The organism is Streptomyces sp. R44, assembly GCF_041053105.1.
In the GTDB taxonomy this organism is placed as follows: domain Bacteria; phylum Actinomycetota; class Actinomycetes; order Streptomycetales; family Streptomycetaceae; genus Streptomyces.
On sequence record NZ_CP163444.1, the window covers coordinates 5,342,130 to 5,453,637 of the forward strand.

General features: G+C 73.1%; 105 protein-coding genes and 4 pseudogenes (2 of these 109 only partly in view). 55 read left to right on the plus strand and 54 right to left on the minus strand.

Annotated elements, in window-relative coordinates:
• The 5 genes from AB5J54_RS25000 to AB5J54_RS25020 form a co-directional block, all read right to left on the minus strand.
• Positions 1-1,709 carry the 5' end (the start) of a caspase family protein gene (locus tag AB5J54_RS25000; protein WP_369146136.1) on the minus strand. It extends 2,395 nt beyond the left edge of the window, so 1,709 of the gene's 4,104 nt are visible here — the first part of the coding sequence; its start codon is at positions 1,707-1,709; its stop codon lies off the left edge, out of view.
• Complete coding sequence (locus AB5J54_RS25005) at positions 1,706-2,566, minus strand: antibiotic ABC transporter ATP-binding protein (protein ID WP_369146137.1); 861 nt, start codon at positions 2,564-2,566, stop codon at positions 1,706-1,708. The genes AB5J54_RS25000 and AB5J54_RS25005 overlap by 4 nt, the downstream gene beginning before the upstream one ends.
• A gap of 66 nt (positions 2,567-2,632) precedes the next feature.
• A complete protein-coding gene (locus AB5J54_RS25010; RefSeq protein ID WP_352023814.1) occupies positions 2,633-3,238 on the minus strand; it encodes a nucleoside triphosphate pyrophosphatase in 606 nt (201 codons plus the stop codon).
• 98 nt (positions 3,239-3,336) lie between these two features.
• Entirely contained in the window at positions 3,337-3,465 is a 129-nt protein-coding gene (gene mmpB, locus AB5J54_RS25015) for a morphogenic membrane protein MmpB (RefSeq protein ID WP_093874383.1), read from the minus strand.
• A 104-nt stretch (positions 3,466-3,569) separates the two neighbouring features.
• On the minus strand, positions 3,570-4,205 hold the full coding sequence (locus AB5J54_RS25020) for a TetR/AcrR family transcriptional regulator (protein WP_369146138.1): 636 nt from the start codon (positions 4,203-4,205) through the stop codon (positions 3,570-3,572).
• A 69-nt stretch (positions 4,206-4,274) separates the two neighbouring features.
• Between AB5J54_RS25020 and AB5J54_RS25025 the strand changes: the two genes are divergently transcribed.
• Complete coding sequence (locus AB5J54_RS25025) at positions 4,275-5,669, plus strand: MFS transporter (RefSeq protein WP_369146139.1); 1,395 nt, start codon at positions 4,275-4,277, stop codon at positions 5,667-5,669.
• A gap of 74 nt (positions 5,670-5,743) precedes the next feature.
• On the opposite strand, the gene AB5J54_RS25030 is transcribed toward AB5J54_RS25025, so the two are convergent.
• Positions 5,744-5,956 carry an acyl-CoA carboxylase epsilon subunit gene (locus tag AB5J54_RS25030; RefSeq protein WP_369146140.1) on the minus strand — a complete coding sequence of 71 codons (213 nt, stop codon included), beginning with the start codon at positions 5,954-5,956 and terminating at the stop codon, positions 5,744-5,746.
• Positions 5,957-5,983: 27 nt separating this feature from the next.
• Entirely contained in the window at positions 5,984-7,585 is a 1,602-nt protein-coding gene (locus tag AB5J54_RS25035; protein WP_369146141.1) for an acyl-CoA carboxylase subunit beta, read from the minus strand.
• Between the two features lie 134 nt (positions 7,586-7,719).
• Between AB5J54_RS25035 and AB5J54_RS25040 the strand changes: the two genes are divergently transcribed.
• The 5 genes from AB5J54_RS25040 (at position 7,720) to hutH (ending at position 13,636) form a co-directional block, all read left to right on the plus strand.
• Positions 7,720-8,565 (plus strand): biotin--[acetyl-CoA-carboxylase] ligase, encoded by an 846-nt coding sequence (locus tag AB5J54_RS25040; protein WP_369146142.1) that lies wholly within the window; start codon positions 7,720-7,722, stop codon positions 8,563-8,565.
• A gap of 165 nt (positions 8,566-8,730) precedes the next feature.
• Positions 8,731-9,870: an adenylate/guanylate cyclase domain-containing protein gene (locus tag AB5J54_RS25045; protein WP_369146143.1), complete on the plus strand. Its 1,140-nt coding sequence runs from the start codon at positions 8,731-8,733 to the stop codon at positions 9,868-9,870.
• A 62-nt stretch (positions 9,871-9,932) separates the two neighbouring features.
• A complete protein-coding gene (locus AB5J54_RS25050; protein WP_369146144.1) occupies positions 9,933-10,721 on the plus strand; it encodes an enoyl-CoA hydratase/isomerase family protein in 789 nt (262 codons plus the stop codon).
• A 109-nt stretch (positions 10,722-10,830) separates the two neighbouring features.
• Complete coding sequence (locus tag AB5J54_RS25055) at positions 10,831-11,994, plus strand: diguanylate cyclase (protein ID WP_369146145.1); 1,164 nt, start codon at positions 10,831-10,833, stop codon at positions 11,992-11,994.
• A gap of 100 nt (positions 11,995-12,094) precedes the next feature.
• Positions 12,095-13,636, plus strand: a complete 1,542-nt coding sequence (hutH, locus tag AB5J54_RS25060; RefSeq protein ID WP_369149450.1) for a histidine ammonia-lyase — start codon at positions 12,095-12,097, stop codon at positions 13,634-13,636.
• 73 nt (positions 13,637-13,709) lie between these two features.
• On the opposite strand, the gene AB5J54_RS25065 is transcribed toward hutH, so the two are convergent.
• A complete protein-coding gene (locus AB5J54_RS25065; protein ID WP_369146146.1) occupies positions 13,710-13,979 on the minus strand; it encodes a hypothetical protein in 270 nt (89 codons plus the stop codon).
• A 111-nt stretch (positions 13,980-14,090) separates the two neighbouring features.
• Between AB5J54_RS25065 and AB5J54_RS25070 the strand changes: the two genes are divergently transcribed.
• Both AB5J54_RS25070 and AB5J54_RS25075 read left to right on the plus strand, forming a co-directional pair.
• Complete coding sequence (locus AB5J54_RS25070; RefSeq protein WP_369146147.1) at positions 14,091-14,429, plus strand: hypothetical protein; 339 nt, start codon at positions 14,091-14,093, stop codon at positions 14,427-14,429.
• 182 nt (positions 14,430-14,611) lie between these two features.
• Complete coding sequence (locus AB5J54_RS25075) at positions 14,612-15,880, plus strand: Ig-like domain-containing protein (RefSeq protein ID WP_369146148.1); 1,269 nt, start codon at positions 14,612-14,614, stop codon at positions 15,878-15,880.
• A 56-nt stretch (positions 15,881-15,936) separates the two neighbouring features.
• Here AB5J54_RS25075 and AB5J54_RS25080 read toward each other — a convergent pair whose 3' ends face one another.
• Positions 15,937-16,782 carry a helix-turn-helix domain-containing protein gene (locus tag AB5J54_RS25080; RefSeq protein WP_369146149.1) on the minus strand — a complete coding sequence of 282 codons (846 nt, stop codon included), beginning with the start codon at positions 16,780-16,782 and terminating at the stop codon, positions 15,937-15,939.
• A 128-nt stretch (positions 16,783-16,910) separates the two neighbouring features.
• Between AB5J54_RS25080 and AB5J54_RS25085 the strand changes: the two genes are divergently transcribed.
• A complete protein-coding gene (locus tag AB5J54_RS25085) occupies positions 16,911-17,963 on the plus strand; it encodes an NAD(P)-dependent alcohol dehydrogenase (RefSeq protein ID WP_369146150.1) in 1,053 nt (350 codons plus the stop codon).
• Positions 17,964-18,042: 79 nt separating this feature from the next.
• The gene (locus AB5J54_RS25090) at positions 18,043-18,390 is read left to right on the plus strand and encodes a DUF1330 domain-containing protein (protein ID WP_369146151.1); all 348 of its coding nucleotides are present in this window, start codon (positions 18,043-18,045) and stop codon (positions 18,388-18,390) included.
• Positions 18,391-18,452: 62 nt separating this feature from the next.
• On the opposite strand, the gene msrA is transcribed toward AB5J54_RS25090, so the two are convergent.
• The 4 genes from msrA to AB5J54_RS25110 form a co-directional block, all read right to left on the minus strand.
• Positions 18,453-19,115 (minus strand): peptide-methionine (S)-S-oxide reductase MsrA, encoded by a 663-nt coding sequence (gene msrA / locus AB5J54_RS25095; RefSeq protein ID WP_369146152.1) that lies wholly within the window; start codon positions 19,113-19,115, stop codon positions 18,453-18,455.
• A gap of 32 nt (positions 19,116-19,147) precedes the next feature.
• On the minus strand, positions 19,148-20,275 hold the full coding sequence (locus AB5J54_RS25100) for a hypothetical protein (RefSeq protein WP_369146153.1): 1,128 nt from the start codon (positions 20,273-20,275) through the stop codon (positions 19,148-19,150).
• Between the two features lie 42 nt (positions 20,276-20,317).
• Positions 20,318-21,964, minus strand: coding sequence for a M48 family metallopeptidase (locus AB5J54_RS25105; protein ID WP_369146154.1), 1,647 nt, complete (start codon positions 21,962-21,964; stop codon positions 20,318-20,320).
• A gap of 140 nt (positions 21,965-22,104) precedes the next feature.
• Positions 22,105-23,214: a hypothetical protein gene (locus tag AB5J54_RS25110; protein ID WP_369146155.1), complete on the minus strand. Its 1,110-nt coding sequence runs from the start codon at positions 23,212-23,214 to the stop codon at positions 22,105-22,107.
• Between the two features lie 72 nt (positions 23,215-23,286).
• Here AB5J54_RS25110 and AB5J54_RS25115 point away from each other — a divergent pair, with 72 nt between their 5' ends.
• Positions 23,287-24,441 carry a cystathionine gamma-synthase gene (locus AB5J54_RS25115; RefSeq protein WP_369146156.1) on the plus strand — a complete coding sequence of 385 codons (1,155 nt, stop codon included), beginning with the start codon at positions 23,287-23,289 and terminating at the stop codon, positions 24,439-24,441.
• Positions 24,442-24,517: 76 nt separating this feature from the next.
• On the opposite strand, the gene AB5J54_RS25120 is transcribed toward AB5J54_RS25115, so the two are convergent.
• From AB5J54_RS25120 to AB5J54_RS25130, 3 genes are read right to left on the minus strand one after another with little or no spacing between them, the layout of a single operon-like run.
• Complete coding sequence (locus tag AB5J54_RS25120) at positions 24,518-24,769, minus strand: hypothetical protein (RefSeq protein WP_369146157.1); 252 nt, start codon at positions 24,767-24,769, stop codon at positions 24,518-24,520.
• Entirely contained in the window at positions 24,766-25,236 is a 471-nt protein-coding gene (locus tag AB5J54_RS25125) for a sigma factor-like helix-turn-helix DNA-binding protein (protein ID WP_369146158.1), read from the minus strand. The genes AB5J54_RS25120 and AB5J54_RS25125 overlap by 4 nt, the downstream gene beginning before the upstream one ends.
• 31 nt (positions 25,237-25,267) lie before the next feature.
• Entirely contained in the window at positions 25,268-25,789 is a 522-nt protein-coding gene (locus AB5J54_RS25130; protein ID WP_369146159.1) for a MarR family winged helix-turn-helix transcriptional regulator, read from the minus strand.
• Between the two features lie 149 nt (positions 25,790-25,938).
• Here AB5J54_RS25130 and ilvA point away from each other — a divergent pair, with 149 nt between their 5' ends.
• On the plus strand, positions 25,939-27,168 hold the full coding sequence (ilvA, locus tag AB5J54_RS25135) for a threonine ammonia-lyase (protein ID WP_369146160.1): 1,230 nt from the start codon (positions 25,939-25,941) through the stop codon (positions 27,166-27,168).
• A gap of 45 nt (positions 27,169-27,213) precedes the next feature.
• Here the strand turns inward: ilvA and AB5J54_RS25140 are convergent, their stop codons facing one another.
• Positions 27,214-27,798, minus strand: coding sequence for a helix-turn-helix domain-containing protein (locus tag AB5J54_RS25140; RefSeq protein WP_369146161.1), 585 nt, complete (start codon positions 27,796-27,798; stop codon positions 27,214-27,216).
• Positions 27,799-28,037: 239 nt separating this feature from the next.
• Here AB5J54_RS25140 and AB5J54_RS25145 point away from each other — a divergent pair, with 239 nt between their 5' ends.
• From AB5J54_RS25145 to AB5J54_RS25155, 3 genes are read left to right on the plus strand one after another with little or no spacing between them, the layout of a single operon-like run.
• Complete coding sequence (locus AB5J54_RS25145) at positions 28,038-30,866, plus strand: BTAD domain-containing putative transcriptional regulator (protein ID WP_369146162.1); 2,829 nt, start codon at positions 28,038-28,040, stop codon at positions 30,864-30,866.
• A gap of 41 nt (positions 30,867-30,907) precedes the next feature.
• Positions 30,908-31,933: an ATP-binding cassette domain-containing protein gene (locus AB5J54_RS25150; RefSeq protein WP_369146163.1), complete on the plus strand. Its 1,026-nt coding sequence runs from the start codon at positions 30,908-30,910 to the stop codon at positions 31,931-31,933.
• A complete protein-coding gene (locus tag AB5J54_RS25155) occupies positions 31,930-32,778 on the plus strand; it encodes an ABC transporter permease (RefSeq protein ID WP_369146164.1) in 849 nt (282 codons plus the stop codon). The genes AB5J54_RS25150 and AB5J54_RS25155 overlap by 4 nt, the downstream gene beginning before the upstream one ends.
• 3 nt (positions 32,779-32,781) lie before the next feature.
• Here AB5J54_RS25155 and AB5J54_RS25160 read toward each other — a convergent pair whose 3' ends face one another.
• The 4 genes from AB5J54_RS25160 to AB5J54_RS25175 all read right to left on the minus strand — a co-directional run bounded on the left by AB5J54_RS25160 (position 32,782) and on the right by AB5J54_RS25175 (position 38,731).
• Positions 32,782-35,055, minus strand: a complete 2,274-nt coding sequence (locus AB5J54_RS25160) for a protein kinase (RefSeq protein ID WP_369146165.1) — start codon at positions 35,053-35,055, stop codon at positions 32,782-32,784.
• A 4-nt stretch (positions 35,056-35,059) separates the two neighbouring features.
• Positions 35,060-37,516, minus strand: a complete 2,457-nt coding sequence (locus tag AB5J54_RS25165; RefSeq protein ID WP_369146166.1) for a protein kinase — start codon at positions 37,514-37,516, stop codon at positions 35,060-35,062.
• 125 nt (positions 37,517-37,641) lie between these two features.
• A complete protein-coding gene (gene greA / locus AB5J54_RS25170; RefSeq protein WP_369146167.1) occupies positions 37,642-38,139 on the minus strand; it encodes a transcription elongation factor GreA in 498 nt (165 codons plus the stop codon).
• A gap of 190 nt (positions 38,140-38,329) precedes the next feature.
• On the minus strand, positions 38,330-38,731 hold the full coding sequence (locus tag AB5J54_RS25175; protein ID WP_369146168.1) for a DUF4307 domain-containing protein: 402 nt from the start codon (positions 38,729-38,731) through the stop codon (positions 38,330-38,332).
• Positions 38,732-38,829: 98 nt separating this feature from the next.
• Between AB5J54_RS25175 and mca the strand changes: the two genes are divergently transcribed.
• The gene (mca, locus tag AB5J54_RS25180) at positions 38,830-39,711 is read left to right on the plus strand and encodes a mycothiol conjugate amidase Mca (protein WP_369146169.1); all 882 of its coding nucleotides are present in this window, start codon (positions 38,830-38,832) and stop codon (positions 39,709-39,711) included.
• Positions 39,704-39,943: a hypothetical protein gene (locus AB5J54_RS25185; protein ID WP_369146170.1), complete on the plus strand. Its 240-nt coding sequence runs from the start codon at positions 39,704-39,706 to the stop codon at positions 39,941-39,943. Before mca ends, AB5J54_RS25185 begins: the two co-directional genes overlap by 8 nt.
• A gap of 332 nt (positions 39,944-40,275) precedes the next feature.
• Here the strand turns inward: AB5J54_RS25185 and AB5J54_RS25190 are convergent.
• Positions 40,276-42,936 (minus strand): annotated as a pseudogene (locus AB5J54_RS25190) (tetratricopeptide repeat protein); the annotation flags it as partial.
• 341 nt (positions 42,937-43,277) lie between these two features.
• Positions 43,278-43,721, minus strand: a pseudogene (locus AB5J54_RS25195) (hypothetical protein); the annotation flags it as partial.
• Between the two features lie 110 nt (positions 43,722-43,831).
• Between AB5J54_RS25195 and AB5J54_RS25200 the strand changes: the two are divergent.
• Complete coding sequence (locus tag AB5J54_RS25200) at positions 43,832-45,853, plus strand: thioredoxin domain-containing protein (protein WP_369146171.1); 2,022 nt, start codon at positions 43,832-43,834, stop codon at positions 45,851-45,853.
• 74 nt (positions 45,854-45,927) lie between these two features.
• Here AB5J54_RS25200 and AB5J54_RS25205 read toward each other — a convergent pair whose 3' ends face one another.
• Positions 45,928-46,335 carry a rodlin gene (locus tag AB5J54_RS25205; RefSeq protein WP_369146172.1) on the minus strand — a complete coding sequence of 136 codons (408 nt, stop codon included), beginning with the start codon at positions 46,333-46,335 and terminating at the stop codon, positions 45,928-45,930.
• Positions 46,336-46,429: 94 nt separating this feature from the next.
• Positions 46,430-47,470 (minus strand): LCP family protein, encoded by a 1,041-nt coding sequence (locus AB5J54_RS25210; RefSeq protein ID WP_369146174.1) that lies wholly within the window; start codon positions 47,468-47,470, stop codon positions 46,430-46,432.
• Positions 47,471-47,645: 175 nt separating this feature from the next.
• Between AB5J54_RS25210 and AB5J54_RS25215 the strand changes: the two genes are divergently transcribed.
• Positions 47,646-47,795, plus strand: coding sequence for a hypothetical protein (locus tag AB5J54_RS25215; protein WP_369146175.1), 150 nt, complete (start codon positions 47,646-47,648; stop codon positions 47,793-47,795).
• A gap of 82 nt (positions 47,796-47,877) precedes the next feature.
• Here the strand turns inward: AB5J54_RS25215 and AB5J54_RS25220 are convergent, their stop codons facing one another.
• Positions 47,878-48,288, minus strand: coding sequence for a rodlin (locus AB5J54_RS25220; RefSeq protein ID WP_369146176.1), 411 nt, complete (start codon positions 48,286-48,288; stop codon positions 47,878-47,880).
• A gap of 220 nt (positions 48,289-48,508) precedes the next feature.
• Here AB5J54_RS25220 and AB5J54_RS25225 point away from each other — a divergent pair, with 220 nt between their 5' ends.
• Both AB5J54_RS25225 and AB5J54_RS25230 read left to right on the plus strand, forming a co-directional pair.
• Positions 48,509-48,919, plus strand: coding sequence for a rodlin (locus AB5J54_RS25225; protein ID WP_369146177.1), 411 nt, complete (start codon positions 48,509-48,511; stop codon positions 48,917-48,919).
• A gap of 176 nt (positions 48,920-49,095) precedes the next feature.
• Complete coding sequence (locus AB5J54_RS25230) at positions 49,096-49,329, plus strand: chaplin (protein WP_369146178.1); 234 nt, start codon at positions 49,096-49,098, stop codon at positions 49,327-49,329.
• 67 nt (positions 49,330-49,396) lie between these two features.
• On the opposite strand, the gene AB5J54_RS25235 is transcribed toward AB5J54_RS25230, so the two are convergent.
• Together AB5J54_RS25235 and AB5J54_RS25240 are read right to left on the minus strand one after the other, a co-directional pair.
• Positions 49,397-50,653 carry an FAD-dependent oxidoreductase gene (locus tag AB5J54_RS25235; RefSeq protein WP_369149451.1) on the minus strand — a complete coding sequence of 419 codons (1,257 nt, stop codon included), beginning with the start codon at positions 50,651-50,653 and terminating at the stop codon, positions 49,397-49,399.
• A gap of 26 nt (positions 50,654-50,679) precedes the next feature.
• On the minus strand, positions 50,680-51,987 hold the full coding sequence (locus AB5J54_RS25240; RefSeq protein ID WP_369146179.1) for an ATP-grasp domain-containing protein: 1,308 nt from the start codon (positions 51,985-51,987) through the stop codon (positions 50,680-50,682).
• Positions 51,988-52,292: 305 nt separating this feature from the next.
• Here AB5J54_RS25240 and AB5J54_RS25245 point away from each other — a divergent pair.
• Positions 52,293-53,126, plus strand: a pseudogene (locus AB5J54_RS25245) (glycoside hydrolase family 26 protein); the annotation flags it as partial.
• Between the two features lie 696 nt (positions 53,127-53,822).
• Here AB5J54_RS25245 and AB5J54_RS25250 read toward each other — a convergent pair.
• The 9 genes from AB5J54_RS25250 to AB5J54_RS25290 all read right to left on the minus strand — a co-directional run bounded on the left by AB5J54_RS25250 (position 53,823) and on the right by AB5J54_RS25290 (position 64,429).
• Positions 53,823-54,932 carry a GNAT family N-acetyltransferase gene (locus AB5J54_RS25250; RefSeq protein ID WP_369149453.1) on the minus strand — a complete coding sequence of 370 codons (1,110 nt, stop codon included), beginning with the start codon at positions 54,930-54,932 and terminating at the stop codon, positions 53,823-53,825.
• A 38-nt stretch (positions 54,933-54,970) separates the two neighbouring features.
• Complete coding sequence (locus AB5J54_RS25255) at positions 54,971-55,648, minus strand: lipopolysaccharide biosynthesis protein (protein ID WP_369146180.1); 678 nt, start codon at positions 55,646-55,648, stop codon at positions 54,971-54,973.
• Positions 55,649-55,660: 12 nt separating this feature from the next.
• Positions 55,661-56,788, minus strand: a complete 1,128-nt coding sequence (locus AB5J54_RS25260) for a glycosyltransferase (RefSeq protein ID WP_369146181.1) — start codon at positions 56,786-56,788, stop codon at positions 55,661-55,663.
• Positions 56,785-57,585: a polysaccharide deacetylase family protein gene (locus tag AB5J54_RS25265; RefSeq protein WP_369146182.1), complete on the minus strand. Its 801-nt coding sequence runs from the start codon at positions 57,583-57,585 to the stop codon at positions 56,785-56,787. The genes AB5J54_RS25260 and AB5J54_RS25265 overlap by 4 nt, the downstream gene beginning before the upstream one ends.
• Entirely contained in the window at positions 57,485-59,215 is a 1,731-nt protein-coding gene (murJ, locus tag AB5J54_RS25270) for a murein biosynthesis integral membrane protein MurJ (protein ID WP_369149454.1), read from the minus strand. The genes AB5J54_RS25265 and murJ overlap by 101 nt, the downstream gene beginning before the upstream one ends.
• Positions 59,216-59,480: 265 nt before the next feature.
• Positions 59,481-60,788 (minus strand): O-antigen ligase family protein, encoded by a 1,308-nt coding sequence (locus AB5J54_RS25275; protein ID WP_369146183.1) that lies wholly within the window; start codon positions 60,786-60,788, stop codon positions 59,481-59,483.
• 2 nt (positions 60,789-60,790) lie between these two features.
• Entirely contained in the window at positions 60,791-62,236 is a 1,446-nt protein-coding gene (locus AB5J54_RS25280) for a sugar transferase (RefSeq protein WP_369146184.1), read from the minus strand.
• A complete protein-coding gene (locus tag AB5J54_RS25285) occupies positions 62,233-63,369 on the minus strand; it encodes a glycosyltransferase (protein WP_369146185.1) in 1,137 nt (378 codons plus the stop codon). Before AB5J54_RS25285 ends, AB5J54_RS25280 begins: the two co-directional genes overlap by 4 nt.
• A gap of 1 nt (position 63,370) precedes the next feature.
• The gene (locus AB5J54_RS25290) at positions 63,371-64,429 is read right to left on the minus strand and encodes a DUF3344 domain-containing protein (protein WP_369146186.1); all 1,059 of its coding nucleotides are present in this window, start codon (positions 64,427-64,429) and stop codon (positions 63,371-63,373) included.
• Positions 64,430-64,811: 382 nt separating this feature from the next.
• On the opposite strand from AB5J54_RS25290, the gene AB5J54_RS25295 reads away from it, so the two are divergent.
• The 6 genes from AB5J54_RS25295 to AB5J54_RS25320 all read left to right on the plus strand — a co-directional run bounded on the left by AB5J54_RS25295 (position 64,812) and on the right by AB5J54_RS25320 (position 69,031).
• The gene (locus tag AB5J54_RS25295; protein ID WP_369146187.1) at positions 64,812-65,051 is read left to right on the plus strand and encodes a chaplin; all 240 of its coding nucleotides are present in this window, start codon (positions 64,812-64,814) and stop codon (positions 65,049-65,051) included.
• A 276-nt stretch (positions 65,052-65,327) separates the two neighbouring features.
• Positions 65,328-66,254, plus strand: a complete 927-nt coding sequence (locus AB5J54_RS25300; RefSeq protein WP_369146188.1) for a hypothetical protein — start codon at positions 65,328-65,330, stop codon at positions 66,252-66,254.
• A 223-nt stretch (positions 66,255-66,477) separates the two neighbouring features.
• Positions 66,478-66,753 carry a hypothetical protein gene (locus AB5J54_RS25305; RefSeq protein ID WP_369146189.1) on the plus strand — a complete coding sequence of 92 codons (276 nt, stop codon included), beginning with the start codon at positions 66,478-66,480 and terminating at the stop codon, positions 66,751-66,753.
• A 233-nt stretch (positions 66,754-66,986) separates the two neighbouring features.
• Positions 66,987-67,826 (plus strand): hypothetical protein, encoded by an 840-nt coding sequence (locus AB5J54_RS25310; RefSeq protein WP_369146190.1) that lies wholly within the window; start codon positions 66,987-66,989, stop codon positions 67,824-67,826.
• A gap of 153 nt (positions 67,827-67,979) precedes the next feature.
• Complete coding sequence (locus AB5J54_RS25315; protein WP_369146191.1) at positions 67,980-68,456, plus strand: hypothetical protein; 477 nt, start codon at positions 67,980-67,982, stop codon at positions 68,454-68,456.
• 302 nt (positions 68,457-68,758) lie between these two features.
• On the plus strand, positions 68,759-69,031 hold the full coding sequence (locus AB5J54_RS25320; RefSeq protein WP_369146192.1) for a chaplin: 273 nt from the start codon (positions 68,759-68,761) through the stop codon (positions 69,029-69,031).
• A gap of 61 nt (positions 69,032-69,092) precedes the next feature.
• On the opposite strand, the gene AB5J54_RS25325 is transcribed toward AB5J54_RS25320, so the two are convergent.
• Both AB5J54_RS25325 and AB5J54_RS25330 read right to left on the minus strand, forming a co-directional pair.
• Positions 69,093-69,959: a tyrosinase family protein gene (locus tag AB5J54_RS25325; protein ID WP_369146193.1), complete on the minus strand. Its 867-nt coding sequence runs from the start codon at positions 69,957-69,959 to the stop codon at positions 69,093-69,095.
• A complete protein-coding gene (locus AB5J54_RS25330) occupies positions 69,943-70,359 on the minus strand; it encodes a tyrosinase family oxidase copper chaperone (protein WP_369146194.1) in 417 nt (138 codons plus the stop codon). The genes AB5J54_RS25325 and AB5J54_RS25330 overlap by 17 nt, the downstream gene beginning before the upstream one ends.
• Positions 70,360-70,509: 150 nt before the next feature.
• Here AB5J54_RS25330 and AB5J54_RS25335 point away from each other — a divergent pair, with 150 nt between their 5' ends.
• From AB5J54_RS25335 to AB5J54_RS25345, 3 genes are read left to right on the plus strand one after another with little or no spacing between them, the layout of a single operon-like run.
• Complete coding sequence (locus AB5J54_RS25335; protein WP_369146195.1) at positions 70,510-71,013, plus strand: DUF5949 family protein; 504 nt, start codon at positions 70,510-70,512, stop codon at positions 71,011-71,013.
• 19 nt (positions 71,014-71,032) lie between these two features.
• Positions 71,033-71,680, plus strand: coding sequence for a vitamin K epoxide reductase family protein (locus AB5J54_RS25340; RefSeq protein WP_369146196.1), 648 nt, complete (start codon positions 71,033-71,035; stop codon positions 71,678-71,680).
• Between the two features lies 1 nt (position 71,681).
• Entirely contained in the window at positions 71,682-72,698 is a 1,017-nt protein-coding gene (locus AB5J54_RS25345; protein WP_369146197.1) for a glycoside hydrolase family 26 protein, read from the plus strand.
• Here AB5J54_RS25345 and AB5J54_RS25350 read toward each other — a convergent pair.
• Positions 72,684-73,286: a TetR/AcrR family transcriptional regulator gene (locus tag AB5J54_RS25350; protein WP_369146199.1), complete on the minus strand. Its 603-nt coding sequence runs from the start codon at positions 73,284-73,286 to the stop codon at positions 72,684-72,686. The two genes, AB5J54_RS25345 and AB5J54_RS25350, sit on opposite strands and share 15 nt — an antisense overlap.
• A 17-nt stretch (positions 73,287-73,303) precedes the next feature.
• Positions 73,304-73,990, minus strand: coding sequence for a hemolysin III family protein (locus tag AB5J54_RS25355; protein WP_369146200.1), 687 nt, complete (start codon positions 73,988-73,990; stop codon positions 73,304-73,306).
• A gap of 198 nt (positions 73,991-74,188) precedes the next feature.
• Here AB5J54_RS25355 and AB5J54_RS25360 point away from each other — a divergent pair, with 198 nt between their 5' ends.
• Entirely contained in the window at positions 74,189-76,006 is a 1,818-nt protein-coding gene (locus AB5J54_RS25360) for a phosphoenolpyruvate carboxykinase (GTP) (RefSeq protein ID WP_369146201.1), read from the plus strand.
• 126 nt (positions 76,007-76,132) lie between these two features.
• On the opposite strand, the gene AB5J54_RS25365 is transcribed toward AB5J54_RS25360, so the two are convergent.
• The 6 genes from AB5J54_RS25365 to AB5J54_RS25390 all read right to left on the minus strand — a co-directional run bounded on the left by AB5J54_RS25365 (position 76,133) and on the right by AB5J54_RS25390 (position 82,483).
• Positions 76,133-76,723, minus strand: coding sequence for a hypothetical protein (locus AB5J54_RS25365; protein WP_369146202.1), 591 nt, complete (start codon positions 76,721-76,723; stop codon positions 76,133-76,135).
• The gene (locus AB5J54_RS25370; protein WP_369146203.1) at positions 76,710-78,290 is read right to left on the minus strand and encodes a substrate-binding domain-containing protein; all 1,581 of its coding nucleotides are present in this window, start codon (positions 78,288-78,290) and stop codon (positions 76,710-76,712) included. Before AB5J54_RS25370 ends, AB5J54_RS25365 begins: the two co-directional genes overlap by 14 nt.
• Positions 78,287-79,504: a toxic anion resistance protein gene (locus AB5J54_RS25375; protein WP_369146204.1), complete on the minus strand. Its 1,218-nt coding sequence runs from the start codon at positions 79,502-79,504 to the stop codon at positions 78,287-78,289. Before AB5J54_RS25375 ends, AB5J54_RS25370 begins: the two co-directional genes overlap by 4 nt.
• A complete protein-coding gene (locus AB5J54_RS25380; protein ID WP_369146205.1) occupies positions 79,501-80,637 on the minus strand; it encodes a hypothetical protein in 1,137 nt (378 codons plus the stop codon). The genes AB5J54_RS25375 and AB5J54_RS25380 overlap by 4 nt, the downstream gene beginning before the upstream one ends.
• Positions 80,638-80,795: 158 nt before the next feature.
• Positions 80,796-81,191 carry a hypothetical protein gene (locus AB5J54_RS25385; protein WP_369146206.1) on the minus strand — a complete coding sequence of 132 codons (396 nt, stop codon included), beginning with the start codon at positions 81,189-81,191 and terminating at the stop codon, positions 80,796-80,798.
• A gap of 80 nt (positions 81,192-81,271) precedes the next feature.
• A complete protein-coding gene (locus tag AB5J54_RS25390; protein WP_369146207.1) occupies positions 81,272-82,483 on the minus strand; it encodes a pyridoxal phosphate-dependent aminotransferase in 1,212 nt (403 codons plus the stop codon).
• 125 nt (positions 82,484-82,608) lie between these two features.
• Between AB5J54_RS25390 and AB5J54_RS25395 the strand changes: the two genes are divergently transcribed.
• Positions 82,609-83,082 carry a hypothetical protein gene (locus AB5J54_RS25395; protein WP_369146208.1) on the plus strand — a complete coding sequence of 158 codons (474 nt, stop codon included), beginning with the start codon at positions 82,609-82,611 and terminating at the stop codon, positions 83,080-83,082.
• Between the two features lie 111 nt (positions 83,083-83,193).
• Positions 83,194-84,675: a polyprenol phosphomannose-dependent alpha 1,6 mannosyltransferase MptB gene (gene mptB, locus AB5J54_RS25400; protein ID WP_369146209.1), complete on the plus strand. Its 1,482-nt coding sequence runs from the start codon at positions 83,194-83,196 to the stop codon at positions 84,673-84,675.
• Here mptB and AB5J54_RS25405 read toward each other — a convergent pair.
• Positions 84,649-86,241: an amidohydrolase family protein gene (locus tag AB5J54_RS25405; RefSeq protein WP_369146210.1), complete on the minus strand. Its 1,593-nt coding sequence runs from the start codon at positions 86,239-86,241 to the stop codon at positions 84,649-84,651. The genes mptB and AB5J54_RS25405 overlap by 27 nt on opposite strands.
• 29 nt (positions 86,242-86,270) lie before the next feature.
• Entirely contained in the window at positions 86,271-87,545 is a 1,275-nt protein-coding gene (locus AB5J54_RS25410; RefSeq protein ID WP_369146211.1) for an alanine racemase, read from the minus strand.
• A gap of 194 nt (positions 87,546-87,739) precedes the next feature.
• Between AB5J54_RS25410 and AB5J54_RS25415 the strand changes: the two genes are divergently transcribed.
• The 3 genes from AB5J54_RS25415 to AB5J54_RS25425 are packed head-to-tail and all read left to right on the plus strand — an operon-like array spanning position 87,740 to position 90,242.
• On the plus strand, positions 87,740-89,065 hold the full coding sequence (locus tag AB5J54_RS25415) for a PfkB family carbohydrate kinase (protein ID WP_369149456.1): 1,326 nt from the start codon (positions 87,740-87,742) through the stop codon (positions 89,063-89,065).
• Complete coding sequence (locus AB5J54_RS25420; RefSeq protein ID WP_369146212.1) at positions 89,062-89,835, plus strand: IclR family transcriptional regulator; 774 nt, start codon at positions 89,062-89,064, stop codon at positions 89,833-89,835. Before AB5J54_RS25415 ends, AB5J54_RS25420 begins: the two co-directional genes overlap by 4 nt.
• Entirely contained in the window at positions 89,832-90,242 is a 411-nt protein-coding gene (locus AB5J54_RS25425; RefSeq protein ID WP_369146213.1) for a RidA family protein, read from the plus strand. Before AB5J54_RS25420 ends, AB5J54_RS25425 begins: the two co-directional genes overlap by 4 nt.
• A 51-nt stretch (positions 90,243-90,293) precedes the next feature.
• Here the strand turns inward: AB5J54_RS25425 and AB5J54_RS25430 are convergent, their stop codons facing one another.
• Positions 90,294-91,646, minus strand: a complete 1,353-nt coding sequence (locus AB5J54_RS25430) for a M14 family metallopeptidase (RefSeq protein WP_369146214.1) — start codon at positions 91,644-91,646, stop codon at positions 90,294-90,296.
• Positions 91,647-91,817: 171 nt separating this feature from the next.
• Here AB5J54_RS25430 and AB5J54_RS25435 point away from each other — a divergent pair, with 171 nt between their 5' ends.
• On the plus strand, positions 91,818-93,101 hold the full coding sequence (locus AB5J54_RS25435) for a serine/threonine-protein kinase (protein ID WP_369146215.1): 1,284 nt from the start codon (positions 91,818-91,820) through the stop codon (positions 93,099-93,101).
• 61 nt (positions 93,102-93,162) lie between these two features.
• Here AB5J54_RS25435 and AB5J54_RS25440 read toward each other — a convergent pair whose 3' ends face one another.
• Positions 93,163-94,878 (minus strand): chitinase, encoded by a 1,716-nt coding sequence (locus AB5J54_RS25440; RefSeq protein WP_369146216.1) that lies wholly within the window; start codon positions 94,876-94,878, stop codon positions 93,163-93,165.
• A gap of 355 nt (positions 94,879-95,233) precedes the next feature.
• Here AB5J54_RS25440 and AB5J54_RS25445 point away from each other — a divergent pair, with 355 nt between their 5' ends.
• The 12 genes and pseudogenes from AB5J54_RS25445 to AB5J54_RS25500 all read left to right on the plus strand — a co-directional run bounded on the left by AB5J54_RS25445 (position 95,234) and on the right by AB5J54_RS25500 (position 104,762).
• A complete protein-coding gene (locus AB5J54_RS25445; protein WP_369146217.1) occupies positions 95,234-96,310 on the plus strand; it encodes a hypothetical protein in 1,077 nt (358 codons plus the stop codon).
• A 67-nt stretch (positions 96,311-96,377) separates the two neighbouring features.
• Positions 96,378-97,097: a Flp pilus assembly protein CpaB gene (cpaB, locus tag AB5J54_RS25450; RefSeq protein WP_369146218.1), complete on the plus strand. Its 720-nt coding sequence runs from the start codon at positions 96,378-96,380 to the stop codon at positions 97,095-97,097.
• 7 nt (positions 97,098-97,104) lie between these two features.
• Complete coding sequence (locus tag AB5J54_RS25455; RefSeq protein WP_369146219.1) at positions 97,105-98,355, plus strand: CpaE family protein; 1,251 nt, start codon at positions 97,105-97,107, stop codon at positions 98,353-98,355.
• A 3-nt stretch (positions 98,356-98,358) separates the two neighbouring features.
• Positions 98,359-98,727 carry a TadE/TadG family type IV pilus assembly protein gene (locus AB5J54_RS25460; protein ID WP_369146220.1) on the plus strand — a complete coding sequence of 123 codons (369 nt, stop codon included), beginning with the start codon at positions 98,359-98,361 and terminating at the stop codon, positions 98,725-98,727.
• Positions 98,724-99,110, plus strand: a complete 387-nt coding sequence (locus AB5J54_RS25465) for a TadE/TadG family type IV pilus assembly protein (protein ID WP_369146221.1) — start codon at positions 98,724-98,726, stop codon at positions 99,108-99,110. Before AB5J54_RS25460 ends, AB5J54_RS25465 begins: the two co-directional genes overlap by 4 nt.
• Positions 99,107-100,453 (plus strand): CpaF family protein, encoded by a 1,347-nt coding sequence (locus tag AB5J54_RS25470; protein ID WP_369146222.1) that lies wholly within the window; start codon positions 99,107-99,109, stop codon positions 100,451-100,453. The genes AB5J54_RS25465 and AB5J54_RS25470 overlap by 4 nt, the downstream gene beginning before the upstream one ends.
• Positions 100,454-100,592: 139 nt before the next feature.
• Positions 100,593-101,537: a type II secretion system F family protein gene (locus tag AB5J54_RS25475; RefSeq protein ID WP_369146223.1), complete on the plus strand. Its 945-nt coding sequence runs from the start codon at positions 100,593-100,595 to the stop codon at positions 101,535-101,537.
• A gap of 11 nt (positions 101,538-101,548) precedes the next feature.
• Positions 101,549-102,436, plus strand: a complete 888-nt coding sequence (locus AB5J54_RS25480) for a DUF5936 domain-containing protein (protein ID WP_369146224.1) — start codon at positions 101,549-101,551, stop codon at positions 102,434-102,436.
• A 214-nt stretch (positions 102,437-102,650) separates the two neighbouring features.
• Positions 102,651-102,869: a Flp family type IVb pilin gene (locus AB5J54_RS25485; RefSeq protein ID WP_369146225.1), complete on the plus strand. Its 219-nt coding sequence runs from the start codon at positions 102,651-102,653 to the stop codon at positions 102,867-102,869.
• Between the two features lie 38 nt (positions 102,870-102,907).
• Positions 102,908-103,516, plus strand: a pseudogene (locus AB5J54_RS25490) (pilus assembly protein TadG-related protein); the annotation flags it as partial.
• A 28-nt stretch (positions 103,517-103,544) separates the two neighbouring features.
• Positions 103,545-104,129 (plus strand): hypothetical protein, encoded by a 585-nt coding sequence (locus AB5J54_RS25495; protein ID WP_369146226.1) that lies wholly within the window; start codon positions 103,545-103,547, stop codon positions 104,127-104,129.
• Between the two features lie 9 nt (positions 104,130-104,138).
• Positions 104,139-104,762, plus strand: coding sequence for an OmpA family protein (locus tag AB5J54_RS25500; protein WP_369146227.1), 624 nt, complete (start codon positions 104,139-104,141; stop codon positions 104,760-104,762).
• A gap of 9 nt (positions 104,763-104,771) precedes the next feature.
• On the opposite strand, the gene AB5J54_RS25505 is transcribed toward AB5J54_RS25500, so the two are convergent.
• A complete protein-coding gene (locus AB5J54_RS25505; RefSeq protein WP_369146228.1) occupies positions 104,772-105,698 on the minus strand; it encodes a hypothetical protein in 927 nt (308 codons plus the stop codon).
• A gap of 122 nt (positions 105,699-105,820) precedes the next feature.
• Here AB5J54_RS25505 and AB5J54_RS25510 point away from each other — a divergent pair, with 122 nt between their 5' ends.
• Together AB5J54_RS25510 and AB5J54_RS25515 are read left to right on the plus strand one after the other, a co-directional pair.
• Positions 105,821-106,207 (plus strand): hypothetical protein, encoded by a 387-nt coding sequence (locus tag AB5J54_RS25510; protein ID WP_369146230.1) that lies wholly within the window; start codon positions 105,821-105,823, stop codon positions 106,205-106,207.
• Between the two features lie 31 nt (positions 106,208-106,238).
• A complete protein-coding gene (locus AB5J54_RS25515; protein ID WP_369146231.1) occupies positions 106,239-107,384 on the plus strand; it encodes a hypothetical protein in 1,146 nt (381 codons plus the stop codon).
• Here the strand turns inward: AB5J54_RS25515 and AB5J54_RS25520 are convergent.
• Positions 107,356-107,727, minus strand: coding sequence for a DUF192 domain-containing protein (locus AB5J54_RS25520; RefSeq protein WP_369146232.1), 372 nt, complete (start codon positions 107,725-107,727; stop codon positions 107,356-107,358). The genes AB5J54_RS25515 and AB5J54_RS25520 overlap by 29 nt on opposite strands.
• A 40-nt stretch (positions 107,728-107,767) precedes the next feature.
• On the opposite strand from AB5J54_RS25520, the gene AB5J54_RS25525 reads away from it, so the two are divergent.
• Together AB5J54_RS25525 and AB5J54_RS25530 are read left to right on the plus strand one after the other, a co-directional pair.
• Positions 107,768-108,505 carry a prepilin peptidase gene (locus tag AB5J54_RS25525; RefSeq protein WP_369146233.1) on the plus strand — a complete coding sequence of 246 codons (738 nt, stop codon included), beginning with the start codon at positions 107,768-107,770 and terminating at the stop codon, positions 108,503-108,505.
• Positions 108,506-108,530: 25 nt separating this feature from the next.
• A complete protein-coding gene (locus tag AB5J54_RS25530; RefSeq protein WP_369146234.1) occupies positions 108,531-110,027 on the plus strand; it encodes a DUF2079 domain-containing protein in 1,497 nt (498 codons plus the stop codon).
• A gap of 290 nt (positions 110,028-110,317) precedes the next feature.
• On the opposite strand, the gene mgrA is transcribed toward AB5J54_RS25530, so the two are convergent.
• On the minus strand, positions 110,318-111,355 hold the full coding sequence (gene mgrA / locus AB5J54_RS25535; protein ID WP_369146235.1) for an L-glyceraldehyde 3-phosphate reductase: 1,038 nt from the start codon (positions 111,353-111,355) through the stop codon (positions 110,318-110,320).
• Between the two features lie 110 nt (positions 111,356-111,465).
• Between mgrA and AB5J54_RS25540 the strand changes: the two genes are divergently transcribed.
• Positions 111,466-111,508, plus strand: partial view of an isoprenyl transferase gene (locus AB5J54_RS25540; protein ID WP_189800121.1) — the beginning only. It continues 719 nt past the right edge of the window; 43 of the gene's 762 nt are visible here — the first part of the coding sequence; its start codon is at positions 111,466-111,468; the stop codon falls past the right edge of the window.

Consider the following 111,508-nt stretch of genomic DNA (forward strand, 5'->3'; position numbering starts at 1 on the left):
TGCGGACACGGAAGGCCTGACAGGGCCTCCGCCAGCGGGGCCCACAGGGTCGACCAGGGCAGGCCCGCTCCTTGCGCGTAGGCGAGCGGGCGCAGCAGTCTTTCGACCCGGGGCCGGTCAGGGCCGAAGCGGGCGAGGTAGCCCGCGAATGCCTGGTCGGCGTCGCTGGGCAGGCTTTCCGTCCAACCGGGGACCGAAGTGTCAACGGCGATCTGACCTTCGATCAGCGTGCGGGCTGTCATCCGGGCCACCAGGAACGAGCGTCCGGCACGCGCGGCGATGCCCTCGGCGACCGTACGTGCCTCGTCGGGGCGGTTCTTGTACGGGGAAGGGACGGCCGGGTCGCCCTCCGCCAGCAGCAGCCTTGTCGCGTATGCGGCGACGTCGTCCGGAGACGTGAACAACTCGGTGTCCAGGTCGACAACTTCCACAGCTCGTCCGAGGGAGGGGAGTTGTGGGCGGCGGGTCCCCACGATCAGTCGCACTGTCGGAAGAGAGGAAAGTGGTCGCAGCAACTCTCGTGCTATTCGCATGGATTCATCGCTGTCTCCCGCGGTGCCCGCCTCGTCGAGTGCGTCCACCAGCACCACCACCGGTTCCGTGCGTTGGCCCAGGGAGTCGAGCAGCTCGTCCCGGTCGGGCCTCGGCAGACGTAGAGCGGCGGTGAGGTCTGCGACCAATTCCTCCAGGACGGCACGGCGGGCGTGCAACGGCACGACCATCTGGTGCTCCGTGATGCGTAGCAGTCGGCCCAGCACGGCTGACTTACCCGAGCCGGGATCGCCGGTGACGGCTCGGGCCTTGTGGTCGTGTCGGTCGGCGGTCAGCCAGCCGGTGAGCGCGTCGAGGGCTGCCTTGCGGCCTGTGAAGTGGTCGCCGCGTTCGCCGAGGTGTTCCAGTCCCCGGCCACGGGCCTCGAAGTGTCCACGGGATTCTCGGCGCAGGCGCGTGAGCGTCCCGACATCGAGGCCGTCGGTGGGCAGGCCGGGGATGTGGGCCTTGTTGTGGAAGAAGGGGGCTTTGCCACTGCTGTCGACCGTGGAGTGGTTGGCGTGCTGCGTCAGTCCACGATCCGCAAAGTACTGGTTGACTCGTTCGGTGACCTCCCGCACCCCCAGATACTCCTGGTGCCCGCCGGCGCGGGGCTGTTCGAGAACCTCGGCGAGAGCGTCGACGAAGGCGTTCTCGCGTGCCTGCTCCTTGCCCCGTGCCGAGGCGAGCGTCCAGCGTCCGGCTGGGCCGCGTTGAACAGGGGTCAGTTCGGAGGCGAGCACGGAGATGTCTCCCGATCCCGCTCCGGCGTAGCAGGTGTCCAGGATGACCAGGAGGTGCCCCACGGGACTCAGTACCAGAGGTCGCGACAGGTCCTCGGTGGCCAACGCTGTGGAGAAGCGTCCCCGCCTGGTGGTGGAGCAGAGGAGATAGTGGCGATCGGGAGCCTTCACACCGTGGCCGGCGAAGTAGACCACGACGGTATCCCCCGGCCCGAGGTTCGCGTCATGCGCCCATTCCTCGACGGCCTCCGCGACGTCACGGGAGGTCGGCTCGAAGGCGAGCTCTTCGAGCGCGAGTTCGTATCCCATGGGGAGGAGTAGCTCCCTGACCCGCCGCACGTCGTGGGGGACGCCGGGGAGATCTGCGATCTCCTCGTCCTTGTACGTTCCGACGCCGATGGTGATCAGGAATCTGCGGCCCTCGGCTTCGCTCATCGAAGACCCCGCGCGATCGCAGCTCCCGTCTTCGGCGCCGACAGGTACCGGGCAAGATCGTGCATCCGAGTCCCGTTGTCGACGCGGAGGTCGCGAACAGCTCCGAAGCGAGGAGCCAGACGATCCGGAAGAGCCACGATGTCACCGTGGTCGGCAAGGTTGGTCCAGTGTCGAACGCTTCCGGGCCAGGCGGCCTTGCCTTGCGCCGGGGTCGGCGTCAGCCGGTCGAAGACGATGCCACGCAGGCCCAGCGGGGAGCCGAGGGTGACGAGATCGGTGACGGGAAGGTCGGGACGGGCGCAGAGCGTCTCGTAGGCGACGACGGAGCCGAGTGAGTGGGCAACGACCACGCGGGTGTCGGGTCCGATCAGGGAAGCGAGTCGCTCTTGTGCGGCCGCCCGAAGGGAGGGCTCCGTCAGGTAGCGGCGTACCTGCTTCAGCGCGAGGATCAGTAGCCGGTCGGAGACCTTGCCGAAGAACCGCGTGCCCGCGAGCGCGTCCAAGGCCGCCCGGACCCGCTCGGAACGCAGCGCCCTGGAGGCGACGAACCCGGCTGCGCCGCGGGTGCCGGCCTCGGCCCCCCAGGCAGGATCGGCGGCCTGCCACCAGGCGTCGAGGAGGTCGGCCTCCAGGCCTTCCTCCACGTCGAACTCGTCCCACGGCGGCACCTCGTCCGAACGGGTGCCAGGTTCGAAATAGAGGTCCCCGTAGAAGGCGCAGCCGACCTCGTCGGCTGCCGGGGGTGTGTGTCCTGCCAGGCCGACACCGTCGAGAAGAGCGGGGACGGCCTGGCGGCGCATTTGCTCAGGTCCCAGGAACTCCTGGCCGATTCCGTGCAGAACTACGACGCGCACCACGCGTCCCACCCCCCTGAGAGACGACCGCCTCGTCGGTCGATTCCGCCACGGTACTCCGATGGAGTGTCAGGCCCAGAGGTCGGTGATCTCGACGTCCAGCTTGCGCAGGAGCCGGCGCAGCAGCGGCAGGGACAGGCCGATCACATTGCCCGGGTCGCCGTCGATGCCGTCGATGAACGGGGCCGAGCGGCCGTCCAGGGTGAACGCGCCCGCCACGTGGAGCGGTTCGCCGCTCGCCACGTACGCGGCGATCTCCTCGTCCGTCGGCTCGCCGAAGCGGACCACGGTGGAGGCCGTCGCCGACTCGTAGCGCTTGGCGGCCGTGTCGTACACGCAGTGGCCGGTCTGCAGGATGCCGACGCGGCCGCGCATCGACTTCCAGCGGGCGGTGGCCTCCTCGGCGTCGGCCGGCTTGCCGAGGGCCTGCTTGTCGAGCTCCAGGACCGAGTCGCAGCCGATGACGAGCGCGCCGAACGCCTCGGGCCTGGCGGCCACATGGGCGGCCTTGGCCTCCGCGAGGGCGAGCGCGAGTTCGGCCGGGGTCGGGGCGTGGACCTTGTCCTCGTCGACGCCGCTCACGATCACCTCGGGGGCGAGTCCGGCCTGCCGGAGCAGACCGAGCCGGGCGGGGGAGGCGGAGGCGAGCACGACACGGCGCGGATCAGCAGTCATGGGGGCAGCGTAGCCAGTGCGGGCGTGCGCACGCGCGCGCGTGGGCCCGCGTGGTCCGTCGTACGCTCGCGCGTGGTCCGTCGTACGCGCGCGCGTGGTCAGCGCGCGCTCGCCACGAACATCGCCACCACCATCGCGAGCGCAAGCAGCACGCCGGTGCGGCGCAGCATCGCCTGCATGTCGCGCAGGAACTTCGGCGGCTGGTTCTTCGGGTCGGACCACAGCATGCCTCCGATCCTGCGGGCGGGGCGGGCGGGGCGCCTGAGTACGGATACTCAGGCGCCCCGGTGCGGAAGGACTACTCGCGGAGGGCGTCCCGTTTCCGGGAGGTTCACGCCCGTACGAACACCCCGTCGCGCGCCGCCGCGAGCGCCGCCGTCACCGCTCGTTCCGCGACGGCCCCGTCGAGCTCCTCGCGGGTGACCGTGAAGCGGTAGTAGAGCGGCGCGGAGACGGCGCGGAGGAGTTCGACGGGGTCCGTGCCCGCCGGGATCTCGCCGCGCGCCTCGCCCTTCGTGACGACCGGGGCCCATTCGGCGAGCCGGGTCCGGTAGAAGCCGGCGAGGGCGCCGGCGCACTCCTCGTCGCAGGCCGCGGCGGCGATGACGGCGCGGAAGACGGCGCCCATGCGGGGGTCCACGAGGGTGGCCCGGACGAGTTCGGCGTTGGCCCGCAGGTCACCCGGGAGGCTGCCGGTGTCGGAGGCGGGCAGCGACTGCTCGGCCATGTCGTGCAGGAGGTCGGTGACCAGGCCGACGGGGGAGCCCCAGCGGCGGTAGACGGTGGTCTTGCCGACGCCGGCGCTCGCGGCGATCCGGTCCATGTTCAGCGCGTGGAAGCCGGTGTCGGCGAGCGCGTCCAGGGTGGCGTCGAGGACCGCCCTGCGGACCTTCGCGGTGCGGCCGCCGGGGCGCATGGTGCCGGGCGAGGCCGGCCGGCTCTCAGTCAAACGGGTCTCCTGTTCCATTAACGCCATCGACTCTGCTACGGTACGGGACATCTTAACGGAACCAGCTTCCCATTAAGGGGTCCTCGCATGGTTGCCCTCGATCTCCCCACGTCCACGGACCGCGCCGACAGCCGGATGACCGGCCGGATGCGGCTCGTCCTCGTGGTCCTCCTCCTCGCCCAGTTCATGCTGGCCGTCGACTTCTCGATCCTGAACGTCGCCCTGCCCGTCATCGGCCAGGGACTCGGCTTCACCCTCGGCGGCCTCCAGTGGATCGCCACCGCCTTCGCCCTCGCCGCCGCCGGATTCACCCTCCTCTTCGGGCGCGTCGCCGACCTGGTCGGACGCCGCCGCCTCTTCCTCGGCGGCATGGCCCTCCTCGGCGTCTCCTCCCTCGCCGGCGGACTCGCCACCGGCCCCGAGGTCCTCATGGCCGCCCGCGTCGCCCAGGGCCTCGCCACCGCCGCCGTCACCCCCGCCGGGCTCTCCCTGCTCACCTCCTCCTTCCCCGAGGGCCCGCTGCGCGCCAAGGCGCTCGGCCTGAACGGCGCCCTCATGTCCGCGGGCTTCACCACCGGCGCGATCCTCGGCGGCGTCCTCACCGACCTGCTCTCCTGGCGCTGGGCCTTCCTCGTCAACGTGCCGGTGGCCCTCGCCGTCCTCCTCGTCGCCCCCGCGGTCCTCCAGGAGAGCCGCCCGGCCGTCCGCCCCCGCCTCGACGTGCCCGGCGCGATCACCGTCACCGGCGGCCTCCTCGCCCTCGTCTACGGCCTCACCCTCACCGGCGAGCACGGCTGGACCGACCCCACCGCGCTCACCGCCCTCGCCGCGGGCGTCGCGCTCCTCGCCGCCTTCGTCCTCGTCGAGCGGCGGGCCGCCTCGCCCCTCGTCCCGATCCACGTCCTGAAGCGCCGCACGGTCGTCTGGGGCAACCTCGCCGGGCTCGTCGCCTTCGTCACCGAGACCTCGCTGGTCTTCCTGATGACCCTGTACCTCCAGGACGTCCTGGGCTTCTCCCCGCTCGCCGCCGGACTCTCCTTCGGCGTCCTCGGCGCCGGCACGGTCCTCGGCGGGGTCGCCGCCTCCCGCTTCATCGGCCGCTTCGGCGCCCGCTCCGCCCTCGTCTCCGGCGGACTCCTCCAGGCCCTCGCCACCCTCGCCCTGTACGGACTCGGCGACGACCGCTCCGGCCTCGCGCTGCTGCTCGCCGCGACCTTCGCCGGCGGCGTCGGCAACATGCTCGCGATCGTCGGCTTCATGGTCACCGCCACCTCGGGGCTCGCGGACGGCGAGCAGGGCATGGCGACCGGGCTCGCGACCATGACGCAGCAGGTCGGCATCACCATGGGCACGCCGATCATGAGCGCCGTGGTCGTCACCGCGCCCGTGCTCCTCGACGGCATCGGCCTCGCGGTCCTCGTCAATGCCGCGGTCGTCGCCGCCGGAGCCGTACTGGCGGGCGTCTTCCTCCGTCGCACGTGAGCGTCGGGAGGACGGGCACGCGAAAGGCCGGACCCCCCGCACACAGGGTCCGGCCTTCCGTCACACCGTGACGATCACACGGGCCAGTACGACCGCGCCCAGGCCCGCGGGCCTGGCCGGTGCCGTACCGACCGTGCGATACGGGAGGGATCCGACCACCCCTCCGGTACCGCCGGGCCGCCCGCCTCGGCGGACGCCGCCGCCGTGGCCGCGGCCCGGGCTTGAACGACCGCCAGTGCGGCGGCCAACTCCTCCGGAGTCGGGTTGCCTCGTACGACCTTGATCATGTCGGCTCCTTGAGGGTCCGGGAGGGGCTAGAGCGGGATGTTGCCGTGCTTCTTCGGAGGCAGGGATTCCCGCTTCGTACGGAGCTGACGCAGGCCCTTGACGATCTGCGGGCGGGTGTCCGACGGCAGGATCACGCCGTCGATGTAGCCGCGCTCGGCGGCGATGTACGGGTTGAGCAGGGCGTCCTCGTACTCCTGCATGAGCCGCGCCCGCTCGGCCTCTGCGTTGCCTGCGTCCTCCGCATCGGCGATGGTGCGGCGGTGCAGGATGTTGACGGCGCCCTGCGCGCCCATGACCGCGATCTGCGCCGTCGGCCACGCCAGGTTCAGGTCGGCGCCCAGGTGCTTGGAGCCCATGACGTCGTACGCGCCGCCGAAGGCCTTGCGCGTGATGACCGTGATCAGCGGGACCGTCGCCTCCGCGTACGCGTAGATCAGCTTCGCGCCGCGCCGGATGATGCCGCCGTACTCCTGGTCCACACCCGGCAGGAAGCCGGGGACGTCCACGAACGTCAGCACGGGGATGTTGAAGGCGTCACAGGTCCGCACGAACCGCGCGGCCTTCTCGGACGCGTCGATGTCCAGGCAGCCCGCGAACTGCATCGGCTGGTTCGCGACCACGCCGACCGGGAAGCCCTCGACGCGGCCGAAGCCGGTCACGATGTTCGGCGCGAACAGCGCCTGCGTCTCCAGGAACTCGCCGTCGTCCAGGACGTGCTCGATGACCTTGTGCATGTCGTACGGCTGGTTCGCCGAGTCCGGGATCAGCGTGTCGAGCTCGCGGTCCTCGTCGCTCACCTCGGTCTCCGCGACCTCGGGGAAGGCCGGCGCCTCGGAGAGGTTGTTCGACGGCAGGTACGAGAGCAGCGACTTCACGTACTCGATCGCGTCCTTCTCGTCACCGGCCATGTGGTGCGCCACGCCCGAGGTCGCGTTGTGCGTCCGGGCGCCGCCCAGCTCCTCGAAGCCCACGTCCTCGCCGGTGACCGTCTTGATGACGTCGGGACCGGTGATGAACATGTGCGAGGTCTGGTCGACCATCACCGTGAAGTCGGTGATCGCGGGCGAGTACACCGCACCGCCCGCGCAGGGGCCCACGATCAGCGAGATCTGCGGGATCACGCCCGACGCGTGCGTGTTCCGCCGGAAGATCTCGCCGTACATGCCGAGCGCGCTCACACCCTCCTGGATGCGGGCGCCGCCGGAGTCGTTGATGCCGATGACCGGGCAGCCGGTCTTCAGCGCGAAGTCCATCACCTTGATGATCTTCTGACCGTACGTCTCGCCGAGCGCGCCGCCGAAGACCGTGAAGTCCTGCGAGAACACGGCGACCGGACGGCCGTCCACGGTGCCGTACCCGGTGACGACACCGTCTCCGTACGGCCGGTTCTTCTCCAGACCGAAGCTGGTGGACCGGTGCCGGGCCAGCTCGTCCAGCTCCACGAACGAACCCTCGTCCAGGAGAAGGCCGATCCGCTCGCGCGCCGTCAGCTTGCCCTTGGCGTGCTGCTTCTCCACCGCGCGCTCCGAGCCGGCGTGCGTGGCCTCGTCGATACGGCGCTTGAGGTCCGCGATCTTGCCCGCGGTCGTGTGAATGTCGATCTCGTACTGCTCTGCCGGCTCGGACATCGGGATGCGGCTCCCTGCCTGGTCACGGGGGGTTCGTTGACTACGAATGGGCTACTGCTGGCCTACTGACCCGTAGCGTATCGACGCCGATACGGTTCGGCACTGCGGTCTTTGCCACACCTAGTCTGGCTTGCATGACGACCCCTCAAGGCTCAGGCGGACCCTGGTCCGACCTCGACCGGCCCCCGCTGAACGCCCCCGCGCTGCGCCGTGCGCTCGTCCTTCCCGACGGACTGTGGACCTCGTTCGACGTGGTCACCAGCACCGGCTCCACCAACAGTGACCTCGCCGCCCGCGCCGACGAACTGCCCGAAGGGGCCGTGCTCGTCGCCGAGGAGCAGACCTCGGGGCGTGGCCGGCTCGACCGGACCTGGACCGCGCCCGCCCGCTCCGGGCTCTTCCTCTCCGTCCTCCTCAAGCCGGACGTGCCCGTCCACCGCTGGGGCTGGCTGCCGCTGCTCACCGGCGTGGCGGCCGCCACCGGCCTCGCGAAGGCCGCCGGCGTCGACACCTCCCTCAAGTGGCCCAACGACATCCTGGTTTCCGTCGGCGGCGAGGAACGCAAGACCGGCGGCATCCTCGCCGAGCGGGCCGGAGCCGACGCCATCGTCGTCGGCCTCGGCATCAACGTCACCCTCCGTGAGGAGGAGCTGCCCGTCCCGGCGGCCGGCTCCCTGCTCCTCGCCGGCGCGGTCTCCACCGACCGCGACACCCTCCTGCGGGCCGTCCTGCGCTCCCTCGCCCAGTGGTACGACGCCTGGGTACGGGCCGACGGCGACCCCGAGGCCTCCGGCCTCCAGGCCGCCTACGCGGCCGGCTGCGCCACCCTCGGCCGCCGCGTGCGCGCCGAGCTCCCCGGTGAGCGCATGCTGGAGGGAGAGGCCGTGGCCCTCGACGGAGACGGCCGCCTGGTCGTCGAGACGGAGGGCGGCGGTACGGAAGCGGTGGGAGCGGGCGACATCGTCCACCTGCGGACCTGACAGGCGTGGGAGCATCCCGGACGCGCGCCGCGCCCTCCAGGCCTTCACCCGGAGGGCCCGCGCACCGTTCGGGGGTGAGCCAGCACACACCTGTCGTATCGTGGACCGCGATCCAGGCGACAGATCGGCAGGGCAAGTGGGCAGGGAACGGGCAGGAGGCGGCCGGTGACCGTCGACGACGCGAACACGGGCGGCGGAGCCGAACCGCCGACGTACCCCACCCCCCACCATGAGGTCGACCACACGGTCGAGCCGAGCCACGACCCGCTCGCCATCCGCCTGGAACAGCTCATCCTCGGCGCGGACCGCCGCTACACCCCGTTCCAGGCCGCCCGCACCGCCGGCGTCTCCATGGAGCTGGCCTCCCGCTTCTGGCGCGCCATGGGCTTCGCCGACATCGGCCAGGCCAAGGCGCTCACCGAGGCCGACGTCCTCGCCCTGCGGCGGCTCGCCGGCCTCGTCGAGGCGGGGCTGCTCAGCGAGCCGATGGCCGTGCAGGTCGCCCGTTCCACCGGACAGACCACCGCCCGGCTCGCCGAGTGGCAGATCGACTCCTTCCTGGAGGGCCTCACCGAGCCGCCCGAGCCGGGCATGACCCGTACCGAGGTCACGTATCCGCTGGTCGAGCTGCTCCTGCCCGAGCTGGAGGAGTTCCTCATCTACGTGTGGCGCCGGCAGCTCGCCGCCGCCACCGGCAGGGTCGTGCAGGCCGCCGACGACGAGGAGATGGTCGACCGGAGGCTCGCCGTCGGCTTCGCGGACCTCGTCGGCTTCACCCGGCTCACCCGCCGCCTGGAGGAGGAGGAGCTCGGCGAGCTCGTCGAGGCCTTCGAGACGACCTGCGCCGACCTGGTCGCCGCACACGGCGGCCGGCTCATCAAGACCCTCGGCGACGAGGTGCTGTACTGCGCCGACGACCCCGGCACGGCCGCCGAGATCGCGCTGCGGCTCATCGAGACCCTCAGCCACGACGAGACGATGCCCGCGCTGCGCGTCGGCATCGCCTTCGGCACCGTGACGACCCGGATGGGCGATGTCTTCGGCACCACGGTGAACCTGGCCAGCCGTCTCACCTCGATAGCCCCGAAGGACGCCGTCCTCGTCGACGGGGCGCTCGCGGAGGAGCTGACCCGCACCGGTGAGGCGCCCGCCTCGGAGGCGGAGGCGGCCGAGGAGGCGGCCCGCGCGGAGAAGGAGGGCCGCAAGCCCGCCACGTACCGCTTCGCGCTCCAGCCCATGTGGCAGCGCCCGGTCCGAGGCCTCGGAGTCGTCGAACCCTGGCTCCTGGGCCGCCGCCCGTCCTAGGATCTCCCGGTGAACGCCTGTTAACAGTCGTTAACAGGCCCGAACCGGGAGGGTGTGGGGTCATGTCCGAGCAGCGCTTTGGTGAGTTCGTGGCGGTCCGGAAGGGCGGTCACGTCGCGGAGCTGGTCCTCGACCGGCCCAAGGCCATGAACGCCGTCTCCTCCGAGATGGCCCGCTCCATCGCCGCGGCCTGCGAGGCCCTCGCCGCCGACCCCGAGGTCCGCGTCACCGTCCTGACCTCCTCGAACGACCGCGCCTTCTGCGTCGGCGCCGACCTGAAGGAGCGCAACTCCTTCACCGACGCCGAGCTCCGCCGCCAGCGGCCCACCGCCCGCGCCTGCTACACCGGCGTCCTGGAGCTGCCGATGCCGACCGTTGCCGCCGTGCACGGCTTCGCCCTCGGCGGCGGCTTCGAGCTCGCGCTCGCCTGCGACGTCATCGTCGCCGACGCGACCGCCGTCGTCGGCCTCCCCGAGGTCTCCGTGGGCGTCATCCCCGGCGGCGGCGGTACGCAGCTGCTCCCGCGCCGGGTGGGTGCGGCGCGCGCCGCCGAGCTGGTCTTCACGGCCCGCCGGGTGGAGGCGGCGGAGGCCCGTGAGCTCGGTCTCGTCGACGTCCTGGGGGACGACGCCCGGACGGCGGCCCTGGAGCTCGCCGGGCGGATCGCGGCGAACTCGCCGGTCGGCCTGCGCGCCGCGAAGACGGCGATGCGGCTCGGTCAGGGCCTGGACCTGCGGGCGGGCCTGGAGGTCGAGGACGCGGCCTGGCGCACGGTGGCCTTCTCGGGCGACCGCGCGGAGGGCGTGGCGGCCTTCAACGAGAAGCGGAAGCCGAACTGGCCGGGTGAGTGACGCCCCGACGCCGGCCTCCCCTCATTCGATTCTTACCGTTTTGTACCAAATGTGACTTACGGTGACGTCTCGGAAGGGAAAACGGATCAAACCTCCCTAAGCTGGAGGAATGGGTGAGGACGTGCGGCTGCGGGCCGTAGTGGCGCTGGCGCAGGGGATGGCGGCGGCGCACACTCCGCGTGAGTTCTGGCGGGCGGCGGCGCTCGGGGCCTGCGAAGGGCTCGACGGGAGCTTCGCCGCCTTGTCCGTCTGGCAGCGGGACCACGGCCGGCTGAAGGTCCTGGTGAACGCCGGGGACCGGGCCGTGGGCGAGGAGGAGTTCCCGGACTCGGAGACGTATCCGGTGCACCAGTTCCCCGAGATCACCGAGTTCCTGCACGAGCAGTGGGCGGGCGGCGGCGAGCCGGACGCCTGGGTGGAGACCGCCGCCGATCCCGTCGCCACCGGCCGGGTGACGGGCCTGCGGCGGCGGGGGCGCGGCTGCTGCGTGGTCGCCCCGATCGTGCTGCACGGGCGCGCGTGGGGGGAGCTGTACGTGGCCCGACCGCCGGAGGAGAAACCTTTCACCCGCGCGGACGCCGATTTCGCGACCGTCCTGGCGGCCGTCGTCGCCGCCGGCATCGCCCAGGCCGAGCGCCTGGAGGAGGTCCGCAAGCTGGCCTTCACCGACCCGCTGACCGGCCTGGCCAACCGGCGGGCCGTCGACACCCGGCTGGACGAGGCGATCGAGCGCTACCGGGCGGACGGCTCCGTGGTGAGCCTGCTGGTCTGCGATCTGAACGGCCTCAAGCGGGTCAACGACACCCACGGCCACGCCGTCGGCGACCGCCTCCTGGAGCGCTTCGGCTCGGTCCTCTCCCGCTGCGGCGCCATGCTCCCCGGCGCCCTCGCGGCCCGCCTCGGCGGCGACGAGTTCTGCCTGCTCACCGTCGGCCCGTCGGCGGACGAGGTCGTCGCGGTCGCCGAGGAGCTGTGCGTACGGGCGGCGGAGCTGGAGCTCGGCGAGGGGGTGGCCTGCGGGGTCGCGTCCACCGGCGACCCCATCGGGCCGCTCAGGTCGGCCCGCCGCCTCTTCCGGCTCGCCGACGCGGCCCAGTACCAGGCCAAGGCCGAGCGCTCCTCGAAGCCCGTCGTCGCGGGCCGCGACGGCACGGTCATCCGCCTCGCCGACGCTCCTCCGGGAGCCCGTGACCGCCGCCGCTTCCGCGACGCGCCGACGGTGGCCTTGCCGCCGGCGGAGCCGCCGCCGGGGGAGTCGCCTGCGGACCCCTGAGCGCGGGTGCGGTGCGGTAAGGGGTCGTCCCGTGTGGGGACGGTGACAAAATCACCTAGTGACATGCACGTCTTCAATCCGTAGGGTGCTGAATATGGATATGCAGACAGTCGTCCTCGGCACGTCCGGCACGACCCCGCAGGACGTCATCGACGTCGCCCGCCACGGCGCCCGCGTCGAGCTGTCGACCGAGGCCGTGAGCGCCCTCGCCGCCGCCCGTGACATCGTCGACGCGCTCGCCGCCAAGCCCGAGCCCGTCTACGGCGTCTCCACCGGCTTCGGCGCGCTCGCCACCCGTCACATCGGCCACGAGCTCCGCGCCCAGCTCCAGCGCAACATCGTCCGCTCGCACGCCGCCGGCATGGGCCCGCGCGTCGAGCGCGAGGTCGTGCGCGCCCTGATGTTCCTCCGCCTGAAGACCGTCGCCTCCGGGCACACCGGCGTCCGCCCCGAGGTCGCCCAGACCATGGCCGACGTCCTCAACGCCGGCATCACCCCGGTCGTCCACGAGTACGGCTCCCTCGGCTGCTCCGGCGATCTCGCCCCGCTCTCCCACTGCGCCCTCGCGCTCATGGGCGAGGGCGACGCCGAAGGCCCCGACGGCGTGGTCAAGCCCGCCGGCGAGCTCCTCGCCGCCGCCGGCATCGCGCCCGTCGAGCTCAAGGAGAAGGAGGGCCTCGCCCTCCTCAACGGCACCGACGGCATGCTCGGCATGCTGATCATGGCCCTCGCCGACCTCGACACGCTCTTCAAGTCGGCCGACGTCACCGCCGCGCTCTCCCTCGAAGCCCTCCTGGGCACCGAGAAGGTCCTCGAGCCCGAGCTGCACGCCATCCGCCCGCACCCCGGCCAGGCCGCCTCCGCCGCCAACATGCTGGCCGTCCTCAAGGGCTCCGGCCTCACCGGCCACGCCCAGGCGGGCGAGGCCCCCCGCGTCCAGGACGCCTACTCGGTGCGCTGCGCCCCGCAGGTCGCCGGCGCCGGCCGCGACACCATGGCCCACGCCCGGCTCGTCGCCGAGCGCGAGCTCGCCGCCGCCGTCGACAACCCGGTCGTCCTGAGCAGCGGCGAGGTCCGCTCCAACGGCAACTTCCACGGCGCCCCCGTCGCGTACGTCCTCGACTTCCTCGCGATCGCCGCCGCCGACCTCGGCTCGATCGCCGAGCGCCGCACCGACCGGCTCCTCGACAAGAACCGCTCGCACGGCCTCCCGCCGTTCCTCGCGGACGACGCCGGCGTCGACTCGGGCCTGATGATCGCCCAGTACACGCAGGCCGCCCTGGTCAGCGAGATGAAGCGGCTCGCCGTCCCGGCCTCCGCCGACTCCATCCCGTCCTCCGCGATGCAGGAGGACCACGTCTCCATGGGCTGGTCCGCCGCCCGCAAGCTGCGCACCGCGATCGGCAACCTCAACCGGATCATCGCGGTCGAGCTGTACGCCGCCACCCGGGGCGTCGAGCTCCGCGCGGGCCTGACCCCGGCGCCCGCCTCGCAGGCCGTCATCGAGGCCCTGCGCGCGGCCGGCGTCGAGGGCCCGGGCCCGGACCGGTTCCTCGCCCCCGACCTGGCCGCCGCCGACGCCTTCGTGCGCGAGGGGAAGCTGGTCGCGGCCGTGGAGCCGGTCACCGGCCCGCTGGCGTAACCACGTCACCACGGCGGACACGGAAGGGCCGCCCCCGGCATCGGGGGCGGCCCTTCCCGCGTCCGTACGAAGGTCAGTAGGCGCGGCCCCGGCGCCGCATCGCAAGCGCCACGAAACCCGCCCCGACCCCCAGGAATCCGGTCCCGCCGAGGAGATACGGCGTGGTGTCCCCGCCCCCCGTCTCGGCCAGCCGTCCGTCGTCCGTGACGTCGGCGTCCTGGGTCACCCCGATCCGCGCTCCGCCCTGCTCGTCGGTGGCGTTCGCGGACGGCACGAACCACAGGGCGCACAGCAGCGTCCCCGCGGCGGTGGCGGTCAGCAGTGGGCGTCGGGCGGCGGACACGGAAATTTCGATCCCCCTTGCGGAAACCGCGAATTGGTCGGTGCGCCGATGCTACGGAACACAGCGGGTCGCGGGAAAGCCGAGACCCTCCGGCCCCCTACGCTCCGACCCATGAGCACATCTGAGAACGCACGCTATGTCCGCCTTCGCGTCGATGTCGTCCTGGAGATCGACGGACCGGCCGAACTGACCGAGGCCGCCGAGGCCCGGATCGACGCCGACGAGTTCATGCCCGAGGAGGAGCGGGTGCACGCGCGCGAGGCCGCCCGCGAGGACAGCGCCGAGGCGCTCGCCTATCTCGTCGAGCCCTTCGACCTGATCCGCGACGTCCCCGGCATCGAGATGGTCCAGGCCTCCTGGTCCAGCGAGGAGATCGATTACGACCCCGATGCGCTGGAGTGGGACCTCGGCGAGGAAGATGGTGCCGAGGAAGACGACGACCAGCCGTAAGGCCGGTATCCGCCCTGTTCGCGGGCCCCGGGACGCCGTCCCGGGGCCTTCCTGCGGCCATGGGAACCGGATGCTCCGCCCGTGCGTGTGGATCAGTGGTGTTCCCCACAAACCCTCCGGTCACGGAACCGGACGGGGTGTCATGGGCGTTCATAGAAGATGTTGGCAGGGAATCGGCGACGATGGAGAAGCGTGTGATGACGGTCGGCAAGCGCCGCCGGAGCCTGGCGGCCGCGGCCGCGGTGCTCGGTGGCGTACTCGTGCTCTCGGCGTGCAACGACGGGGACAAGGGCGGCAGCGCCTCCGGTTCCGCGACGCCGCAGTCGCAGGCCCAGGTCGACGAGGCGGCCGCGCAGAAGACCTCCAAGGCGCAGATCACCATCGCGCCGAAGAACGGCGCGCAGAACGCCTCCATCAACAACGACGCCAAGGTCACCGTGGCCGAGGGCAAGCTCACCGAGGTCACCATGACCTCCGCCGAGGGTGACACCGTCAAGGGCGACATAGCGGCCGACGGGCTCAGCTGGAAGCCGAGCGGGCCGCTCAAGCGGGCCACGGTCTACAAGATCGCCGCCACCGCCACCGACGCGGAGGGCCTGGAGGCCCACGAGAACTCCTCGTTCACCACCGTCTCGCAGGCCAACAGCTTCATCGGCAACTTCACGCCCGAGGACGGCTCGACCGTCGGCGTCGGCATGCCGGTCTCGATCAACTTCAACAAGGCGATCACCGACAAGAAGGCCGTCCAGGGCGGCATCACCGTCACCTCCAGCTCCGGCCAGGAGGTCGTCGGCCACTGGTTCAGCTCGACGCGCCTCGACTTCCGTCCCGACGCGTACTGGACCGAGGGCTCGACCGTCACGCTGAAGCTGAACCTCGACGGCGTCGAGGGCGCCGACGGCGTCTTCGGCGTCCAGCAGAAGACCGTCACCTTCAAGATCGGCCGCAACCAGGTCTCGACCGTCGACGTCGCCACCAAGACCATGACGGTCAAGCAGGACGGCAAGACGATCAAGACCATCCCGATCTCCGCCGGCTCCCCGGAGAACACCACCTACAACGGTCAGATGGTGATCTCCGAGAAGTTCAAGGAGACCCGGATGAACGGCGCCACCGTCGGCTTCACCGACGACGACGGCAAGGGCGAGTACGACATCAAGGACGTGCCGCACGCCATGCGCCTGTCCACCTCCGGCACCTTCATCCACGGCAACTACTGGGGCGCGCGGTCGATCTTCGGCAGCGTGAACACCAGCCACGGCTGCGTCGGCCTCGCCGACGTCAAGGGCGCCGGCGACCCGAACCAGACGGCCGCCTGGCTCTTCGACCACTCGCTCATCGGCGACGTCGTCATCGTCAAGAACTCCAACGACAAGACGATCAAGCCCGACAACGGCCTCAACGGCTGGAACATGAGCTGGTCGGAGTGGAAGGCCGGCTCCGAGGTCTGACCCACGGACGCACGCGAACGGCGGCCCCCTCGACGCGAGGGGGCCGCCGTTCGGCGTCACCGCAGGGCGTGCTCCGCGCCCCAGCTGGCGAGCAGCCCCAGCGCCTCCTCCGAGGGCGAACCGGGCTCCGCGTGGAAGGTCACCAGGCACTGCTCCGGGTCGTCGGCCAGCATCAGCGTCTCGCACCACAGCGTCAGCTCACCCACCAGCGGATGGTGCAGCCGCTTCGCGCCGTGCCCCTTGTCCTTCACATGGTGCGCCGCCCACAGGCTCCGGAAATGCTCGCTCTTCACCGACAGCTCGCCCACCAGCGCCGAGAGCAGCGGATCGTCCGGATGCCGGCCCGCGTCGAGCCGCAGATAGCTCACGACCTCGCAGGCCTTCTGCTCCCAGTCGACGAACAGGTCCCGGCAGTTGTCGCCCAGGAAGAGGAGCCGCGCGATGTTGCGCTCCTCCGGCGGCAGCGCGGCGACGTCACCGAACAGCGCGGCGGCCATCCGGTTGGACCCCAGGACGTCCGTGCGCCGCCCCACGACGTACGCCGGAACCCCCGTCATCGCGTCCATCAGCTGCTGGACGCCCGGCCGCAGCCGCTGCGGCCGCGACGGCCGCTTCCGCCCCGGCGCCGGCTTCGCCAGCCGCGTGAGATGGTCCCGCTCCGCCTCGCTCAGCCGCAGCGCCCGCGCGATCGAGTCGAGGACCTCCATGGACACGTTCCGCCCGTTGCCCTGTTCGAGCCGGGTGTAGTACGCCACGGACACCCCGGCCAGCTGCGCCAGCTCCTCGCGGCGCAGCCCCGGCACCCGCCGGTGCCGCCCGAACTCCGGCAGGCCCACGTCCCGCGGCTTCAGCCGGGCCCTCCGGGAGCGCAGGAATTCACTGAGTTCGGCACTGAGATCCATACCGCCCCATTATCGCCGCCGGGCCGCACGGACGGACGTACGTTCCTGACCCTGCCAGTGGTAGGCACACCGGTCGTAGGCAGAACAGGTGGCTGGGTACGGTCCTCGCGCTCCGGCAGGCTGGACGCATGACCACGAACGTGACCACCGTCCCCGCGTACGCCGCACCCGCCGCCAACGCCCCGCTGGAGCGCACCACCGTGCCGCGCCGGCCCGTCGGCGAGCACGACGTCCTCATCGAGATCAAGTACGCCGGAATCTGTCACTCGGACATCCACCAGGCCACCAACGGCTGGGGCGAGGGCATCTTCCCGATGGTCCCCGGCCACGAGATCGCCGGCATCGTCGCCGAGGTCGGCCCCGGCGTCACGAAGTTCAAGGCCGGCGACCGCGTCGGCGTCGGCTGCTTCGTCGACTCCTGCCGAGAGTGCGAGTACTGCCTGCGCGGCCTGGAGCAGTACTGCGTGAACGGCATGACCGGCACGTACAACGCCCTCGACAAGAACGGCGAGCCGACCTACGGCGGCTACTCCACCCACATCGTCGTCGACGAGAACTACACCCTGCGCATCCCCGAGGGCATCGGCCTCGACGAGGCCGCCCCGCTGCTCTGCGCCGGCATCACCCTCTACTCGCCGCTCGCCCACTGGCAGGCGGGACCCGGCAAGAAGGTCGCGATCGTCGGCCTCGGCGGCCTCGGCCACATGGGCGTCAAGATCGCCCATGCGCTCGGCGCCGAGGTGACCGTCCTGAGCCAGTCGCTGCGCAAGCAGGAGGACGGCCTGAAGCTGGGCGCCGACCACTTTCACGCGACCTCCGACCCGGAGACCTTCACGAAGCTCGCCGGCACCTTCGACCTGGTGATCTCCACGGTCTCGGCGCCGCTCGACTTCGACGCCTACCTGAGCCTGGTCAAGACGGACGGCGCCCTGGTGAACGTCGGCGCCCCCGAGGAGCCCGTCAAGGTCGGCCTCTTCTCGCTCATCGGCGGCCGCAAGACCCTCGCGGGCTCCATGATCGGCGGCATCGCCGAGACCCAGGAGATGCTCGACTTCTGCGCCGAGCACGGCCTGGGCGCCGAGATCGAACTGATCCGCGCGGACCAGATCAACGCGGCGTACGAGCGGGTCGTGAAGAGCGACGTCCGCTACCGCTTCGTCATCGACACGGCGACCATCTGACGCCCCCGGGCGTACGGCGGCCGGGGCATGACGTCCGGGGTAATCGACCCGGTACGGCATGCCCCGGCACGCTTGCGTCATGACCGCATACGCCATCGGAAACCTGCACCCGAAGCCCGTCCTCGACGAGGAGGTCTTCACGTACATGGAGCGCATCCAGGACACCCTGGACCCCTTCGGCGGCCGCTTCCTCGTCCACGGCGCCCCCGCCCGCGAGGTCCGCGAGGGCACCTGGCCCGGCGCCCTCGTGATCATCGGCTTCCCGACGTACGAGGACGCCCGCGGCTGGTACGACTCCGAGCCCTACCGGGCCCTGATCCCGCTCCGCACCCGCCACATGGCCGGCGACGTCCTCCTGATCGAAGGGGTCCCGGAGGGGTACGAGGCGGCGGCCACCGCGGCCCGGCTGCGCGCGGCCGTCAACTGACCTCGGCGCAGAGCGGATCGACCTGAGGCGGCGGCCGGTCCTGACTCCGGGGCCCGCGAGCCCTACTCGGCCTCGGCGACCCCGATCGGGCAGGAGACGCCCGTGCCGCCGATGCCGCAGTAGCCCGCCGGGTTCTTGTCCAGGTACTGCTGGTGGTACCCCTCCGCCGGATAGAAGGGGCGGGTCTCGTCGGCCGGGAGGACCGTCGTGGTGATCTCGCCGTAGCCCGAGGCCGTCAGGACCTTCTGGTAGGACGCGCGGGACGCCTCCGCCCGCTCCGCGTGGGACGGGGAGTGGGTGTAGACCGCCGAGCGGTACTGGGTGCCCACGTCGTTGCCCTGGCGGAAGCCCTGGGTGGGGTCGTGGGACTCCCAGAAGAGCTTCAGGAGCGACTCGTACGAGACCTTCGCCGGGTCGAAGACGACGCGGACGACCTCGGTGTGCCCGGTCAGGCCCGAGCAGACCTCCTCGTACACCGGATGCGGCGTGGAGCCGCCCTGGTAGCCGACGAGGGTCGTCCAGACGCCCTCGGTCTGCCAGAACTTTCGCTCGGCGCCCCAGAAACAGCCCAGCGCGAAGTCGGCGACCTCAAGGCCCTCCGGGTAGGGGCCGAGGAGCGGGTTGCCGAGGACGGTGTGGCGCTCCGGGACGGAGAACTCCGGCTCGGACCGGCCCGGCAGGGCCTGCTCGGGGGTGGGGAGGACGGGGGTGCGGGACAGGAACATGCTGCATCTCTCCTCGACGTTCGGCAGTCCTGTCAACGCCGCGGGGGCGGGCTGGATTCCCCGGACGCGGCGTGCCCCGCGCAGTCGTCGCGGGCCCGGCAGAACTCCTCCGCCGGGTCCGTCTTGTACCGCCAGGGCAGGGCGCCGACGTAGCCGTCGACCAGCCGGAACTGCTCCATCGCGGCCGTGTGCCGGTCCTGGAGCCACAGGTAGTACGCCAGCACGTGCCGGGCCTCCGGGAGGCGCGGGTGGGCCGGGTCGGCGGCGGTCACGTCCGCCAGGAGCGCGTCCACCGCCGCGTACATCTCCGGGGTCCGGTCGGCATCCGTCGTGTCCGAGGCGTCGTGCTCGAAGTGGGCGATCAGCGGGAGCGCCGTGAGCAGGCTGCCGCGCGGGGCGCCCGTCGCCGCCCGCACCGCGAAGGCCCGCGCGAGCTCCGCGGAGCCGCACCACTTGCCGCACCAGTACTGCAGCGCCGCGAAGTGCGCCTCGTAGTGGTGCGGGGCCCGGTCCGTGACCTCGCGCCAGAGCCGTCGCAGCTCCTCGTGGGGCAGGCCGAGACCGAGCGCCGTCCAGATCTCGCCCACGTACGGCGAGGGGTCCTCGGCCGGCGCCAGGGCCACCGCGCGCGTGTGCTCCGCCCGGGAGCCGGCCAGGACCCGGCGGAACCCTTCCTCCTGCTCGGCGGTGGTGTCCTCGTCCCGCCGCCCGCCCCGTACGTTCCACGCCAGGAACACCGTCCCGCGCGCCCGCACGAGCGCGGCCCCCGGGTCGGCCGGTCGCGCCGCCTCCCAGGCCCGCAGCCATCCGTCCTCCTCGGCGGCCAGGTCCGCGAGCCGCTCGCAGAGCGCCGCGCGGCCCTCCCAGTCACGGGCCTCCGCCGTCGCGTCGAGCAGCCCGGCGGCGGGCGTCCAGTCGCCGGCCCGGGCGGCCGCGAGCGCCACGGTGAGGTCCGGCGGTCGAGGGCCCGCGAGGTCGGTGTGCTGCCGCTCGGCGGGCAGAAGGCCGAGCGCGGCGACGCGGGACGCGGTCTCCCCGGCGGCCGGATCCGTGCGCACGTCCCTGGCCAGGCCGCGCACGATCGCGACCAGGAAGACGAGGGCGACGGCGGCCACGCAGAGCGCCAGGGGGGGCAGGACGATCCAGAGCAGTACGGCCACCGGGTGACTTCCTCGGTACGGGGGAGAGCGGGGTTACGGGGGTCAGCCTGCGGCCAGCAGCGTGCGCAGCCGCTCGGTGTCCGGGCGGTCCGCGATCGCCGCGTCCAGGGCCGCCGGGAGCTCCTCGGCGTATCCGTCGGGCAGCAGCAGGGACGTGGGGGCCGACCAGGAGAACTGCCAGCGGGCCCGGCCGTCCACGGCGAGCACGGTCGTCAGGAGGCGGGCGAGTTCGCGGCGCAGCGAGGAGCGGGCGAACTCGCGGGCCGCCCGGCCGGTCGCGGCGGCGGCCTCCTCGGACTGGGGGAGCCGGTCGACGAGGCCCCAGACCGTACCGGCGTCGACGGCGTCGAGGAACGCCTCGACCTCCAGCCGCAGCCGCTCGGCCTGATCGAGCCCGTCGAGTCCGTAGAGCCCTGCGGCTCCGGCCGCCCCCGTCGGCTCCCCGAGCGCCTCCCGCAGCTCCTCCGTGTCCCGTACGTACCTCGCCGTCATCGCTTCGTGAACCAGGTCCGGCCAGTCGAGGCGGCGCATCCGCAGGGCCTCGGGGGCCAGGGTGGCGTCCTCGACCTCGGGCAGGGCCTTCTCGGGCGAGGCGAGCAGCGCGAAGGCCGGGCGGTCCGCCTCCGCGGCCCGGCCGTCGTCGGGCAGGGACTCGATCGTGGCGACGCGCTCGGCGGTCGGCGGGTGCGAGTCGTAGGGCGTGGCGGGTTCGGCGGGCAGTTCGACGTGCGTCCCCGCCAGTTCCTCCGCGCGGGCTTCGAGCAGGTGGCGCACCCCGCCGAAGACCTCCCCGCGCGGCGGTAGCATCCCGAACTCGACGCCGAGGGTGGCGTACGCGTTCAGGTAGAACTCGTGGGCCGCGTCGAGCGCCGGGAGCGCGCGGAGCGCCGAGGCGGTGGCGTCGCGGCCCGCGATGCGGGCGGCGGCGAGGTCGGCGGCGCTCTCCTGGCGGCGGGAGTCGCTCAGGGTGGCGCGCAGGGAGAAGCGGCCGTACTCCGTGTAGATCCGGGCCATCACGCGGTAGGTGAGGCCGACGCCGGTGGTGTCGACCTTCCTGGCCGTCCTGCCCTTGGCGACCCGTCGGGCGGACTTGCGTTCCTGCCGGGCGCGTTCCCTGGCGACCTTGAGGCCGGCCTTCTCCTCGAAGCGTTCGACGGTACGGGCGACGTGGAGGCGGCTGCGTTCGGTGATGCCGGAGAGCCGGGTGTCGGAGTGGGCGTAGTGGCCGAGCTCGTGGGCGAGTACGGCGCGCAGCCGGGCCTCGGAGAGTCCGGCCACGAGGGGGAGTCCGAGGTAGAGGCGGCGGGTGCCGCCGAGGAGGCCGAGGAGGCGGGCGTCCTCGGTGACGGCGGCGTTCATGTCGGCGGTGAGCCGGATCTCGTCGGGCGCCCGGGTCCCGACGAGCGCGGCGAGTTCCCGTACGGCCGCCCAGAGCCGGGGCTCCTCGGCCTCGGTGACGGGGACGCCGCCGACGCCCTCGTCGCGGGGGGTGCGGAGCATGAGCATGCCGCGGACGACGGGGACGGCGAGCAGGAGGCTGACGGCGTACGTCTTCAGTGCCCAGACGGCCGGAGCCCACCGCCAGGCCACCCAGTCGAGCGCGCCGAGCAGGGCGAGCAGGAGGAGGCCGAGCAGATGGAAGCCGGCCAGCAGGACGAGGGCGCGCAGCGCGCGCAGAGTGGCGCCCATCGGGCAGATTCCCCCCCACGGGAAAGGTGTGACGATCATCGTACGAGCAGGTGGGGGGAGCCCGGATCATCGCCCTCGGGGGCGGACACCGTCCACCCGGATTCCCTGGGTTCACGCAGGTGGAGGCCGGTTCGAGGGGCTCAGCGGGGCAGGGTCGCCGGGCTGCCGCCGTTCGCCTCGTACCCCGCGACCGCCAGGTTCCGGAAGACCGTGTACTCCGCCGCCGGGTCGCCGTTCAGCGTCCACGGGACCGCGCCCACGTGCCCGTCGACGAGGACCAGCTGGTGCATGGCCTCCGCCCAGCGCTGCGAGCGCACCAGGAACCAGACGAGGAGGTGGCGGACGTGCGCCAGCATCGGGTCGTCGGGGCGGGCCGAGTGGACCGCGTACAGCGCGCCGTCCATGGCCTTGGACACCACCGCCGTACGGAAGAAGTCCTGCACGAGCACCACGTCCGGCACGTGCTCGAACACCGCGAACAGCGGCAGCGCGGCGAGCAGCGAACCCCGCGGGGCGCGCGCCGCGGCCGTCGTCGCGAAGTGGTCGGCCTCCTCGCGCGAACCGTGCCACTTCTCGCACCAGTAGTGCAGGGCCGCCAGATGCGCCCCCATGTGCTCCGGCGCGCGGTCGATCACCTTCGCCCACACCTGGTCGAACTGCTCGTGGCCGTAACCGAGTCCACGCGCCACGGCCAGCTGCGTGACGTACGGGACCGGGTCGCCGGGGGCGAGGAGCGCCGCCTCCTCGGTGACCTTCAGGGCCTCCTCCAGGATGATCCGGAAGTCGTCCGTCCCGGCCGACGAGGACCGCCACGCCTGCTGCACCAGGAACTCGCCGTGCACCGCCGCGCCGCCCGCGTCCTTCGGCGCCTCCGCCCGCCAGGTCCGCAGCCACGCCCCGCCGGCGCCGGGCCGCTCCTGGAGCTCCAGGGAGGCCGCGCCCGCGAAGGCCTGGACGCGCTGCCAGCGCACCTCGCCGTCGGTGCCGGTGGCGGCGAGCAGCCGCGAGGCCGGCCGCCAGTCCTGGGTGGCCTGGACGACGTCGAGGACGTGCAGGAGCTCGTCGTCGGCGCCGGGCAGCCGCACGTCCTGGTCCTCCTGCCGCACGAAGCCGTACGCCTCCGGGTCCGCCGCGTCCGGCGCCCCCGGCGCGACCTGCCGGATCCCTCCGCCGCCCCGGCGGCGCAGCACGAAGGGACCGAGGACGCCGAAGAGCAGACCGAGCGCGATCAGGAACCAGAGAATCTCCATGTGTCCATTGTCCAGGACACCCGGTGAGACGTTTGAAGCGGCGGGAGGCGTACGGGACTACGCTCCTGACCCATGAGCGACCAGCACTCCCATCAGAGCTTCGAGACCCGCGCGATCCACGCGGGCAACACCGCCGACCCGCTGACCGGCGCGGTCGTCCCGCCCATCTACCAGGTGTCCACCTACAAGCAGGACGGCGTGGGTGGGCTGCGCGGCGGTTACGAGTACAGCCGCAGCGCCAACCCGACCCGTACCGCCCTGGAGGAGAACCTCGCGGCCCTGGAGGGCGGCCGGCGCGGCCTCGCCTTCGCCTCGGGCCTCGCGGCCGAGGACTGCCTGCTGCGCACGCTCCTCGTGCCCGGCGACCACGTGGTCATCCCGAACGACGCCTACGGCGGCACGTTCCGGCTCTTCGCCAAGGTCGTGCAGCGCTGGGGCGTCGACTTCTCCGTGGCGAACACCTCGGACATCGACTCCGTGCGTGCCGCGGTCAACGACCGCACCAAGCTGATCTGGGTCGAGACCCCCTCGAACCCGCTCCTCGGCATCACCGACATCGAGGCCGTCGCCGGCGTCGCCCGCCAGGCCGGCGTGAAGCTCGTCGTCGACAACACCTTCGCCTCGCCGTACCTCCAGCAGCCGCTGGCGCTCGGCGCGGACGTCGTCGTGCACTCGCTCACCAAGTACATGGGCGGCCACTCCGACGTCGTCGGCGGCGCCCTGGTGACCGCGGACGAGGCGCTCGGCGAGGAACTGGCCTACCACCAGAACGCGATGGGCGCGGTCGCCGGTCCCTTCGACTCGTGGATCGTGCTGCGCGGCATCAAGACCCTCGCCGTGCGCATGGACCGGCACAGCGAGAACGCCGAGAAGATCGCCGAGATGCTCACCCAGCACCCGAAGGTCACCCAGGTCCTCTACCCGGGACTGCCGGAGCACCCGGGGCACGAGATCGCGGCCAAGCAGATGCGTTCCTTCGGCGGCATGATCTCCTTCCGCGTGCAGGGCGGCGAGGAAGCGGCCGTCGAGGTCTGCAACCGGGCGCAGCTCTTCACCCTCGGTGAGTCGCTGGGCGGCGTCGAGTCCCTCATCGAGCACCCGGGCCGGATGACCCACGCGTCCGTCGCCGGCTCCGCCCTGGAGGTCCCGGCCGACCTGGTCCGCATCTCGGTGGGCATCGAGAACGTCGAGGACCTGCTCGCCGACCTGCGCCAGGCGCTGGGCTAGCAGTACTCGCGGTGACGGCCGGGTGTTCCCGTACGCCTCGGGGGCACCCGGCCGTCCCCTCGCGCCGGAGGCGTGCTCACCAGCCTTCGAGCGGCGGAGTCGTCTCCGCCGGCGGGGCCTCCCACGGGTGGGCCGTCGACGCCCACACCATGAAGGCCAGCACGGCGAGCGCGCCAAGCACCCACAGCACCCGCCGTACCCGCCGGGCGTGCTCGCGCCGCCGGGCCCCCCGCTCGGCCGCCCGCAGCGCCAGGTCGCGGGGGACCGGCGGGTGCGGGGTGTCGAGCAGCCGCCGGACCGCCGCCTCCTTGTCCTCGTAGCGGCTCACGCGGCGGCCCCGGTGCCGCCCCGGGCCGCGGCCCTCAGCGTGGCGACCGAGCGGGCGCAGACGACGCGGACCCGGGTCTCGGACAGGCCGAGCAGCGCCGCGACCTGCTCCTCCGCGACCCCCTCGTACAGCCGCAGGACGACGACGAGCCGCTCCTGCGGGGAGAGCACGGCGAGCACCCCGTCCTGGCCGCCGTGGTGCCGCCAGGCGGTGCGGGCGAAGCGGGCGGCGAGATCGCGCCGCGCGAGGTCGTAGGGGTCCTCGTCGCGCAGCCGGTCCCACACCGCGTACGTGTGTGCCAGGGCGGCGGTCAGCAGGGCCTGGGCGTACGGGTTGCGGGCGCGGGTCTCGGCGGTCAGCAGCGTCGCGGCATGCAGCAGCCGGCCCGCGGCCCCGGCCACGAACGCCTCGAACTCCCTGGTGCGGCGGGCCTGTTCGGTGCTCCGTCCGCGCTGCTGCTCTCGCACCTCCTCATCTGAGGACAGCGCGGGGGCGGGGTCAAGAGGTCTGCGCGGAGTCCGTCCCGGCCGGCGCGTGGCCCGTGTGCGCCGACTGCCGTGCGGACAGGGCCGTGTTGAAGCGGGTGAGCAGGGTGCAGAAGGACTCCCGCTCCTCCGGCGTCCAGCCCTCCGTCACCTCGACCATCAGCTGGCGGCGCGAGGAACGGACCTCCTCCAGGCGCGCGAGACCGCGCGGCGACAGCTGGAGGACGACGGCCCGGCCGTCCTCCGGGTGCGAGGTGCGCTTCACCAGGCCGGTGTCGACGAGCGGGGCGACCTGACGGGTCACCGTGGAGGAGTCGATCCCCATGCCCGCCGCGAGCGCCTTCACCCCCATCGGCCCTTCCTGGTCGAGGCGGTTGAGGAGGAGGTAGGCCGCGCGGTCCATGGAGTTGCGGAGCTGGCCGGTGCCGCCGAGGCGGGTCTGCTCGGCACGGCGGGCGAAGACGGCCACCTGGTGCTGGAGGGCATCGAGGAGACCGGGGTCGAGCGCAGTCGTCATGTCCTGAGATGTGGGCATGGCTGTGGGTCTCTCTCGTGCGGGGGTGGTCGGTCGGTGGGGGACAGAGTACGCGGCCCCGCCGGGGTCCGTACCGGGGCTGCGCAAACCCGTTCGGCGGCCCGCCCTCCGGGCGGCCACGGGGGCCGTGAGCTGCGAGACTTGCTGTCATGAGCTTCCGTATGCCACACCCCTTGCACCGGCTGATGCTCGACGACGTGCGGGGGGCGCAGAAGATGCTGGCCGGGGTCGCCAGGATGACGGCGATGGAGGGCAGCCGCCATCTGTCCTCGCTGGTGGGAGCCCCGGTCCACCTCAAGTGCGAGAACCTCCAGCGGACCGGTTCGTTCAAACTCCGCGGGGCGTACGTACGGATCGCCGGGCTGCGGCCCGAGCAGCGGGCGGCCGGAGTGGTCGCGGCCTCCGCCGGGAACCACGCGCAGGGCGTCGCGCTCGCCTCGAAGCTCCTCGGCGTGCACGCCACCGTCTTCATGCCGGTCGGCGCCCCGCTGCCGAAGGTCGCGGCGACCCGCGACTACGGCGCGGACGTCCGGATGCACGGCCACGTCGTCGACGAGACGCTCGCGGCGGCCGAGGAGTACGCCCACGAGACGGGCGCGGTCTTCATCCACCCCTTCGACCACCCCGACATCATCGCCGGACAGGGCACCGTCGGCCTGGAGATCCTGGAGCAGTGCCCCGAGGTGCGGACGGTCCTCGTCGGCATCGGCGGCGGCGGGCTCGCGGCCGGCATCGGGCTCGCGGTGAAGTCGCTGCGCCCGGACGTGAAGGTGATCGGCGTCCAGGCGGAGGGCGCGGCCGCCTACCCGCCCTCACTGGCCGCCGGGCGCCCCGTGGTCATCGAGTCGCCGGTGACGATGGCCGACGGGATCAAGGTCGGACGCCCGGGCGACGTGCCCTTCGCCCTGATCCAGGAGTACGTCGACGAGGTCCGTACGGTCTCCGAGGACGCGCTCTCCTCGGCGCTGCTGCTCTGCCTGGAGCGGGCGAAGCTCCTGGTCGAACCGGCGGGCGCGAGCCCGGTGGCCGCGCTCCTCACCGACCCGACGTCCTTCCGGGGTCCGGTGGTGGCGGTCCTCTCCGGCGGGAACGTCGACCCGCTGCTGCTCCAGCGGATCCTGCGGCACGGCATGGCCGCCGGGGGCCGCTACCTGAGCCTGCGGCTGCGCGTCACGGACCGGCCGGGGGCGCTCGCGACGCTGCTCGCGGTCCTGACGGTGGTCGACGCGAACGTCCTGGACGTCAGCCACGTACGGACCGATCCGCGCCTCGGCCTGACGGAGGCGGAGGTCGAGCTGCACCTGGAGACGAAGGGCCCGGAGCACTGCCGGGAGGTGGAGGAGGCGCTGCGGGACGCGGGGTACACGGTGCTCGGCTGACCTCCCGGCGTGCACCCGCGTCCGTCTCCTCCGCTCCCCGTCGCCTCAGACCCCCCTGCGGCCCCGCGCCGCCCGGCTGAGGACGCCCACCAGACCGCCGCCGACCAGCGCCCCCGCCGCGATCAGGCCCAGCGGCCGGCCGAGGTCCGGCAGGCCCGACTCCCGCCGGGGGGCCGGGAGCACCGGGACGCGCACCGGCTCCCCGCCCCGTACGCCCTCGTGGTGGGCGGCCGCCGCGCGCGCGGCCGTCTCGTGCGCGAGGGAGCGCTCCAGGCGGAGCAGCAGCGGGCGCGGGTCCGTCCCGGCGGCCGCGGCGAACTGCTCGACGGCGACCCGGGTCGGCAACTGCTTCTGGTTCAGGAACCGTTCCCAGGAGGAGCGGCTGTAGTGCGTGCGCTGCGCGAGCTGGCCGTAGCTCAGCTCGGTGGCGCATTTGATGCGGCGCATCTCGGCGGCCAGCTCGGCCCAGGGCGTCGTCGTCTCACCGCCCTCGCACCCCGCGCACCCCCGGTGGCCCGTCGTCCCCGCCCCGCCGGTTCTGCCCGCCCCGCCCGTCGCCCCCGCCCCGCCGGTTCTGCCCGCCCCGTTCGCCCCGCTGGTCCTGCCCGTGCCGTGTGCGCCGACCGCCATCTCAAGCTCCCCGTCGTCGTCGTACTCCGTGCGAGGACCCCAGCTTCACCCCCGGGACCAACGGCCCGCCAACAGCGCGCCAACGGGTGTCCCGGATCCCGTCCGGGACACCGGGACGGGCCGGCACGGCGCCGCGCCCACCCTGCGGAACTGCGCCACGTTCCGGCCGCCCCGGGCCTACGATGCGTCCGTCGGATCACCTCCCTGGCGGCGGGTGAACGGCAAGGGGGAGGGGCGCCGTGCGATTCGGGCTGCTGGGTTCGTTCGTCGTGGAGGACGCCGGGGGCACACCCCGGCCGGTGGGGACGCCGAAGGCGCGGGCCCTCCTCGCGGTGCTCCTGATGCGGCCGAACTCCCTGGTGTCCTGGGACACCGTGAAGGCCGCGATGTGGGGGGAGTCGGTTCCGGCCACCGCCCGCGCCTCGCTCCACAACCACGTCGCCCGCCTGCGGCGCGTCCTCGACGCCGACGAAGCGACGGAGTCCCGCATCCAGGTCGCCCCCCTCGGCTTCCGCCTGCGGGTCGGCGAGGACGAGCTGGACGTCACCCGCTTCGACGACCTCCTCTGCCGGGCGCGCGCGGCGAGACTCGCCAAGGACTGGACCGCCGTCGCGGCCCTGACGGGATCGGCGCTCGCCCTGTGGCGCGGCGAGCCGCTCTCCGACGTCGTCCTGCCCGACACCGAGCGCGGACCGTTCGTCCGGCGCCTGGACGAGGCCAGGCTCCAGGTCCTGGAGTGGCGCTACGAGGCCGATCTCCACCTGGGCCGCCACCAGGGCATCGCCGCCGAACTCGCCGAGCTCGTCGCCGCCCATCCGCTGCGGGAGACCTTCCACGGCCAGCTGATGCTGGCGCTCCACCGCAGCGGACGGCAGGCCGACGCCCTCCTCGCCTACGACACCGCGCGCCGCACGATCCGCAGCGAGCTGGGCGTCGACCCGGAGCCGGGGCTCGTGGAACTGCACCGGCGCATCCTCCGGCTCGACCCCTCGCTCGCCGTGGCCCCACCGGCGCCCGAGGAGCCGCCCGCCGCCGTCGGGACGAGCGCCGCCACCGCGCCCGTACCGCACCAGCTGCCGTCGGCGATCGCCGACTTCACCGGCCGGGAGGAGGAGCTCGCGCGGATCGTCGGCGAGCTCGCCGCCACCGACCGCCCCGAGGGGGCGACCGTCCTCGTCCACCGGGTCTCCGGCGGCGGCGGGATGGGCAAGACGACCCTGATGGTGCAGGCGGCGCACCGGATCCGCGAGCGGTTCCCCGACGGGCAGGTCTTCCTCGACCTGGGCGGCATGACCACGATGCCGATGACCACCGAGAGCGCCCTCGGGCTGCTCCTCCGGACCCTCGGCGTGGCCCCGGAGGGGGTGCCGGACGGGGTGCAGGCCCGCAGCGCGCTCTTCCGCAGCCTCGTCGCCGGCCGGCGGATGCTGATCCTCCTGGACGACGCGGGCGACGCGGCCCAGATACGGCCCCTGCTGCCGGGCACCGCGGGCAGCGCCGTCCTGGTCACCAGCCGCCGCCGGCTGGTCAGCTTCCCGGGCGTACGGATCGACCTCGGAGCCCTCCCGGACGACGCGGCCCACCGTCTCCTCGCCTCGATCGTCGGGGAGGAGCGGGTCACGGCGCAGCCGGAGGCGACGGCGGAGGTCCTGCGCGCGTGCGGCGGGATGCCGCTGGCCCTGCGCCTCGCGGGCTCCCGGCTCGCCGCCCGCCCCGCCTGGTCGGTCCAGGACCTGGCCCACCGGCTGCACAGCCACGGCCGTGTCCTGCGCGAGCTGTACGCCGACGACCTGCACGTCCGCACGGCGCTGCAGATGAGCTACGAGCTGCTGCTCCAGGAGCCGGCGGGTCTCGACGGTCCGGCGCGGGCGTTCCGGCTGCTCGGGCTGATGCCGAGCGTGGCGTTCGGCGTGGAGGCGGCCGCGGTCCTCCTCGGCTGCGACGAGCTGTGCGTGGAGGACTGGCTGGAGGCGCTCGTGGACGCCCATCTCCTGGAGTCCCCCGCGCCGGGCCGCTACCAGTTCCACTGCCTGGTCCAGGCGCTCGCGAGGGAGCTCGCCAAGGAGACCGACACCGAGGAGGAACGGCTGCGGGCCGTCGAGCGCCTCGTCACCTGGTGCCTGCGCGGCGCCGACGCGGCCACCGCCCGCCTCGCGCCCTCGGCCCGCCGCGTACCCCTGGAGCCGGGGCCGGAGCCGAGCGCCTTCGCCGGCTACGACGAGGCCCACGCCTGGTGCGAGCGGGAGCGGGAGCTCCTGGTCGCCGCGGTGTCCCTGGCGCACGGGGCCGGCCTCCACGCCCTCGCGTGGAAGCTGGCGGCCTCCCTGTGGGCGTACGTCAGGCTCGGCCGGAGCGACGACTGGCAGTGCACCCACCTCACGGGCCTCGCGGCGGCCCGGGCCGCCGGGGACGAACGGGCCGAGGCGTGGATGCTGAACGGACTGGGCAACGGCCGGATGCAGGCGGGCCGCCCCGACGAGGCGATCGACCACTACCGTCAGGCGCTCCGCATCCACGAGGGGAAGCCGGACCGGGACCGTGAGCTGGGGGCCGTCCTCAGCAACATCGGCACCTGCTGGACCGACCTCGGCGACCACCGGTCCGCGCTCCGCCACTACCGGCAGGCCCTCGTCCACGATCCCGAGTCGACCGCGACCATGAACAACACGGCGGACGCGCTGGCCAACCTGGGCCGCCACGACGAGGCCCTGGCCGCCCTCGACGAGGCGGAGCGGATGCAGCGCGCGGCCTGTGACCGGGTGAGCCTCGCGATCGGCCTGCGGATCCGCGGCGACGTCCTGCGCGGGGCCCGGCGTCCGGCGGAGGCGGTCGAGGCGTACCGGAGCGCGCTCGTCCTCCAGCGCCAGGGCGGGCACCTGCACGGTGAGGCGGTCTCGCTGTTCGGTCTCGGGGACGCCCTCGCCGACCTCGGCGAGCGGGCCGAGGCCGTGGCCTGCTGGGAGAGGTCGCTGCTCGGCATGGAGCGGGTCGGTGACGCGGGCAGGGCGGTCGAGCTGCGCCGGCGGCTGGTGGAGATTCACTGGGCGGGAGCCGCTCCGCAATCCTAGGATCGGGAGGAAACGCCCTAAATCTCCCTGGGGGAATCCACATGCCAGGCGCGATCTACGCCGAGGGTCTGGTGAAGACCTTCGGCGACGTACGAGCTCTGGACGGCGTCGACCTCGATGTGCCGGAGGGCACGGTCCTGGGCATGCTCGGCCCGAACGGCGCGGGGAAGACGACCGCGGTGCGGGTCCTGACGACCCTGATCAAGCCCGACAGCGGGCGGGCCGTCGTCGCCGGGATCGACGTCCTCAGGCATCCCGACGAGGTCCGCCGCTCGATCGGCCTCTCCGGCCAGTTCGCGGCGGTGGACGAGTACCTCACCGGCCGCGAGAACCTGCAGATGGTCGGTCAGCTCTACCAGATGAAGGCGAAGGCCGCGAAGGTGCGGGCCGGCGAACTGCTCGACCGCTTCCACCTCGCCGACGCCGCCGACCGGCCCGCCAAGACGTACTCCGGCGGCATGCGCCGCCGCCTCGACCTCGCGGCCGCCCTCGTCGTCTCCCCGCCGGTCATGTTCATGGACGAGCCGACCACCGGCCTCGACCCGCGCAACCGCCAGGAGCTGTGGGACGTCATCAAGGAGCTCGTCGCCGGCGGTACGACCCTGCTGCTCACCACCCAGTACCTGGAGGAGGCCGACCACCTCGCCCACGACATCTGCGTCGTCGACCACGGCAGGGTCATCGCCCGCGGCACCTCCGACCAGCTCAAGGCCCAGACGGGCGGCGAGCGCGTCGAGGTCGTCGTGCACGATCCGGAGACGATCGCCGACGCCCGGGACGTCCTCGCCCGCTACGGCGCCGCGGGGATCGGCCACAGCGAGGTCTCCGTCGAGGAGCACACCCGCAAGCTCACCGTCCCCGTCACCGGCGGCGCCAAGCTGCTCGCCGAGGTCATCCGCGACCTGGACGCCGTGGACGTCGAGATCGACGACATCGGCCTGCGCCGCCCGACCCTCGACGACGTCTTCCTCTCCCTCACCGGCCATGTGGCCGACCGGGGCGAGGAGGAGGGCCAGGACGCGTCGAAGGCCGGGAACAGGAAAGGCCGGAAGGAGGCCGTGAAGTGACCACCGCCCTGGGGGACCGACCGACGACCCGGCGCCCGCGCGGGGGGATCGTCCAGTCCGTCGACGACTCGCTCGTGATCGCGCGCCGCAACCTGATCAGGATGTCCCGCATCCCCGAGATGATCGTCTTCGGGCTGATCCAGCCGATCATGTTCGTGGTGCTGTTCAGCTATGTCTTCGGCGGCTCGATGCAGATCGGGAACTCCACCTCGCCGGCCGTCTACCGCGAGTTCCTGATGGCCGGCATCTTCGCCCAGACCGTCACCTTCGCCACCGCCGGAGCGGGCGCGGGCATCGCCGACGACATGCACAAGGGCCTGATCGACCGCTTCCGCTCGCTGCCGATGGCCCGCGGCGCCGTCCTCACCGGCCGCACCCTCGCCGATCTCGTCCAGACGACGCTCACCCTCTTCGTCCTGGCGATCGTCGCCCTCCTCGTCGGCTGGCGCATCCACGAGGGCGTCCCCAAGGCGCTCGGCGCCTTCGCGCTCCTGCTCCTCCTCGGCTACGCCTTCTCCTGGATCGGGGCGCTGATCGGCCTCTCGGTCCGCACCCCGGAGGCGGCGACCTCGGGCGGGCTGATCTGGCTCTTCCCGGTCACGTTCATCTCGATCGCGTTCGTGGACTCCAGCAACCTGGCCTCCTGGCTGCAGCCGATCGCCGAGTGGAACCCGTTCAGCGCGACCGTCCAGGCCTGCCGGGTCCTCTTCGGCAACCCGGGCGTCTCCACCTCCGACGCCTGGCCGATGCAGCACCCGGTGTGGGCGTCGCTGCTCTGGTCGATCCTGATCATCGCGGTCTTCCGGACGCTGTCGGTCCGCAAATACCGCTCGGCGACGGCCTGAGTCTCACGGCAGGTACGCGGACACCACCAGGCCGTCGGGGAACGAGACGAAGGCCGCCCCTCCGGCGGCCAGCGACTCCCCGGCGGCCTGCACCTTGAAGCCCTCGGGAAGCCTCGCCTCGAACCGTTCGTAGTCGTCGTCGGACGAGGGGCCGGCCGCCGCGACGGACACGGCCTCGTTCCTGCCGAAGGCGACCACCCGGTCCCCCGCGAAGTACACCTCCCGCAGCAGGCCCTCGGTCACCACGGGCAGCAGGGACCAGCGCCGCTCGCCGCTCTCCAGGTCGTAGACGCTGATGGCCGCGCCGCTCGCCACCGCCACCCGACCGTCCGCGCTCACCGCGGGACCCGCGGTCACGCCGACACCGAAGGACCGCTTCCGCCGCAGCGTCGCCCCGTCGAGCACCGTCACGGACCCCGACGAGCCCGTGCAGAGCACGCTGCCGCTCTTCCCGTGCACCACGAACCGCTGACAGCCCTCCGCCCCGCGCGCCACCTCCTTGCCGGTACGGGAGTCCAGCGCCACCGGCACGAGACCCAGCGGCACCAGAACCCGGCCCGCCGCCGCGACCGGCTCCTCCGGCAGGGCGTCGAGCGGCGTCCGCCACAGCTCCTCGCCGTCGGCGAGCCGCACGGCGGTCACCAGGCCCGTCCGCTCGTCGCGCATGTTCACGTACGTCGAGTAGAGGACGCCGTCCCGCAGATCCGTGCCCTTCACGGCCCAGTCGGCACCGGGCCCCGCGACGCGACCGCGCTGCCGGCCGTCCTCGACCCCGTACGCGACGACCCCGTCCGGACCCGTCACATACGCCGTGCCGCCGACGACCGCCGGGTACTGGGGCCCGCTGCCCAGCCCCTCGCCGCTCCGCCCCGGCACCTTCCACAGCTCCTTGCCGTCCGCCGCGCTCAGCCCGGTGACCGCACCGCCGGACCCGGGACAGACGAGGACCTTCGGCGAGAGCGCGCAGCTGCCGACGCCCTGATCGACCCGGGCGTTCCAGGGGGACCAGCCCGCCGGACGGTAGGCGCGGTCCGTGGCGGCCGCGCCGAAGTCACGGTCGCGGCCCTCGCCCCCGTACGGCAGGACCACCTGGCTCAGCGAGGCGACCGGCGGCGTGGTGGTGCCACCCGACGGCCCCGCGACCCCGCCCGTGGAGCCGCCGGCCCGCCCGTCGGTCCGGTTCAGGAGCACCACGCCCACCGTCGCCACCAGGGCCACCGCCACCGCGCCCGCGACCAGCGCGCCCCACGGCCGGCGCCGCTCGGCGGGCGCCGCGGGCGGCACCGGCCGGTCCGTCATCGCCGTGGGGGAGTACGGCACGACCGGCCCGAGCGTCGGCAGCTCGGCCACGCCCGCGCCGGAGGCCGCCGCCTCCCCGGCGCTCCGGGCCGCCTCCCCGTACTCGGCGAGCAGCGACAGCACCGGGCCGGGCCACGGGAACACCTCGGACACGCCGCCGCCCAGCAGCTCCGCGACCTCCGCCGCCGACGGCCGCTCGGCCGGGTCGAGCCGCAGACACCGCTCCACGACCGGTCGCAGCTCCTCCGGCACCCCGTCGAGCTCGGCCTCGGCCCGGCTGATCCGGTAGATCACGGCCGCCATCTCGTCGTCGTGGAACGGCCCGCGGCCGCTCGCCGCGAACGCGAGGACCGCGCCCAGACAGAACACGTCCGACGCGGGCACCACCGCACGGCTCCCCACCAGGTGCTCCGGCGACATGAACCCGGGGGAGCCCACCACCAGACCCGTCGAGGTCAGCGCCGTCGCCTCGAAGGCCTGCGCGATCCCGAAGTCGATCAGCTTCGGCCCGGCGGCGGCGAGCAGCACGTTCGCCGGCTTGAGGTCCCGGTGCAGCACCTTCACCGCGTGCACGCCCGCGAGCGCCCGCGCCAGGGCGGCCCCGAGGGCCCGGACGGCTGCGACCGGCAGCGCCCCGGAGCGTACGACGGCCTCCGCGAGCGAGGGGCCGGGCACGTACTCGGTCGCCAGCCACGGCGAGGGCGCGTCGGCGTCCGCGTCCACGAGCCGCGCGACCCCCGGCCCGTCCACGGTCCTGGCCGCCGCGATCTCGCGCCGGAAGCGGGTCCTGAAGTCCCCGTCGACCTCCAGGTCGTCCCGCACGGTCTTCACCGCGACCATCCGGTACGGATCGGCCGTCGGCGCGTCCGCCCGGCAGGCGAGGTGCACCTCGCCCATGCCGCCGGCGCCGAGGCGGGCCAGCAGCCGGTAGGGGCCGAGGACGCGCGGGGCCCGGCCCGGCGGCAGCGCTTCCAGCACCCGACTACTCCTTCTCGCCGGGGAGCGCGACGGAGGCGACGACCCCGGTGTCGTACACGACGTGGGCGACGCCGCCGAGCGGCAGGACCACCGGCGGACGGATCTCCCGGTCCAGGTACGTGGCGTTCACGCGGTCGTACGGATCCTTGGCGCGGGGCCCGGGGGCACCCGGCACGGGCACGACGCGCTCCTTGCCGGGCGTGCCGCCACTGCCGAGCGGCACCACGTGCAGGGCCGAGAAGTCGGCGTACACCACCGAGTTCCCGGCGATGAGCGGGTCGGAGACGAGCTGCTGCCTCCCGTCGGCCCCGGTGAGCGGGGGGATCGGGTAGTGGCCGAGGGCCTTGCCGGTGGCCGGGGCGAGGACGTACACACCGTCGGGCGTGCCCGTGTTGCCCCAGTCGGCCCAGCTCATCGGGCCCCGGTCGAGCACGACGGCGGCGCGGGAGGACAGGGCGGTCGGCCACGCACCGGACGCGGCGACGTCGGCGGGCACCGCGAGCGGGCCGCCGCCCACGGGGGCGAGCGTCGCCGCGTCCAGGCGGTACAGCACGAGCTTGGCCGCGTTCGTCGCCTCGATGCGTGCGCAGTACGCGTTCCGGCCCTGGATGTGGAGGCTGTCGCACCCCTTGGCCTCGGACGGCACCTGGCCGCGCTGCTGCCCGGTCTTCCCGTCGAACGCCACGAAACCGGCGTCGCTGAGCGCGTACACGAGGCCGTTCGCGTAGGCGACGGGCTCGAAGTCGCGGAACGCCCCGCGCGCCAGGTCGGCGTTGGTGAGGGACTTGGACCACAGCTCGCGGCCGTCGGCCAGGGCGAAGGCCGTCATCCGGCCGCTGGTCTCGTCACCGGTCGGGACGAAGACCGTGCCGTCGCCCACGATCGGCTGCGTGCGCATCTTGGCCCGGCCGGTGCTCTTCCTCTCCCAGCGCACCGCGCCGCTGCGGGCCTCCCGGACCTGGACGCGCTCACCGGAGAGCAGGACGACGGAGCCGTCGTGGACGGCGGGCACGGCCGTGTCGCCCGCGATGAAGAATCCGCCGGTGGGCCCGATGAAACTCATGTCGTCACGGGGGTCCGCCACCAGGTCCGCGGTCCACAGCCGCTTCCCGTTCGCCGGGTCGAGGGCCTCGTACCGCCCGTCCGTCGTCCGGCACACCAGCGCCTTCTCCCCGGCCGAGCAGCCGAGCGCGGGGGCGGTCAGCTGCGCCCGCCAGGGCTGCCAGCCGGCCGGGCGCTGGGCGGCGTTCTGCGCGACGACGCCCGAGGCGTCGGCGGGGCCGCGGTCGCTCACCCCGGGGACCCGGGGCCCGGCCGCCTTCGCGGGCGCCTTCGGCGGCTCCGGATCGGGCCACAGGACGTACGCGCCGAGCCCGCCGGCGACGACGGCGAGCGCCAGGACGGCGGCGAGCAGCCGCTTCCGCCGCTTCCGGGGCGGCTCGCCGGCGGGCACGGTGGGCGGCGACACGGGCGCGAGCGTCGGTACGGAGTGCGGTCCGGGCACCGCCGGGGTGACCACGGGCCCGGACGGACCGGGCGCGGCCTCCAGGAGCGGCCCGCCCGAGGCGACGAGCTGGGCGAGCTCCCTGCCGTACTCGCCGATGTGGTCCCGTACGCCCTCCGGCCACGGGAAGACCTTCGCGGCCCCGGTGCCGAGCAGCCCGACGAGCGCCTCCGGCGTCGGCCGGTCCGCCGGGTCCACGGCCAGGCAGGCGGCGACGGTCCCGCGCAGCTCCTCCGGGACGCGGGACAGATCGGCCTCGGCCTGCGAGACGCGGTACAGGACGGCGGCGAGGGGCCCGTCGCCGAAGGGGTCCTCGCCGGTCGCCGCGTAACAGAGGAGCGAGCCGAGGCAGAACACGTCGGACGCGGCCGTGACCCGGCGGGCGCCGGCCACGTGCTCGGGGGACATGAACGACGGGGTGCCGACCATGAGGCCGGTCGCGGTCATGGTGGTGGCCGTGCTGCTGCGGGCGATGCCGAAGTCGATGAGCCGCGGGCCGTCGACGGACAGCATGACGTTGCCGGGCTTGAGGTCCCGGTGCAGCACCTCGGCCCGGTGCAGATCGGCGAGGGCCCGGGCGACGTCCGCGCCGAGCGCCCGGACGGCGGCGACGGGCAGCGGGCCGCCGCGCCGCACGGCCTGCGAGAGGCTGGGCCCGGGGACGTATGCGGTGGCCAGCCAGGGCACCTCGGCGTCGGCGTCACCGCCGACGGGCGCGGCGGCGTAGGGGCTGTCGACGAGCGAGGCGACGCGGATCTCCCGCCGGAAACGATCCCGGAAGGCCGGATCCCCGACGACATCGCGCCGCACGGTCTTGAGCGCGACGAAACTGCCGTCCTCGGCACCCCCGGCGTCCCGGGCGAGGAACACCTCGCCCATGCCGCCGGCGCCCAGCCGAGCGAGCACCTCGTACGGTCCGATCCGGCGCGGCGCACCCTCGCGCAGCGGTCCCAGCACCTCGTCCTCCCCCCAGGGCCTGTCCGGCCCTGTTGACGCGACGTCAGAACCGCATCATTGCATGTGCATGCAACACGAAGGGCCGGCCCCCACGGGGGCCGGCCCTTCGCTCAAGGACGCGCGTCTCAGCCGGTGTACGGCTTCGCGCTGAGGATCTTCACCGTGGCCTTCTTGCCGTTCGGCAGCTCGTACTCCGCGTCGTCGCCGGCCTTCTTGCCGTTGACGCCGACGCCGAGCGGCGACTGCGGGGAGTAGGTCTCGATGTCACCGCTCGCGTACTCGCGGGAGGCGAGCAGGAAGGTCATCGTGTCGTCCTCGTCGCCGTCGAAGGCGATCGTGACGACCATGCCGGGCTCGACGACGCCGTCGTCCGCCGGCGCCTCGCCGACCTTGGCGTGCTGGAGCAGCTGGGTGAGCTGGCGGACCCGGAGCTCCTGCTTGCCCTGCTCCTCCTTGGCCGCGTGGTACCCGCCGTTCTCGCGCAGGTCCCCCTCTTCGCGCGCCGCGGCGATCTTCGTCGCGATCTCGGTACGCGCGGGACCAGACAGGTACTCAAGCTCGTCCTTGAGCTTGTTGTACGCCTCCTGGGTGAGCCAGGTGACGTTGTCGCTGGTCTGGGTCACAGGTGCTCCTCGTAGGTACTGGGAATACAAAGCATCGCCCTACACGGGAAAGCGGTGCAATCCCGGGTGGGCGAAACCACGAGCCTAACAATGAGTGGCGAAAAGCGGGAGGACATAAACCATAAAGATGGCGTCACCCCAGGTCACCGCGGTGACTCGCCGGGACTCGACACCCCGTCCCTACCCCCCGCTACAGCGCCGTACACCCGATGAGCTCGGCGCTCGTCGCGCGGGCGGTCGTCCGGAGCGAGAAGACGCGGTCGACCCGGTCGGCGACGTCGTCGATCCGGACGTCCTTGCGGGCCACCTCGGCGCCGTCCTCGGAGCGGGAGCGCAGCGTGCAGACGCCCTTGACGCCCTCGTCCTTGCGGATCTCCAGGTGCACCTGGACCTCTTGGGCGCTCACCACGTCGAACTTGATCAGCTCGGCGCTGATCTTGCTGTCGACGACGTAGTGCCAGCCGAACCAGCCCAGGAGTCCGAGGAAGAGGACTCCGAGCACCGCTCCGGTGATCCTGAGCTTGCGGTCGGCCCGCTCATCCGCGGAGCGCCCGTAGCGCCCCTCGGGCAGCTGCTCTCGCACCGCGCTCATGGGGGATCCTCTCGAAGCCGGGGGTGGCGGAATTTTCGCTCCCCCGATTCCGTCACTATAGAGACCACGCTCCGCGTCGAATCACTGAGGATCGAGTCTTGACTGAGCAGCTGCGACTGATGGCCGTTCACGCCCACCCCGACGACGAGTCGAGCAAGGGTGCGGCCACGATGGCCAAGTACGTGTCCGAGGGGGTGGACGTCCTGGTCGTGACGTGCACGGGCGGCGAGCGCGGCTCGGTCCTGAACCCCAAGCTTCAGGGCGACCCCTACATCGAGGCGAACATCCACGAGGTGCGCCGCAAGGAGATGGACGAGGCCCGCGAGATCCTCGGCGTCTCGCAGGAATGGCTCGGCTTCGTCGACTCGGGGCTGCCCGAGGGCGACCCGCTGCCGCCGCTGCCCGAGGGCTGCTTCGCCCTGGAGGACGTGGACACGGCGTCCGGGGCCCTGGTCCGCAAGATCCGCTCCTTCCGTCCGCAGGTCGTCACGACCTACGACGAGAACGGCGGGTACCCGCACCCCGACCACATCATGACCCACAAGATCACGATGGTGGCCTTCGACGGCGCGGCCGACGCCGAGAAGTACCCGGAGGCCGAGTTCGGCCCCGTCTGGCAGCCGCTGAAGCTCTACTACAACCAGGGCTTCAACCGCCCCCGCACCGAGGCCCTGCACGAGGCCCTCCTCGCGCGCGGCCTGGAGTCGCCGTACGGGGACTGGCTGAAGCGCTGGGACGAGTTCGGCGGCAAGGCGCGCAACCTCACCACGCACGTCCCCTGCGCGGACTTCTTCGAGATCCGCGACAAGGCCCTGATCGCCCACCGCACCCAGATCGACCCCGACGGCGGCTGGTTCCGGGTCCCGATGGAGATCCAGAAGGAGGTCTGGCCGACGGAGGAGTACGAGCTCAGCAAGGCGCTGGTCCCGACCTCCCTCCCCGAGGAAGATCTCTTCGCGGGCATCCGCGACAATGCCTGACATGAGCGCACACCTGGCACTGACCCAGCTTGTCCCCTTCGCCGCCGAAGAGCTGGACAAGAACAAGGTGACCCCCGGCGTCCTCGGCTTCGTCGTCTTCGCGGCCCTGGCCCTCGCGGTCTGGATGCTGATGAAGTCCATGAACCGCCACATGGGCAAGGTCACCTTCGAGGAGGCCCCGGACCCGAAGGCGAAGCCCTCGGACACGGCGGCGGCGTCGCCGGGCAAGTAGCGAGGCGCACCCCCCCCGTGTGGGCAGTCGTCCCGCAGGGCGATGGGGGTCCTCCCTGCTCGAGCGAAGCCGAGAGCTTGGGGGAGGGTGGGCACACGGGACGGCGCCCCTGGCGGCGCCTCCGCCTTCCGCGCCTGGACCCGCACCACGACGGCGCCGCCACTGTGGTGCGGGTCCAGGCGCGTAAGCCTCTGGCGCCGGCAGGGGCGCCGTCCGTTGTGCCCACCCTCCCCCAAGCTCTCGGCTTCGCTCGAGCAGGGGGGACCCCCATCGCCCTGGGGGCACCTCCCGGACGAAGTCTGGGGGAGGAACGCATGCCCACAACGGCCCGCTCAGGGTGTCCGGGGGACTCCCAGGACCTCCCGGGCCGGGCGGGACGGGACCAGGCCCAGGTCCCAGGCCTGCCAGGGGGTCGTCGGGGCGATGCCCCGGTCCAGGAGCAGGGCGTGGGCCTCGGCGCAGTCGTCGACCCTCGGGTCGCGCGCCGGGTGCCGGTCCGCGGCCAGCGCCGCGAGCTCCTCGCGCGCCGACGCCGTCCCCGGCTCCGGCGTGCCCGGCGCCGCGTGCGGCAGCAGCCCGCACCGCAGCAGCCGGGCCCAGTCCGAGCCCCGCCGGTCGCCGTACCCCTCGAAGAGCGAGCGCGCCTCCTCGCACAGCGCGAGCGCCTGCGGGACCCGCCCGTTGCCCGCGTCGACGACCGCCAGCTCCAGACAGGCCCACGCCTCGCCGTGCGCGACCCCGATCCGGCGGAAGTCCGCCCGCGCGTCCACGAGCAGCTGCCGGGCGAAGCCCGAGTTGCGCAGGTTCCCGGCCCGCGCCGCCTGCTGGTCCCGGGTGACCCGCCCCAGCTGGTGCCGGGCGCAGGCCAGCCCGTACAGGTCCCGCATCCGCGAGAACATCGACCGCGCCCGCCCCAGCTCCCGCACCGCCTCGTCCCGGTCGCCCCGCTCCTCCAGGGCCTGCCCCAGGTGGTACAGCGTCCACGCCTCGCCGCGCGCGTCCTCCTGCTCCCGGTGCCGCGCGAGCGCCCCGCGCAGCTCCTCCACCGCCGCCTCCGCCTCCCCGCCGGCGAGCCGCGTCCGGCCCAGCTGGGTCCGCGCCCAGGCCTCGCCGCGCCCGTCGCGGACGCGCCCGTACGTCTCCAGGGCCCGCCGCAGCTCGCCGTCCGCGCCCGGCACGTCGCCCCGGAGCAGCAGCACCTGACCGCGCTGGAAGTGCGCCCACGCCTCGCCGTGCAGCGACTCGTGCTCCCGGTGCAGGGCGAGGGACCGGTCGAGCAGCGCCGTCGCCTCGGCCAGATCGCCCCGGTCCCGCTCCACGGCGGCCAGCGCGTGCAGCGTCCAGCCCCGGTCGGCGGCCAGGGACTCCGGCTCCTGGAGGGCGAGCGCCTCCCGCAGCCGCGCCGCGGCCTCCGTGAGCCGCCCCTGGTGGTGCAGGGTGATCCCGAGCGAGCAGAGCGCGAGCGCGGCCCCCGCGTCCTGGTGGGCCTCCTGGTAGAGGGAGACGACCGAGGTCAGCGTCTGGTGCGCCTTGTCGAGCTCGCCGAGCTGCCGGGCCGCGATGCCGGTCCGCCACCGCACCGAACGGGTCAGCAGCCCCTGTCCGACGGACTCCGCCAGCTCGTTGATCTCGCCGAGCCGGTACAGGTCGCCGCGCAGCAGGCAGTAGTCGCAGAGCGCGCTGAGCAGCCCGAGGACGGTCTCCTGGTCGACGCCCTCCGCGTGCCGCAGCGCCGCCGTGAGGAAGCTGGACTCCTCGTCGAGCCAGCCGAGCGCCGCCTCCAGGGAGCCGAAGCCGTGCCCGTCGAAGCGGTCGGCCCGGGTCGACATCTTGCCGTCGACCATCCGGATCACCGCGTCGGCGAGCTCCGCGTGGTTCCGGATGAGCCGCTCCTGCGCCGCCGCGATCTCGGCCGCGTCCTCCTCGTCCAGGAGCCGTACGGCGGCGAATCCGCGCACGACGTCGTGCAGCCGGTAGCGCTCCCCGCGCACGTGGTCGAGGAGCCCGGCCGTGGAGAGCTCCCGCAGCCGCCGGGCCGCCTCCGGCCCGCCGCCCCCGCCGAGCAGCGCGGCGGCCGCCGCGGCGCCGAGGGAGGCCCGGCCGGCCAGCGCGAGCCGCCGGAGCAGCTGCCGGGCGTCCTCGTCGAAGTCGAGGAAGTACCGTACGGACAGGGCGCGTTCGACGGGATCGTCGCCCCAGTCGGGCCGGGCGAGCACATGGCCGACCTCGTCCATGGAGCGGCGCCCCAGCAGGGAGCCCACGACCCGCAGCGCCAGCGGCAGGCCGCCGCACAGCTCCCGTATCCGCTCGAAGGCCTCGGCGTCGTACGGACCGGGGTCGGGCGCGCCGGCCGCCGCCCGCAGCAGTTCCTCGGTGCCCGCCGCGTCGAGCGCGGCCACCGGCAGCGCGTGCACCCCGGCCGGTACGTCCTCGCCGAGGTCCAGGGGCTCCCGGCAGGTCACGAGGACGAGGCTGTCGGACCGCTCGGGCAGCAGGGCCCGCACCTGGGCGGCGTCGGCGGCGTCGTCGAGGATCAGCACGACGGGCACCCCGCTCAGCTGCCGCTGGTACAACTCCGAGAGCCGCCGCACCTGTTGCCCGGCCGAGGCGCCCTCGCGGAAGAGCAGCCGGTCGCGCGGGGCGCCGAGCCGGTTGAGGAGGTGCAGCAGCGCCTCCCGGGTCGAGACGGGCCGCTCGCCGCTCGCGGCGCCCCGCAGGTCGACGACGCAGGCCCCGCGGAACTGGTCGCGCAGCGCGTGCGCGGCCCGCACCGCGAGCGCGGTGCGCCCGGACCCGGGCGCGCCGTGCAGCAGCACCACGGTCGGCCGGGTGACGGCGGCGGCCCGCCCGGCCTGAACCCATCGGGTGATGGACGCCAGCTCCTCCCGGCGCCCGGCGAACACCCCACCGGGATCGGGCAGATGCCCGAAGGACCGCGCGAGCACGGCCCGGGTCCGGGCGGCCGCGCTGCGGTCCGCTCCGCGCAGGCCCCGCCCCCCGCCCCGGCCTCGCCCCGGGGGCCTCCGCCCCCGCCGGCCCCGGCCACTCGGTCCTCCGCCGCTCCGGCGCCCGCTTCCCGGCCCTCCGCCCGGCCTTGCCCGGCCGCACCCTCCGAATCCCCGGCCGCTCCGGCCCCTGCTTCCGAAGCCCCGTCCCCGCCCCGCCGGGCTCCGGTCCCCGGTGCACGGACTGCCGCCGCTCCGGCCGCGACCCGGGCGGTTCCGGCCTCGGGGGCCCCGCCGCCTCCGGCAAGGGCTGCGCCCCCGCCCCCGTCCGGCCGCCCGGACGGACCGCCGTCCGCCCCGCCCTCCACGGCGCTCCCCGCCGCCGCCCCGCGCTCCCGTTCCAGGAACGGCCGTATCCCCCGTGTCTCCAGGGCCGCCAGCCACCCCAGCCGGAGCTTCTCCACCCCACCCGCCCCGCCGCGCCCCGCCGTCGCGCGGAGTTCCGTCGCCGCGACCCCGGCCAGGGCGACCGCCGCACCCGCGCTCAGCGCCGTCCCCACCGTCGTACCGAGCACCAGGTCCGCACCGAAGGCCGTGACCGCGGCGACGCCCGTCACCAGGGCGGACCCCCCGATCCCAGGGCCAGGACGCCCCGCGCCCTCCACCGCCCGCACGTACGCCGCGTACTCCTCCGCCGCCATCCCGTCCAGCTCCGCCCGTCCCCGCGCGTGCAGCGCCTCCGCGGCGGCCGGGGCGAGGCCGGAGGCCCGTACCTCCTCCGTCACGGCCCGTTCCAACAGCCGTTCGGCCTCGGCCCGGTGACTCTCCCGCATCTGCGTTCCCCCTCCGCGCGTGCCCGACGAATCCGGCCCAGTGTCCTGCGTCGCGCGCGTCGGCGCGAGAGAGCGGAGAAAGGAGGAGACGGCTGCGGCAGGATGGGGACATGCCGAACCGACTGGCCCATGAGACCTCCCCGTACCTCCTGCAGCACGCCGACAACCCGGTCGACTGGTGGCCGTGGTCGGCCGAGGCCTTCGAGGAGGCCCGGCGCCGCGACGTCCCCGTGCTGCTCAGCGTCGGATACAGCTCCTGCCACTGGTGCCACGTCATGGCGCACGAGTCCTTCGAGGACGACACCACCGCCGCCCTGGTCAACGACCACTTCGTCGCCGTCAAGGTCGACCGCGAGGAGCGCCCCGACGTCGACGCCGTCTACATGGAGGCCGTGCAGGCCGCGACCGGCCAGGGCGGCTGGCCGATGACCGTCTTCCTCACCCCGGACGCCGCCCCCTTCTACTTCGGTACGTACTTCCCGCCCGAGCCCCGCCACGGCATGCCGTCCTTCTCGGAGGTCCTGGAGGGCGTCAGGGCCGCCTGGGCCGACCGGCGCGGCGAGGTCGACGAGGTCGCGGACCGGATCGTGAAGGACCTCGCGGGCCGCTCCCTGGCCTACGGCGGCGACGGCGTCCCCGGCGAGGAGGAGCTCGCGGGCGCCCTCCTCGCCCTCACCCGCGAGTACGACGCGACCCGCGGCGGCTTCGGCGGCGCCCCCAAGTTCCCGCCGTCGATGGCCCTGGAGTTCCTGCTCCGCCACCACGCCCGTACGGGCTCCGAGGGCGCGCTCCAGATGGCCGCCGACACCTGCGAGGCGATGGCCCGCGGCGGCATCTACGACCAGCTCGGCGGCGGCTTCGCCCGCTACGCGGTGGACCGGGCGTGGGTTGTGCCCCATTTCGAGAAGATGCTCTATGATAATGCGCTTTTGTGTCGCATTTACGCACACCTGTGGAAGGCCACCGGCAGCGACCTGGCGCGCCGGATCGCCCTGGAGACCGCCGACTTCCTGGTCCGCGAGCTCCGCACCCCCGAGGGCGGCTTCGCCTCCGCCCTCGACGCCGACTCCGACGACGGCACCGGCAAGCACGTCGAGGGCGCCTACTACGTGTGGACCCCGGCCCAGCTGACCGAGGTCCTCGGCGCCGAGGACGCCGCCCTCGCCGCCGCCCACTACGGCGTCACCGAGGACGGCACCTTCGAGCAGGGCAGCTCCGTCCTCCAGCTCCCGCAGGAGGCGGGCCCGGCCGACGCCGGCCGGATCGCCTCGATCGCGGCCCGGCTCCTCGCCGCCCGCGAGGAGCGCGAGCGCCCCGGCCGTGACGACAAGGTCGTCGCCGCCTGGAACGGCCTCGCGATCGCCGCCCTCGCCGAGACCGGCGCCCTCTTCGACCGCCCCGACCTGGTCGAGCGCGCGACCGAGGCCGCCGACCTCCTCGTCCGCGTCCACATGGACGAGTCGGCCCGGCTCACCCGGACCTCCAAGGACGGCCGGGCCGGCACCAACGCGGGCGTCCTGGAGGACTACGCCGACGTCGCCGAGGGCTTCCTCGCCCTCGCCGCCGTCACCGGCGAGGGTGCCTGGCTGGAGTTCGCCGGCTTCCTCCTGGACCTCGTCCTCGACCGCTTCACCGCCGAGGGCGGCGCGCTCTACGACACGGCCCACGACGCCGAGACCCTCATCCGGCGCCCCCAGGACCCCACCGACAACGCCACCCCGTCCGGCTGGACCGCCGCCGCCGGAGCGCTCCTCTCGTACGCGGCGCACACCGGCTCCGAGGCCCACCGCGCCGCCGCCGAGGGCGCCCTCGGTGTGGTCAAGGCCCTCGGACCGCGCGCGCCCCGCTTCATCGGCTGGGGCCTGGCCGTCGCGGAGGCCCTCCTCGACGGACCCCGCGAGATCGCCGTCGTCGGCGACCCCGCCGATCCGGCCTTCCGGGAGCTGCGCCGTACCGCCCTGGCGGCGACGACTCCCGGAGCGGTCCTCGCCACCGGAGCCCCCGGCGGCGAGGAGTTCCCGCTCCTGAGGGACCGGCCGCTGGTGGCCGGGTCACCCGCCGCGTACGTGTGCCGTCACTTCACCTGCGACGCGCCGGTCACCGACCCGGCCGAGCTGCGCCGGAAGCTCTGACCCCGGAACGGGAACGGCCCCGCGACCCCTCCGAGGAGGGGCGGCGGGGCCGCGCCGTGGCCGGGTGCCGTCGCTCAGCTGTTGCCGGCGCCGTTGCCGGAGAGGATCGGGATGTCGTCCAGGATGTGCGACAGAGCCTCGTCACCCTTGGCCTGGGTGGAGTTCTCGGTGCACTGCTGGTTCTGCGGGGAGGACAGGACGTTGACGTCCTGGACGGTGATCGGGACGGCGCCGACGATCGAACCGGCGTTGACCTTGGCCGGCAGGCCGACGCAGGGCTTGTTCAGCGAGCCCTGGACGAGCGCGAACTGCGGGCTCATGTCGCCGTGCGTCTCGGAGTTGCCGAACTCCTGGTGCGCGCCGTTGCCGGACAGCGAGGTGGTGCCACCGTCGTCGGCGATCGCGAGCGCCTGACCGGCACCCGCCGCCGTCGCGCCGAGGACGGACGCGGCCACAGCAGCCGTCGCCAAGAGCTTCTTCATTGTTCAGGCCTTTCGGATACTGGCCCGCTGAGTGCCGAGCCACGCTGATCAACTGGTCGGAGGACAGGAGGTTGCGGGTAGTCCATCGGACGGGCTACGGGCAGATGAGCGATGACCCCTTGTCCGGCTTGTACGCGGCCGCCGGGATCTGGCTCGGCGCGACGGCCGCGGCGGCGGGCAGCGGCCGGTCGTCGGCGAGGCGTCCGAAGACCTCCGCGGCCCCTTCCGCGTCCCAGCCGACGGTGGACCCGACGCCCTCGATGTCCGGGTTGAAGCCCCGGATGGGCACGGTCGCGAACTCCGTACGCTCCGGAGGCAGGTCCTTCAGGTGCGCGGCGAGCGTCAGGAGTTCCGCCGTGGAGATCCCGCGCTCGGCCGCCGCCGTCCCGCGCAGGGTCGCCGCGAAGGCGCTGAGCCGCTCCGGGTCGTCGAGGATCCCGTCGTGGAGCCGGCGCAGGGTGTTCACGATGAACTTCTGCTGCTTGCGGATGCGGCCGAAGTCCATCTGCCCGTCGGCCTTACGGGACCGCACGTACTGGAGCGCCTCGCCGCCCGCGACCCGCTTGGTCCCGGGCTGGAGGTCGATGCCGGTGGACGGGTCCTTGAGCGGCTGCTCCGTACAGATGGGGACGCCGCCGTCGACGCGGTCGACGGTGTCCATGAACCGCCGGAAGTCGATCTCCAGGTACCGGTGGACGGCCAGCCCGGTCATGGACTCGACGGTCTCCACGGCGAACGCGGAGCCGCCCTCCGCCCAGGCGCCGTTGATCTTCGACGGGTGGGCGGCGTGCACCTGGCCGGTGCGCCGGTCGCGGTGTCCCGCCGGGAAGGAGGCGAGGGAGTCGCGCGGCAGGCTCACGACGTCGACCCGGTCGTTCGCCGCCGAGACGTGCACGAGCATGATCACGTCCGTGCAGTCGCACTCCTTCCCGCCGAGGTGGAAGCGCTCCTTCTCCTCCTCGGTGAGCCCCTTGCGGCTGTCGACGCCGACGACCAGGAGGTTCAGCCCCTTCTCGGGGGCGGGGAGACCGGTGGGAGCGACGGCGACGGCGCCGGGAGCGAGGGCGGCGAGGGCGGCGAAAGCCGCCGCGGCGAGCACGGGACGCCGGGCCGGCCGTAGGTGCGGGAATTTCATGTCCGCACCGTATTTTCGACCCGCTCGCACACAGGTACGCGACGCGACATGAACAGGACGAATCACTCTCCTGCTGCGCCTGTGGAATGATGCGGGAATCGCAGCGGAAGGAGCGAAAATGGCGCCGGATCCCGGAAAATGGGAACGGATGGCCTTCATTCCGAAGAGCCGATATGTGAGCGACCCGCCCCCGGCCGACAGTAATCCGATCCCCCTCTATTCCGCGCTGGTCACCCAGTGGGTGCAGGCGGGGCGGGCGGTGCCGGGGATGCCGGACCGGGAGTGGGAGCGCCTGATGGCGACCCCGGTCTGGCCCACCTGGTAGTAGGGGGAACGGGGGAAGACGAAAGGGGCCGCCCCGGAGGGCGGCCCCTGACGTGTGAACGTCGTCGTGCTCAGGCGGAACGTCAGTGGTTGCCGACGCCGTTGCCCGACAGGACCGGGATGTCGTCCAGGATGTGCGACAGCGGCTCGTCACCCTTGGCCTGGGTGGAGTTCTCGGTGCACTGCTGGTTCTGCGGGGAGGACAGGACGTTGATGTCCTGGACGCTGATCGGGACGGCGCCGACGATCGAGGCGGCGTTGACCTTGGCGGGCAGGCCGATGCACGGCTTGTTCAGCGAGCCCTGGATCAGCGCGAACTGGGGGCTCATGTTGCCGTAGGTGGCGGAGTTGCCGAACTCCTGGTGCGCGCCGTTGCCGGACAGCGACGTGGTGCCGCCGTCGTTGGCGATGGCGAGCGCGGGGGAGGCGACGGCGGCGGAGGCGCCGACGATGGAGACGGCTGCGGCCGCGGTGGCCATAACCTTCTTGATCACGGGGAGTTCCCTTCTAGAACCGGCTCCGTGCAGGGAGCGACCTGATCAACAGGCCTCTGGACGCCGGGGTTCCGCTGTGTCACTCCGTTGGCGGAGCGCACGCGGCAGCGCGAAGGAACGGCCCAGTCGAACGGGTGAAGCGTCGGAACCAAAGCCCGCGGCCGCAGTTGATCCCGTCGCATCAATCAGGTCGATTGGTGGGAACAGGAACGGAATCACCGTGATCAAGAAGATTATGGCGGCTGCGGCTGTGACGGCCTCCGTTGTCGGCGCTTCTGCCGCGATGGCCTCCCCGGCGCTCGCCATCGCCGACGACGGCGGCACGACCTCGCTCTCCGGCAACGGCGCGCACCAGGAGTTCGGCAACTCCAAGACGCACGGCGACAAGAGCCCGCAGTTCTCCGCCGTCCAGGGCTCGCTGAACAAGCTCTGCCTCGGTGTTCCGGTCAAGGGCAACCTCGGTTCGATCGTCGGCGCCGTCCCGATCACCGTCCAGGACGTCAACGTCCTGTCCTCCCCGCAGAACCAGCAGTGCGCCGAGAACTCCACCCAGGCCAAGGGTGACGAGCCGCTGTCGCACCTCGTCGAGGACATCCCGGTCCTCTCCGGGAACGGCGCCTTCAACGGCTGATCCGCTTCACGCACGGCAGGGCCGGCGGGAGCGGGCGCGTTCTCACCGGCCCCGTCGTATGCGGGCAATGGAGTGAAAGAGCAGGTGCCGGTGTTATTCCGGTTTCCTTTGTGCGGGATGTTCGTTGTGTTGTATGCCGCGGAAATGCATTCCGCCGAGGAAAGGATCCAGACGAAATGAACTGTAAGAAGGCTGCAGCCGTCGTCGCCGGAATCATCATGGCCATGGGCGTGGCGTCGCCCGCCTTCGCGGACGCGGAGGCGGAGGGCTGGGCCATCGGTTCGCCGGGCGTCCTCTCCGGGAACGTCGTGCAGGCCCCGATCCACATCCCGATCAACGCCTGCGGCAACAGCGTGAACGTCATCGGCCTGCTGAACCCGGCCGCCTTCAACACCTGCATCAACGCCTGAGTCCCGGCGCCCGCAGGCACGGAGGGCCGGTCCCGGAGAGCAACCGCTCCCCGGGGCCGGCCCTCCGTCACACCGGGACCGGCGCCCTGCCTCCCGTACGCGGTCGGCCGGGCGGGCCCGAACCCGCGCCGGCCCGCAGCCGCTGCCGGACGCCCTTCACCAGCCGTCCCGCCGTGTACTCGGCGCCGAGGACGAACCGCATCGACGGCCCGTACGAAGGGGCCGTGAGCAGACCGGCGAGGAAGAGGCCCGGCCAGGAGGACTCGAAGAGACCGCCGACCTCCGGGGCACCGCCCGCGCCGACCCTTCGCAGCGCCCCGCGCAGCACGGGGGAGAGGACCGCGGCCCGGTCCAGACTCGGGGTGAAGCCGGTGGCCGCGATCACGTGGTCCGTCTCCAGGACCGTCGTCCCGTCCGGCCCGGCCACGTCGAGCCGCAGCCGCTCGTCCCCGGTCACCCGCGCCGAGGTGATCCGCTGTCCCAGGCGGACGTCGCCGACCGCGGCGAACCGCTCGCGGAGCCACCAGGCGCCCGCCGGGCCGAGCGCCCGGTCGAAGATCCGCTCACGGGTGGCGGCCGGGAGCCGCCGGAAGATCCCCGGGCTGTCCGCGTACAGCCGGTTCCGCCAGCCGCAGCCGAGCCCCGTGTGCGGGGCGCGCAGCGAGGGCCAGAGGCCGCGGTCCAGGGCCGGCGGCACGGTGTTCCAGCGCAGCCGGCCGGCCCGGGCGACGATCCGTACGGCTCCGGCGCCCCGCTCGACGAGGAGCGCGGCGGTCTCCAGGGCCGCCTGCCCGGCCCCGACGACGGTGACGTCCCGGCCGGCGAAGCCGTCGAGCTCGCCGTGGTGGCTGGAGTGGGTGACGTAGCGCCTGGGCAGTCCCCGCAGGGAGCCGGGGACCTCCAGGAAGGGCTGGACGCCGACCGCGAGCGCCACCGTCCGGGCGCGTACCGCCTCGCCGTCCTCCGTGCGCAGCTCGAAGCCCCCGGCGGCCGGCGCGACCGAGGCGACGAACCGCTCGTCGAGCACGGACACGGTCTGCCGGGCGAACCAGTCGCCGTACGCGGCGAAGAAGCCGACCGGAAGGGGCACGCCGTGCTCGGCGCGGACGCCCCTGGTCGCGGCGTAGGCGTCGAGGCCGTACGCCCCCTCCGGGTCGGAGAGGTGGGACGCCCAGGGCTCCGACTTCAGGAACATGCCGGACGGCATGGTGTGCCAGGACTCCATCGAGCGGCCGAAGGCGCGGAGGTTCAGCCCCTGGGCCGCGGCGTGGGCGGCCACGGACAGACCGTAGGGTCCGGCCCCGACGACCACCAGGTCGTACATCGACTTCGACATCGTGCCTTCCGCGTTCATCGTGGGGTGAGCTGATCGGTGGAGGTACGGGCCGGGGGAGCCGCGGGCGGGACGGCCGGGCCCGCCCGGCGGGCCACGAGCGCCCCGCGCAGCGCCGCCAGCGCCCTGCGCAGCAGATGCGCGAGCCAGGCGCGGCCCATGGCGAGGGCCGGCAGCGGATCGTCGGCCGAGAACCAGGCGCACTCGGTCCGCCCCCGCCCGCCGCCCGGCTCCGGCGCGTACCGGCGGGCCGGGGAGGCGAGCAGCGACAGCGCCGCGTAGTTCTCGACCAGGAACCGGCGGCCGTACACGGGGGAGTGCGGCGGCACCGGGCGGCCGGTGAGGTCCAGGTGCAGCGCCCGGACCACGTCCAGGCCGTCCGGGTCGGTGAAGAGCCGGAACTGGGCGCCGGGCCGCGGGTTGAAGTCGAGCAGGTGGTACGCGCCGGTCGCGCTGTTCAGCCGGAAGTCCAGGTCGCACACGCCCCGGTAGTCCAGCGCGTCGAGCAGCTCGCGGGCCGTCCGGTCGACGGCCGGGTTCACCGTCCAGCGGCCGGAGGCGGTGAGGCCGGCCCCGTCCGGCCAGGAGCGCTCCTTGCGCCCGGTCGCCCCGGTCGAGCAGTGGCCCGCGGAGTCCACGTACCCGTGGAAGAACCAGTCGAGGTCCCGGCCCGCCGGGAGCAGCTCCTGGAGCAGCAGCCGGCTGCCGGCCTCGGCGGTCCGGGCGTACAGCTCCCGCACCTCGGCCAGGGAACGCACGATCGTGGTGCTCCGCAGCCCGTGGCCGGCCGGGAGCAGCCAGGGCCGGCTCCACTTGGCGACCACCGGAAGGCCGAGCGACCACGCCATGGCGGCGGCCTCGTCGGCGCCCTCGGGCAGTTCGGTACGGGGATGGGGCAGGCCCAGGCCCGCGCAGGTCTCGGCGAGCGCCGCCTTGTCGGCGACCCGCAGCAGCTGCTCCTCGGTCTGCTCGGGCAGCAGGAAGCGCGGGACGAGTCCGGGGCGGTGGCCGGCCAGGGCGAGGGCGCTCACGTCGTCCAGCGGCACGGCGAGCACGGGATGTGACGGGTCGTCGGTGATCTCCGCGGCGACGCGGCGCAGGAGGGCGGCGAGCCCGGCGGAGGAGTCCGTCCCGGGGCGCACACGGACCGAATGGAGAAAGCGGGAGCGGGCGACCGGACTGGTGCTCGATTCGATGACGGCATGGACCGGAATTCCGGCCCGTCCCAGCGAACGGGCGGCGCCGAGGGTGCCGTGATGGAAGGGGTTCCGGTCGAGCCGCACAAGGACGGTGGGGACGCTGGTGTCGAAACGCTGGCGCGGCACGGCATGCCCTTCATCTCGGTGCCCCAACTGGGCGATCAAATCCTCTAATGGACTACTGATCAGATGGAAGCGGACTTCACGGTCGGCTTATTAGGAATACTTTCTGAGCATCGGATTGACGGATCATCAAATGGCGTAAAGGTGAAGGAGTGGCCATGGCAGCTGCGTACCGGAGAACATCGAGAAGATGGCTGGGGGTGTTCACCGCCGGTCTCCTCGCCACGGGCTCAGTCGTGCTCGCGTCCCCCGCCCACGCCACCGAATCCACGACGCCGAAAGACCCGGTACCCACCCTCGCCACCGCCATGGGGGCCTTCCTCGACTCGGGCGACCGCGGGGTCGCCCGCATCGGGCAGCTCCAGCGGTGGCTCGGCGGCCACGAACTCCGTGTCGGCCACACCTACCTGCCCGGCGACCTCTGGAAGAACATCGAGGGACCCCCCGGCTTCCTCGACGCCTGGGCCGACTGGCGCAACGAGCGCACCGACCGCATGCTCGTCCTCAACGTCCCTATGCTGGAGCGCAACGAGGCCCGCGTCTCCGACCGCGAGGTCCGCCGCCAACTCCAGCTCGGCGCCGCCGGCTACTTCGACCACCACTTCACGACCCTCGCCGAACGCCTCGTCGAGGAGGGGGCCCGCGACACCGTCATCGTCCTCGGCTGGGAGATGAACGGCACCACCTACACCCACCGGTGCGCCCCCGACCCCGTCGCGTGGAAGAAGTACTGGAACCGCATCGTCACCGCGATGCGTGCCGTGCCGGGCCAGAAGTTCCGCTTCGACTTCAACCCGAGCCGTGGCCTCGACGCGATTCCGTGGACCGAGTGCTACCCGGGCGACGACGTCGTCGACATCATCGGCATGGATTCGTACGACCAGCCGTCGGGGAGCAGTTTCGACCGGCACGTCAGCGAACCGTACGGGCTCCAGAAGCAGGTCGATTTCGCCGCCGAACACGGAAAGCAGATCTCCTATCCCGAATGGGGGCTCTTCCGGAACGGCGACAACCCGGAATACATGCGGCGCATGCTGGACTGGATGAAGCAGCACAAGCCGCTGTACCACACCATCACCGACTACTGTCCGCACGGCGTCTGGCAGTGCGACGACAACCCGCAGTCGTCGCTGGTGTTCCGGCAGGCGCTGTACGGCACGGAACCGGAACTCCCGACGGATCCGGTGGACCCGACGGACCCGGTCGACCCGACGGATCCGGTGGACCCGACTGATCCGACTGATCCGACGATCCCGGAACCGAAGCCTGAACCGAAGCCGGAACCCAAGCCGGAACCGAAGCCGGAACCGAAGCCGGAGCCGAAGCCTGAGCCGAAGCCTGAGCCGAAGCCTGAGCCGAAGCCTGAGCCGAAGCCTGAGCCCAAGCCGGAACCGAAGCCGGAACCGAAGCCGGAACCGAAGCCGGAGCCGAAGCCGGAACCGAAGCCGGAGCCGAAGCCGGAGCCGAAGCCTGAGCCCAAGCCGGAACCGAAGCCCGAGCCGAAGCCCGAGCCGAAGCCCGAGCCGAAGCCTGAGCCGAAGCCTGAGCCCAAGCCGGAACCGAAGCCGGAACCGAAGCCCGAGCCGAAGCCCGAGCCGAAGCCCGAGCCGAAGCCCGAGCCCAAGCCGGAACCGAAGCCCGAGCCGAAGCCGGAACCGAAGCCCGAGCCGAAGCCCGACTGCTGGACCCTGGACCTCGGTTCATGGGTGGAGCACTGGCTCGGTGGGTCCGTCTGTGTCCCGGAGAGCAACTGGAAGGACGACGTCGACCTCGACTGGAAGGACAGCCTGAAGGAGGTCTGGCCCTTCTGACGCCCCACGCGCCGGCGGTGGCGGAGCTCATCCGCCACCGCCGCCGCGGCGGAGCAGCCGTGCCACCCAGGTCCGTTCCCGGGCCTGCCGGGCCGCCCAGCGCCGGGCGTCGGCCGCGCCCGCGCGCAGCCAGAGGAGCGGGGCCGTACCGCGCCCGGTGAGGAGCAGCCGGCGGTTGCGGACCGGTTCGGGACGCCAGTGCTGCTTGTACGACTCGCTGCCCCGCAGCATGCTGAGCGTCGCCCGCCCGCCCGCGCTGGTCTCGCGCGCCCCGTGCCGCAGCAGCATCGTCGCCACGTCGACCTTGCGGGCGCGCAGCGCCGGGTCGGCGCCGTACAGATAGCCGCCCGCGAGCCGGGGGGACATCAGGGTCAGGTCGGCGGCGACCACGTCCCCGGCGAGCCGGAACTCGGTGACCATCGCGTCGCCGCGCTCGACCATGGGCCGCACGGCCCGGGTGAGGTGCTGGGCGAAGCGTTCGCTGGTGTGCTCGGCGGTCACGCCCCGGCCCTGCCACTGGAGTCGATGGAGCTTCAGGAGCCGGTCGAGGGCGGCCGGGACCTCCTCGCCGGACACCACGCGCGCGTCGATGCCGAGCGCGTCGAGCTTGCGGAGCTTGGCGCGGACCCGCTGGGCCTTCCCCGACGGGATCCGTTCGAGAAGCCCCTCCATGGGGACGGCGGGCAGCTCCAGGCAGAGCGAGTCGGGCAGCCGGCGGCGCGGGCCGCGCCAGTGGACGAAGACGCGTTCGCTGGCCGCGCCGGGCCGGACCTCCCGCAGGTCGAGGACCGCGCCGCGGGCGGCCCGGGCGAGGGCCCCGGCGAGGGCGGGCGCCGCCTCCGGGCAGTCGTCGTCGAGGAGGACGTCCGTGAAGTCGGTGATGGTGCCGCCGAGCTGGGTGAGGGCGGGCAGCGGCCCGCGGGCCCGCATCAGGGGCGCGGCGGCGACGAGTGCGCCGTCCCCGCGCCGTACGAGCACCACCCGCAGCGCACCGGGCCTGCCGTACGAGAGCCACCAGGAGTGCAGCCAGGAGTGGGACTGGAAGGGGGTGGCGGAGGAGCAGCGCCCGTACAGCGCCGTCCACTCGGCCGAAAGCCGCCCGAACTCCTCCTCGTCACGGCAGATCTCGGTCCGCAGTGCTCTCCGGTCGGGCTCCACCGTCGGCGTTCTCGGGCTCACACCGCCTCCGCCGGGTGCGTGGCGGCCGCCGGGGCGGGCACCGCGGCGGATGCGGAGGAGGCGGTGGACTGCCGGGAGTGCCGGGCCCCGTCGCGCGTGGCGGCGCGCTTCGGGCGGACCAGGAGGACCAGGCCGCCGAGGAGGCCGCCCGCGCAGCCGCCGACGAGCGCGGAGAGCGGCGCGGACGGGGAGACGGGGGCGACGGGCTTGGTGGCGCGGGAGAACTGGACGACCTTCACCCCGGTGTTGCCCGCGACGTGGCTGCTGTCGAGGACGAGCGCCCGGGCCACCCCGTCGGCCATCGAGACCGCCTGGGCGGGCTTCGCCGACCGCGCGGTGATCGAGATCATCGGCGCGTCCGGGGAGGTCGCCGCCTGCACGTTCTTCCGCAGGGTGTCGGCGGTGACCCCGGCCCACACCTGGGCGTCGCCGGTCACCGCGATGTCGGTGGCGACCCGCCCGTACGCCTGCGCGAAGCCGAGCACCGCCGCCGGGTCCGACTTCTCGGCCGGTACGACGATGACGTAGCTGGTCGCCGCGTACTCCGGGGTCTTCAGGACGCCGTAGCCGCCGCCCAGGACCGCGCCGGCGAGGACGGCCGCCGGGAGGACCGCCCAGCGGCCCGGGAACCGCAGACCGGCGGGGAGGAACGCGCGGGGTGGGGTGGTGTTCATGGTCGGGCTCTCTCACTTCGAGGGGGTGCCGTGGACGGCCTGGTCGTAGAGGGACATCAACTGCCGTGCGCTGTGCGCGATGTCGTAGCGGCGGGCGGCCACCGGCAGCGGGAGCCGGGCGAGCCGGGCGTCCCGGATGCCGCGCAGCGCCGAGATCAGCTCGGGTACGGACTCGCCGATCCGGCGCGCGCCCGGTGCCGCGTCCGGGGGCAGGTCGTCGATCGCCGGGCAGGCCACGTACAGCGCGGGAAGGCCCGCGGCGAGCGCCTCGACGACCGCGAGCCCGAAGGTCTCGTCGGGGGAGGTGGACACGAACACGTCCATCGCGGAGAGGAGTTCGGGCAGCGTGGGCCCGAGCGGGGCCACCATCGGCGGGTCCTCGCAGGCCCCGAAGAACGTGATCCGGCCGGCGGCCCCGCACTCCCGGGCGATCCGCAGCAGCTCCGCGCGGTGCTCGCCCTCGCCGACGAGGAGCAGCCGGGCCTCCGGCACCGAGGCGACCGCCCGGACCAGCCGGTCGAACCGCTTCCCGGGCGTGAGCCGTCCGACGCCGCCGACGACATAGGCGTCCTCGGGGATGCCGAGGACGCCCCGGGTGAGGCGCCGGGCGCGCGCGTCGAAGGCGAACCGGCCGGTCTCGATGCCGTTCGGCACCACCCGGATGCGGTCCGGGGGCACCCCCCAGTCGGCGAGCCGGCGGGCGACGCTGGGCGAGACGGCGACCGTGGACGTGCCGAGCCGCTCGGACGCGAGGTAGAGGGCGCGGGTGCCCGCCGAGAGGGGACGCCCCTCGATCTGGGTCTCGCCGAGGGAGTGCTCGGTGGCGATGACCCGGCGGACCCCGGCGATCCGGGCCGCCGTCCTGCCGTACACGCACGCCCGGTAGAGGTGCGTGTGGACGAGGTCGTAACGGCCCTGCCGGACGATCCGGGCGAGCCGCGGCAGCGCCCCCAGGTCCCGGTTCCCGGTCATCCCGAGGTGGGTGACGGGCGTGCCGTCGGCCTGGATGCCCGCGGCGACCGCGCCCGGATTGGTGAGCGTGACGACCTCGCTGCGCGTCGGCAGGTGGCGGAGCAGGAGCCGCAGCTGCTGCTCGGCGCCGCCGATGCCGAGGCCGGTGATGACGTGCAGGACCTTCACGGCGCACCGACCGCGGCCTGGCCGTGCGGGGCGGGGAGCAGGTCGCCGGGGTGGCGGCGGCGCAGCGGGTGCAGGAGGCGCTTGGCGGTGAGCCGCCAGGGGGTGTCGTTCTCGCCGATGTGGACGCGGGGCAGGGCGTACGTGCCGGTGTGCGGGCCCGGGTCGATCGCGCAGGCGTAGCGGTAGCCGGCCTTGCGTACGGCGCGGATCGCGCGCGGGTCGACCTGCCCGTACGGGTAGCAGAAGCCGTCCACCGGGCGGCCGGTCATCTCCTCCAGGAGCTCACGGCTCTGCCGGGTCTCGGCGGCCAGCGTCGCGTCGTCGGCCTCGGTGAGCGGGACGTGCCGCAGGCCGTGCGAGCCGATCTCCATGCCGGCGTCGGCGATGCGCCGGATGCCGTGCTCGTCGAGCAGCGCCTTGCGCGGCCCGTCGGTGTCCCAGCCGTTCTCGCCGCCGAGGCGGCCCGGCAGGACGTACACCGTCGCCGTGAAGCCGTGCCGGCGCAGCAGTGGCAGCGCCGAGTCGAGGAAGTCCGCGTACCCGTCGTCGAAGGTCAGGCCCACGAGCCCCTTGGCGCGCCCCTCGGCGGTGGCGGCGAGCAGCTCCCGCACCGAGACCCCGCGCAGCCCCCGGTCGCCGAGCCAGTGCAGCTGCCGGGCGAAGCGCACGGGGGAGACGGTCACCCGGTACGGATCGTCAGCGGTGTCCGTGATCGAGTGGTACATCGCCACCCACAGGGGCGGCTTCCACAGGGGCGGCTTCGGCAGCGGACGGCGCAGCGCGGTGGCGGCGGGCATGGGGGGTCCTCCGGAAGGCGGAGCGGGGCAGGGGCGGGATCTCGGGCGCTTTGGCGGCGCAGGCGATGAAGAGCAGGAAGACGCCGACGACGACCAGTCCCGTGACGGCGACGGCGAGGACGGCGGAGCCGACGGCGAGCTGGCAGAGCCAGCCGGCGCCGGTGGCCCAGGCGCTCGCGGTGGCGAGCCGGAGCAGCCCCTCGCCGAGCCGGCCGACGTGGATCGGGACGGCCTGGCGGTGCGCGCCCCGCAGCAGCAGGACGGCGCTGAGGGTGATGCCGAGGGCGTTGGCGGCGGCGATGCCGACCGCGCCCCAGTAGTGGGCGCCGGGGACGCCGGCGGCGGCGGTCGTGAGGAGCCCCGCGGCCATGGCGGCGGCCGGGTACCAGAGCGGGCGGGCCGCGGAGAAGTAGCAGCGGACGAGGGCGCCGACCATCGTCTGGCCCAGCAGGCCGAGGGCGTACACCCGCATGACGGCGGCGGTGGCGGTGGTGTCGGCGCCGGTGAACTCACCGCGCTCGAAGAGCAGTTCGACGATCCGGGGGGCGGCGGCGATCACCGTCGAGGAGCCGACGAGCACGACGACGGCGGCGAGCAGCAGATCCCGCTCGACCCGGCGGCGGGCCGCCTCGGGATCGCCCGCCGCGAGCGCGCGGGCGACCACCGGGAAGCTGACCGTGCACAGCATCAGGGAGAGGATCATCGGCATCTGCGCGACCTTCTGCGCGTAGTTCAGATGCGAGATGGCGCCGGCGGGCAGCGGCGAGGCGAGGAACCGTTCGATCAGGGTCTGGGACTGGCGGCACAGCGAGAACGCGACGACGGGCGCGATCAGTCCGAGGACCAGGACGCGCCCCTCGCCGGTGACGGCGGGCGCGGACGGCCTGTACCGGGGTGTCCGCAGCTCCCGCAGCAGCGTCGGGGCCTGTACGAGGACCATGAGGACCCCGCCGACGGCGACCCCGGCGGCGGCGGACCGCACGCCCCACGGCCCGCGCAGCACCAGGACCGTGCCGATGATCCCCACGTTGTACGCGACGTAGATCGCCGCCGGCGGCAGGAACCGGCCGTGCGCGCGGAGCGCCGCCGAGCAGTACCCCACCAGGGCGAAGGACAGCACACAGGTCCCGGTGAGCCGGGTGCAGTCGACGGCGAGCGCCGGGTCGGGAAGCCCCGGGGCGAGCGCGGCCACCAGCAGCGGCGCCGCGACGATCAGGACGACGGCCGCGATGCCGAGCGCGAGGACGATCCGGGGGAGCGTCCCGCGCACCAGGGCACGCACCGGGTCGTCGGAGAGCCCGGCCGAACGGCGGGCCAGGGCACGGGAGAAGGCCGGCACCAGGATCAGCGCCATCGCGTCCTCGATGAGCAGCGTCGAGGCGAACTCGGGCACCGTCCACGCCACCAGGAACGCGTCGGTCCCGGCCCCGGCCCCGAAGTACCCGGCCATGATCTGGTCCCGCACGAGCCCGAGGAGCGCCCCGGCCGCGGTGAGCCCGGCGGTCACGGCCGCCGCCTTCGCGAGGAACCCGCCGCCTCCGGGGGCGGCGGCACGCGCGTGGGCCCGGCGGCCGGGGGCCGGCGCGGCGCGCGGCGCGGCGGCCGGAACCGCGCCGGGCTGACGCGTCACCCACCGGGCCCCGGCGATCAGCCCGGTGGCGGACGGCCGCGCACCGGCCTCGGCGCGGGCGGCCCGGACGGCGGCGGGCCCCGCCCCCGCCGCCGAACCGTCCCCCGGCAGCACGACGGCCCCCGGGGGCCACGGGGAGTCCGTGGGGCCCGGAGGCGTGGTCGGCCAGGGGTCCGTCAGCGGGGCGCCGCAGGGCGGCCGGGGCGAGGGGGGTGGCCCGTCGGCCCACGGCGCGTCCGTGGGCTCCGGTTCCCCGGCCCACGGGTCACGCACGCCTCACCTCCGCCAGCGACCACCAGGCCGCCAGACCGAACACGACGGACATCAGGACCGTCGACGGGCCGCCGATGTCCGCGTAGAAGAAGTCGATGAGCTGCCAGGCGAGCAGGCCCGTCGCGACGAGCGCGCAGTCCGCGCCGAGCCGCTGCCGCCGCAGCGCGCCGACCAGCAGCGCCACCCAGCTGCCGGCCAGGGCGAGCAGCCCCACCAGGCCCTGCTCGCTCAGCACGAGGAGGTACATGTTGTGCGGGGACAGCAGCGGCTGGCGCGCGAAGGCCGCCCCGGCACCGGCGGTGTCGCTGCCGGAGGAGAGCGCGAGGGAGGCGTTCGAGTCGCGGTACCGGGGGAAGCCCTTGAGGCCGACGCCCGTGACCGGCTCCGCCCGCCACATCCGGCCCGCCGCCGCCCACATCGTGTACCGGTCGGTCACCGACTGGTCCGGTGCGGCCGTCACCTGCGTGATGCTGGCGACCCGCTCCTCCACCATCTCCGAACCGATCCCGAGGCCGCCGACCAGGACCACCCCGAGTGCGGCCGCCACCAGCGCCACCCGCGCCGCCCGCCGGACCCCCGCGAGCAGCAGCTGGATCGCGCAGGCGAGGACGGTCGCGATCCACGCGCCCCGGCTGAACGACAGCACCAGCGGCAGGAAGAGCAGCCCCGCGCAGACCGCCGCGGCCGTGCGGACGCGCCCGGGACGGCTGCCGAGCGCGATCCCGACGGCGACGACGAGCCCGTACGCCACGACCGTCGCCATGCCCATCACGTCGGTGGCGCCGAAGGTGCCGACCGCCCTGACGTCCTCGCCCTGGTACGAGGCTCCCGTGCCGGTCAGGTACTGGGCGACGCCCACCGCGCCCTGGAGCAGCGCGAACGCGACCAGCCCCCAGGCGATCACGGCGAAGTCCCGCCGGTCGCGGATCATCAGGAGCACGGCCGCCGGCACGAGCACGAAGATCTGCACGTAACGGGCGACGCCCGGCAGGCTCGCCGCCGGGTCGTGCGAGGTGATCGCGGCCAGACAGATCCCGAGCACCGGCAGCCCGAGGACGACGGCCGCCGCACGGGTCAGCGGCCGGGCCCCGCCGCGCAGCACCCGCACCAGACAGATCAGGACGAGCAGTCCGGAGGCCGCGTCCGCGACCGTCCCCGTGCCGCCGGTGCCGCCCTGCGCGCCGCCGTCGCCCGGGACGAGCAGCAGCGCGATCACCGCGAGGACCGGGGACAGTGCCCCGGCCCGGCGGGCCCAGTCCCGTACGTCCGGCACCGCCGGAACCGTCACGGCCGTGGCCATCCTCAGCTCCCCGCGGGTCGGACGAGCCCGGCCGCCGTGCGCAGCAGGATGCAGACGTCCTGCCAGAGCGACCAGTGGTCGATGTAGTGGTTGTCGAAGCGGCAGCGGTCCTCGATCGAGGTGTCGCCGCGCAGCCCGTGCACCTGCGCCAGACCCGTGAGCCCCACCGGCATCCGGTGCCGGGCCGCGTACCCCGTGTGGATCTTGCTGAACTGGGCCACGAAGTACGGGCGTTCGGGCCGGGGCCCGACCAGGCTCATGTCCCCGCGCAGCACGTTCCACAGCTGCGGGAGCTCGTCGAGCGAGGACTTCCGCAGGAAGCTGCCGGCCGCGCTCATCCGCCGGTCGCCCGCCACGTTCCAGCGGGTCGCCGACTCGGTCTCGTCGGAGGGGCGCAGCGTACGGAACTTGAGCAGCGTGAAATGGCGCCCGTGCTGGCCCACCCGCTCCTGCCGGAAGAGCACCCCGGGACCGTCCGAGAGCCGCACCGCGAGCGCGCAGAGCAGCAGCACCGGCAGCGCGAGCGCGAGCGCGGGCGCGGCGAGCACGATGTCGAGGGCCCGCTTCGCGGCCCGGCCGCGCCGCTCGCCCAGCGGCACGACCCGCTGCCAGGCGTACCCCCACATGTGCGCGCCCATCGGCCCGTCCTGCTGCCGGCCGACCCGCCAGGTGGCGCAGCCGTACTGCTGGAAGAGCGACACCAGACCCGGGTCGTCGTCGAGGAACACCGCGTCGCGCACGGTGTTCTGGATGACGGCCCGGTGGATCTCCTCGGTCGTGGTGAGCACCGGAAGCCCGGCCTCCCCGCCGCTCCGGGCGCCGCCCTGCTCCGGCACACCGACGATCCCGACCGGTCGCACGCCGTACTCGGGGTGCTGGGCGGCCGCCGCGGCGAACCGGCGCGCGGCACCGGTCCCGCCGATGACGAGCGCCGACCGCGGCCGCTCCCGGGCGATCCGGCGCCGCCGCCCGAGCAGCACCGCGCGGACCAGACACACCAGGGCGACATGTAGGCCGTACGCGGCGCAGAGCCGCAGCGGGCCGATCGCCAGGGCGGGGGAGTACGCGGCGGCCGCGGCCGCCGCCAGGCACCAGGCGAACCCGGCGCGGGAGCCCAGCGCGGGCAGTTCGTCGAGGGCCCGGGTGTGCGCGGCCGGCCGGTAGAGCCCGGCGTGCCCGTCGAGGACGAGGACGACCGCCACGACCGGCAGCATGAGCCGGACGTCCTGGTGCGCCGCGCTCAGCACCGACGCGGCGGCGAGGACCGCCAGCGCGTCGACCGCCACGAGCGCCGCCACACCGGAGCGTTGCCGCACGCGGCGGTGGCGCGGCAGCGCGAGCCGGCCGGGCGCCCCGCGGCGCGGCGCGAGGGAGACCAGGCCGAAGGCCTGGCCCGCCGTGGGCCAGGGGCCCGGCGAGGAGGGAACGCTGGTACTTTCCGTGGTCACTGCGCAATCGGCTCTCTGTGCTCGGCCCCCCGCACCCCGGCCAGCTCGCGGTAGACGTCCGCGACCGCCGCGCCCGTGCGCCGGACATCGAATCTGCTGAGGACGTGCTCGTGGGCCTCGCGGCCCAGGCGGTGCCGCAGCTCCGGTCGGCCCAGGAGGCGGACCAGAGCGGCGGCGAGCGCGGCCGGGTCCTCGGGCGGGACCAGGCACAGGGGTTCATGGGCGGGCGGCAGGCTCTCCCGCGCCCCGTCCACGTCGCTGACGACGACCGGCCGGCCGGTGGCCATGGCCTCCAGGGGCGCGAGCGCCATTCCCTCCCAGCGGGACGGCAGGACGGCCACGTCGGCGGCCCGGTACCACGGCACGGTGTCCTCGACGGCCCCCGTGAACCGCACCGAAGGGCCCGCGAGGGCCCGCAGCGCCTCCTCGTCCGGGCCGTCGCCGACCAGGACGAGCCGGGCCGCGGGCACCTCCGCGAGGACGGCGGGCCAGGCGGCGAGCAGGACGTCCTGCCCCTTCTGGCGGCAGAGCCGGCCCACGCAGACGACGGTGGGCGCCGGGTTGCCGGGCGGGCCCCCGGTCGCGAACCGGGCCGTGTCCACCCCGTTGTGGACGACGGACCAGTCCGCCGATACCCCGGCCTCCTCGCCGGTACGGCGCTCGGCCTCGCTCACGCAGAGGATCCGGTCCGTCCAGCGGGCGCCGAACCGCTCCCAGCGCCGGGCGAGCGCGGCGGTCCGCCCCTGGACGGCCTCGAAGGACCAGGCGTGCGGCTGATAGACCGTCGGAATCCGTCCCCGCACGGCGAGTCGGGCGCACAGCCCGGCCTTGGCGCTGTGCGCGTGGACGAGCCCGGGACGGACCGCACGGATCAGCCGCGCCAGGTCCCGCGTCTCACGGAGGACGGCGGGACCGGGGTCGCGGCCGGCCCGCCAGTCATGGGTCTCGGCGCCCTCGGCGCGGACGGCGGCCGAGAGCCAGGTGCCGGGCGGGCAGACGACCGCGACCCGCAGGCCGGCGGCGCGCTGGGCGCGGACCAGGTCGACGACGACACGGGCGACCCCGCCGTCGCCGGGCTGGACCGCGTGCAGGACGGTGACGGACCCGAGGTCCGCGTCAAGTGGTGACAGCACGTCAGCGCCGGACGTCCGCCTGGAAGAAGACCGCGCCGAGCCAGACGGTGTCCTTCCGGCTGCCGACCCGGACGTGGACCCGGTCGCCCCCCGCGCGCAGCGCCCCCCGCAGGTCGAACACGTCGGAGTCGTATCCGAGGGTGTTCGTACGATCGGGCCGTCGTACGGTACGGGCGGCACCGAATTCCGTGATGCTGGAGTTCAGCACGTCGTCCGCGGAATTGGCGGAATCGGAGAGACGGGTGCTCTTCGACCGGCTCGTTTCCACCGCCAGGTAATCCCCGGAAGTGCCGCGGTCACCGTCATAGGCGATCAACCCGAGACGCCCGGACACACCCTTGGGAAAACGGTTTCCGTCGAGCGGTACCCGCAGCTCGCCGGCGCGCGGACCGACCGTTCGGAAACCGTCCCAGACGCTGATCCTGCGCAGCGGTTCCGAGGCCTTCTCGTACGCGGCGACGAGCGTCCAGCCGCCCCAGCCGCCCACCGTGGAACGGCCCATGGCCACATTGACCTGGGCGACGGTCCACAGCCCCGGGTGCGAGCGGCGGACCAGGTCGGTGACGTCGGCGGAGGCCTGGAAGGCGTCGGCGCCGTCGGCCGTGCGATGGCCGATCAGGGAGTCCGCGCGCAGCGCCTTGTACTGCCCGCCCGGCTCGGCGATCAGGACGCGGCCGTTGTCCTTCGGCGGCTTCTGCTCGCCCACCCGCAGGTTCCCGCCCCAGTAGAGACGGGCCCAGGTCACCCGGGCCCCGGCGGGCACCGGGAGTTCGGCGCGGCTGGAGTTGTACGTGTTCGGGTCGCGGTCCACGTCGACGTACCTGATGGTGGCGCCGTCGTTGGCCCGCTCGGTGCCCTTCGCGCCCTTCGCCGAGGTGTTGGCGGCGCGCACGATCCCCCCGTGCTGCAGGGCCTGGTGGCGCGCGGCGAAGGGGACGCGGCTCGCCTCCCGCGGCTGGGGTGCGGCTGCGGAGGCGCCGGGCAGCGCGGCGGACAGGGCCGCACACGACACGGCGCACAACGCGCTGCGACGCACAGCAAGAAGCGCTGAATTCCGCATACAGGTTCTCCGCTTTGATGAGAGAAGGGAGGGAAGACCCGAGTAGGCCGGGGGAGAAGAAGGTGTCGTCCGCACGAAATGGGTGAACGCGCGGCGGGCCCGGAAGCAACGTTCGGGAACGTTATAACCCCGATGCGGGGCGATAGTAAGCATTAGATGCCCGGAAACGCTAACTCCCGTATCCGCGCGGCCGGTTCCTCGTTGTGCGTGTTGCGCCATTCCACGCCCAGTCCCTCCAATGGCCCTCTTATGGCCCAAAGATCGGTTGAACGTCACCCGTTCGGGAGAGCAACCGATGAAAAGCCGGGGCGTTGTTGAGGGAGCCGGGCCGAACAGTCCGCGCAGTCCGAGTTGGATGAATTCGATCGAGGAGCACCTCCCCATGTCCCGTATCGCCAAGGCCGTTGTCCTGACCGTAGGTGCCGCCGCCGCCGTCGCCGGTACCGCCGGTGCCGCCTCCGCCGACGCCGGCGCCGAGGCTGCGGCCGTGAAGTCCCCCGGTGTCATCTCCGGCAACGTCGTCCAGGTTCCGGTCCACGTGCCGATCAACCTCTGCGGCAACACCGTCAGCGTCATCGGCGCGCTGAACCCGACCTTCGGCAACACCTGCATCAACGCCTGATCTCGCACGCCTGATCGGTCCTTCCGAAGCCGGTGCGCCCACCCCGCCGGGGTGGGCGCACCGGCTTTTTCCTTGCCGGCACTGGTCCGGTCCTCGTTCGGACGCACCCTCGTGCGCCGTTCGGTGCAACGGCGTACGCCCCTCAGGGGGACAGGCCGCGAGGGTGGATTCACTCGAACGGAGGCGTGGCGCTCAGTAGTTCTGCGGTTGCGGAGGGCTATACCCGCAGGCACCGTGAGAGAGCAGTTGTCCGACGCATAAGGAAAAGGAACATATATGCGTCCCCTGGCTACACGCCGCCTCACCGCCCTGGCGATATCCGCCGCCATCACCCTCGGCACGGCGGGACCCGCCTTCGCCGGCGAACACCACCCGTCCACCGCGGCCGACCGGGCCGCCCACGCGCCCCTCCCCGACGCCGCCGCCCTCCTGGCCCAGGCCGAAGCGCTCGGCGACCTCGGTTCGGTGACCACTCCCGTGACCGAACTCGTCACGGCCGCGCTCAAGGCCGACTCCGGCCAGCTGTCCGCCGCCGACGTCGAGTCCCTCAAGAGCAAGATCGCCGCGGCGGTCGACCAGGCGAAGGCCACGGTCCAGGCCCCGCTCCCGGACACCCCGGCGACCCCGCCGGCGGCCGATCTGCCCGTGACCCTCCCGGTCACGCCGCCGGCCGCGGACCTCCCGGTGAAACCGCCGGCCGCGGACACCCCGGTGAAACCGCCCGCGGCCGACCTTCCGGTCACCCCGCCCACGTCCGACCTGCCGGTGAAGCCGCCCGCGGCCGACCTTCCGGTGAAGCCGCCCGCCGCCGAGCTCCCCGCCACGCCCCCGGCGGCCGACCTTCCGGTGAAGCCGCCCGCCACGCTGCCCGTCGCGGCCGACGCGGCGGCCCTCGCGGACGGCAAGGCCGCGCCCGCGGACGTCGTGTCCGACGCGCTCGCGAGCGTCGAGAAGGCCGTCGCCGGACTGCTCGCCGCCGTCACCTCCGGGGACGCCGGCGGAGTCGTACCGCAGGTCACCTCGACCCTGACCTCGCTGGTCAACCTGGCCGTCGCCACCGTGCTCGGCAGTGGGCTGCCCGCACCGGACCTGCCCGGTCTGCCCAAGCTCCCGGCGCTCCCGGTCACCGCGCCCGAGCTGCCCGTCGACCCGCCGGTCGCCGCGCCCGAGCTGCCGGTCAAGCCCCCGCTCCCCCTCGGGTAGCACCCGCGCACCTGTGCCGGTCCGGCGTCCGCCGGACCGGCACAGACGTGTGCGATCGGCAAATCACACCGGCCCGCATCGATCGGGTGCAGTACCGAGAAATCCCTCCTCCCGGAGTTTCCGGGGCGCTCACTCCTCGTTACAGAAGCAGAACGATGTACAGGATTCGGCCAAGAACCCTGTACAGAACGTGACTTGAAAGCACAGAGGAAGGATTCACTCCATGAAGCCCACCAAGGTCGCCGCGGTCGTCGCCGGTTCCCTCATGGCCCTGGGTGCCGCCGCGCCCGCCATGGCCCAGGAGGCGCTGACCCCCACCAGCCTGAACGGTGGCCTCGAAGCGATCGCCGCCAACGGGCTGAAGAGCGACATGCTGAGCAGCACCACGGACGGCTCCCCGGTCCAGACCGTGACGAAGGCGGCGGACCAGCTGAACACCGCCACCAAGGGCGCCCCGCTGCTCGGTGGCCTCCCGGTCCCCGGCGGTCTGGGCGGCTGACGGCACCTCAGCACCACTGCCCCCACGGGCATTTACGGCGGTCTCCGTGCCGCTGTTCCTCACGGTCGGCTGATCGAATGATTTTCTGATCAGCTGCCGTGTGGCCCCGGCGGCACGCCGGGCGCCGACCCATACCCTCTGGCCGATCCCTCGTGAACTTCGGTGTGGATCAGGCCGGTCGGAGCGAGGGGGGATCCTCGCCGGTCTCTCCCTTTATCCAGAGGAAGAGCGGTATGCGGTCCATCATCAGCAGGAAAGTACTCACCGCGGCGGCAGCGACCGGCATCCTGTCGCTGAGCGGCGGATTCGCCCTGGCCGCGAACGCCCACGCCGGTACGGGCGACGGGCCCGGACCGGGCGTGGCCGGGCATGTCCAGGCCCCCCTCCCGGCCGACGTGTGCGGCAAGAGCATGGAACTCGGCGGCTTCGTCGCGGAAGCCGTCGGCGACCTCTGCGACCAGGCGGAGGAACCCGGCGGCTACGGCGAGGAGCCGGGTCCCACGCATCCGCCCCACACGACGCCGCCGACGCACACCAAGCCCCCCACGCACACGACGCCGCCGACGCACACCAAGCCCCCCACGCACACGACGCCTCCCACCCACACGACGCCGCCGACGCACACCACCCCTCCCACGCACACCACACCTCCCACCCACACCACCCCGCCGACCCACACGAAGCCCCCCACGCACACCAAGCCCCCCACCCACCCGGGCCCCGGTGACTGCGACGAGGACTCGGGTTACGGGTACGGGTGCGAGGGCCCCACGAGTCCGCCGAGCTCGACGCCCCCCACGCACACCACCCCTCCCACCCACACCACCCCGCCCACGCACCCGGGCCCCGGTGACTGTGACGAGGACTCGGGGTACGGCTGCGAGGGGCCGACGGACCACCCGCCCACGGACCACCCCTCGTCGCCCGGCCACCCCGGCCACCCGGGACACCCCCAGCTCCCCGAGACCGGTAGCGAGCCCATGCTCATGGGCGCCGCCGCCGTCAGCGCCGCCCTGATCATCGGCGGCACCGTCGTCCACCTCCGCGGTGGACGCATCGCCCGCCGGCACTGATCCCGCGGTCGAGCACCGCGTCAACCAGGGCCCTCGCCTTCACCGGTGAGGGCCCTGCGCGTTAGTGCACATGGGTTAGTCCCGCGACGTTTCGGCCAAGGGGCTCGTTCTCCTCGTATGACTCTGCGTTCTCACGCGGGCATGGGACTCCTCATGACCGCATTCGCCTCCGCCGCCCTGGCCTCCCCCGCCGCCGCCGTCGAGGCGCCGGTGATCGTCCCGCTCCAGGGCCTCGATCCGGTCCTGCCGATGGACGCGCCGACGGTGGCGACCGGCGTTCCCGTACCGATGCCCGGCGCGCCCACCGGCTTCCAGAAGGGCCTCGGCGCGCTCCCGGACGTCGCCCTGCCCAGCGTCCCGCTCACCGGCACCCTGCCGGAGACCGTCGTCGACGCGCCGCTGCCCGAGCTCCTCAAGGGCAGCGAGCCCGGCCATGCCCTGCTGAGCAGCCCGCACCGGGAGATGAAGGCGGCCACCCCCGGCGCCGTCGTCGGCAACCCGCTGGAGGCCCCCCGCGGCAACGGCCTCGAAGCCATTCCCGACCTGACGGAACCCCAGGTCGGTCTGCTCACCCCGGTGCTCAGCGGGGCCCTCGACCCCCAGCTGGGTCTGGCGCCGAACGCGGGCTGACGCGAGCACCGTCCCCCGTTCATTCGTACGATCGTTGACCGGGCGGGTGAAGACACGATTCTTCCCCGCCACCCCAAGGGATGTCGGTCGTTGCAAGAGAAGGCTTGTCGCATGGCCGAGGCCCGCGGGCCGAAGGCGTTCCGTCGTATCCGGCGGCGGACGGCATTCGGGCCGCGGGCCATTTCTTCGATTTTCCTTCTTCTCGTTCGGCCCAATGGCCGTGACCCGGAACGGGGAACGGCGTTGAACGGGAGTGACGGCCGTGATTCCTGCGGTCGCTTTCCACGTCCAAGGAGTTCTTGATGTCTCGCATCGCGAAGGCTGCCGCTGTTCTCGCCGGCACGGGTGCCGTTGCCCTCAGCGGAGCCGGCCTGGCCGTCGCCGACTCGGGCGCCGAGGCCGTCGCCGCCCACTCTCCCGGTGTCGCCTCCGGCAACGTCGTCCAGGTCCCGGTCCACGTGCCGGTCAACCTCTGCGGCAACACCGTCAACGTCATCGGGCTGCTGAACCCGGCGTTCGGCAACACCTGCATCAACGCCGACGGTGGCCACGACGACGGCGGCTACGGCGGCTGATCCCCCGCTTCACACGGATGTCCCCCCGGCCGTCGGCCGGGGGGACATCCGTGTGTGGGGGTCAGGCGTACCGGTAGATCCGGCTGTGGTCGAACATCGACGCCGGGGTCACGCCCCAGGGCGCCATCGGCTCGTGCCGGGCGGCGACCTTGCGGTACTGGGAGTCCCCCAGGGGCGGCGGTTCCGCCGGCAGATAGCCGGCGCCGGGGTTCCGCTGCTGCCAGCGCGACCAGACCAGGTCGACGAAGGAGTGGTGCAGCCAGAAGACCGGGTCGTTCACGGAGCCGCCGCCGAGCATCAGACCGCCGACCCAGCGGTGCACCCGGTTGTGCAGCCGGAACCGCTCGTTGCCCCGGCCCGGCGCCCAGCCCTCCAAGGCGTTGCGGAAGCCGCTCGCGCTCGTCGAGTTCCAGGGGGCCGCGTCGTACACCCGCTCGCGCATCACCGCGTCCAGCTGGGCCGGGGTGGGGAGCGTGATCGGGTCGCGAGGACGGCCGAAGTCCCTGGTCAGATAGCGGACGTCGGTCATCGACTGGGTGATCGTCCACCGTCCCGTGGCGTGCGCGAACGGGCCCGTCATCACCTGGAGGTCGGCGCGGCGGCCGTTGCCGCCCATGAAGTCCTCGCGCCAGATCGAGGACGCCGGCGAATTGTCCCGGGTCCAGTCCCAGTACGGGACGGAGACCGTCGGGTCGATCCGGCGCAGGGCCGTCTCGAAGTCGAGCAGGAACTTGCGGTGCCAGGGCAGGAAGCTCGGGGTCATGTGGGCGATCCGGAGCCGGCCGCCCCCGTCGGCCGTGTAGTAGTCGATGTGGGTGCGGACGAAGCGGTCGTACGCACCGGTGCGCTTGAGCTCCAGGACGGCGGCGACGAACTTGCGGCGCTCGGCGCCGGTCAGATCGCGCTGGTTCTTACGCGTGTACACCACGCGGGCTCCCTCCCGTCGGGTCGGTGGGGACGCCGTGGGCGCCCGCGAGCGGGGAGAGCCGGGCCGTGCCCAGCTCGTCCACGGCCGTGCGGGTGGCAGCCAGGGGCGTCGGACAGGACTCGTAGTGGTCGATCGGGGTGACCCAGCCGCCGTCGGCGCAGCGCATCAGATGCAGCGGACGGCCGTCGACGAGGGCGGTCGGCTCGCCGCCGGGGCCGGAGAAGCCCAGGAGGCGACGGCCCCGGTACATCTCGTCGAAGGCGTGCGCATCGCGCGTACCCCCCGACGCGGGTCGGGCCGATTCCGGTCGGGTCGCGACACGGCCGAGCGCACCGCCGGTGAAGGCGGTGACGGCCAGGGCGAACAGGGACCGCAGTGCGACGCGGCGCGGGACGATCATCAGTGATCTCCTGGTGGTCGGCTTATGCCCTCAGGGCACAACGATGAAAACCCGGGTTCGTTGCGGTGGAAATGGCAGCGGCGTGAATGTCGGCCGTTCGAGTGAATTCGGCACGGGGAAAGGGTGGTTGGAGCACTAGCATCCGGTTTCATGACCACTTCCAACGTCGTTTCCTCGGCGCGCAGCGCCTCTCCGCTGGGAACTCTCACGGTGATTCCGTGGTCCAGCGAGCCCTCCGCCGAATCGGCGGGCACGCCGTTCCTGATGGCGTATTCGCTCGGCGACGGCCGGGACGGTCCCGAGGCCGGTCAGCAGGCGATGCGGACGGCCCTGGAGTCGATGGGCCTCTCGGTCGGCGACCGGCTCTTCGATCTGGAGAAGGACGCCGGGATCAAGGCCTCGCTGCTCGTCGAGGCCGGTTCGGCCGTGCTCACGCTGCCCTTCCTGAAGGTGCAGTGCCCGGTGCCGGACGAGTGGCAGGCGGCCGCCCGCGAGCAGGGCAAGGTCTACTTCCTCTGCTCCGTGCGGCCCTGGGCCGAGGGCGTGCCCGGGGAGCCCGTCGAGGAGGAGCGGCTGAAGGCCTTCGTCTCGGACGAGGAGATGCTCGCCGACAGCGCCCACGTCCTGCTGCCGGTCCGCCGCGTCCAGGGCTGACCGGGAAGGGGGCGGCGTCATGGCGACGGCGAACGTACGGGGCGGGGTGCCGGGTCAGCGGCAGGAGGAGGCCGGGCCGGAGACCGGAGGGCCGATCGGCGCGAGCCGGGCCCTCGCCCGGCTGCTGCTCGTCACCGGTGCGGCGGGCGTGCTCGCCGCCTGGGTGATCACGATCGACAAGTTCCTGCTCCTGGAGGACCCGGGCTTCCAGCCCGGGTGCAGCCTGAACCCGGTCGTGTCCTGCGGCAACATCATGAAGAGCGAGCAGGCGGCGGTGTTCGGCTTCCCGAACCCGATGCTCGGACTCGTCACGTACGCCGTCGTCGTCGCCGTCGGTGCCGGGCTCCTCGCCGGGGCCCGCTACCGGGGCTGGTTCTGGCTCGGCCTCAACGCCGGGATGCTCTTCGGGGTCGGCTTCTGCACCTGGCTGATGTACCAGTCGCTGTACGAGATCAACTCGCTCTGCCTGTGGTGCTGCCTGGCCTGGGTCGCGACCATCGTCATGTTCTGGTACGTCACCGCCCACAACGTCCGGGAGCGCGTGCTGCCCGCCCCGGCGGGGCTGCGGACCTTCCTCGGCGAGTTCACCTTCGCCCTGCCCGTCCTGCACATCGGGATCATCGGGATGCTGATCCTGACCCGCTGGTGGGACTTCTGGACGAGCTGACGTGCGTCACCTCCCCTCCTGGTTCACCTGGCCGCGAGCCGCACTGACCGTGCTGCTCGCGGCCGTCGCCGTCCTCCTGCTGGTGCTGCTGCCCGGCCGGACCGGCACGCGGACCGTGCCCGAGGCGGCGCCCGAGCCGCTGACGGGTGTCCCTTCGGGGTTCTTCACCGGCTCCGACGAGGCCGGGGTGCGGCGGATCGCCGAGGTGCAGGAGTGGCTCGGCGGCGGCTCGCTGACGGTCGGTCACACCTATCTGCCGGGCGACCGCTGGTCCAACATCGAGGGGCATCCGGCGCTCTTCGCGCCCTGGGCGCGCTGGAAGGCGGAGCGGCCGGGCCGTCTCTTCGTGCTGAACGTGCCGCTGCTCGACCGGAACGAGGCCGGGCTGCCGGACACGGAGGTGCGGGCGGAGCTGCGGCAGGGTGCCGGGGGCGCGTACGACGGGCATTTCCGGACGCTGGGGGAGCGGCTCGTCGCGCACGGGCTCGGCGACGCGGTCCTGGTGCTCGGCTGGGAGATGAACGGCACCACGTACAGCCATCGCTGCGGCCCGGACCCGACGGCCTGGAAGGCGTACTGGCGGCGGGTGGTGGGGGCGCTGCGGGAGGTGCCGGGGCAGCGGTTCCGCTTCGACTTCACGCCGAGCCGGGGTCTCGACGCCATCCCCTGGCCGCACTGCTACCCGGGCGACGACGTCGTCGACATCATCGGGATGGACGCCTACGACCAGCCGGCCGGGCTCTCCTTCGAGGAGCAGGTGGACGAGGAGTACGGGCTCGCGCACCATGTGCGGTTCGCGGCGGCGCACGGCAAGCCCGTCTCGTACCCGGAGTGGGGGCTCTTCAGGAACGGGGACAACCCGGCCTATGTACGGGGGATGCTGGACTGGTTCGCGGCGCACCGGCCCGTCTACCAGACCGTCACCGACTACTGCCCGCACGGGGTGTGGGAGTGCGCCGACAATCCGGAGTCGGCGCGGCTCGTCCGGGGCGCGCTGGGGGCGTCAGGCCGGCGGTGAGGGCGTCAGGCCGGTCTTGAGGGTGTCGACCGTGCGGTTCAGGAGGGCGACGAGGTCCTCGCTGCGGCCGTGCTCGGCCCAGTGGACGGTCGCCTCGCGGAGCGCGCCGAGGACCGCCGCCGTGAAGATCCGTACCTCCAGGTCGTCCGCGTCCCGGCCGGTGCGGTCGGCGATCGCGTGGGCGAGGCGGCGGCCCGTCACCGCGGTGGTCTCGGTGAAGCGGGCGCGTACGGACGGGATCTCCACCATGAGCCGGGCGCGCAGCCGGGTCTCCTCGGGCTCCTCGTCGAGGGCGGCGCGGACGGCTTCGAGGACGACCGCACGGAGCGATTCGAGCGGCTCCTCGCCGGCGGGGCGGGCGCGCAGCCGGGCTTCGAGGAGCTCGTCGTTCTCGTCGGTGAGGACGATGTCCTCCCGGACCGGGAAGTAGCGGACGACGGTGGAGGGGGAGACCTCGGCGGCCGCGGCGATGCGTTCGGTGGTGGTCGCGTCCCAGCCGTGCTCGGCGGCGAGCCGGTAGGTGGCCCTCCGGATCGCCGCGCGGGTCTTCGCCTTCTTGCGTTCGCGGAGGCTGGGGCGTTCGTTCATGGGTTCATCGTCCCAGGTCAGGCGTGCTGGTAGGCCACCAGCGAGATGCCGACGTAGTGGACGATGAAGGCCGCGAGGGTCAGCGAGTGGAAGACCTCGTGGAAGCCGAACCAGCGCGGGGAGGGGTTCGGGCGCTTGATGCCGTAGATGACGCCGCCCGCGCTGTAGAGCAGTCCGCCGACGATCACGAGGACGAGGACGGCGATGCCGCCGGCGCGCATGAAGTCGGGCAGGAAGAAGACGGCGGCCCAGCCCATCGCGATGTAGCAGGGCGTGTACAGCCAGCGAGGGGCGCCGACCCAGAAGACGCGGAAGGCGATGCCGGCGGCGGCCGCGACCCAGACCGCCCACATGAGCGGCTTCGCCGTGGAGTCGGGGAGGAGCAGCAGGGTGAGCGGGGTGTAGGTGCCCGCGATGATCAGGAAGATGTTGGCGTGGTCGAGGCGTCGAAGTACGGCCTCGCCGCGCGGGCCCCAGTTGCCGCGGTGGTAGAGCGCGCTGATGCCGAAGAGCAGGCAGGCGGTGAGGACGTAGATCCCGCAGGCGATGCGGGCGCGGGGCGAGTCGGAGAGGGCGACGAGGGTGAGGCCCGCGACGATCACGGCGGGGAACATGCCCGCGTGCAGCCATCCTCTGAGCCGGGGCTTCGTCGGGAGCGACGCGGTGCGCTCGATCGGGGTCACTTCCGGCGTGGCTGCAGTCATGAGACGGAATCCTAGCTACGGCTCCGTAGGTAGTGGATATGAGTGGCGATGCTCACATGTGCACCCCCCTGGACATATGGGCGAATCCGTCGGATGATCAAATGAGTGCGGTCGGCACCGGATGAGCAGCTACGACGCATCCGGGTCGCAGCCCCCACGGGGCATACAGCGGAATACACCCCTCAACAAGGAGCAATCGTGGCGCGCGACAACGCGGCTCCCCTTCCCACCCAGCACCAGGAGCTCGTCTCCTGGGTGAACGAGATCGCCGAGATCACCCAGCCGGACAACATCGTCTGGTGCGACGGCTCCGAGGCCGAGTACGAGCGCCTGTGTGAGGAGCTCGTCGCCAAGGGGACCTTCAAGAAGCTCGACCCGGTCAAGCGCCCGAACTCGTACTACGCCGCCTCCGACCCGTCCGACGTCGCGCGCGTCGAGGACCGGACCTTCATCTGCTCCGAGAAGGAGGAGGACGCGGGCCCGACCAACCACTGGAAGGCCCCGGCGGAGATGAAGGACATCTTCGCGGGCGAGAAGGGCATCTTCCGCGGCTCCATGCGCGGCCGCACCATGTACGTCGTGCCCTTCTGCATGGGCCCGGTCGGCTCCCCGCTCTCCGCCATCGGCGTCGAGATCACCGACTCCGCGTACGTCGCCGTCTCCATGCGCACCATGACCCGCATGGGACAGGCCGTCCTCGACGAGCTCGGCACCGACGGCTTCTTCGTCAAGGCCGTCCACACCCTCGGCGCTCCGCTCGCCGAGGGCGAGGCCGACGTGCCGTGGCCCTGCAACTCCACCAAGTACATCTCGCACTTCCCGGAGACCCGCGAGATCTGGTCGTACGGCTCGGGCTACGGCGGCAACGCCCTGCTCGGCAAGAAGTGCTACGCGCTCCGCATCGCGTCCGTCATGGCGCGTGACGAGGGCTGGCTCGCCGAGCACATGCTGATCCTCAAGCTGACCCCGCCGCAGGGCGAGGCCAAGTACGTCGCCGCCGCCTTCCCGTCCGCCTGCGGCAAGACCAACCTCGCGATGCTGGAGCCCACGATCTCCGGCTGGACGGTCGAGACCATCGGCGACGACATCGCCTGGATGCGCTTCGGCGAGGACGGTCGCCTCTACGCGATCAACCCCGAGGCCGGCTTCTTCGGCGTCGCGCCCGGCACCGGCGAGCACACCAACGCCAACGCCATGAAGACCCTCTGGGGCAACTCCGTCTTCACCAACGTCGCGCTCACCGACGACGGCGACGTCTGGTGGGAGGGCATGACCGAGCAGGCGCCCGCCCACCTCACGGACTGGAAGGGCAACGACTGGACACCGGAGTCCGAGACCCCGGCCGCCCACCCCAACGCCCGCTTCACCGTCCCGGCCGGCCAGTGCCCGACGATCGCCCCCGAGTGGGAGGACACCAAGGGCGTCCCGATCTCCGCGATCCTCTTCGGTGGCCGCCGCGCCTCCGCCGTCCCGCTGGTCACCGAGTCCTTCGACTGGAACCACGGCGTCTTCCTCGGTGCGAACGTCGCCTCCGAGAAGACCGCCGCCGCCGAGGGCAAGGTCGGCGAGCTGCGCCGCGACCCCTTCGCCATGCTGCCGTTCTGCGGCTACAACATGGGCGACTACATGGCCCACTGGGTCAAGGTGGGCGCGAACGCCGACCAGGCGAAGCTGCCGAAGATCTACTACGTGAACTGGTTCCGCAAGAACGACGCCGGCAAGTTCGTCTGGCCCGGCTTCGGCGAGAACAGCCGCGTCCTGAAGTGGATCGTCGAGCGCCTCGACGGCAAGGCCGAGGGCGTCGAGACCCCGATCGGCATCCTGCCGACCGCCGAGTCCCTCGACACCGACGGCCTGGACCTGCCGGCCGAGGACCTGGAGTTCCTCCTCAAGGTCGACCGTGACGTGTGGCGCGAAGAGGCCGCCCTCGTCCCGGACCACCTGAACACCTTCGGCGACCACACGCCGAAGGAGCTGTGGGACGAGTACAACGCGCTCGTGGAGCGCCTCGGCTAGTCCCTCTCGAACTCGTGGTGGGCTGCCCCGAAACACCGCCCTGACCAGTGGGGTCACGACGGTCCATCACGACGCAACCGGCCCCCGGAGCCCCCTCAGGCTCCGGGGGCCGGCGCATGTCCGCGCTCAGTTGCCCCGCTCCTCCACATAGCGGGTGTGGACCTCCTGGCGGATCGCCTCCGCGTCCCGCAGGGCGGCCGCGATCGCCGTCATCTCCTCGTGGAGCGCGGTCAGCTGGCGTTCGAGGTGGCTCTCCGGAGGCTCGGCGCCCGGCGTGAACCGCGACCACCACCGCGTCCGTACGAAGGTGTCGACGGCCTCCGGGACGTCCTGGCGGACCGCGCGGGCCAGGACGTGGAGGTGGTCCGGGTCGCTCACCCAGCCCGGTTCGAGGAGGGCCTCCACCAGGGTGTCGAGCGCGGACACCTTCTCCCGGGTCTCCGGCGGCAGCTCCACCTCGGTGAGGTACGTGCGGAGGGTCGCGAAGTCGGCCCGCAGCGCGTCGAGTTGCTCGTCCGCGCCCGGGAAGTGCGGGGTGTCCGGGCGCTCCGGCGGGGCGATCAGCGCCCCCGCCGCGTACAGTCCGCCGACGACGAGCGGCCACAGGCCGCCCGCCGCGCCGGTGAGGGTGATCCCGACACCGGCCAGACCGCAGACGCTGCCGGTCAGGTTCTTGCGGGACTCGACGTACCCGAGCAGGCGGCTACTGGTACCCACGGATCTCCTCGAAGGCGCCGTCGAGCGAACCCTGGTGGGCGTCGAAGAGCTTTCCGCCGGTCAGGCTCGCGATGTGGTCGAGCTCGCCCCGGTCGGAGTCCCCGAAGAGGATCGGGAAGACCGGCGTGCGCTGCTGCTCGGCCGGGAGGGAGCGGTAGAAGGTGTCGAAGGCGGACGCCGGATCGCCGTCGTTCTCCCCGTCCGTCATCAGGACGACCGAGGTGAACGTGTCGGCCGGCGTCTTCCCGAGGAACGTGTACGCCTCCTGGAGGCTGGAGTAGATCGCCGTGCCCCCGGAGGCCGAGAGCTTCCCCGCGTCGTCGCGGATCGCGTCGAGCGCCGCCTTCGGGGAGGCCGGGTCGACCGTGTGCGTACGGACCTCGTCCTGCTTCACGGAGGAGCCGAAGGGCATCAGGGTGACCTCCTCCCGGTCCCGGAAGTCGCCGGTCAGCTCGATGAGCGCCGACTTCAGCCGATCGAGCCGCTCGCCGGCCATGGAGCCCGAGGTGTCGAGCACGTACACCGTGCGGGAGGGCCTGCGCAGGGCGTTGTCGTACGCGTCGAGCAGATCGTCGGCGACCGCCCGGCTGCCGGGGAACGGCAGCTCGCGGCGCGGGTCCCGGGCGAGCGCCGGGGCCGGACCGACCCCGGCGACCACCGGGCGGCGCAGCGTCGTCCCGGTGATCCGCCGCTGGGCCTCCGGGGTGCGCAGCCAGGTGGTGAGCCGGTTCGCCGCCTCCTTCGCCTCGGGGCGGGCGGAGGTGAGCAGGGTCAGCGGGTAGTCGGCGGTCACGACACCGTCGGACGGCCGGATCACGGTGAGCTTCTCGGGCGCGGACAGCAGCACGGACTCGTAGTTCACCAGCGCGTCGACGTCGGTGCGGCGGGCGTAGGCGGTGGCGAGCCAGCCCGAGGAGCCCGAGGTCAGCTTCTGGCCGGTGAAGAACTCCTTGAGCTTCGGGGTGGCCCGGGTGACGTCCTGCTCGGTGAGGGCCGACTGCGCGCCGGACAGGCCGGAGGCGACCGAGACGAGCGCGGAGAAGCCCGAGTTGGAGCGCTTCGGGTCCGTCATTCCGTACGTCAGCCGGCCGTCGGCGACCGCCCGGTGCAGCTGCGACCAGGTCACCTTCGCCGGGTCCCAGCCGAGCCGGGCGACGGCCGCGGGCCGCACGCCGAGCGCCACCGGCGAGGTCATGATCGGCGTCTCGTTGGTGATCTTCTTCGCGGTGTCCGGGCGGAGCCGCAGGTAGTCGTTGGAGGAGAGCCAGATGGCGTCGTACGCCTTGTCGGCCTCGCCGGACGCGATGCGCTGGACGGCGTCCAGGGTGCCGGCGTACGTGGGCCGGACGGTGATGCCGGTCGCCTTGCCGGCCTCGTCGAGGACCGGGCCCATGTCGGCCAGCTCGGAGGAGGCGAGGACCCGGAGGGTGCCGGCCTTGAACTCCGTGCTCTGCGCTTCGGGGCGGTCGTCCCCGCCGCCGGAGCAGGCGGTGGCGAGGAGGGCGAGCGCGAGGGCGGCGACGGTCGCGCGGGCGGTGACGGCGGCGCGGGCGGTGCGGCCGCTCATCCGAGACCGCCCTCGGTCGCGCCGGTGCGGTGGCTGCGCTCCAAGTGGGCGCTCGCCTCCTGGAGTTCGGCCGACAGCGACGCGACCGTCGCCGCCATCGACTCCGTCGCCCGCACCTTGTACGTGTCGATGGCGTCGAGCGTCCGGTAGATCTGCTGGAAGGCGGTACGGAGCGTCTCCGCGCCCACCGCCGGGTCCGCCGCCAGGGCCTGGATGTCCCCGGCCTGACGCTCCAGCATCTCCGCGTTGCCCCGGACGATGTCCTCGGTCGTCGAGCGCAGCGCGATCACCTGCTCGGTGACCTTCCGCTGGTTCTCCAGCGCCGAGGCCAGCATCACCGCGATCCGCAGCGCCGACAGGGTCGTCGTCGCCGCCCGGTCCACGCCCTTGATCAGCTCGTCGTTGTTCCGGCGGACCACGTCCATCGCCAGATAGCCCTGGGCGCAGACGGCGAGCTGGGTCAGCAGGTCCTGGTGCTTCTGCCGGACCGGGAAGAGGACGTCGGCGCGCAGCGCGTCCGCCTGCGCCGGGTCGGGTGTGAGGGCGATGCGCTCCTCCACGGCCGCGTCGAGCGCGTCGGTGAGCACCGCGTACTCCTGGAGCTTGCCCATGGTCTCCCACAGCCGGGCCCGCTCGGTCTGCAACGCGGCGTTGTCGCGGCTCAGTTCGTCCTGGCCGCTGCGCAGCGAGCCGACGATCCGGTTCAGGGTGGCCTGCGAGGACGCGTACTTGGCGACGTGGTCGCGCAGCTTGTTCCCGCCGGGCAGTTTGGAGAGGAGGCCCTTGAAGCCCTTGGCGGGGGTGTCCCGGGGGTCCAGGCCCTCGACCGTGCGCCGCAGTTCGACGAGGGAGGAGCCGACGCGGGTCTGCGCGTCGCCGCCGCCCGCGCCCTCGCCGAGGGAGCGGATCGTGCGGTCGAGCATCCGGTTCGACTGCTGCGCGGCGGAGCGGATCTCGCCCGCGCCGAGCGCCGCGATCTCGTTGATGCGGCCGGTGAACTCGGGGGAGCGCGGGTCGAGTCCGGACAGTGAGCCGACGTACTCGACGGCCCGGCGGGACATCTCCGTACGGACGGACTCGTCCAGCGGCACCAGGCCGGAGGCCTGCTCGGCGCGGACGGCGGGCACGGGCTCGGGCGGGGTCAGGACGAGCGGGGCGTCCTGCCCGGGCGGTGTCAGGGCCATCGTTCTTCTCGGATCCTCGGGCGTGGTCATGCGGTGTCCCCCTGGTCGCGGGCCCGCAGCGCCATCTCGTGCAGCACCTTGCTGGTGGGCACGGGCGCCTGGCGGACTCCGGTCAGCGTCTGGTTGAGGTACGCGGTCTGGCCGCCGGTCGCGGCGGTGAACTCGCTCGCGGCGCCCTGCGGACGGAAGCCGTGGCGGACCGCGAGCTTGCGCAACTCGGGGTCGGCGGAGAGCAGTTCACCGAGCGCGCGGCCGTTCTCGGTGAGCGGTACGAGGGTGTGGTCGCTGTTGACGGTGGTGTCCGGGTAGAGGACGACGAGGTCGCCCATGGGCCGCCCGGCGAGCAGTTGGGAGGCGACCTGCGACTCGTACACGAGGACGAGCGGGTTGCCGACGCCGCTGACGAAGTCCCGGAAGGGCGCGTCCGAGCCGGACTGCTGGGCGCCCTGCACCTGCACCAGCTTGCGCATGAGCGGGGCCGTGCGGTCGACGGCGGCCTTGTTCCCCGCGACCCGCCCGCCGTCGGCGACATAGCTCGCGGCGGCGAGGTAGAGGGCGCCGGAGCTGGAGGCGACCGGGTCGGTGGAGGTGATGAAGAGGGTGCCGCTCAGCTCGGCGTGCCCGCCGGAGCCCTTGAGCTGCTGCCAGGTCCGGTCGGCGCGGGCCGCCGCGAGGTAGGCGTCCATCTTCAGGGTGCCGCTCGTCCCGCGCGGGCCGAGGGTCGCCAGGCCGTTGCCGGCGAGGACCTGTGCGGCGGCGCTGTGCGCGACGACGACGAGGGGCGAGTAGAAGGGCCGCAGCGGCGCGGAGGCCGCCTTGTCCTTCGTCCTCCGCTGCGCCTTGGCGCGGATCTCGTCGGCCGGGCCCTTGGAGGACGGGAAGGCGAAGTCGTAGCCGTCGAGCGGCAGTTCCTCCATGTCCCAGGACCCGGAGGTCTCGGTGGCCACGGTGAAGCCCTTGGCGGCCAGGGCCTTCACCACCTGTGGATCGGCGAAGAACTCGGCCTTCTCCGATCCGATGACTCCTCGCACGGTCTTCGTTGCCGTGCCTGTGTCCTTGTCGCCGCCCGTCACGAGGACGGCGGCCACGCCGCCGAGGAGCAGGACGGCCAGGACGATTCCCAGGATGCGTCTCACGCGGGCAGCGTGCTCGCGGAAACCCACATTCCAGGGGGAGTCGGGTGTACGGGGGGTGAAGGAGCGATCCCGGTACCGAACCGGAGCGCGGGCTGCCGTATCCCGGGTGTTCGGGGGTTTCTCTTCGGGGGGCCGGGTTGGTGGGCGCCCGGGCCGCGCGGTTCGTGCCGCGCGGCCCGGGGCCGTCAGGGGGCGGAGACCAGGGTGGTGTCCCCGGCCAGCGCCGCGGTGTGCGCGTCCATGCGCCCGGCGGCGAGGATCGCGGCGGCCGTGTCGGCCCGGGAGGCGGCGACGACCAGTGCGCGGCCCGCGAGGGCGTGCGCCTTGCGGTGCAGGTCCTGCGCGGACGAACCGCTCAGCCCCGCGTGCCGCGCGGGCGGTGCGCCGCGCAGCCGCGCCACCTGCCGGGCGATGAGCTCGCCGGCCTCCGTGTCGCCCAGCTCGTCGGTGACGGCGAGCAGGGCGGCGAGGTGTCCTGCGAGCTGAATGTCCAGCTCCTCCTCGCGGGAGCGGTGCGGGTACGTGTCCTGGGCGTCGTCGGCCATCCGGTGGACCGACTTGGTGCGGATCGGTTCGTACATGGGGATGGCCTCCTGAGGTGCTCTGCAGGCCATCCTAGCTTAGATTCGGTCTAAAGTTGAGCGTCGTCCGGAGTGGTGGGCTACGGCTGGCTGTAGCCGTCCAGGAAGCGGCCGATCCGCGTCACCGCGTCCGCCAGGTCCGCTGCCGCCGGCAGCGTGACGATCCGGAAGTGGTCCGGCTCGTGCCAGTTGAAGCCCGTCCCGTGCACCACCATGATCTTCTCGGCCCGCAGCAGGTCCAGGACCATCTGCCGGTCGTCCTTGATCTTGTAGACGTTCGGATCGAGACGCGGGAACAGGTACAGCGCGCCCTTCGGCTTCACGCACGTCACGCCCGGGATCTGCGTCAGCAGCTCGTACGCCGTGTCCCGCTGCTCCAGGAGCCGCCCGCCCGGCAGCACCAGGTCCTCGATCGACTGCCGGCCCTGGAGCGCGGCGGCCACCGCGTGCTGCGCCGGCATGTTCGCGCACAGGCGCATGTTGGCCAGGATCGTGAGGCCCTCGATGTACGAGGACGCGTGGTGCTTCGGGCCGCACACCGCGAGCCAGCCGGAGCGGAAGCCGGCCACCCGGTAGTTCTTGCTCATCCCGTTGAAGGTGAGGACGAGGAGGTCGGGGGCGATCGCGGCGGTCGGGGTGTGCGTCGTGCCGTCGTAGAGGATCTTGTCGTAGATCTCGTCCGAGCAGACCACCAGGCTGTGCCGGCGGGCGATCTCCGTCAGCGAGCGGAGCATCTCGTCGTCGTAGACGGCGCCCGTCGGGTTGTTCGGGTTGATGATCACGATCGCCTTGGTGCGGTCGGTGATCTTCCGCTCGATGTCCGCGAGGTCCGGCATCCAGTCCGACTGCTCGTCGCAGCGGTAGTGCACGGCCGTACCGCCCGCGAGCGAGACCGAGGCCGTCCACAGCGGATAGTCCGGGGCCGGCACGAGGACCTCGTCGCCGTCGTCGAGCAGCGCCTGCATCGACATCTGGATCAGCTCCGAGACGCCGTTGCCGAGGTAGATGTCCTCGACGGAGAGCGGGATGCCCTTCGTCTCGTAGTGGCTCATCACCGCCCGGCGGGCCGAGAGCAGCCCCTTCGCGTCGCCGTAGCCGTGCGCCTCGGAGAGGTTGCGGAGCACGTCCTCCAGGATGGCGGGCGGACACTCGAAGCCGAAGGCGGCCGGGTTTCCGGTGTTCAGCTTGAGGATGCGATGACCCGCGGCTTCGAGCCGCATCGCCTCTTCGAGCACCGGACCCCGGATTTCGTAACAGACGTTGGCGAGCTTCGTGGACTGGATCACCTGCATGACGAGAGCTTACGGCGGGGGCGGTCGCGATGCGGAGTGTTCTGGGACACGTCGGACAGCGGGGCGGTGTGCCGAGGTGTGACCCGGATCGCATCGACGGTGACGTGCTCCCTACAATCCGGGCCATGAGCCACCACGACCCCGGAGCCGCCGCACCGCGGCGCGCCCGCCGCCGCCACGCCCCCGCACGCCGGGGCCGCGGTGCCGTGTGGCTGCTCGCCGGGGGCTGCGTCACCGTTCTCGGTCTGGCCGCCGCGCTGCTCACCGGCGGCCTCGGCAAGAGCGGCGGCACGCGGTCCCCCGCCGACGACGGGGCGGACGGGCCGCCCGCGATGATCCAGGCCGACCCCTCCGAAGGGACCTCGGACACCTCGGGGACGGGGAACTTCGGCGCCCCGGGCTCTTCGGGCGGCGGCGCCACGTCCGTGCCCGGCGGCACGCACCCGTCCGTGTCGCCTTCCGTGAAGACCACGGTCACCGCTGCTCCGTCCGGGTCCGCGACCACCGCCCCGCCGACCGCCGACCCGTCCGCCACCGCGTCGGCCGACCGGCTGGGGAAGCCGGGGAAGGGGCGGGGGGCGACCAAGCGGCCTCGGTAGGGACCGGGCGGCCTCGGTGGGGAAGGGCACCCCCGGCAGGGACCAGGCGCCCCCGGTAGGGACCGGCCTCGGTTCGGGGGATCCCGGGCCGTCGGGATAGGTTGGCCGGTCATGTGGGCTTTCAGTGCCTCCGGATGCCGGTGGCTCGGTGCGGGCGGGTCGCTCGCCGTGGCCGTCGGCGGATACGCGGCCGGCACCCTTCCGGTCCTCGGCGGTGGGCCGCTGTGGCAGCCGCGCGGCTCGGCGGCCGAGGTGGCCGGCGCGGTCCTGGCGACCCTCGGACTGACCCTGCTCGTCGCCGCCTGGTGGCGCTACGGCGTCCTCCTCGCCCGCGGCCTGCGGGACGGGGTGCTCGCCACCCTCGCCTGCTGGACCGCGCCGCTGCTCCTCGCCCCGCCGCTGCACAGCGCCGACGTCTACAGCTACATCGCCCAGGGCGCGATGGTCCTCGAAGGCCACGACGTGTACGGGGCCGGGCCCGCCGTCCTCGGCCCCGGCGACCTCGGGGCCGACGCGGCGGCGAGCGTCGGCGGGAACTGGACCCACACCCCCGCGCCGTACGGACCCGCCTTCCTGCTCCTCGCCGCGGGCATCGTGAAGCTGACCGGCGGGGCGGTCGTGCCCTCCGTCCTCGGCCTGCGGCTCGTCGCCCTCGGCGCGCTCGCCCTGATCGTCTGGGCCGTACGCGGCCTCGGCGGCGGGGGCGGCGGCCGTGACGGGGCGCTCTGGCTCGCCGCCCTCAACCCGCTGCTCCTCGTCCACGTCGTCGGCGGCATGCACAACGACGGCCTGATGATCGGCCTCATGCTCGGCGGCGTCCTGCTCGCCACGCGCGGCCGGTGGGTGCTCGGCAGCGTCCTCGTCGGCTTCGCGATGATGGTCAAGTCGCCGGCGGCCGTCGCGCTGCTCTTCATCGGCGTGCTCCTCGCGCGCGGCGGCGGCGTACGGGGCCTGCTGAAGGGTCTCGTCCTGCCGGGGGCCGTCGCGGGCGCCGTGGCGGCGGGGGCCTCGGTCCTCGCCGGGACCGGGTTCGGGTGGCTGCGGACCCAGAGCGTCGCCGCGGCCATCCACACGCCGCTGTCCCTGACGAGCGACCTCGGCCTCGGGCTCGGGCTGCTCCTCGGGGGCGAGGCGGAGCCCGTGAAGGGGGTCGTGCAGAAGCTGGGGCTGCTGCTCGCCGTCGGGGTCATCGTGGCGCTCGCCCTGCGGGCCCACCGGGGGCGTCTCGACCCCGTCCTCGGGCTCGGGCTCTCGCTGGTCGCGCTCGTGGCGCTCTCGCCGATGGTGCAGCCCTGGTACCTGCTGTGGGGGACGGTCGTCGTCGCGGGCGTCGCGTGGCGGAGCCGGGCGGGGCAGGTCCTCGCGGTGCTGTCGGCGGCGCTGGTGTACGAGACGCAGCCGTCGGGACACACGCCGTGGTACGGGTTCGTGTCGGCGGGGCTGGTGCTGGTGGTGGGGCTCGTGTGGGTGCGGCGGGAGCCGTGGGGGCCTGGAGCGGGCGGTGCCGGCGAAGGTACCGTGCCGCCCCAGCGCACGCGCGGTACGCGATCGGCGCCGGCCCGGGACTCAGCGGGGCTGCGTCCGTCTGACTGACCGGCCCGCCAGTACGTCCGTCCTCCGGCCGTCCTCCACGACGAACCTCCCGTCGATCAGCACGTGCGGGATGCCCACCGGCAGGGTGCGCGGGTTCTCGTACGTCGCGCCCGCGGCGACCGTCGCCGGGTCGAAGAGGACCAGGTCCGCCACATGGCCCTCCCGCACCAGGCCCCGGTCCGGGAGGCGGAGGCGGGCCGCCGGGCGGGAGGTCAGATGGGCGACGCACTCCTCCAGGGAGAGGACGCCGAGCTCGCGCACGTACCGCCCCAGGTACTCCGGGAACGTGCCGTACGCGCGCGGGTGCGGCTTGAGGCCCTGGAGGATGCCGTCCGAGCCGCCCGTGTGCACCCGGTGGCGCATGATCGTCCGGACGTTCTCCTCGTGGCCGACATGCTGGAGGATCGTCGTGCCCAGGCGGTCCTCCAGGAGGAGCCGGCGGGCGGTGGGCCAGCCGTCGACGCTGCGGCCCACGTGCTCCGCCAGTCCCCGGTCCGTGACGCCCGAGATCTCGATCGTCGCCCAGTCGACCGGCACCCCGTGGCAGCCGTCCGAGCCGAGCTCCTCCAGGTGGTGCCGGATCCGTTCCGCCGTCGCGTCGTCGCGGAGCCTGGCCAGGGCCGCTTCCGGGCCGCCCTCGCTCGCCCAGCTCGGGAGCAGCGCGAGCAGGGTCGTGCTGCCCGGGGTGTACGGGTACGTGTCGAGGCTGATGTCGGCGCCCGCGTCGAGGGCCGCGTCGAGGAGGGCCAGCAGCTCCGGGGCCCTGCCCTCGTTCACGCCGAAGTTCATCGTGGCGTGGGCCAGGTGCAGGGCGCAGCCCGCCTCCCGGGTGAGCGCCACCATCTCCTCGTACGCGCGCAGCGCCCCCGCCCCGTACGAGCGGTGGTGCGGGCAGTAGTAGCCGCCGTACTCCGCGACGACCCGGCACAGCTCGGTGAGCTCGGCGTCCGGGGCGTACATGCCGGGGGTGTAGGTGAGGCCGGAGGACATGCCGACCGCGCCCTGCTCCAGGCCCTCGGCGACGAGCCGGCGCATGCGGTCGAGCTCGGGCGCCGTCGCCGGACGGTCCTCCCAGCCCATCGCGTACATGCGGACCGTGCCCTGGGGGATCAGGTACGCCGCGTTCACCGCGATGCCCCGGTCGAGCCGGTCCAGGTACTCGCCGACCGTGCGCCAGTCGAAGTCGACGGACGTGTCCCCGGGCGCACCGCCGTTCCAGCCGGTGATCGCCCGGCGGACCTCGTCGAGCGTGCGGTCGTCGACGGGGGCGTACGACAGGCCGTCCTGGCCCAGGACCTCCAGGGTCACGCCCTGCGCGGCCTTCGCGCTGTGGTCCGGGTCGCGGAGCAGCGCGAGGTCGCTGTGGGCGTGCATGTCGATGAAACCGGGGGAGAGGACGAGGCCCTCGGCGTCCAGGACGCGGCGGGCGGTCGGGCGCTGGCAGCCGGCCGCCGCGGCCTCCTTGACGATCGAGACGATCCGGCCGCCCTCGACGCCGACGTCGGCCCGGTAGGAGTCGCCGCCGCTGCCGTCGACGACCTCCGCGTCACGGAAGACGAGGTCCATGTCCTGCCCCCTCTGGTGGTCCTCGGCGATCAGAAGAAGGTGCGGATGTGGTCGACCACCGTGCCGTCCGCCTCGACGAGCGGGATCAGCTGCCACTTGTCGAAGATCGTGCAGGGGTGGGAAAGGCCCATCCCCACCCAGTCGCCGACCTCCAGGTCCGCGCCCGGTCCGGTGGCGAGCCAGGTGTGCTGGTCGGAGAGGCCCGTGACGGTGATGCCCTCCGCGGGGCGGATCTCACCCGTGCGGCTGTCGCGGACGACGTGCGCCTCGGGGAGGTGCAGGTCGTGGGCGGCGTCCCGCTTGCCCGCGTTGGTGAAGGCCTGCTCGGCCGTGGGGCGGGAGACGACCTGCGACCAGAGCCGGAACGCCGGCTGGAGCGCGCCCTCCTCGGGGATCCGGTTGAAGGGGGTGCGGTTGCGGTACTGGCCGTCGTCGTGGGAGACGTACGCGCCGGAGCGCAGCAGCTTGAGGACCGGGAGGGAGAGCTCGGGGATCTCCGCGAAGACCTCGGCGACCGTGTCGAACCACTCGCTGCCGCCCGCGCTCACGATGATCTCGCCGATCGCCGGGTCGAAGCGGCCGGCCTTGTCGAAGTCGGCGGCGAGCCCGACGAGGCGGTGCAGCCACTCCCGCACGCTGTCGGCGTCGGCGCCGGGCATCGTGCCCTCGTACCCGGCGACGCCGACGAGCCGCAGGGTGGGGGCGGCCGCGACGGCGTCGGCGACGGCCGCGCACTCCGCCTCCGTCCGGACGCCCGTCCGCCCGGTCGCGCCGGCGGCCAGCTCGACGACGACGTCCACGGGGCGGGCCGCGCCGGCCGCGCGCAGGGCCTCGTCCATCAGCTCGACGCCGCGCACGGAGTCGACGTAGCAGACGAGCCGGAAGGCGGGGTCGGAGTCGAGTTCGGCGGCGAGCCAGCGCAGCGCGACCGGGTCGACGACCTCGTTGGCCAGGAAGATCCGGGCGATGCCGTGGGCGCGGTAGACGCGGGCCTGGTGGGGGACGGCGGCGGTGATGCCCCAGGCGCCGTGCTCCAGCTGCCGGTCGAAGAGCTGGGGGGCCATGGAGGTCTTGCCGTGCGGGGCGAAGGCCAGGCCGTGGCGCTCGGCGTAGGTCTCCAGGAGGCGGAGGTTGTGCTCGACGGACTCGGCGGAGAGGGCGAGGACCGGGGTCGTGTAGCCGCCGGTGAAGAGGTTGCGCCGCTGGGCGGAGAGTTCGCCGACGGTCAGGCCCTCGGCGTCCGGGGGCAGGGCCTTGAAGCGGTGGTCGACGCGCTCGTTCGCCAGGTCGGGCGTGCGCGGCATGAGGCCTCCTCGTCGTGGGGCGTTGCGGAACGGTCGTTGCGGGATGTGCAACGCTCATTGCGCATGGTGCTGATGGCTGTCTAACATCCGGGCCAAGGCCGGGTCAATGGACCCGTACGAGTCCGAGGAGCCCGGGAGTGAGCGGACCCGCGCGCGTGTCGTCGCCCCCGGACGTCGTGTGCCTGGGCGAGTCCATGGTCGCCTTCCTGCCGACCCGGCCGGGCCGCCTCGCCGACGTACCCTCCTTCACCCGCGCGATCGGCGGCGCCGAGTCGAACGTCGCCTGTGCGCTGGCCGCCGCCGGGCACCGGGTGCGGTGGGTCGGGCGCGTCGGGCGGGACGGCTTCGGCGAGCACCTCGTCGACACGATCGCGGGGTACGGGGTCGACGTGGGCGCGGTCGGGCGCGACCCGCACCGTCCGACCGGCGCCTACTTCCGTACGGACGAGGACCGGGCCACCGACGCGCACGAGGTCGTCTACTACCGGGCCGGCTCGGCCGCCTCGGCCATGTCGCCGGCGACCGTCCCGTACGCCTCGGTCGCCGACGCCCGGATCCTCCACCTCACCGGCATCACGGCGGCGCTCTCGGCGGACTGCCTGTCCCTGATGCGCGCGCTCACGGCCCCGCGGCCCGGCCGGCCGCTCGTCTCGTTCGACGTGAACCACCGGGCGGGGCTGTGGCGCGACGACAGCGCCCCCGAGGTGCTCCTCGAACTCGCGCGGCGGGCGGATGTCGTCTTCGTGGGCGCGGACGAGGCGGAGGTGCTGTGGGGCGTGGCCGATCCGGCGGCGATCAGGGAGGTGCTCGCGGAGCCGGCGGTGCTGGTGGTGAAGGGGGGAGCGGGGAGTGCGGTGGCGTTCGAGCGCGGCGCGGCCTCTTTCCCCACCCTGCCCCTTCCCGAACCGGGGGCTCCGCCCCCGGGCCCCCGCGCCTCAAACGCCGGCGGGGCTGGAATTCCAGCCCGTCCGGCGTTTGAGGACACGCCCGGAGGGCGTACGGGGGGCTGGGGGCTCGCCCCCAGTTTCGGGAAGGGGCGGGGTGGGGGAGAGGCCCCGCGCAGCGGCCCCGCGCCCGCACCGGACCAGGCACCGGGCCCCGCAACGGGCCCCGCACCCGCGCCGGGCCACACGCCGGGCGCCGTACCGGGCCAGGCGCCGGGCCACGCGGCCGGCCACGCGCCGGGCGCCGTACCGGGCCGAGCGCGAGGCACCGCCACCGCCACCGACACCGTCACCCCCGCTCCCGCCCCCCGCGTCGCCGTCGTCTCCCCCGTCGGTGCCGGGGACGCCTTCGTCGCCGGGTTTCTGTCCGCCACCCTCCGCGGCCTCGGCATGGCCGCGCGCCTCCGGCACGGGCATCTCGCCGCCGCCGCCGCGCTCGCCGTGCCCGGGGACTTCGCCGCGCCGCCCCGCCGGGAGCACGCCGACCGGCTGGCCGCGCTCGACGACGCCGCCTGGGGCACACTTCACCTCGGCCCCGGCTGGACGGGGGACGACCAGGAGGTACGTACGCCATGAGCCAGACCGTCGACCGGGCGCTCAGCATCCTGCCGCTGCTCGCCCAGGGACCCGCCGACCTCGGGCAGGTCGCCGAGCGGCTCGGCGTGCACAAGTCCACCGCCCTGCGGCTGCTGCGCACGCTCCACGAGCACGGGCTCGTCCACCGGCAGCAGGACCAGCGCTACCGCCTCGGCGCCCGGCTCTTCGCGCTCGCGCAGGAGGCCGTCGAGAACCTCGACGTCCGGGAGATCGCCCACCCCTACCTCACCGCCCTCAACGAGCGGATCGGGCACACGATCCACCTCGCCGTGTACGAGGAGGGCGAGGTCGTCTACATCGACAAGGTCGAGTCCCGCTACCCGGTCCGCATGTACTCGCGCATCGGCAAGCCCGTCGCGATCACCGTGGCCGCCGTCGCCAAGCTGCTCCTCGCCGACCTGCCCGAGCCGGAGCGCCGCGCGGTCGCCGCGAAGCTCGACTACCCCCCGTACACCCCCCGTTCGACGCCGAACGCCGCCGCCTTCCTCAAGGAGCTGGCGACCGTACGCGAACAGGGCTGGGCCACCGACCTCGGCGGCCACGAGGAGTCCATCAACTGCGTCGGCGCGCCCATCCGAGGGGCCGACGGGCGGGTCGTGGCCGCGATGTCGGTCTCGGCGCCCAACGTGGTCGTCACGGCCGAGGAACTCCTCACCCTCCTCCCGCAGGTGCGCGGCACCGCGGACGCCATCAGCCGCGAGTACTCCGGCACCGCTCCGACGAAGGAAACAGAGGAACCGACCGCATGACCGAGAAGACCGCTCTCACCCCCGCCACCCACACCGCCCCGCCGGCGAGGTTCTCGCACGGCGTCCGGAAGGGCAACATCCTCCAGGTCGCCGGCCAGGTCGGTTTCCTGCCCGCCGTCGAGGGCCGGGCCCCGACGGTCGCGGGGCCGACCCTGCGCGAGCAGACCCTCCAGACCTTCGCCAACGTCAAGGCGATCCTGGAGGAGGGCGGCGCGAGCTGGGACGACGTGATGATGATGCGCGTCTACCTCACGGACGTGGACCACTTCGCCGAGATGAACGAGATCTACGACCAGTACTTCGAGGACCAGAACCTCAAGGCCCCCGCCTCGGCCCGCACCACCGTCTACGTCGGCCTCCCGGCCGGCCTCCTCATCGAGATCGACGCGCTCGCCGTCCTCGACTGAGCAGTGCCCCGGCCGCAGCGGCGGCCGGGGCACCCCTTCACGTACGGGCCGTCAGGCCGCGCAGTACTGCGCCTGCTTGCCGATCGAGCGGTACATGCAGTCGGCGTTCTCCAGGAGCTGGAGGACGGCGTCGCGGTTGCGGCTCGTCTCGCGCTCGATGACCTCGTCGGGCGGGTAGAAGCCGCCGCCGCCGGACGACGGGTACATCTCGAAGGTGTACGCGAAGATCTTCTGCGCGCCCCACAGGTAGTCGTCGATCGAGCCGTCCGTGATGTACAGGTCGCTGGACTGCTCGGGCGTGTAGCCGTTGCTCGCGGCCATCTTGCCGCCGACGGTCGCGAAGGCGTCGCGGTCGTCCTGGGTCATGCCGGTGGTGGTGTTGGCCGTCGTCCAGCCGAAGGGCCAGAGGACCAGTTCGCTGTACGTGTGGAAGTCGATGGCCGCCGTGATCTGCTGCTTGCCGCCGACGACCCGGGAGCGGACGAAGTCGGCGACGACCTTCACCTCGGGGGCCGACTCGGGGGCCGTGCCCCGGTAGGTCTCGGAGCTCTTGGTGCCGGAGGAGCCGCCGCAGCAGCCCCACTTGTAGTCCCAGTTCCGGTTGAGGTCGGTGCCGATGTAGGAGGAGTTGGCGTTGGGCTGCCGGTTCTTGCGCCAGCTGCGGTACGAGCCGCTTGCGATGTCGTACTCGCCGCCGTCCGGGTTGAGGTCCGGGACGATCCAGATCTCCCGGTTGTTCACCATGCTGGTGATGCGGGAGTCCGTGCCGTAGCCCGCGCCGAGTTCGCGCAGCAGGTAGAGCGCCATCTCGACGGTGAGGTGCTCGCGGGCGTGCTGGTGGTGGGTGAAGAGGACCTCGGGCTCGTTCTCGTCGGTGGCGACGTTGTCGCTGATCTTGATGGCGACGATGTCCCGGCCCTGGTACGTCTTGCCGATGACCCGCTTGTTCATGATCGAGGGGTAGGCGGCGAGGCGCTGGTCGATCTCCGCGGTCATCTCGGCGTGGTTGTGGTACTTCGCGTCCGCGGAGGGGAAGTCGAGGGGGCCGGCGGTCTTGTCGGCCTCGGTGTTGCGGTTCGGCGGGCCGGGGAGCGCGACCGGCGCGTAGCCGAGGGCCTTGAGCCGGGCGAGCTGTTCGGTGTTGGCGCTGACGACGACCGAGCGGGCGTCGACCTCGTCGATCGAGACGCCGGTGGCGGTCAGCGCGCTGCGGGCGGCCGGGGTGGACGGTCCGGCGATCTCGTACTGCCGGATCACCTCCTCGGCGCCGGACGCGATGCGGGCGGCGGTCGGCGCCGGGTCGGCCCCGGCGGGGGTGCTGAGGGCGGAGAGGGGCGCCGCGAGGGCGAACGCCACGAGGGCCGCGAGGGTGGCGGTCCTTCTGCCGCGGAGGGGACGTCGCATGCTGTCTCCTGGGTGGGGAGTGTGGGGGAGTGCGACCGAGCCAAGTCGTGCGGTTGCCCGGGGGTGTGACTGCCTGGCAGTCGCTGCTTCCCGGGTACGTGCCTGTCCGGCCACATGGTCCGGCTATGTCATGGACCGGTCAAGATAGCGAGTTCGGCCATACTGTCCCGCGTGGGGACCCTCATCGGTAGATATGTCATCGAGCACAAGCTAGGCGAAGGCGGCATGGGCACCGTCTATCTGGCCCGATCGCGCGGCGGGCGCGCCGTCGCCGTCAAGGTCGCACGGCCGGAACTCGCCTCCGACCCGTCCTTCCGCGCCCGCTTCCGCGCCGAGGTCGCCGCGGCCCGGCAGGTCGGCGGCTTCCACACCGCGCAGGTCGTCGACGCCGACCCCGAGGCGGAGGCCCCCTGGCTCGCCACCGCCTACATCCCCGGGCCCACCCTCTCCGGACTCCTCACCGCCCAGGGCCCCATGGACGAGGCCCGGCTCCGCTCGCTCGGCGCCGCGCTCGCCGAGGCCCTGGAGGCGATCCACGCCTGCGGGCTCGTCCACCGCGACCTCAAGCCCGGCAACATCGTCATGGCCGCCGACGGGCCGCGCGTCCTCGACTTCGGGATCGCCCGCGCCGTGGAGTCCACCCGGCTCACCGCCACCGGCAGCGCCTTCGGCACCCCCGGCTACCTCGCCCCCGAACAGGCCCTCGGCGAGGAGGTCACCGGCGCCGCCGACGTCTTCGCGCTCGGCGCCGTCCTCGTGGCCGCCGCGGGCGGGCGGCCCTTCGGGGACGGCACGCCGATGGGGCTCATGTACCGCTCGGTGCACGAGGCCCCCGACCTCGGCGCCGTCCCGCAGGCGCTGCGCGATCTCGTGGGGCGCTGCCTCGCCAAGGACCCCGCCGAACGGCCCACGCCGGACGCCATCATGGACGAGCTGGCGGGGACCTCGTACGAGCCCGCGGCCACACCTTCCGCACCTCCGGCGGTCCCGGACCCCCGGGTGACGCCGGGGCCCGTCGACGCGGTGCCCGCTCCGGTCACGCCCGTCGACGCGGTGCCCCCGCCGACGCCGGGCCTCCAGGACGCCGTGCCCGCGCCCGTACCGGCGCCCGCGCCCGTCCCCGTACCGCATCCCGCCTACCGCCACGTTCCCCCGCCGCCCCTCGCCCCGCCGCTGCCCGCGCCGCAGTTCACCGCCGCCGACCGGAACTCCGGCGTCGACGTCGACGGGACCGGCGTGTTCCTGAACTTCTTCGGCGAGGAGGCCGACTTCCTCTGGAGCGAGATCGGGGCCGTACGGTACGAGCGCATCCGGCGCGACCGGGTGCTGCGCGTCTCCGTCACCCTCTACGACGGCACGGTCTACGACTGCGAGGTCGACGGCCGCAAGGCCGCCCGGGTCGACGACTGGATCCGGCTGCTCGACCCGGTGCTGCGCCACTACCTGCCGGCCTGATGAGACGACGCAGCGCCGCCGGGGGAGCGGCGGCGCTGCGCGGGTCTCGGGACGGGTTCCGCTACGGCAGGTTGTGCACGTGCGGGCCCACCGCGTTCGACCAGGCGTTGCCGGCCGTCGCGTCCCAGTTGGTCGACCAGGTCATGGCGCCGCGCAGCGACGGCCAGGTCTGGGCGGGCTTGAAGGTGCCGCAGCCGGTGCCCCGGGTCAGGCAGTCGAGCGCGTTCTTCACGATCTGCGGGTCGACGTAGCCGCTGCCCGCGCCCCGCGTGGAGGCGGGGACGCCCAGACCGACCTGGGACGGGTCGAGGCCGCCCTGGAGCTGGATGCAGGCGAGCGCGGTGAGGAAGTCCACCGAGCCCTGGCTGTAGACCTTGCCGTCGCAGCCGAGCATCGAACCGCTGTTGTAGTACTGGGTGTTGATCACCGTGAGGATGTCCTTCACGGCGAGCGCGGTCTTGAAGTACTCGGAGCTCGTGTTCTGCATGTCGATGGTCTGCGGGGCCATCGTCAGGACCATCGAGGAGCCCGCCTTGGCGGAGAGCAGGCGCAGCGCCTTGGTCAGGTACGTGGCGTTGACGCCGTGCTCCAGGTCGATGTCGATCCCGTTGAAGCCGTACTCCTGCATCAGGGCGTACGCGCTGTCGGCGAAGGCGGTCGCGGTGGCGTCACTGTTGATGGTGACGTTGCCCTTCTCGCCGCCGACCGAGAGGATCACGGACTTGCCGGCCGCCTTCTTGGCCGCGACGTCGGCCTTGAAGTCGGCGGCCGAGGCGTAACCGACGGCCGGGTCGAGGTTGAAGGTGATCTGGCCGGGCGTGGCGGTGGAGTCGGCGAACGAGACCGCGATGATGTCGTACGCGGCCTGGACGTCCCGCAGCTTCTGCTTCGCCGCGCCGTTGTCGAAGTTCTGCCAGTAGCCGGTGACGGCGTGCTTCGGCACGGCCGGGCCGGGGCCCGGGTCCGTGGGCTTGGCGGTGCGGGCCGTCACGGCGGCGGACTTCGCGGACTCGCCGGCGGAGTTCGTCGCGGAGACCTGGAACTGGTACGCGGTGTCGGCGGTGAGCCCGGTGACGGTGGTCGACGTGCCGGTGACCGTCTGCGGGTTGGCGCCGTCGCGGTACACCTTGTAGGCCGTGGCGCCGTTGACGGCGCCCCAGCTCAGGGCGACGGAGCTGGTGGTGACCGTCCCGGCGGAGAGACCGGCCGGGGTGGCCGGGACGACCGGGTCGGGGTCCTGGCCGCCGCCCCCGTCGGGCCCGAAGACGCTCAGGTCGTCGACGAGGTAGGGGGAGGTGCCGTACCAGCCGTGGGTCCAGATCTCGACCGAGGTGGTGCTCGCGCCGGTGGTGAAGGTGGTGGTGAGCTGCTTCCAGGAGGGGCTGTCGGGCGTCCAGGTGGAGACGGTGCCGGTGCCGGTCCCGGTGTTGTTCGCGCCGAGGTAGGCGTAGCCGCCCTGGACCCAGGCGCTCAGCGTGTACGTCGAGTTGGGCTTCACGGTGACGGTCTGCGTGCACTGGGCGTAGTCGAGACCGGCCGGGCTGGCCTTGAGCGCGCCGGACCCGGTGCGGACCGGCGAGGAGACGACGGCGCCGCTCCCGGCGGAGCAGGACCAGTTGGTGAGGCCGTTCTCGAACCCGGCGTTCTTGGCGACGTTGACGTCCGCCGCCTGCGCGGTGCCGGCTCCGCCGACGAGGACGAGCCCGGAGCCGACGGCGAGCGCGAGGGCTCCGGCGAGCCGGCGCCGTCCGTGCGGGCGGGTGGTGGTGCGGTCCACGTGCATCCTCCGGTGGGGGAGTTGGGGATGTGGAGGTGCCGTACGTCGTCGTACGGAGGGGAGGTGCGGGTACGGGGGTACCGGCGGTGGCCACCGCTGTCGCAACAAGTTGGTCCAGACCAATCGCGTTGTCAATACCTCCGGCGGGGAAGGGCGTTCGGCCGGGCGCCGTGACGACCGGGGACGTGGGGTGGGGCCGCAATAAATGGAGGCAGCTTGGCGGATTGTGTGTTCACCACCCCGCGGGACGTGGATAAGGTGCAGAGGCGGCGGCACCCTGCGGTGACGCCGCGAACGCGGTAAGTGATCCGCGGCCGCCGGGGCGCCGGAGGCCGGAGGGGACGGGGGGTCCGACGTGCCGACAGCGATCGCCGTCACCGGCGCCGACCTGGTGCTGCCGGCGGCCGACCCCGGGACCCCGCAGGCCGCCGTGCTCCCGCCCCCCGAGACCCGCCCGCTCGACGCCTCCCTCGCGGACATGCAGCAGCTCCTCGCCCGCTACGGACACGTGGTCGTCGTCTGCCCCACGTCCGCGCCGACCGCCGTCGAGCACCGCCTGCACGCCGTCCGCGCCCTCCTGGAGAGCGACCGCATCGCCCTGGTCAGGACCGACCTGCCGCCCCTCGGCGCGGCCGTCCTCGTCCGCCAGCTGCGCCAGCTCGCCGGCTGCGACTTCAGCCCCGGAGTCCTCGCCTCCGCCGCCCGGCTGCTCGCCCACTACATCTACGCCGGCGCCGTCCTCGGCTCCGTCTCCCGGCTCGACCGCGTCCCCGTCGGCCTCGGCTCCCACCTCAAGAGCTGGCTCCCGGGCGCCCACTTCGCCGTCCTCGCCGGACCCACGCCGCAGATCGTGCGGATCGGCGCCTCGGAAGAACCGCTCGCCGGACCGGAGTTCGCCACCGAACTCCTCCTCGCCCGCGGCCAGCTCCAGACCGACTGGCCGACCACCACCCTCGTACCCCGCTGGCGGATCCCCGGCCCCGTGCACGAGACGGCCCTGCCCACGTCCTCGCCCGGCTGGTGGGGCACCGGCAAGCTCGTCGAGTTCGCCGCGTACCTGCCCGACCTGCCCGTCCTCCACCAGCTGGTCTCCTCCGTACGGCGCGAGACCTGCCACTGGTGCGGGATGGACCTCATCGGCGACCGCTGCGGCTTCTGCGCGGCGCCGCTGGCACCGGTGGCGCCGCCCGACCGGGGGACGTACTCCGTCGGCCCCGGACAGCAGGCGCTCGGGCCGGGACAGCAGACGCTCGGGCCCGGACAACAGGCCCTGGGTCCCGGACAACAGCCCCTGGGCCCCGGGCAGCAGGCTCTCGGTCCCGGGCCGCAGCCGGGACCGCACGCGCTCGGGCCGGGGCCGGGGCCACAGGCCGGTGCACCCGCCCGCGCCCTCGGGCCCGGCGGCCGTTCCGCCCGCGCCGCGCTGCCGTGAGCGACCCCGTGCGCCCCGGCTGCCCCTCCCGCCCCCGCCCCACGTCTCCGACCGAGGAAGTACGGCCATGAACTCCCGCCAGCGCCGCGGCGTGATCCTGTTGCTGCTCTCCGTCCTGTGCGCGCTCGGCGCGTTCGCCGGTGTCCTCGCCGTCATCAGCGACGTGAACTCGAAGGTCGGCCCGGAGACCACGGCGTACCGGCTCAAAGACGACGTGGCGCCCTACAAGCCCCTGAAAGCGGGCGACTTCGAGAAGATCTCCATGCCGAAGCGCTGGCTGTCCCCGACCGCCGTCACCGACCTCCGCCAGATCGAGGGCAGGATCGCCGTCACCCGGCTCAGGGCCGGCTCGCTCCTCCAGACCGACATGATCGTCGAACGGCCCCAGCTCAAGCCGGGCGAACAGGAGATCGCGATCATGGTCGACGCCGCCACGGGCGTCGCCGGAAAGATCAACACGGGCTCGACGGTCAACATCTACGCGACCTTCGCCGGCGAGAAGAAGGGCGACCCCGACCAGTCCCGCATGATCGTCGCCGGCGCACGCGTCCTCGACGTCGGCCGCCTCACCCCGGCCGCCGAGACCAACGACCGCGCCGGCCGGGCCACCTCCACCGTCCCCATCACGTTCGCGCTCTCCACCCTCGACACCCAGCGCGTCGCGTACGCCGAGTCCTTCGCCGAGCACGTACGCCTCGCCCTCGTCGCCCCGTCCGCCGACGGCACCCAGGGCGGCTCCCCGGCCGACAAGGGCGACCGCACCTACACGCTCGACAAGGACAAGTGAGGCCGGTATGACCACCAGGATCCTGCCCGCCGTCGGCGACCCCGACGCGGCCCGGTCCGTCAGTACGCTGCTCAGCCAGCTCCCCGACGCCGAACCCGCCCAGCCGGTCACCGACTCCACCCAGCTCGTCGACACCCTCGCGCGGCTCGCCGCCGCCTCCCTCGACGAACTCCCCGAGGTCGTCCTCGTCCACGAGCGGATCGGGCCCGTCCCCGCGCTCGAACTCGTCCGCGAGGTCGCCCTCCGCTTCCCCGCCGTCGGCGTCGTCCTCATCACCGCCGACGCCAGTCCCGTCCTCTTCTCCGCCGCCATGGACTCCGGCGCCCGCGGCCTCGTCACCCTCCCCCTCGGCTACGAGGAACTCGCCAGCCGCGTCCAGGCCGCCGCCCAGTGGTCCCTGGGCGTCCGCCGCCACCTCGGCGGCGGCGCGGAGCGGATCACCGGCCCCGGCGGCACCGTCGTCACCGTCAGCGGCGCCAAGGGCGGCGTCGGCGCCACCGTCACCGCCGTCCACCTCGCCCTCGCCGCCCGCGCCGCCGGGCGCAGCGTCGCCCTCGTCGACATGGACCTCCAGAGCGGCGACATCGCCTCGTACCTCGACGTCCAGTTCCGCCGGTCCGTCGCCGACCTCGCCTCGATCGCCGACATCTCGCCCCGCGTCCTCCAGGACGCCGTGTACGTCCACGAGACCGGCCTCTCGCTGCTCCTCGCCCCGGCGGAGGGCGAGCGCGGCGAGGAGGTCACCGACCGCGCCGCCCGGCAGGTCGTCAGCGCCCTGCGCGGCCGGCACGAGGTCGTCGTCCTCGACTGCGGCTCCCGGCTCGACAGCGCCAACGCCGCGGCGATCGAGATGGCCGACACCGCGCTCCTCGTCACCACCCCGGACGTGGTCGCGGTCCGGGCCGCCAAGCGGACGGTACGGATGTGGGAACGGCTCCAGGTCCGCAAGGCCGAGGAGACGGTCACCCTCGTCAACCGCCACCACCGCTCCACCGAGATCCAGCCGCCCCTCGTCCAGAAGATCACCGGCACCCGGATCGCGGGCGTCGCCGTCCCGGCCAACTTCAAGGAGCTCGCGGCGGTCGTCGACGCCGGCCGCCTCCACGAACTCGACGCCAAGTCGACGGTCAAGCAGGCGCTGTGGAGCCTGGCGGGGGAACTGGGCCTGGTGCAGGCGGCGGGACAGCCCGGCAAGGAACTCGCCCGCGCGGGCGACCGGGGCTCCCTGGGCCTGCGCCGCCGCACCGGAGGCCGCTGAACGATGCGCGCGGACCGGGACGACGACAGGGGGCAGGTGGCGGTGGAGTTCCTGGGAATGGTGCCGCTGATCCTGCTCACGCTGGCGCTGCTGTGGCAGGTGGTCCTGGTCGGGTACACGTACACGCTTGCGGGGAACGCGGCGGACGAGGCGGCGCGGGCCGGGGCCGTCGGTGACGACTGCGGTGAGGCCGCGCGGCGTCACCTGGACGGCGCCTGGCTGGACGGCGCCGAGGTGAGCTGCCCGCCGGGCGACGGGATGGTGAACGCGGTGGTCACGCTCCAGGTCCCCGTCCTGGTCCCGGGCGTGGGAGGCCTCTTCCACGTGAAGGGCAAGGCGGGCGCCGTCGACGAGAGGGGCCGCACGCCATGAGAAGCGATTCCCGCGACGGGAGGCGCGACCGGGGCCAGGCCGCCATCGAGTACCTCGGCTTCCTCCCGATCCTGCTCATCGTGGGGCTGGCGGGCCTGCAGCTCGGGGTCGCGGCGTACGCGGCCCAGCAGGCGGGCACGGCCGCGCGGGCGGCGGCGCGGGCGGCGAGCAGCGACGCGGAGGACGCGCCCACCGGACAGCAGGCCGGCTACGCGGCCGCCGACTGGGTCACCGGCGTGTCGGTCGACCCCGGCGGGGACGAGGTCGTCGCCACCGTCACCGTGCGCATCCCCTCGGTCGTCCCCTTCTGGAGCTTCGACGACATCACGAAGACCGCCACCATGCCGCTGCCCGAGACGCCCGACGAGGAGGACCTGCCATGAGCCTGCGTGCCCGGATCAACGCCCCCGAGGACAAGGGCGGCAGCGCGGCCGCGCGCGAGGACGGCCATCTCGTCGCCGCCTTCCGGGCCAAGCTCCTGGAGGAGATCGACCTCACCGAGATGTCCGCGCTCGCGGCGGCGGAGCGGCGGGCCCGACTGGAGCGCGTCCTCGGCCACATCATCAGCCGCGAGGGCCCGGTCCTCTCCACCGCCGAGCGGGCCCAGCTGATCCGCCGGGTCGTCGACGAGGCCCTCGGGCTCGGCGTGCTCGAACCGCTCCTCGAAGACGCCTCCATCACGGAGATCATGGTCAACGGCCCCGACCAGATCTTCATCGAGCGCGGCGGCCGCGTGGAGCTGCTCCCGCTCCGCTTCGCCTCGCACGAGCAGCTGATGCAGACCATCGAGCGGATCGTCTCCACCGTGAACCGCCGCGTCGACGAGTCGAACCCGATGGTCGACGCCCGGCTCCCCTCCGGCGAACGCGTGAACGTCATCATCCCGCCGCTCTCCCTCACGGGCGCGACCCTCACGATCCGCCGCTTCCCCCGCGCGTACACGCTCCACGAGATGATCGGCCTCGGCTCCCTCGACGAGCAGATGCTGCTCCTGCTGTCGGGACTGGTTCAAGCCAAGTTCAACCTGATCGTCTCCGGCGCGACCGGCACCGGGAAGACGACCCTCCTCAACGCCCTGTCCGGGCTCGTCCCCGAGGGCGAGCGGATCATCACCATCGAGGACTCGGCGGAACTCCAGCTCCAGCAGTCCCATGTGATCCGCCTGGAGGCCCGCCCGCCGAACATCGAGGGCCGCGGGGCCATCTCCATCCGTGACCTCGTCCGCAACTCCCTGCGCATGCGCCCCGACCGCATCATCGTCGGTGAGGTCCGCGGCGGCGAGACCCTCGACATGCTCCAGGCGATGTCCACCGGCCACGACGGCTCGCTCGCCACCGTCCACGCGAACTCGGCCGAGGACGCGCTGATGCGGCTCCAGACCCTCGCGTCGATGTCCGAGGTGAAGGTGCCGTTCGAGGCGCTGCGGGACCAGATCAACAGCGCGGTCGACGTCCTCGTACAGCTCACCCGGCATCCGGACGGCACCCGCCGCATCACCGAGATCGCGGTCCTCGCCTCGCACGGCCGGGAGAGGTTCCTGCTCGCCACGGTCTGCCGCTTCCAGGCGCAGCCGGTGGCGGCGGACGGGCGGGTGTACGGCAGGTTCACGTACCACCCGCTGCCCCGGCGCGTCGCCGAGCGCCTCTATCTGGCGGGCCAGCCCATCCCACAGGCCTTCGGCGTGGCCGCGACCGATGCCCACCTGGCGACCCGAGAGGCGGAGTGATGACACAGGCCGTGACAGCGATGACCGACGACCCGACATGGCGGCCGGGGGCCGGGGCGACGACGGACGACCCGACGTGGCGACCCGGGGGCGGCCTGACGGCCGAGGACCCGACGTGGCGGCCGGGGGAGCGGCGACGATGACGGATCCCTTCTGGCTGACGGTCGGCGTGACGCTGCTCGCGTGCGTGCTGGGCGTGGTCGGCGTCCAGGCGTACGCGAGCGGGGCACGCCGTCACGCGGCCCTCGTGGCCCGCCTGGACGAGAGCGGCGAACCGGAGGCCGTGACCGGCCGCCGCAGGCGCCGCTTCCGGGGCGTGGACCGGCGCGTACGGAAGACGGCGCTCGGCCGGAAGCTGGAGCTGCGGATCGCGGCGACGGGCCTCGACATCACGCCGGGCGAGTTCACGGTGGGCCTGGCGGCGACCGTGGCGGTCCTGTGGGTGGTGGGGCAGGCGGCGCTGTCGCCGTTCTTCGGCCCGATCTGCGGACTGCTCGGCGTCTGGGTGGCGATGGGCTTCCTCAACTGGCAGCGCCAGAAGCGCATCGAGCGGTTCATCAACCAACTCCCGGAACTCTCACGGATCCTGGCCAACGCGACCCAGGCCGGTCTGGCCCTCCGAATGGCACTGAGCCTGGCGGCCGACGAGCTGGAGGCGCCGGCGGGTGACGAGCTGGAGAAGGTGGCACAGCAGCTGGCGGTGGGAACGTCGCTGGACGACGCGCTGGGAGAACTGGCGGAACGCCTCCCGTCCCGCGAACTGGTGGTCCTCGTGACGACCCTCGTCCTGGCCAACAGGGCGGGCGGCACGGTCGTCTCCTCGCTGCGGAACCTCACGGAGACCCTGGAGGAACGCAAGGAGACCCGGCGCGAGGTCCGCACCCAGCTCTCGCAGGTGAGCATGACGGCGTACTCCGTCCCGGTGATCGGGGTCGGCTCGCTCCTGCTGATCGACAACATGCAGCCGGGCGCTCTGGACCGCATGACGGCCTCGGGCATCGGGCAGGCCGCGGTGGTGGCGGCGTTCGCGCTGTACGTGGTCGGTTTCGCCGCCATCCGCCGTTTCTCGAAGATCGACGTGTAGGGACAGCCGAAGTGGACCTCCTCCTGGCCCTGCTGGCCGGCCTGGCAGTAGCGGGCATCGCCTACGGCCTGCGCCTGTACCGCGCGGACGCGAAGCTCCCGGACGACCTCAGACTCGCCCTGGAGGTCGGCGCGACCCGGACGGGAGCGGTCGACTCGGCGGTGGACCGCCTCGGCATGCGCTGGTCGCCGGCCGTGCTCCGCCTGATGGGCCCGAAGCGCGTCAACGCGGTCCGCCGCCGGATCGACCTCGCGGGCAACCCCGGGGGCCTGACGATCGACCGGTACGGGGCGAGGCGGGCGGTCTACGGCTTCCTGGGCGGGCTCGGCGGCCTGGTGATGCTGAGCAAGGGCTCGTACGTGACGGCGCTGCTGCTCCTCGCCTTCGGCGCGTTCTGGACGGAGGTCGGGATCTGGTCGGCGGTCCGCATCCGCAAGGACCAGATCGAACGCACGCTGCCGGACTTCCTGGACGTCCTGGCGGTCGTGGTCAGCGCGGGGCTGGGCTTCCGGCAGGCGCTGGAGAGGGTGGCGGAGAAGTACGAGGGCCCGTGGGCGGACGAACTCCGCATCACGCTCCGCCAGATGGACATGGGCGTGAGCCGCCGGCAGGCGTTCGACGAGCTGCGCCGGCGCAACGACTCGGAGCAGGTGGCGCAGTTCGTGACGGCGCTGCAGCAGGGGGAGGAGCTGGGGGCCCCGATCGTGGACACCCTGATCCAGATCGCCAACGACATGCGGCGCACGGACGCCCAGAACGCCCGCCGCAAGGCCGCGAAGGCCGTCCCGAAGGCCACGATGGTGATCACGACCCTGATGGTCCCGGCGACGATGATCCTGCTGGGGGCGGGCCTGTTCCTGGGCACGGGAACGGACTTCGGGTCGGTGACGGGCGAATGAACCGTGCGGTTGCGCTGACATATTCGAGGCAAACGACTTCGCGGGCGCAACCCGATGTGCCAGAGTGCGGACAGAGTGTGAGGGGGTGGAGCTGATGGACCGGATCGCCGCGACCGGCTGCCTCGGCCCCACCCGATGAACGGGCCCTGTCCGCCGACCCGCCCGTCGGCGTACGGTGCCCAGGCGCAGGCGTCCGAACGCGGAGGGGACCACGATGAACGACGCGATGCTGAAGGCCCTGACGAAGGCCCGTGTGTGGTGGCTGGGCGACTGGGCAACCCGCCGGAGGGGGGACCGCGGGCAGACGGCGGTGGAGTATCTGGGGATCATTGTGGTGGTGGTGGCGATCGTGATCGCGATCACCGGCACGGACATCGGAAACTCCATCAAGAACGCCATCACTCAGAAGATCGCCGATCTGACAGGGAAGTAGGGCGGCGCAGATGGCGGAGCGATGACGGGCAGGCGTTTCCCGTCTACATCGCGGTCATTGCCGGGCTCCTGTTTCTGGCGTTCGCCTACTTCTTGGTGGGGCAAGCTGCGCTGACGCGGAACAGCGCCCAGACCGCTGCGGACGCGGCGGCTCTCGCAGCGGCTCAGGATGCCCGGGAGCAGCTGCGAGACGGCTGGATCGAGGTGCTCCTCGATCCGGGGCAGTGGAACAGGTTCCTTCAGAGCATGGCAAACATCGATGACGCCTCCGCGTGTCAGCAGGCAGAGGAGTTTGCGGCTCGGAACATGGCGGCACTCACGGGCAGCAAGTGTGTTCCTCTCGCTACCGGGGAGCATGGCTTCAAGGTGACAGTAAGCACGACAGGCCAAGAGCCGCGTGACGCTACGGCTTCTGCTGAAGCCGTGCTTGAACCGCGTTGCAGGTTCGACGAGCCGGAACCCCCTCCGGATCCACCGGAGTCCCCCCAGGGGCCGACACCGACGGACCCCGGGGAAGGTGGCGAACAGCCGGACGACGGCAAGTCCGTGGTCAGCCTTGATTGCGATGGCGAGCCATGGTTGATCGATCCCGAAAGCCCGCGCCTCCCCGGTGCCGCAGATCTCTTCAGCGTCCGACTGTCAGAGTGACCCGCGACGAGCAAAGGAAGCACGCTTCATGAACGCGCGCTACGCAAGGAAGACCCGTAGAGGGGTGGTTGCAGCAGCGATCGCGTCCGTGGCACTTCTCGTGGCCGGCTGCGGCGCTGAAGAGAAGCCCCCTACGGACAAGCCCACTTCGACGACGGTGGCTCCGCCGAAGGGAGGGGCCTCCACGCAGGGGTCGCAGGCGGCCGAGGAGCCGACGGAGACGCTTGCCGTCCTCAAGGGTAAGGACGGGGTTGAGCTTGACGTCACCGCTGCCGAGAGGGACGCAGGCGGGTTCCTCACCGTCAAGGGCGCGTTGAAGAACACTTCCTCGCGTTCAATCGCGCTCCCTGGCCAGATTCGCGGTGACGAGACAGAGGTCATGAAGCACGGCAACTCCTTGGGAGGGGCCACGCTCATCGACGCCGCTGGGAAGAAGCGCTATTACGTCCTTCGCGACACCGACGGCCGTCCATTGACGACCACCGGCCTTGACATCCTGCCCGCAGGGGAGACGGTCGCAGTGTTCCTGCAATTCCCCGCACCCCCCGCCTCCACCACCGAAGTAAGCTTCCAGCTTCCCACCTTCGAACCCGCCACCCTCAAGCTCTCCTGAGGCGACGCCATGACGACGACAAACCGCCGCCTCGCCGCTCTCGTGCTCGTCTGCGTCGCCCTGGGGCCGATCGCCGGGCCCGTCGCGTACGCCGACGACGGCCCCGGGCCCGCCGGGACCTCCTCGCCCGCGCCCGTCATCGATCCCACCTCGCCCGGTCTGATGCTCCCCGACGGCGCCACCCTCGCCCCCGCCAAGGTCCTCGACATCAAGCAGATCGTCGAGGAGGACGGCGGCCAGCAGCGCCGGCAGGACACCAACGTGGACGTGACGTTCGCGCTGCAGGCCGAGGTGCTGTTCCCCAAGAACAGCGCCAAGCTCTCGCCCGACGCCACCGCCCGCATCGCCGCCATCGCCGCCGAGATCAACAAGATGGGCTCCGGCCGCGTCCGGGTCTTCGGGTTCACCGACAACCTGGGCACGTACGAGCACGGGCTCAAGCTCTCCAAGGAGCGGGCCGTGGCCGTGCAGCAGGTGCTCGCGCGGGCCCTCGACCCGGGGACGAGTTTCGACATCCGCGGCTACAGCGAGGACTACCCGATCGCGGACAACCGCACCGAGGAAGGCCGCAAGAAGAACCGGCGCGTCGAGATCTCCTTCCCCCGGACCACGTCCTCGTCCACCACGCCGTGAGCGCCCGGCTCAATCGGGCAGGCTCAGTTCCAGCGCCGCCCTGATCGTCGCCGTCATCCGCTCCGGGTGCTGGAACACCTCCCGTGCCGTGAACCGCAGCACCCGGCGGACCTCCCGGCACGACTGGAGCGCGTTGAAGCGGGCGATGTCCCGTTCGTGGGCGCGGCGGGTGCCGTGGAAGGCGTAGCCCTCCACCTCGACCGCCAGGCCCGCGGTGCGGAAGAGGAAGTCCGGGCGCAGCGGGCGGCCGTCCGCCGTGAGGAGGGTCGGCTGGCACTCCGGGACCAGGCCCGTGTCGCCCATCCTCAGCCGGGCCACCGTCTCCGCCGGGGACCCCGACGCCGGTTCCGCGAGGCGCAGCCAGGCGCGGGCGCGGGCCGCTCCCCGGCGGGGTGCGGCGAGTTCGGCGGCCAGGTCGTCGTACCGGACCAGGGGCTCGCGGCGTACCCCTTCCACCACCCGCCGGGAGAGCGCGGAGTCCGCGACGACCACCGCCTCCTCCCGGGTGGCGGATGCCCGTATCAGGTCGCCGACCGTCCGCGTCGGGGTCGTCGTCCGGAGGCCCCGTCTGAGGGACCTGTCCCCGTCCGTCAGGTACGTCGTCGTGTGGATCCGTATCTCCGCGCCGCGCGAGGCTCCCGTCCTGCCCGGTGCCGTGAAGTCGAGGTGCCGGGAGGGGGACTCCAGCACCTCGATGCGGTGGAGTCGCGCCGCCGTCCCGTGGCTGCACACCAGCTCCGGGCGCAGGAGCTGGACGGCCGCCGCCCTCAGCCGCCAGTCCACCTCTCTCCCCGGGGCCGCCCACGCGCCCCGGCAGATCCGCTGCCAGCCGTCGCGGCGCAGTCGTCCGGCCAGCCGGCCCGGCGGCCAGCCCGCCGCGACCGCCCAGACCGTCAGGAGGACCCCGCCCCTGGCGAGGATCGCCAACTCGTACATACGCCCAACGATCCACGGAAGAGGGACACTTCGCACCCCTTGTGGAAAACCCGGCGAAAGACGTCGCCAGGAAAGCGTAAATCCGACGGGACATCCCCCTTCGGCGGGAGCATTCTGGACAGATGACGGCGACCCCGGGCGTGAACCCGAACACCGCTCCGAGCGTGCAGTTGGTCAGTGATCTCGTGACCCGGATCCCGGAGTTCCGAGGGGTGTACGAGACCCATGTCTTCCATCAGGGCGGTGTCCTGCCGCACGTGTTCTTCTGGGACGTCGTCCAGGACACCGTCCGTTCCTTCCTCGGCGAGGCCCCCGGCGCCGCCGACTGGCGCCGCACGCTCGACTTCCTGGAGGAGCAGAGCGCGCGCGGTGTCCTCGGCATCGACGAGGTCATCGTCACCTCCTTCCTCGGTGACCTGCCCTCGCCCCAGGAGCCCGGGCACGCCATCGTCGAGCAGCTCGGTCCGGTCATGGCCGCGAAGTTCGTCCGCATAAGGCCCCTCGGCTGAGCCTTCCGCAGTCCCCGGGATAATCGGGTGCATGTCCCTGACCAGGCCCGATCCGAGCAAGCCCGGCCCGCCCCGACCCGGTCTTCCCCGTCCCGACCGTCCCACCCTCGCCGCCCTCGGCGGGTACGCCGCCGCCCGCGTCGTCGGGCTCGTCGTCCTCGCCGTCGCGGCCGGCGTCACCGGGAAGGACGGGCTGCACCGGCTCAAGGGGCGCTGGGACTCCGTCTGGTACGTGCGGATCGCCGAGCACGGGTACGGATACCAGGTCACCCTGCCCAACGGTGACGTCCATTCCGACCTCGCCTTCTTCCCGCTCCTTCCCGCCCTGGAGCGCGGCCTCTCCGCCGTCCTCCCCGTCGACGCCGCCACCGCCGGGCTCCTCGTCTCCTGGACCGCCGGTCTCGCCGCCGCCTGGGGGATCCACCGGTGCGGTGCCCATGTCTTCGGCGGAAGAGCGGGTGTCCTCCTCGCCGTCCTCTGGGGCGTCTACCCCACCGCCTTCGTCCAGTCGATGGCGTACACGGAGACGCTGTTCACGGCCCTCGCCGCCTGGTCGCTGTACGCGGTGCTCCGCGGGCGCTGGATCCTCGCCGGTGTCCTGTGCGCCGCCGCCGGGCTCACCCGGCCGACGGCCGCCGCGCTGATCGCCGCCCTCGTCATCACGGCCCTCGTCACCCTCGTACGGGAACGGCGGCTGCCCCCGCGGACGGTCGCCGGGGTGCTGATCGCCCCGCTGGGCTGGCTCGCGTACGTCGCCTACGTGGCGGTCCGCGAGGGGAGCCCGACCGCGTACTTCGGTGTCCAGGCCGCCTGGGGCAACTCCATCGACGGCGGTGTCGCCCTCGCCCGCTTCATCGCCGGGCTGCCCTGGCCCGCCGCCCTCGGGCTGTGCGCGGCGCTCGCGCTCCTCGGGTGGCTGATCGTCCTGTGCGTGCGGCAGCGGCAGCCGCTGCCGCTGCTCGTGTACACGATCGGCGTCGTGTTCGTCTCCCTCGTCGGCGCCGCCTACTTCGGTTCCCGGCCGCGCCTGATGATGCCGGCGTTCGGGCTGCTGCTGGCGCCCGCCGTGGGCCTCGCGCGCGTGCGGACCCGTATCGCCGTGCCCGTCCTCGCCGGGCTCGCCCTCGCCTCCGGTGTCTACGGGGCGTTCACGCTGCTCGGGTCGGGGCCTCCGTGAGGTCCACGCGCACGCGTACCCCCGGTTCCAGCCCCCACCCGGCCATCGCGCCCGCCTCCGCCTCCAGGACGTGCCGGCCGCGCGGCCGGATCATCCCGAGCCGCCCCGGGCGCATCGTCACCACGGACCGGACCGTGAACGAGCCGTCCAGATAGGCCACGTCGATCGGGAAGCGCATGCCGAAGGTGTGCACGCTGTTCGTCCGGGTGATCAGCAGCGCCCCCGCGATGCCGTCCCGGCCCAGCAGTCCCCGTCGTCGTGCCCGGTACGAGGCCGCCACCTCCAGCGGGATCTCCACGGCGCCCAGCGCCAACGTCCCCGTCCCGTCCGCCCATTTCCCCATGCGGCAGACCGTAGCGGTCCGGGCGCCTAGGGTCTCGTCCGTGTACGTCACGCTGATCGCCGTCGCCGCCCTGTGGGGGGCCGCCGTCGGGCTGCTCGTGCCCCGGGCCGCGTACCGGCTCTCCGTCGAGCCGGAGGAGCCGTGGCGGGACCGCTGCCCCGCCGGGCACGTCCTCGTCGGGCCCGGGCGCGGCTGGCTCGGCGGGCCCGGGCGGCAGGCCTGCGCGACCACCGCGAGCCCGCTCCTCGCGCCGCTGCTCACCGCCCTCGCCTGCGCCGCGCTCGCCGCCGCGACCGGCGGGCCCCGGCCCGAGCTCGCGGTCTGGCTGCTCGGTGCGCCCCTCGCCGTGCTCCTCGCCTGCGTGGACGCGCGCGTGTACCGGCTTCCAGACGCCCTGACGCTGCCGCTCGCCGTCGCCGTACCGCTGCTCCTCGGCGTCGCCGAACTCCTTCCGTACGACGCCGGATCCTGGATCCACGCGCTGCTCGGCGGGCTCGTCCTCGGCGGGGCCTACCTGCTGCTGTTCCGGATCAACCCGAGCCAGCTCGGCCTCGGCGACGTGAAACTGGCGGTCCCGCTGGGTGCGGCCCTCGGCTGGTACGGCTGGGGGGTGCTCTTCGCCGGGGCCTTCGCCGGCTTCCTCCTCGGCGCGGTGTACGGCCTCGGCCTCGTCCTGCTGCGCCGCGCCGACCGCTCCTCGGCGATCCCCTTCGGCCCCTTCATGCTCGGCGGCGGCCTGCTCGGCCTCCTCCTCGGCGCGTTCACCGCCCTCCCCTGAAGGCCCGCCCCTACCATCGCCGCACATGCGGACAATTGCCACCCATCCACCCGTACAAGACAGAGCGCTCGCGCGCACCGCCGCCTGGTACCGCAGCCCCGCGCTCATCCCCTGGGTCTGGGCCGCCGGGCTCTTCCTCCTCTACTCGGCCGTCGCCGTGCGCCGCCACCAGCTCCTGCGCACCACCGGCTACGACCTCGGCATCTTCGAGCAGGCCGTCCGCGCCTACGCCGAACTCCGGGCGCCCGTCGCCCCCTTGCGCGGCGAGGGCTTCAACCTCCTCGGCGACCACTTCCATCCCCTGCTCGCCGTCCTCGCCCCCCTCTACCGGCTCTGGCCCTCCCCGCTCTGCCTGCTCCTCGCCCAGTCCGCGCTGCTCGCCGTCGCCGTCGTCCCCCTCGCCCGCCGCGCCGGTGGCGTGCTCGGGACCGCCGCCGCCCACACCGTCGCCGCCGGTTACGGGCTGAGCTGGGGCATCGCCTCCGCCGCCGCCTTCGACTTCCACGAGGTCGCGCTCGCCGTCCCGCTGCTCTCCTTCTCCCTGGAGGCGCTCGCCCGGCGCCGCTGGGGGCAGGCGGTCGCCTGGGCGGCGCCGCTGCTGCTCGTGAAGGAGGACCTGGGGTTCACGCTCGCCGCCGTCGGCGCGTACATCGCGATCAAGGGGCCCCGCCGTCTCGGGCTGGTCACCGTGGCGGCGGGTGTGCTCGGCTCGGTCCTGGAGGTCGAGGTCCTGCTGCCCGCCTTCAACGCAGGAGGCGGATACGCGCACGGCGGCAACCTCGCCGACGCGCACGGCTCCCTGCTCTCCACCCTCGCCCACGCGCCGCTCGACATGCTCCGTCCCGAGGTCAAGGCGGTCACCCTGATCCTGGTCTTCGCCCCGTCCGCGCTCCTCGCGCTCCGCTCACCGCTCGCCCTGACCGCCGTCCCCACCCTCGGCTGGCGGCTGCTCTCCGAGAACGGCTTCCACTGGGGGACGGCGTTCCACTACAGCGCGATCCTCATGCCGGTCGTGTTCGCCGGTCTCGTCGACGTGCTCGGCCGGAGGGACCCGGACCGGCGTGAGCTGCGGGCCGTCCTCACGACGGTGCTCGTCGTGACGGCCGTCCTGCTGCCGTCCTTCCCCCTCGCCCAGCTCGCCCAGCGGGCCACCTGGCACACCACGCCGCACGTGCGGGCGGCCCGCGCGCTGCTCGCCCGCATCCCCGACGGCGCCACCGTCGCCGCCTCCAACCGGCTCGCGCCGCAGCTCACCGCGCGCTGCACGGTGGTCCTCTTCCCGACGTTCCCGGTGGGCGGCGAGCTCTACCGCTACGACGCCGCGCGCCTCCCGGCGCCGACCGCCGCGTGGATCGTCCACGACGAGCGGGCGCCCGAGGCCTGGCCGTACCCCTCGGGCCACTGGCCCTACCCCCTGGAGCGGCAGCGGGCCGAGCTGGAGGCCGCGACCCGGACGTACGGCTACGAGGTCGTCGCCCGCCGTGACGGCATCACCCTGCTGCACCGGCGGCCGGACGCCTGACCTGCCGGAAAGCCGTCCCGCGGAGCCCCTCGCGTCAACGCCGCGCCCTTCGGCGGCGGTCCCTCTTCGGGGGGACGGAACTCCGCCGCCACGCCGGGGCGCAAACCCGCCACGGGGCCCCGGACCCCTTGTGCCGCCTGGGATCCGGCCCATCCGGCGCGGTTCGTTCGGCGCACGTGGCGCGCAACACGACTATCGAAGGGTTATGGTGGAAACCCCCCCTCGGGCCGGTCCGTATCCCCCCCACGGACCGGCCCGTTTTTTGTGCTCGGGCTCCCCTCCGGGGTGCGTCAGCCCCGGCCGGCCCAGATGTTCGTGCCCTCGGTGTCGACGGCGAAGGAGTCGATCTCCTTCAGCTCCTCCTCCGACAGCGGCGCCCCGTGCAGGGCCGCCACGTTCTCCTCCAGCTGGGCGACGCTGGACGCGCCGATCAGCGCCGAGGTCATCCGCTCGTCCCGCAGCACCCAGGACAGCGCCAGCTGGGCGAGGGACTGCCCGCGCCGCTCGGCGATGTCCGCGAGGCCGCGCAGCCGGCGCAGCACCTCGTCGGAGAGCAGGTTCGGGTCGAGGGACTTGCCCTGGGTGGCCCGCGAGCCCTCCGGGATGCCCTTCAGGTACTTGTTGGTGAGCAGCCCCTGCGCCAGCGGCACGAAGGAGATGCAGCCCATGCCGGCCGCCTCCAGGGTGTCGAGGAGGGCGTCCTCCTCGGTCCACCGGTTGATCATGGAGTACGAGGGCTGGTGGATCAGGGCCGGGACGCCCATGTCCTTGAGGATCCCGGCCGCCTCGGCGGTCTGCTCGCTGTTGTACGAGGAGACGCCGACGTACAGCGCCTTGCCCTGCTGGACGGCGGAGGCCAGGGCCCCCATCGTCTCCTCCAGCGGGGTGTGCGGGTCGAAACGGTGCGAGTAGAAGATGTCGACGTAGTCGAGGCCCATCCGGTTCAGGGAGGCGTCGAGCGAGGACAGCAGGTACTTGCGCGAGCCCCACTCGCCGTACGGCCCGGGGTGCATCTCGTAGCCGGCCTTGGTCGAGATGATCAGCTCGTCGCGGTAGGGCGCGAAGTCCTGGGCGAAGAGCTTGCCGAAGTTCAGCTCGGCGGAGCCGGGCGGCGGCCCGTAATTGTTCGCCAGGTCGAAGTGGGTGACGCCGAGGTCGAAGGCGCGGCGCAGGATCGCGCGCTGGGTGTCGAGGGCCTTGTCGTCGCCGAAGTTGTGCCAGAGGCCGAGCGAGATCGCCGGGAGCTTGAGTCCGCTGCGGCCGGTGCGGCGGTACTCCATGGAGTCGTAACGGTCCGCGGAGGCGCGGTACAGGGGGGAATCAGTCACGTATCTCTGCTTATCACGGACTTGTGACAGTCCCGGGCTGGGAGCCCGTCGCCCGTCCGCAGTAGTGTGGCGGCTTCGGGGGCCGACACTGCATGGAGGGGTAAAGAACAGTGAACCTGCGCGACCTGGTGTACGGGCTCTACGCACGCCGGG

Coding starts and splice junctions, on each gene's coding strand:
- AB5J54_RS25010 (WP_352023814.1), bottom strand. CDS start 3,238: ATGACTGCTGATCCGCGCCGTGTCGTGCTCGCCTCCGCCTCCCCCGCC.
- mmpB (WP_093874383.1), bottom strand. CDS start 3,465: ATGCTGTGGTCCGACCCGAAGAACCAGCCGCCGAAGTTCCTGCGCGAC.
- AB5J54_RS25020 (WP_369146138.1), bottom strand. CDS start 4,205: ATGGAACAGGAGACCCGTTTGACTGAGAGCCGGCCGGCCTCGCCCGGC.
- AB5J54_RS25025 (WP_369146139.1), top strand. CDS start 4,275: ATGGTTGCCCTCGATCTCCCCACGTCCACGGACCGCGCCGACAGCCGG.
- AB5J54_RS25030 (WP_369146140.1), bottom strand. CDS start 5,956: ATGATCAAGGTCGTACGAGGCAACCCGACTCCGGAGGAGTTGGCCGCC.
- AB5J54_RS25035 (WP_369146141.1), bottom strand. CDS start 7,585: ATGTCCGAGCCGGCAGAGCAGTACGAGATCGACATTCACACGACCGCG.
- AB5J54_RS25040 (WP_369146142.1), top strand. CDS start 7,720: ATGACGACCCCTCAAGGCTCAGGCGGACCCTGGTCCGACCTCGACCGG.
- AB5J54_RS25050 (WP_369146144.1), top strand. CDS start 9,933: ATGTCCGAGCAGCGCTTTGGTGAGTTCGTGGCGGTCCGGAAGGGCGGT.
- AB5J54_RS25055 (WP_369146145.1), top strand. CDS start 10,831: ATGGGTGAGGACGTGCGGCTGCGGGCCGTAGTGGCGCTGGCGCAGGGG.
- hutH (WP_369149450.1), top strand. CDS start 12,095: ATGCAGACAGTCGTCCTCGGCACGTCCGGCACGACCCCGCAGGACGTC.
- AB5J54_RS25070 (WP_369146147.1), top strand. CDS start 14,091: ATGAGCACATCTGAGAACGCACGCTATGTCCGCCTTCGCGTCGATGTC.
- AB5J54_RS25075 (WP_369146148.1), top strand. CDS start 14,612: ATGGAGAAGCGTGTGATGACGGTCGGCAAGCGCCGCCGGAGCCTGGCG.
- AB5J54_RS25080 (WP_369146149.1), bottom strand. CDS start 16,782: ATGGATCTCAGTGCCGAACTCAGTGAATTCCTGCGCTCCCGGAGGGCC.
- AB5J54_RS25085 (WP_369146150.1), top strand. CDS start 16,911: ATGACCACGAACGTGACCACCGTCCCCGCGTACGCCGCACCCGCCGCC.
- AB5J54_RS25090 (WP_369146151.1), top strand. CDS start 18,043: ATGACCGCATACGCCATCGGAAACCTGCACCCGAAGCCCGTCCTCGAC.
- msrA (WP_369146152.1), bottom strand. CDS start 19,115: ATGTTCCTGTCCCGCACCCCCGTCCTCCCCACCCCCGAGCAGGCCCTG.
- AB5J54_RS25105 (WP_369146154.1), bottom strand. CDS start 21,964: ATGGGCGCCACTCTGCGCGCGCTGCGCGCCCTCGTCCTGCTGGCCGGC.
- AB5J54_RS25110 (WP_369146155.1), bottom strand. CDS start 23,214: ATGGAGATTCTCTGGTTCCTGATCGCGCTCGGTCTGCTCTTCGGCGTC.
- AB5J54_RS25115 (WP_369146156.1), top strand. CDS start 23,287: ATGAGCGACCAGCACTCCCATCAGAGCTTCGAGACCCGCGCGATCCAC.
- AB5J54_RS25130 (WP_369146159.1), bottom strand. CDS start 25,789: ATGCCCACATCTCAGGACATGACGACTGCGCTCGACCCCGGTCTCCTC.
- ilvA (WP_369146160.1), top strand. CDS start 25,939: ATGAGCTTCCGTATGCCACACCCCTTGCACCGGCTGATGCTCGACGAC.
- AB5J54_RS25140 (WP_369146161.1), bottom strand. CDS start 27,798: ATGGCGGTCGGCGCACACGGCACGGGCAGGACCAGCGGGGCGAACGGG.
- AB5J54_RS25150 (WP_369146163.1), top strand. CDS start 30,908: ATGCCAGGCGCGATCTACGCCGAGGGTCTGGTGAAGACCTTCGGCGAC.
- AB5J54_RS25175 (WP_369146168.1), bottom strand. CDS start 38,731: ATGAGCGCGGTGCGAGAGCAGCTGCCCGAGGGGCGCTACGGGCGCTCC.
- AB5J54_RS25185 (WP_369146170.1), top strand. CDS start 39,704: ATGCCTGACATGAGCGCACACCTGGCACTGACCCAGCTTGTCCCCTTC.
- AB5J54_RS25200 (WP_369146171.1), top strand. CDS start 43,832: ATGCCGAACCGACTGGCCCATGAGACCTCCCCGTACCTCCTGCAGCAC.
- AB5J54_RS25205 (WP_369146172.1), bottom strand. CDS start 46,335: ATGAAGAAGCTCTTGGCGACGGCTGCTGTGGCCGCGTCCGTCCTCGGC.
- AB5J54_RS25210 (WP_369146174.1), bottom strand. CDS start 47,470: ATGAAATTCCCGCACCTACGGCCGGCCCGGCGTCCCGTGCTCGCCGCG.
- AB5J54_RS25230 (WP_369146178.1), top strand. CDS start 49,096: ATGAACTGTAAGAAGGCTGCAGCCGTCGTCGCCGGAATCATCATGGCC.
- AB5J54_RS25235 (WP_369149451.1), bottom strand. CDS start 50,653: ATGTACGACCTGGTGGTCGTCGGGGCCGGACCCTACGGTCTGTCCGTG.
- AB5J54_RS25255 (WP_369146180.1), bottom strand. CDS start 55,648: ATGAACACCACCCCACCCCGCGCGTTCCTCCCCGCCGGTCTGCGGTTC.
- AB5J54_RS25265 (WP_369146182.1), bottom strand. CDS start 57,585: ATGCCCGCCGCCACCGCGCTGCGCCGTCCGCTGCCGAAGCCGCCCCTG.
- AB5J54_RS25275 (WP_369146183.1), bottom strand. CDS start 60,788: ATGGCCACGGCCGTGACGGTTCCGGCGGTGCCGGACGTACGGGACTGG.
- AB5J54_RS25290 (WP_369146186.1), bottom strand. CDS start 64,429: ATGCGGAATTCAGCGCTTCTTGCTGTGCGTCGCAGCGCGTTGTGCGCC.
- AB5J54_RS25295 (WP_369146187.1), top strand. CDS start 64,812: ATGTCCCGTATCGCCAAGGCCGTTGTCCTGACCGTAGGTGCCGCCGCC.
- AB5J54_RS25300 (WP_369146188.1), top strand. CDS start 65,328: ATGCGTCCCCTGGCTACACGCCGCCTCACCGCCCTGGCGATATCCGCC.
- AB5J54_RS25305 (WP_369146189.1), top strand. CDS start 66,478: ATGAAGCCCACCAAGGTCGCCGCGGTCGTCGCCGGTTCCCTCATGGCC.
- AB5J54_RS25310 (WP_369146190.1), top strand. CDS start 66,987: ATGCGGTCCATCATCAGCAGGAAAGTACTCACCGCGGCGGCAGCGACC.
- AB5J54_RS25315 (WP_369146191.1), top strand. CDS start 67,980: ATGACCGCATTCGCCTCCGCCGCCCTGGCCTCCCCCGCCGCCGCCGTC.
- AB5J54_RS25320 (WP_369146192.1), top strand. CDS start 68,759: ATGTCTCGCATCGCGAAGGCTGCCGCTGTTCTCGCCGGCACGGGTGCC.
- AB5J54_RS25330 (WP_369146194.1), bottom strand. CDS start 70,359: ATGATCGTCCCGCGCCGCGTCGCACTGCGGTCCCTGTTCGCCCTGGCC.
- AB5J54_RS25335 (WP_369146195.1), top strand. CDS start 70,510: ATGACCACTTCCAACGTCGTTTCCTCGGCGCGCAGCGCCTCTCCGCTG.
- AB5J54_RS25340 (WP_369146196.1), top strand. CDS start 71,033: ATGGCGACGGCGAACGTACGGGGCGGGGTGCCGGGTCAGCGGCAGGAG.
- AB5J54_RS25350 (WP_369146199.1), bottom strand. CDS start 73,286: ATGAACGAACGCCCCAGCCTCCGCGAACGCAAGAAGGCGAAGACCCGC.
- AB5J54_RS25355 (WP_369146200.1), bottom strand. CDS start 73,990: ATGACTGCAGCCACGCCGGAAGTGACCCCGATCGAGCGCACCGCGTCG.
- AB5J54_RS25370 (WP_369146203.1), bottom strand. CDS start 78,290: ATGAGCGGCCGCACCGCCCGCGCCGCCGTCACCGCCCGCGCGACCGTC.
- AB5J54_RS25375 (WP_369146204.1), bottom strand. CDS start 79,504: ATGACCACGCCCGAGGATCCGAGAAGAACGATGGCCCTGACACCGCCC.
- AB5J54_RS25385 (WP_369146206.1), bottom strand. CDS start 81,191: ATGTACGAACCGATCCGCACCAAGTCGGTCCACCGGATGGCCGACGAC.
- AB5J54_RS25390 (WP_369146207.1), bottom strand. CDS start 82,483: ATGCAGGTGATCCAGTCCACGAAGCTCGCCAACGTCTGTTACGAAATC.
- AB5J54_RS25395 (WP_369146208.1), top strand. CDS start 82,609: ATGAGCCACCACGACCCCGGAGCCGCCGCACCGCGGCGCGCCCGCCGC.
- mptB (WP_369146209.1), top strand. CDS start 83,194: ATGTGGGCTTTCAGTGCCTCCGGATGCCGGTGGCTCGGTGCGGGCGGG.
- AB5J54_RS25405 (WP_369146210.1), bottom strand. CDS start 86,241: ATGGACCTCGTCTTCCGTGACGCGGAGGTCGTCGACGGCAGCGGCGGC.
- AB5J54_RS25410 (WP_369146211.1), bottom strand. CDS start 87,545: ATGCCGCGCACGCCCGACCTGGCGAACGAGCGCGTCGACCACCGCTTC.
- AB5J54_RS25415 (WP_369149456.1), top strand. CDS start 87,740: ATGGTCGCCTTCCTGCCGACCCGGCCGGGCCGCCTCGCCGACGTACCC.
- AB5J54_RS25420 (WP_369146212.1), top strand. CDS start 89,062: ATGAGCCAGACCGTCGACCGGGCGCTCAGCATCCTGCCGCTGCTCGCC.
- AB5J54_RS25425 (WP_369146213.1), top strand. CDS start 89,832: ATGACCGAGAAGACCGCTCTCACCCCCGCCACCCACACCGCCCCGCCG.
- AB5J54_RS25430 (WP_369146214.1), bottom strand. CDS start 91,646: ATGCGACGTCCCCTCCGCGGCAGAAGGACCGCCACCCTCGCGGCCCTC.
- cpaB (WP_369146218.1), top strand. CDS start 96,378: ATGAACTCCCGCCAGCGCCGCGGCGTGATCCTGTTGCTGCTCTCCGTC.
- AB5J54_RS25455 (WP_369146219.1), top strand. CDS start 97,105: ATGACCACCAGGATCCTGCCCGCCGTCGGCGACCCCGACGCGGCCCGG.
- AB5J54_RS25460 (WP_369146220.1), top strand. CDS start 98,359: ATGCGCGCGGACCGGGACGACGACAGGGGGCAGGTGGCGGTGGAGTTC.
- AB5J54_RS25465 (WP_369146221.1), top strand. CDS start 98,724: ATGAGAAGCGATTCCCGCGACGGGAGGCGCGACCGGGGCCAGGCCGCC.
- AB5J54_RS25470 (WP_369146222.1), top strand. CDS start 99,107: ATGAGCCTGCGTGCCCGGATCAACGCCCCCGAGGACAAGGGCGGCAGC.
- AB5J54_RS25475 (WP_369146223.1), top strand. CDS start 100,593: ATGACGGATCCCTTCTGGCTGACGGTCGGCGTGACGCTGCTCGCGTGC.
- AB5J54_RS25485 (WP_369146225.1), top strand. CDS start 102,651: ATGAACGACGCGATGCTGAAGGCCCTGACGAAGGCCCGTGTGTGGTGG.
- AB5J54_RS25495 (WP_369146226.1), top strand. CDS start 103,545: ATGAACGCGCGCTACGCAAGGAAGACCCGTAGAGGGGTGGTTGCAGCA.
- AB5J54_RS25500 (WP_369146227.1), top strand. CDS start 104,139: ATGACGACGACAAACCGCCGCCTCGCCGCTCTCGTGCTCGTCTGCGTC.
- AB5J54_RS25505 (WP_369146228.1), bottom strand. CDS start 105,698: ATGTACGAGTTGGCGATCCTCGCCAGGGGCGGGGTCCTCCTGACGGTC.
- AB5J54_RS25510 (WP_369146230.1), top strand. CDS start 105,821: ATGACGGCGACCCCGGGCGTGAACCCGAACACCGCTCCGAGCGTGCAG.
- AB5J54_RS25515 (WP_369146231.1), top strand. CDS start 106,239: ATGTCCCTGACCAGGCCCGATCCGAGCAAGCCCGGCCCGCCCCGACCC.
- AB5J54_RS25520 (WP_369146232.1), bottom strand. CDS start 107,727: ATGGGGAAATGGGCGGACGGGACGGGGACGTTGGCGCTGGGCGCCGTG.
- AB5J54_RS25530 (WP_369146234.1), top strand. CDS start 108,531: ATGCGGACAATTGCCACCCATCCACCCGTACAAGACAGAGCGCTCGCG.